Raw genomic sequence first — 89,869 nt, 5'->3', positions numbered from 1 at the left:
GGGCGCCAGCCGGGTGGCGACCCCGATCCGGTTCCAGGCGTTGATCATGGCGATCGCCACGACCAGCGTCGCGAGCTGCGTCTCGTCGTAGTGCTCGGCCGCCTGCCGCCACACCTCATCGGGTACGGCCTCGCGGTCGGCCAGCCGGGTGGCCTCCTCGGTCAGCGCGAGAGCGGCCCGCTCGGCGGGCGTGTAGTAGGGGGCCTCCCGCCAGGCGGCCACCGACCAGATCCGCTCGTCGCTCTCGTCCGACTTCTTCAGGTCGCGGCTGTGCATGTCGACGCAGAAGCCGCAGCCGTTGATCTGGCTGGCCCGCAGCTTGACCAGGTGGATCGTGCTGTGTGGCACCCCGCTGCGCAGCAGGAAGCCCTCGACGGCGAGGAACGACTGGTACGCCTCGGGGGCCAGCTCGGCCACGTTGATCCGCTGAGACATGAATACCTCCATCGTGTCGTGGTTACGACGACAGGACGGGACAGGATCAGAGAGTGTGACACTTCCGGCGAGATCTCAACGAACCGGCCCGCCCGGAGGTCCAAGCCCGCCTGGGTACGGTATTGATCGACGGAGACCCGCAGCGGCTCGGCGACCACTGGTTGCCGGCGTTTCCCCTGGAGGCCCGGTCCCTGACGGCCCGCACGTGACCCGGTCCGAATATGGCGTCCCCTTGGCGAAAGGACACCAGGGAACGGGGTATCCCCTCGGCGAAGCGACCGCGCAAAGGAGATCATCATGGCCGTCTGCGAGACGTGTGGCAACGACTACGACATGGCCTTCGAAGTGCACGCCCAGGGAGCGGTGCACATCTTCGACTCCTTCCAGTGCGCCATCCAGACCATGGCGCCGATCTGCGAGCACTGCGGCACCCGGGTCATCGGCCACGGCGCCCAGTTCGGCGAGCACTGGTACTGCGGTGCCCACTGCGCCCGCCAGGAGGGCACCGAGGGCATCGTCGACCGCGTCATGGCCGGAACGTCCCGCTAGAGGAGACTCTCCATCGGGTCCGGACGCCGAAGCGGTGGGCACGGAGGGCTTCTCCTGATCGTGCGCAGTGCGCAGACTGTAGGGCGTGGCCGACTTCGATGTGGTTGTCATAGGTTCCGGACCCGGCGGGCAGAAGGCGGCCATCGCCGCGGCGAAGCTCGACAAGCGGGTCGCGGTGGTCGAGAAGAAGCACATGCTCGGTGGTGTGTGCATCAACACCGGGACGATCCCGTCGAAGACGCTGCGGGAGGCGGTCCTCTATCTCACGGGGCTCAACCAGCGAGAGCTATACGGCGCGAGTTACAGAGTGAAGGACGAGATCACTGTCGCGGATCTTGGGATGCGCACCCAGCATGTGATCGGCCGGGAGATCCAGGTGATCCGGAGCCAGTTGGGCCGTAACCATGTGACGGTCCTGCAGGGAACCGGGCGGTTCCTGGATCCGCACACCATCGGGATCATCGGAGACGAGGAGCGGAAGGTCACGGCCGAGAAGATCGTGATCGCCACGGGCACGTCGCCGGCCCGTCCGTCGAGCGTGGAGTTCGACGACAAGACGGTCATCGACTCCGACGCCATCCTGCACCTCGACCAGGTGCCTGAGACTCTCGTTGTCGTCGGAGCCGGGGTCATCGGCATCGAATATGCCTCGATGTTCGCGGCGTTGGGCACCAAGGTCACCGTGGTGGAGCGACGCGAGCGAATGCTGGAGTTCTGCGATCTGGAGATCGTGGAGGCGCTGAAGTACCACCTGCGAGACCTGGCCGTCACCTTTCGGTTCGGCGAGAACGTCGCCGCGGTTGAACGCCGGCCTCGCGGCGCCCTCACTTTCCTGGAAAGTGGCAAGAAGATTCCCGCCGACTGCGTCATGTACTCAGCCGGACGTCAGGGCAAGACAGCCGAGCTCTGCCTGGAAGCCGCCGGGCTCACCGCCGACGATCGAGGCCGGATCGAGGTGGACACGAACTACGCCACGTCTGTCCCGCACATCTACGCCGTCGGCGACGTAATCGGCTTCCCCGCGCTGGCGGCCACTTCGATGGAGCAGGGGCGGCTGGCCGCGCAGCACGCGTGCGGCGAACCGGTCGCGGATATGCACGAGTTACCGCCGATCGGGATCTACACGATCCCCGAGATCAGCTTCGTCGGGAAGTCCGAGGACGAGCTGACCCGTGACAAGGTCCCGTTCGAGGTGGGTGTCTCGCGCTACCGGGAACTGGCCAGAGGGCAGATCATCGGTGACTCGTACGGCATGCTCAAGCTGCTCGTCTCCTCTGAGGACCGCAGGCTGCTCGGCGTCCACGTGTTCGGTACGGGCGCCACCGAACTCGTCCACATCGGGCAGACGGTCATGGGCTGCGGCGGGACGGTCGACTATCTGGTCAACGCCGTGTTCAACTACCCGACGCTCGCGGAGTCCTACAAGGTCGCCGCCCTGGACGCGATGAACAAGATGCGAGTGATCGCCCGGTTGACGGCCGAACTCTAAGCGGGATGCACGAGACCTCGACACCTTCTTCTCGGGAACCGCATACGCGTCTGGTTGGCTGTGGGCATGATCAACAGCGACTCTTTGTCTCGGCCTGACCCGATCGCCTATCTCGACCAGGTGGCCGCGAGCGCGGCAGGCCGGGGCTACAAGCAGCAGGTGCTGAAACTACTTGATCTCCAGCACGGGCAGACCGCGCTCGATATCGGCTGCGGGCCGGGGACCGACTTGGCGGCGATGGCGACCGCCGTCGGGCCGGCCGGTCGGGTCATCGGAGTTGACCGGGATCCGGTGATGATCGCGGAGGCTCGTGCTCGCCTCGCGGGACAGCCCCTGATCGAGATTCGCTCTGGCGATGTCCATGCGCTGCCGCTGGAGGAGGGCAGTGTCGATCGAGCTCGCACCGACCGCGTGCTCCAGCATGTGGCCGATCCGGCGCGGGTGCTGGCGGAGTTTCGCCGGGTGGCTCGTCCCGGAGGGCGGATCGTCATGGCCGAACCCGACTGGGAGGGGCTGTTGATCGACTCCCCTCAGCCGGCCATGAGTCGAGGACTGAGCCGGTTCTTGGTCGCTGAGATGATTCGTAACGCGACCATCGGCCGCGGCCTGGCCCGGCTGTGCATGGAGGCGGGCCTCGTGGTGCGGACCGTGGTGACGGTGGCGCCGGTGTTTCGCGACTTCACGACGGCTGATCACGTATTTGGGCTGCGTCGCAATGTGGCCCGGGCCATCGATGCCGGCTATCTCGAACCCGATGCCGAAAGGTGGATCGAGGACGTCGGCTCTCAGCCGTTCCTGGCCTCGGCCCTGTTGTTCTTGGTGGCGGCTGAGGTTTCCGGGTGACGGCCGGACTTGTTCGGCTACTCATGCTGAGGTGAGTGATCGTCTCCAGCCGGGTCGGCCGGCACGGTGCCGACGCCGGTGATCACGGCGATCCCGTCCGCTGACGGGGCTCAGTCGGCGATGCCGCCGGCGCTGAGGTTGGCGACGGTCGCGGTCATGGCACCGGCGCGGTCAGAGGCGATGAAGGCCGCGGTGTCGGCGACTTCGGCGAGGGTGGGGAGCCGCTTGAGCATCGTGCCCTCTTCGAGGATCGCCCGGAACTGGGCGGGGGTGACACCGGCGCCCGGCGCCATCATGGCGAAGTTCTCCACGATGAGCGGGGTCTCCGGGATCGCGTGGGAACGCAGGCAGACCACCCGGACGCCGGCTGGTCCCAGCTCGGCGGCCAGGGAACGCGAGAACGCCTCAAGGGCGGCCCAGGCCGGTGCCATCCCGCCGACCAGCGCGGCCGCCGTCCGGGCGGGTGTGGCCGTCAGTGTCACGATCACACCCGAGCCCTGGCCGGCCATGTGCCGGGCCGCGGCGGTCGCGGTGATGAAGTGGGAGCCGGTGTAGAAGGCGATGGGGCGGGCGAAGGCTTCGCCGGCCAGCTCCGTCAGTGGTGTGCCCTGGATCCCCCGTTGCGGCAGGCCGACGGCGTTGAAGGACACGTCCAGGCGTCCCGCCCGCCCGATCACGTCCTCCAGGTGCTCGGCCACCGCGTGCTCGTCCAGCGCGTCGACGGCGGCGGCCTCGGCCTGCCCGCCCGCGTCGCCGATCTTCTCGGCGAGCCGCCGCACCTGTGAAAGGTCGCGGCCGGTGAGGAAGAGGCGGGCGCCCTCACGCGCGAATGCCTCGGCGACCGCGCTGCCGACCGCTCCGGCGGCTCCGTAGATGACGGCGTTCTTGTTCTCCAGCAGCATCGTTGCCTCCCAGGCATCAAGACAGGCGACGGCCCGGGCATCCAGCCATGGGCCGCTAGCATGATGCAAGTAACATAGAGGTCCACGCTTGCGTGATGCAAGTGGCCAGTGGGGCGGATGGGAATCCCCGACGCCCGGGGCCGGGGGCGAGGTGAAAGCCGGTGAAGCCCAGGCGACGTGGACGAAATCGTCCGTGGTGACCTCTTCGGTGCTGCGGACCATCTCTCGGAAATACGGAAATATCCCTACGAGAATGTCGGTCCGACTCGCTACCCTCCTGGAGGTCGTCAACGGGAGGGCGCGGAGTGCGGACCAAGGGCGTGGGGCGGTGGCTGCCGGGGTTCCTGCTGCTGGCAGCCGTCTGGGGCAACAGCTTCTTCTTCATCAAGGTCGCCGTGGCCCACCTGCACCCGCTGCAGGTGTCGTTCGGCCGGATGGTCGTCGGGGCGTTCGCCCTGCTCGTCGCCCTGGCGATCGGCCGCAGGGCACTCCCGCGTGACCCCCGCCTGTGGGGTCACTTCCAGGTCGCGTCCGTCGTGCTCACGACCCTCCCGTTCACCCTTTTCGCGTACGGCGAGCAGTACGTGTCCTCGGTGGTCGCCTCCATCTGGAACGCCACCACCCCGCTCTGCACCCTTGCCTTCACCCTGGTCCTTCGCGCCGAGAAGCCGACCCGCGGCCGTGTGGCCGGGCTGGGGCTCGGGTTCGCGGGGGTCATGGTGGTGCTCGGGATCTGGCAGCCGATGGCCGGGGGACAGCTGGAGGGCAGCCTGGCCTGTTTCGGCGCCGCGGTCTGCTACGGAGTGGGCGGCGCGTACATGGGCCGGTTCATCACCGGACGCCGTCCGGAGCCCGCGGTGGTGCTGGCGGCGGGCCAGTTGCTGAGCGGCGCCGTCCAGCTGGGCGTGGTCACGCTCGCGGCGGGCGTCCCGCTGGTGAACACCGCCGCCCCGGCCCCCGTCTGGTGGAGCCTGCTCGCCCTGGGCGGGCTCGGAACCGGTGTCGCCTACCTGCTGCTCTACTGGGTGCAGGCGCAGGCGGGGGTGACGACCACCTCCACGGTGACCTATCTGCTGCCGGTCTTCGCCACCGTCTCGGGCGTGGTCCTGCTGGGTGAGACGCTGAGCTGGAACCAGCCCGTGGGCGCACTGGTCATCATGGTCGCCATCGCGTTGACCCAGGGAACGCTCCGGTTCACCCGCCGCCGCGACGCCGTTCCGGCCGCCTGACCGCTCGGCGGCGCCAGGCGGCCCGAGGGGTCACTCGTCGGTGGGCGTGCGGCGGCCGCGGGCCGGCGGCTTCTTGCGGCCCGCCACCAGCGTGTCGCCCGGCGACGGTGAAGGGGTGGACTCGTCGGGCGGGGCGGAGTCGCCCGAGCGCCGCGGCCGGGGATGCGGAGCCGTGTCCTCCAGCTTGGCCGCCTCGGCGGCTTCGGGTTCGGACGAGCCGGTGGACGCCTTGCCGCCGGACTGCTTGCCCTCAGACTGCTTGCTCCCGGACTGCTTGCTTCCGGACGAGGCGCCCGGCGAGCGCGCCGGCTTCGGAGCGCTCAGGGGCGAGGGCACGTCGGGATCGCGGAGCGAGGCGATGACCTGGTCGGCCTCCGAGTCGGCGGCGAACTCGCTGGCCGCGGCCGACTCCCTGCGCCGGATCACCACCATGTGGTCCACCGACACCCGCCCGGCCCCCACCACGGCGAGCAGCAACGCCGCCGCGCCCAGCAGGATGATCTCGTTCAGGGTGATCGGGTTGAGCGGCGGCGCCACCAGGAACACCGCCAGCGCCTCGGCGAACAGGATCAGCCCCACGACCGACACGGCCAGCCCGGCGATCAGCAGCGCTCCGCCGATCAGCTCGGTCAGCATGGTCACGGTGGCCCAGGCGCCCGGCGCGGGCGCTCCCTGTCGCGTGAACTCTTCTCCGGTGGCCTTCAGGCCGATCTCCAGTTTGTTCCAGCCGTTGGAGAAGAAGATGCCGCCCACGCCTAAGCGGGCGACCAACGCGGCAAGATCACGGACGGCTTGTTTCACGGTTGATGCCTGCCCTAATCGGGACATCACACACCTCAATCACGGCGGAGCAGCATGGCCACGGCGACGGCGGTCAGGCTGAGGAGGACGACGCTCACGACGACGGTCGTGTGCAGGGCGTTGACGAAGGCCCACCGGGCGGCGTCGAGCAGCGCGCCGCCCGCGCTCCCGCCGATCTCGTTCGCCACGTGGGCCGCTCCGGCGAGTGACTGTCTCGCCTGGTCCATGCCGCCGGCGGGCACACCGGGCACGGATGCCAGCGCGGGGGCGTACGCGAGGGTGGTGATGGTGCCGAGCACCGCGACGCCCAGGCCGGCGCCCAGCTCGTAGGCGGTCTCCTCGATGGCGGCCGCTCCGCCCGCGTGGGACTCGGGCGCGGCCGACATGATCGTGTCGGAGGCGGCCAGGAGAGAGACCTGCACGCCGAAGCCGATGCCCACGAAGCAGAGCGCGAGCATCACCGGATGGCCTTCGACGCCCCAGGTCAGCGTCGGGGTCAGGGCGAGCGCGACGAGCCCGAGCCCGCCGCTCATGGTGGCCCGCAGACCGATCCTGGGCAGGACGTGGGCGGCGGCCAGCCCGCCGATCACGGCCGAGACGACCAGCGGCAGCATCCTGAGCGCCGCGCGCACGGGGCTGTCGCCGAGCACGAGCTGGAGATACTGCGCCAGCATCAGCTGCAGCCCCACCAGGGCGAACACGCCCAGCAGCACGCCGATCACACCGGTGCTGAACTCGCGGTCGCGAAACAGGCGGACCTCCAGCAGCGGCGTGGGCAGCCGGATCTGCCGCATGACGAACCACACCAGCAGCGCCACGCCGCTCAGGAAGATCGAGAAGGACGCGCCGAACGGCATCAGGCTGCCCGAACCGGCCTCCTTCAGCCCGAACGCCAGCGCCAGGATGCCGAACACCGACAGCGCGGCGCTCAGCCCGTCCCACGGCCGGTCGTCCCGCCTGCGCGACTCCGGCAGCAGCTTTGCGGCGGCGGGCAGCAGCACGAGCAGGATGGGCACGTTGATCAGGAAGACGGCGCCCCACCAGATGCCCACGAGCAGCCCGCCGACCAGCGGCCCGATCGCGGCTCCGGCGGCGGCAACCGCGCTCCAGACCCCCAAGGCGATGGCCCGCTCGCGCCGGTCGGTGAAGACCTGGCGGATCAGCGAGAGCGTGGCCGGCATGATCATCGCACCGCCGACGCCCAGCAGCGCCCTGGACAGGATCAGGGCCAGCGGCGTGGGGGAGAAGGCGGCGGCGGCCGAGGCCACCCCGAACAGGACGAAGCCCGCCAGCACCATCCGCTTGCGCCCGTAACGGTCGCCGAGGGCGCCGAACATGATCAGCAGCGGCGCCACGAGCAGTGAGTAGACGTCGATGATCCAGAGCAGCTGCACCGCGGACGGCTCCAGCGCCGCGGTCAGCGCGGGCACCGCGATGTGCAGGACCGTGGCGTCGACCGTGATCAGGAGCAGGCTCAGGCAGAGGACCAGGAGGATGGACCAGCGGTTGTCGTGGTGTCGCCGAACCGCGCTTCGTGCGACGGGCGCGGCCTGTGTGACGGTCATGGGCCTCCTCGCAGGCCGATCCGATCACTACGGGCCCGCACGTGCTGGTGGTCACGGCCCGCTTCGGAGCTCGCGGGCGGGCGACCGGCTCTCTCCTCCCGAGCTCCTCCGCTCCGGCCTGCGTGGCAGCTTAAGCCATGCCATGCCCTTGGTATAGCGGTATGGACGCATCCACCGCCCCACCGGCACCTCTCTAGAGAGATACAGCCATATGTCGGCACCTATCCAACCTTCGTTGACCAGCCGATCATGGACAGAGTGGGTACCGGCCCAGGCGATCAGTACCGCCCTGACCACAGTGACGACCACAGGGACGACCACGGTAAAGACAACGGTAAAGACCACGGTGACGACAAAGGCGACGACAGCGCCGGCGGATCCCCGCGCGACCGGTGCCGGGAGGCCGTCACCTGCCTCGACGCCGGACGCCCCGAAGACGCGCTGACCGCGGCCCGCGGGGCGGCCGATCTCGACCCGTTCAGCGAGTGGGCCCACCGCCTGACCAGCCTCGCCTTCGAACGCCTCGGCCGCGACGCCGACGCCCTCCCGCCGGCCCGGGAGGCGGTGCGCCTGGCCCTCGGCTCCTGGTCCGCCCGGGTGCGGCTGGCCTCGGTCCTGCGCCGCCTGCCCGGCCACTGGGACGAGGCCCTCGACGAGGCGGCCCTGGCCCGCCGTTTCGCCCCCGAACAGCCCGGCCCGTACGTCCTCGACGGCGATCTGGCCCTGCTGCGCGCCGAGCACTCCCGTGCCGCGACCGCTTACCGGGCCGCGCTCGACCTCGACCCCGGACATCCCCAGGCGCGGGTCAACCTGGGTCTCACACTGCTGCGCTGGGACCGTCCCCGCGCCCATCACGACCCCGCCTGGCCGGTCGAGCCGCGCGAGACCGGCAGGGCCAGGCGCGCGCTGGAGGTGTGGTCGCGCCAGGCCCGCCTCCTGGTGGCGCTCGCCACGCTCGCGGTCGCGGTGGCCGCCCTCGGCTTCGACCGCGGAGCGGAGGCCCGGCTGGGCGGGTTCGCGGTGCTCGTCCTGCTGGTCCCGCTCACGGTCGGGCAGGCGCGCCGGGTCAGGGTCTGGTCCTACGTGCCTGCCATGCTCGGCCGTGACCCCTGGCTGGGCACCGCCGTGGTGTCGGCGGCGGTGTCGGTGGTCGCGTTCGCCGCCTGGCTCGGCCTGGCGGCGGTGCCGGGCCTTCCGTCGTCGTTCGACCCGGTATGGGCCGGTCTGGCGGCCATCGCGGTGCTGGGCTGGCCGATGCTCGCCGCCCTGCGCGCCCTGGCCGACACCTGGCGCGGCCGCCCGCTCAAGGCCCTGGCCGAGTTCACCCGCGCGGCGGGCGAGCCCGCGACCGTGCGGAACGTGGCGGGTGAGCGCACGGCCAGGCGGAACACCGGGGTGGCGCTCTGGATCGTGCTCGGCCGTACGTGGTCGCTGCTGGTGCCGCTGGTATGCGGCGCGCTGGCCGTGGAGCCGCGGGCCGCGGTGCTCGCCGTGGCGGTGCCGTACCCGCTGGTCGTTTCCTACCGGCGTGCCCGGTACCGGGAGGACAGGTGGCTGGCGACGGCGACGCTCCTGGTCGTGCTCGCGGCGGCGGCCTGCGCGGCGGGCGGGCTGCTGGGATCGGCGTGGGCCTGGCGAGCGGGGCTGAGCGCGCTGGGCGCGGTGGCCGCCGTGTTCGCGCTGCGGGCCGTGCGCGCGTGGTGGCGGGGCGCGCCCGGCCCGTGGCGCGCGTCGCTCATCATGTGCGACCTGCCGGCCGGCGCCGAACCGCCCGTCGCGCTGACTTCCGAGGCACGGCAGGCGTTCGCGTACGCCAGGAACGTCGTCCTGTCGTACGGCGACTCCCTGGGACCCCGGGTGGTGGGCGCGGTGGCGACGGTCGGGCCGTCCGGCGAGCTCAGGCTGATCGCCGGGAGCGAGGCCTGGGAGGCGATCGAGGCCGATCCCCGGGTGGCGGTGTTCGCGGCGGACCCGCTGCAACGACGGTTCTGGGTGGAGGTGCGGGGCATCGCGCTGGCCGACGCCGACCTGCTGCGCGTCACGCCCAAGCAGGTGCTCATGGGCGAGTTCCCTGGGCGGCACCAGCGCCGCTAGCTAGAATCTTGTTCTATGCGAATCCTCCGCACCCCCGGCGAGCGTTTCGCCGTCCTGCCCGACTTCCCCTACGAGCCCCGATACGCCGAGGTGGACGGCCTGCGCATGGCCTACGTGGAGGCCGGGCCACCGGACGGCGAGCCCGTGGTCCTGCTGCACGGCGAGCCCAGCTGGTCGTTCCTGTACCGGCACGTCATGCGGGAGCTCGCGGCGGCGGGGCTGCGCGCCGTCGCGGTCGATCTGGTCGGGTTCGGCCGATCGGACAAGCCGGCCGAGCCGGGCGATCACACCTACGCCCGGCACGTGGAATGGACGCGGGCACTGCTGTTCGACGCCCTGAAACTGACCGGCGTCACCATGGTGGGCCAGGACTGGGGCGGCCTGATCGGGCTCAGGATCGCCGCCGAGCACCCGGAGCGGATCGCCAGGATCGTGGCCGCCAACACGGGCTTGCCGACCGGTGACATTCCCATGCCGGAGGTGTGGCACCGCTTCAGGGACGCGGTGGTCAACGCGCCGTCGCTGGACATCGCCAGATTCGTCCAGTCGGGCTGCAGGACCCAACTGCCGCCAGACGTCCGCGCGGCCTACGACGCGCCGTTCCCCGACGAGTCGTACAAGGCGGCGGCCAAGGCGATGCCCGGACTGGTGCCGACCACTCCGGACGACCCGGCGGCGCCCGCCAACCGTGCGGCGTGGCAGGTTCTCACCACGCTCGACCGCCCCTTCCTCGTGGCCTTCTCCGACGCCGACCCGATCACCGGCGGCATGGCCCCGATCCTGAAGAAGTCGATGGCGGGCGCGGCCGGGCGCGACCACCCCGTGATCGCCGGCGCCGGTCACTTCCTCCAGGAGGACGCGGGCGCCGAACTCGGCCGCCACATAGCCGCATTCGTCACCGTCACCTAGCGTGTCAGGTCCGCCCAATCGTCGGTCCGGTGCGATATAACCGGGGGCGGACCGGGGAGGCGTGATGCGTGAGTCCGACAGGGCCCAGGCCGCGGGGCGGGCCGCGGCCCGGGATCTGTTCGAGCGGGTGCGGCTGCGCTATTTCCGCCTTCCCCCGGCCGTGCGCCGGGTGATGTACATCTCGGCGCTCATCGGCTCGGTAGGGCTGGGCGCTGCCTTCGGCTGGGACCTGGCCCAGACCTTCATCATCACGCTGGTGGCGCTGGCCTTCGTCGCGCTCACGCTCCGCTTCCCGCGGGCCGCCGCGACCGCGCTGGTGGTCGGTGTCTGGGGCGTGGTGGTGATCGGCTCGTCCGGTCTGCTCTTCCCGGCCGACTCGGCGGCCCCGACGCTGCTCCTGCTGCTGGCCGTGCCGGTCGCCGCCGCCGCCCACCTGATCCGGTGGGTGGCGCCCTGGCTGACCGCCCTGCTGGCCCTCCTGCCGGCCGGTCTGCTCGCCGCGGCAGTCTCCCTGGTCTCCGACGCCATCGCGGTCTGGGTGGCCTACGGCGTGGCGGCGGCGGTCCTGCTCTACCGTTTCCTGCTCGCTCGCCGGGCCAAGGCCGAGCTGACCGTCCAGGAGCAGGAGCAGCTCCGCATCCGGGTGCGCGAGGGCAGGCCCGGAGCGCCCTCCGACAGGTCGCCCCAGCCGCCCAGCATCTCGGTCGAGGAGGCGCTCAGCGAGCTGGAGAGCATGATCGGCCTGGCCCCGGTCAAAGAGCAGGTGCGTTCCATAGCGGCGTCCATCGAGGCGTCGCGGCTGCGGGCCGAGGCGGGCTACACGGCGGGCCCGCCCACCCGCCACTTCGTCTTCGTCGGCCCGCCCGGCACCGGCAAGACCAGCGTGGCCCGCACGGTCGCGAAGATCTTCTACGCGTTCGGCCTGCTCGAGACCCCCTACGTGGTGGAGGCGCAGCGGGCCGACCTGGTGGGCGAGTTCCTCGGCGCGACCGCGATCAAGACCAACGAGCTGGTCGACCGGGCGCTGGGCGGGGTGCTGTTCATCGACGAGGCCTACGGCCTGGTCATCTCCTCCGACGGCCAGCCCGACAGGTTCGGGGCCGAGGCCGTGCAGACACTGCTCAAACGAGCCGAGGACGACCGCGAGCGGCTGATCATCATCCTGGCCGGCTACGAGCAGGAGATGACCTCCTTCCTCACCTCCAACCCCGGCCTGGCCAGCAGGTTCGCCACCCGGGTGCGCTTCCCCAGCTACTCGCCCGGCGAGCTGGCCGAGATCACCGCGCTGCTCCAGCGGCAGCGGGGCGACACGATGTCGGCCGAGACCAAGACGGCGCTGCTCGGCCTGTTCGAGGACGTGCAGCGGCGCGGGCTGGTCGACGAGCTGGGCAACGCCAGGTTCGTGCGCAGCCTGGTCGAGGCCGCCGCGCAGGCCCGCGACGTGCGGGTGGTGGGCGCCGGCGGCTCGCCGACCACCCAGGATCTGGTGACCACCGCCACACCCGACGTGACCAAGGCGTTCAACGAGCTCACCGCGCGCTTCCGCGGCTACGAGGCCACGCCCACGCTGGAGGAGGCGCTGGCCGACCTCGACCGGATGGCCGGCCTGGCGCCGGTCAAGCGGCAGGTGCACGCCATCGCCGCGCAGCTGCAGGTGGCCCGGATGCGGCAGGAGCGCGGGCTGCCCACGCCGCCGCAGATGCGTCACTTCGTGTTCGCCGGCCCGCCCGGCACCGGCAAGACCACCGTGGCCAGGGTCCTCGGCCGGGTCTTCGCCGCGCTCGGCCTGCTGGCCAGGCCCGACGTGGTCGAGGCGCAGCGGGCCGACCTGGTCGGCCAGCACCTGGGCGCGACCGCGATCAAGACCAACGAGCTGGTCGACCGGGCGCTGGGCGGGGTGCTGTTCATCGACGAGGCCTACAGCCTGACCAACCCCGGCTACTCCGGCGGCGACGCCTTCGGCGCCGAGGCCGTGCAGACGCTGCTCAAACGGGCCGAGGACGACCGCGATCGGCTCGTCATCGTGCTGGCCGGCTACCAACGCGAGATGGACGCGTTCCTGTCCACCAACCCCGGGCTGGCCAGCCGGTTCAACCAGCGGGTCGCCTTCCCCAGCTACTCGCCGACCGAGCTGTCGGAGATCGCCGTGCTGCTCGCCGACAAGTCGGGCGACCGCTTCGACGACGACGCGCTGCGCGACCTGGACGAGGTGTTCGCCTGGGTGTGCGACGAGCGGCTGATCGACGGGCTGGGCAACGGCCGGTTCGCCCGGTCGCTGTTCGAGCGCGCGGCCATGCGCCGCGACGTGCGGCTGGCGGCGCTGGCCGGCAAAGGCGGCTCCACCACCTCGGCCGAGCTGACCACGATCACCAGTGACGACGTCCGCACCGCGATCGACGAACTTTCCGGGCGCTGACCCGACGCTTCCGTGCGCCGTCCCCGTGGCATGGTGTAGCAATATGACTACGCACCGTGCGCGGGAAGGGGGGCGATGGCCGGGTTCCTGGCCCGCAGGCTGCTCAACTACCTGGTGCTCGTCGCCGTCGCCGCCAGCCTCGCCTACATGCTGGCGGCCAGCGCCCTCGACCCGCGCTCCAACTACGCCGACCGCACCCCCAAGCCGCCGCCTGCCGTGGTCGACGCCCAGCTCACCGCGCTCAACCTCAACGACCGCACCCCGCTGATCCAGCGCTACGCCACCTGGGCGACCGGGGTGCTGCACGGCGACTTCGGCAAGAGTGTGACGGGGTCGCCGGTCAACAGCGACCTCGGCCGCCGGGCCGGCGTCACGGCCCGGCTGGTCCTGCTCGGGCTGGCCTTCGGCAGCCTCGCCGGGGTGCTCCTGGGCGCCTACGCCGCGGTCAGGCAGTACGGGTGGTTCGACCGGTTGTCGACGGGAGGGTCCTTCGTGGTGCTCGCGGTGCCCGTCGTCGTGCTGGCCAACACGCTGATCCTGCTCGGCACCTGGGCCAACGAGAACGTCTTCGGCCGGCAGGTGTTCCTCGTCAGCGGCGAATACAGCGCCGGCCTCGACACCGGGTTCTGGGGGAGCCTGCTCGACCGGATCCAGCACCTCATCCTGCCCACGGTCTCGCTGTCGCTCGGGCTGATCGCGGTCTTCAGCCGCTACCAGCGCAACATGATGCTCGACGTGCTCGGCGCCGACTACGTCCGCACCGCCATGGCCAAGGGGCTGAGCAGGCGCCAGGCGCTCATCAGGCACGCGCTGCGCACCGCGCTGATCCCCGTCGCGACCTACTTCGCGTTCACCTTCGGCACCCTGCTGACCGGGGCGACCTTCACCGAGAAGATCTTCGGCTGGCACGGCCTGGGCGAGCAGCTGATCAACTCCATCTTCACCAACGACGTCAACACCGTGGCCGCCATCTCCTTCATCGCCGCGATCGCCGTGCTCTGCGCGTCCCTGGCCGCGGACCTTCTGCACGCGGCCCTCGACCCGCGGGTGAGGGCGGGATGACCCTTTCCGAGGAGGAGCTGGGCGAGGACCTGACCGGGACTCGCGAGCTCCGGGCACCGTCGCGGGGCAGGATCGTCGCCAGGAGGTTCTTCGGATCCCGGCAGGGGCGGATCGGTTTCGCCGTGCTCGTCCTGATGTTCCTGCTCGCGTTCGCCGGGCCGATGCTCAGCCCGTGGTCCTACACCGACAAGGACTTCACCGCGTTCCTGCAGCCGCCGTCGGCCGCCCACTGGTTCGGCACGCTGCAGACGGGGGCCGACGTCTACGCGGTCACGCTGCGCGGCATGCAGAAGTCGCTCGTCGTCGGCCTGCTCGCCGCCCTGGTGTCCACCGCGCTGGCCGCCGTGGCGGGCGCGTTCGCCGGCTACTTCCCGGGCTGGACCGACCGGGCGGTGTCCTGGGTCACCGACCTGCTGCTCGTGCTGCCCGCGTTCCTCATCCTGGCGATCATGTCGCCGCTGTTCGGGGCCGGGAAGTGGGTGCTGTTCGTGCTCATGCTGGCGCTGTTCCTCTGGATGGTCACCTCCAAGATCGTCAGAGGGATGACGATCTCGCTGAAGCGGCGCGAGTTCATCCAGGCGGCCCGGTTCATGGGCGTGCCGCCGATCACGATCATCTTCCGGCACGTGATCCCCAACCTGTCGTCGCTGCTGATCGTCGACGCCACCCTGAACGTCAGCGCCGCCATCCTCACCGAGACCTCGCTGTCCTACTTCGGCTTCGGCATCCAGCCGCCCGACGTCTCCTTCGGCACGCTCATCGCCGACGGCTCCCGCACCGCCGTCTACGCGCCGTGGACGTTCTGGTTCGTCGCCGGGCTGCTGGTGATCACCGTGCTGGCGGTCAACCTCATCGGCGACTCCCTGCGTGACGCCTTCGACCCCACCTCCGCGAGGGCGCGATGATCCCGGTCCTCGAGGTCGCCGGCCTCAGCGTCTCCTTCGGCCGGGTGCCCGCCGTTCGGGGGGTGAGTTTCGACGTATGCCGAGGCGAGGTGCTCGGCATCGTCGGCGAGTCCGGCTCCGGCAAGTCCGTCACCTCGGCCGCCGTCATGGGCCTGCTGCCGCCCGGCGCCACGGTCACCGGCTCGGTGCGGCTGCACGGCAAGGAGCTGATCGGAGCCCGTGAGCGGGAGCTGACCGCCCTGCGCGGCAAGGCCATGTCCATGGTCTTCCAGGATCCGCTCTCCGCGCTGACCCCCGTCTACCGGGTGGGCGAGCAGGTCGCCGAGGCCGTCCGGGTCCACCAGCGGGTCTCCCGAGAGCAGGCCATGGTCAGGGCCGTCGACCTGCTCGACCTGGTCGGCATCCCCAACGCCGGGCAGCGGGCGCTGGCCTTCCCGCACGAGTTCTCCGGCGGCATGCGGCAGCGCGTGATGATCGCGATGGCCATCGCCAACGATCCCGATGTGATCATCTGCGACGAGCCCACGACCGCGCTCGACGTCACCATCCAGGCGCAGGTGCTGGAGGTGCTGAAGAAGGCCCAGCGGGAGACGGGCGCCGCGATCGTCATGATCACGCACGATCTCGGAGTGGTGGCCGGCTTCGCCGACCGGGTGCTCGTCATGTACGCCGGCCGGGTGGTCGAGGCGGGTGCCGTGGACGACATCTACTACCGGATGCGGATGCCCTACACCGTGGGGCTGCTCGGCTCGATCCCGCGCGTCGACCGGGGCGGGCGGCGGCCGCTGGTGCCGATCGAGGGCACCCCGCCGTCCCCCGCGGAGCTGCCGCCCGGGTGCCCGTTCGCGCCGCGCTGCCCGATGCGGGTCGAGGCCTGCGACGACGGTGAGCCGCCGCTGTTCGACGTGGCCGTGGGCCATCGGGCGGCGTGCATCCGGTGGGAGGAGGTCCGGCCGCGCACGCGCGACGGGCACGTGCCGCCGCCCGCCCCGAGGCCACCGCGAGGAGAGCCGGTGCTGCGGGTCGACGGCCTGGTCAAGGAATACCCCCTGATGCGGGGCGCGGTGTTCAAGCACCGCGTCGGCACGGTCCACGCGGTGGCCGGGATCAGCTTCGACATCAGCGAGGGCGAGACGCTCGGGCTGGTCGGCGAGTCGGGCTGCGGCAAGACCACGACCCTGCTGGAGATCCTGGAGCTGGCCAGGCCGCAGCGGGGCCGCATCGTCGTGCTCGGGCACGACACCGCCCATCTCGGCGCGGCCGAGCGGATGGCGATCAGGCGCGACATGCAGGTCGTCTTCCAGGACCCACTGGCCTCGCTCGACCCGCGCATGACCGTCTACGACCTGCTGGCCGAGCCGCTGCGCACACACGCGAAGGGCGACCCCGGCCGGCGGATCGGCGAGCTGCTCGCCCTGGTCGGGCTCGACCCCTCACACGCCGCCCGCTACCCGCAGGACTTCTCGGGCGGCCAGCGGCAGCGCATCGGCATCGCCCGTGCGCTCGCCCTGGAGCCCCGGCTGCTGGTGCTCGACGAGCCGGTCTCGGCGCTCGACGTGTCGATCCAGGCCGGGGTGATCAACCTGCTCGGCTCGCTGCGGGCCCGGCTCGGCCTTTCCTATCTGTTCGTGGCGCACGACCTGGCCGTGGTCCGCCACATCGCCGACCGGGTGGCCGTCATGTACCTCGGCAGGATCGCCGAGATCGGCGACGTCGACGCGGTCTACGACGCCCCGGCACACCCCTACACGCAGGCGCTGTTGTCGGCGATCCCGCTGCCCGACCCCGTCCGCGAGCGCTCACGCAGGCGGATCCTGCTCGAAGGCGATCTCCCCAGCCCGGCCGATCCGCCGTCGGGCTGCCGGTTCCGCACCCGGTGCCCGAAGTTCCGGGCAGAGCTGACCGGCGACCAGCGGACACTGTGCGTCGACGTCGAGCCCGAGGTGCGACGGCTCGGCGAGGACCAGGGTGCCGCCTGCCACTACGCCGAGAAGCTCGAAGTCGTCTAGACCAGGAGGAATCCCTTTGATGAAAGCATCACGTCTGGCCGTCGCCATGGCCTTCGCGGGCTCGCTGTCGCTGGCGGGCTGCGGAGGTGGCACGGGCGGCTCGGGCGGGCCGGTCGGCGGGGGTGACGCGCGCGCCCTCAAGGCCTACGACATCAACCCGCAGCCGCGCGACCGGGTCAAGGAGGGCGGCACCCTGCGCTGGGGCATCAACGAGTTCCCCGCGCAGTGGAACCGCAACCACGTCGACGGCAACCTCGCGGTGGCCGCGATGATCAGCAACGCGCTGCTGCCCGCGCCGTTCGTCTCCAACGAGAAGGCGGAGATCACCCCCAACCGTGACTACCTGCTCAAGGCCGAGGTCACCGACAGGGAGCCGAAGCAGGTCGTCACCTACACCCTCAACCCCAAGGCCAAATGGTCCGACGGCAAGCCCATCACCTGGGCCGACTACCAGGCGCAGTGGCAGGCGCTCAACGGCCGCGACTCCGCCTTCCACATCGTCTCCTCGACCGGCTACCAGGACATCGAGCGGGTCGAGCGGGGCAAGGACGACTACACGGTGATCGTCACCTTCACCCGGCCGTTCGGCGACTGGCAGTCGCTGTTCGGGCCGCTGCTGCCGGCCGCCACCAACAAGACACCCGAGGCGTTCAACGAGTCCTGGCTGAACAAGATCCCCGTGACGGCCGGGCCGTTCACCTTCAAGGGCTTCGACCAGACGGCCAAGACCATCACGCTGGTCCGCGACGGCAAGTGGTGGGGCGACCGGGCCAAGCTCGACCAGATCATCTACCGTGCCTCGGAGCAGGACTCCCTGATGGGCGCGTTCGGCAACGGCGAGCTCGACATCACCGACGTCGGCCCGTCCGCACCCGACTACGCCCGCGCCAGGTCCACCCAGGGAGCCCAGGTACGCCAGGCGGCCGGCCCCGATTTCCGCCACTTCACCTTCAACGGCTCCAGCGAGCCGCTCAGGGACGTACGCGTCCGCCAGGCGATCCAGCTCGGCATCAACCGTGAGGCCATCGCCCAGTCCGACCTCCAGGGCCTCGACTGGCCGATCACCCCGCTGAACAACCACTTCTTCATGAACACCCAGGAGGGCTACCAGGACAACGCCGGCGACCTCGGCGCCTACAACCCCGAGCGGGCCAAGCGGATGCTGGACGAGGCGGGCTGGAAGCTCGACGGCCAGGTGCGGCGCAAGAACGGCAAACCCCTCGAACTCCGGTTCGTGGTGCCGTCGGGCGTGCAGACCAGCAAGTCGGAGGGCGAGCTGGCCCAGAGCATGCTCGGCCAGATCGGGGTCAAGCTGTCGATCCAGGCGGTGCCGAGCGACGACTTCTTCACCAAGTACGTGATCCCCGGCAACTTCGACATCACGCCCTTCGCGTACATCGGGACGCCCTTCCCGGTGTCGAGCAGCTACGGCGCCTATGCGAACTCGTCCGACGGCAAGACCTGGAACGCCAACTTTGGCCGCACCGGCTCCGAGGCCATCGACCGGACGATGAACCAGGCGAGCCAGAACCTCGACCCCGCACAGGCGCGGGCCGACGCCAACGTGGCCGACAAGCTCATCTGGCAGGAGGTCAACGTGCTGCCCCTCTACCAGCGGCCGCAGTTCGTGGCGGTCAAGACGACGCTGGCCAACGTGGGCGCGCGCGGCTTCTACGACCTGCGCTACCAGGACATCGGGTTCACCGGCTGACACCCGGGTTGCCGGTGGGCCGGGTAGAAGTGACGGCGGGGGAGTTCTGCGAGACTTGCCCCATGTCACGGCCCTTCGCGCAGGTCGACGTCTTCACCGCCACGCCCTACTTCGGCAACCCCCTCGCCGTCGTCCTCGACGGAGACGGCCTGAGCACCGAGCAGATGCAACGGTTCGCCCACTGGACCAACCTGTCGGAGACCACCTTCGTGCTGCCGCCTACCGAGCCGGACGCCGACTACCGGGTCCGGATCTTCACCGGCTCGTCCGAGCTGCCGTTCGCCGGTCACCCCACCCTCGGCACCTGCCACGCCTGGCTCGAGGCCGGCGGCATCCCCAAGGACGACGCCGCGATCGTGCAGGAGTGCGGCGCGGGGCTGGTGCGGGTGCGCAGGACCGACGGCGGGCTCGCGTTCGCCGCGCCACCGCTGCGACGGTCCGGGCCGGTGGCCGAGCCGCTGGTCAAGCACATCGCCGAGCTGCTGGGCATCGGTCGCGACGAGATCGCCGACGCCGAATGGGCCGACAACGGTCCCGGCTGGGTGGCGGTGCTGCTCCGTGACGCCGCCGCGGTGCTCGCCCTGCGACCCGGGCGCGTCGATCTCGACCTCGGCGTGGTGGGTCCCTACCCGCCCGGATCGCCGCTCGACTTCGAGCTGCGGGCGTTCTGCCCGTCCGAGGGCGGCACGGTCGAGGATCCGGTGACCGGCAGCCTCAACGCCTCCGTCGCCCAGTGGCTGCTGCGCACCGGCCGGGCCACCGCCCCCTACCTGGCCGGCCAGGGCACCGCGCTCGGCCGGGCGGGCCGGGTGCACGTCTCCGCCGAGGGTCAGACCGTGTGGGTGGGCGGCTCCACCGTCACGTGCGTCAGCGGGCGGGTCGAGCTGTGAAACGCACCTCGTCGCCCGGGCACAGCTGGGCGGCGATCGCCAGGTCGGCCGTCACGACCACGCCGATGACGGGATAGCCGCCCGTCGGCGGATGATCGGCCAAGAACACGATCGGCTGCCCGCTCGGCGGCACCTGAACGGCCCCGATGACCATGCCCTCGCTGGGCAGCTCACCCTCCCTGGACCGCGCCAGCTCCCGGCCGCGCAGCCGTACCCCCACGCGGTTGCTGTCCTGGCTCACCTCGTACGGCTCCGCGCACAGCTCGGCGAGCGCGCCCGGGACGAACCAGTCGTCGCGCGGCCCGGGCAGCAGCCGCAGCACCGCGGGCCCGGGAGCGCGCGGCGGGGCCAGATCCACGGAGATCGGCGCCGGCGCGTCGACGGCCCCCACGGGCAGGACGGTTCCGGCACGCAGCGGCTCGGGCCCGAGCCCCGACAGCGAGTCGGTGGAGCGGCTGCCGAGCACCGGCTCGACCGCGATCCCGCCGCGCACGGCCAGATAGGTCCGCAGCCCCCGGGATGGCGCGCCGAACCGCACCTCGCCGCCCGCCGGAACCCAGAACGGGGCGTACATGCCGGACGCGCCGGCGAGGGGCTCCAGCGGGCAGGGCGCGCCCGTGACGGCGACCCACGCGCCCGAGCGGAACACCAGCCGGGCCCCGCCGTAGGTCAGCTCGATCCCGGCGGCCCCCTCGGGGTTGCCGACCAGGCGGTTGGCCAGCCGGAGGCTGCCGGCGTCGGCCGCGCCCGAACCGGGCACCCCCAGGTGGGCGTAGCCGTGGCGGCCCAGGTCCTGGACGGTCGCGTAGGGGCCGGGCGCGAGCACCTCGATCATGCGCGCTCGAATCGTACGCGTGTCCCCGGCCGGAACAGCGACGGCGGGTCGGAGCCGACGTCCCACACCCGCACGCGGGTGCGGCCCAGCAACCGCCACCCGCCGGGCGAGGCGGTGGGGTAGACGGCGGAGTAGGGCCCGGCGATGGCCACGGACCCGGCGGGCACCAAGGTGCGCGGCGTGTCGAGCCGCGGCAGGTGGAGCGCCGGGTCCAGCCCGGTCAGATAGGCGAACCCCGGGGCGAATCCGAGCCACCCGACCACCAGCTCCGGTCCGGTGTGCCGGGTGATCACCTCCTCCACGGAGAGGCCCGCCAGCCCGGCCACGGAATCGAGATCCGCGCCGTCATAGACGACGGGAATCGTCACCACGCCCTCCGGCGCCCCCTGGGAGGGCGCGCCCGGCGCCTGCTCGCGCGCCTCGGCGAGCAGCTCGCCCAGCCGGGCCCGCAGCCGGTGCTGGTCCGCTCCGGGGGCCACGACCAGCACGGTCTCCGGCCCGGGCACGATCTCCACCACCCCTTCGGGACCGCGGGCGCGCAGCACGGCGTCGAGCCGGTGAGACACCTCCAGCGCCCCCGTCTCCACGAGCAGCGCGTGCTCCCCCGCCGTCCGGATCACGCCCCCACCCCGCGTCCCCTCCCCGCCGCCGGCATGACGGTCACGCGAACGCCTGCAGGACCACGCCGGCCCCCAGCAGCCCGTCTCGTACGGCCTGCGCCAGCCGCACGGCGCCGGGCGTGTCGCCGTGGACGCAGATGGAGCGGGCCGAGACCGCCACCGGGGTGCCGTCGACCGAGGTCACCGAACCCTCCACGGCCATCCGCACCGCACGGGCCGCCACCGTGGACGGGTCGTGAATGAGCGCCCAGGGCTCCCGGCGTGACACCAGGGCTCCGGCGGAGGTGTAGGCGCGGTCGGCGAACGCCTCCGTGATCGTGGGCACGCCCTCGGCCGCCGCGACCCGGTGCACGACCGACCCGGGCAGCGTGAGCACCGGCAGCGACGGGTCGTAGTCGGCCACCGCGTCGACGAGCGCCGCCGCCTGCTCCTCGTCGCGGCAGACGCGGTTGTAGAGGGCGCCGTGCGGCTTGACGTAGGAGACCCGCCCGCCCATCGCCCGGGCGATGCCGTCGACGGCGGCCAGTTGGTAGAGCACCTCGGCGCAGAGCTCCTCCGGCTCCAGATCCATCTCCCGGCGCCCGAAGTGGGCCAGGTCGCGGTAGGACACCTGGGCTCCGATCGACACGCCGCGGTCGACGGCCGCCGCGCAGGCGCGCCTGATGGTCACCGGGTCGCCGGCGTGGAAGCCGCAGGCGATGTTCGCGCTCGTGACGATGTCGAGCAGCGCGAGGTCGTCGCCGAGCTTCCAGATGCCGAAGCCCTCGCCCAGGTCGGCGTTGAGGTCAATCACCATGAACCCATCGTGACTCCTCCGCTCCACGAAGGAGCGGCTTCTCGTTTTCCCGGCCGTGGTGGCCGGGAAATCACTGCCTCGGCGCGACGAAGAGCGTCTGGGTCGCGGTGCCGACCTCGCCGCTCTCGTCGTACAGGGTGGAGCGGGTCAGACCGCGGCCCGCCGGTCCGATGACGGTGGAGGCGTCCATGCAGATCCACTCGCCGGCCGGCGCGCGGAACAGGGAGATCGTCAGGTCGACGTTCACGAACAGATGGGTCTGGAAGTCGAGCGCGTGGCTGATGCCGTTGCCGCTGTCGGCGAACAACGCCAGCCGCTCCAGCGGGGTGATCTCCTCGCCCTCGACCAGCGGCATCGCGATCCTGCCCCACACCATGGCAGGGCCGGTGACCATCGGCCCGCCGGTGACGAAACGCCAGTCCAGCGCCCTGCCGTAGCCGAAGCCCGAGCCCAGCCACGAGCTCCGGTCGGCCTCGGACGGCGGCGGGACGGGCGCGGGCGGTCCGACGGCCGGCGTCGCGGGCGTGCCGGACTCCCTGATGCGCCAGGCGGTGGCGCGGCAGTGCTCGCGGCCGCCCGACCAGACGCTCGCCGCCAGGCACTGGACGCGCTTGCCATCGCGGATCACGTCGGTCCGCAGCTCCAGCTCGCCCACCGGCACCGGGCCGAAGACGTCCACGGCCAGGCGTGACAGCTCCAGGCCGGGCCGCGGGGCGGTCTGGGCGAGCTCGTGGGCGATCAGGGCGGTGACGGGACCCATGTGCTGCGTGGCGGGATCCCACGGACCCTGGGTGTGCTCCGACGCGAGGTAGCGGCCGGTGGCCAGCCGGGTGTACATCGACATAGAACGAAATTCTATGGTGGGCCGCGTCCTCCGGTCCGCCGCGGATGACGGGGCCCGTGCCTAGATCTCGTCGGGGATGTCGGCGATGTCGTCCAGGGCGGCGGCGAGCTCGTCCGGGTCGCCGCCGATGCGCTCGGCGATCTCGATCAGCACGTGCAGCACGTCGTGACGGTCGTGGCCCAGGTCGAGCAGGCGCTGCGCCGCCTCCCACAGCTGCGGCGGGTCGCCCACCCACAACCGGCCGGCGATCTCCTCGTGCCAGGCCAGGTGCTCCTCGTCGACGGCGCCGACGTGGTCGATCTCCAGCAGGGTGCGCCGGTCGGCGTCGTCGGCCGGGTTGAGCCGGTCGAGGTCGACGCCGTTGTGCACGCCCTGCAGGAACGGGAACGCGAAGACCCGCCTGGCCAGCGCCGACAGGTCGCCGTCGGGCAGCAGCCGCTCCAGCAGCGGCCGGTCGAGCCCGAACGAGGTCGGATCGCGGTAGGCCTCGGGGAACTTGCCGATGGCCTCCCACACCGCGTCGAGCGTGGCCTTCAGTCCCCGCTCGGGCAGCCCCGTGCGCCGGGCGGCGAAGCGAACCCAGGCCGCCAGCACGTGCGGCATCGCCTCCTGCTCGGCCACGCTCAGCATCACCTTGCGGGGCAGCCAGTCGAGCAGGAACGTCTCGCACTTGGTGGGGCTGACCCGCAACGGCCGGCTGAAGTCCTGCTCGCAGCCGTAGTCGATGATGTGGTCGGCGCAGCGCGAGGCCGCCGACGGGTCGGACAGGTGCTCGGCCGCGTCGGAGGCGAGGAACTCGGCGGCCAGCATGGCCCGCCGCTCGCGGCTGTAAGGGGCCTCGATGCGCAGGGGGGCCGGACGCTTGCGGCCGGGCGGCAGCGCCTTGAGCCGGGCGCGCGCGAACGCGTGGTAGGCGCTGTAGCTCTCGCTGACCGGGGGAGGGGTCTTGGGCTCGCCGGTGGCCTTCATGGCAGACTCCAGCAGCGCCCTGGCCTGCTGGGGCTCGATCTCCTCGAACAGCAGCATCGCGTTGCCGGCCGCCTCGGCCCGCGCCTTCTCGAGCAGCTTGTCGACCTGGGAGGAGACCCAGGCGTCGCGCGCCATGCCGGACATGTTGTGGTCGACGACCATGACCAGCGCGTGGCGGTCGTGACCGGACCCGGCGGCGGGCTCCTCACCCCAGCGGTAGGCGAACGTGCAGATCACCGTGTCCTGGTCGCCGTAGGCGTCGCGGGAGACGTAACAGCCGGTGGGCTTGACCGCGCCGACCCGGTCGGCCCAGCCGGGCCTGGCCACGCCGGACTCCATGAGCGCGAGCGCCGCGCCCTCCGCCTTGGCGCCCTGGCGGGCGGTGCCGAGATAGGCCAGGCAGATGAGCAGCGTCAGGGAGGCCGGGGTGCCGGCCTTGGCGGCGTAGTCGACCAGACCCTCACCGAGAACCTGCTCGACGTCGCCGCCCCTGACCCGCCGGCCCCACCAGGCGCCGATCATGTCGGAGACCATCAACTCGGCGTCCAAGGGGCTGCGCACCGCGAGCAGCTCGCGAGCCGCCTGCACCATCTCCTTGAACACATCGTCTGGCGGGGTGCTCTCCCGGGGATCTCGTCGGTGTCGGCGCACGCCCTCACTCTCTCGCATTCCAGGCGTAAACGGTGCGTAGAACGCGGCCTGGTGACCCCGATGTTATCGGGGAGTTCGGGGCGGCGGTGCGGAGTTGACGATCGCGAGCAGGTGCTCGCGCGCGATGCGTTCCACGATCTCCGGTGTCGCCGTGATGCCAAGGTGCTGCGCGCACGCGCACACGTCGGCGACACAGCGGTCGATCGTGTCCACGGGCACGGTCAGGAACTCTTCGGCCAGCCTGTGACTGACCGGCTCCCTGAGAAAGCGTGTGGCCAGAGCGAGCATAGATGTGAGATTCCTCTGGAGGCCCTGGGGCAAACCCCCAGGAATGGACGCAGGGCGACTTGCGCTCTCATTCCACCTTTTCTCGGGCCGGTGTCAAGCCTCCACAACGGTTGTGTTCGCTTCTCGGCAGGCCCTTTCGTGCGAAGCTGTTCCCATGCGCATCCAGCTCGCCCAGCGGACCGAAGCCGACGACCTGCTCGGCCGCAGTCCGTTCGCCCTCCTCGTCGGCATGCTGCTCGACCAGCAGATTCCGATGGAATGGGCGTTCACGGGGCCCCACACCATCTCCGAGAGGCTCGGACACGACCTCACGGCGGAGGAGATCGCCTCCTTCGACCCCGAGGCGTTCGCCGCGCTGCTGGCCGCGAAACCGGCCGTGCATCGCTACCCCACCTCGATGGCCGCCCGGGTCCAGCAGCTGGCCGCCTACCTCGTGGAGCACTACGACGGCAAGGCCGAGCGCCTCTGGACCGAGGCCGCCGACGGCAAAGACGTGCTGAAGCGCCTGCAGGCTCTTCCCGGCTACGGCAAGCAGAAGGCCCAGATATTTTTGGCATTGCTCGGCAAGCAATTGGGGTCCCAGCCGCCAGGATGGCGCGAGGCGGCGGGAGTCTATGGCGAGGAGGGTTCGTTCCGGTCGGTGGCGGATGTGGTCGACGCCGAGACGCTGGGTCGCGTGCGGGCCGTCAAGCAGGAGTCGAAGCGAGCGGCGCAGGCCAAGTAGCCTGATCTTGCTGCGCAACGTGGAGCGATTTTGACAGGATGCGTTGACCGTATGGCGGCCGGGGCTTCCGTCCGCGCATGCCCATCGCCGATGATGTACTGCAGGATCCGGTCGCCCGGAGCTGCGCTACGCCGATACACAGTTATGGAGATGTGCCGCGTGGGAGACCCTGGCACGCGACGGAGGTGCCGACCATGAGCGCCGAGACCTCCGTTCCCCGTCCCCGGGAGTCGGATGTGGACGTCTCAGACTCCGCCCTCTTCAAGGGCATGTTGTCGGAGGCTGAGTTCGCCTTCGCCTTCTTCGACGCCGATGGCCGCGTCCAGCGGGTCAACGACGTGTTCACCGACGTGGTCGGCGTGCCGGCCGAGCGGCTCGTCGGCCGGGTGCCGGTCGAGTCCCTCGCGGCCGATCTCAGCCAGCTCATCACCCACGCCGTGCAGGGCGTCATCGAGAGCGACGCGCCCGTCACCGAGGGCCGCGTGCGGGTGCGCTCCGCCGAGGGCGACACCCGCCACTGGTCGCTGTCGTTCTCGCCGGTCCACGACGAGGCGGGCGAGCTGCGGGCCATCGCGCTGGTCGGGCTCGACGTGACCGAGAGCCGGCAGACCGAGGAAGACCTCCGCCGCAGCGAGGAGCGCTACCGCTCGCTGGTGGAGGCGCAGTCGCAGCTCGTCTGGATCACCTCGCCCACCGGCGCCGTGGTCGAGGACGCCCCGCAGTGGCGCGCCATCACCGGCCAGGGCCTGGAGGAATACCTCGCGCACGGCTGGCTGGAGGTCGTCCACCCCGAGGAGCGCCAGCAGACCGAGGAGGCGTGGAAAGAGGCGCTGCGCGGCCGCACCATGTTCGAGTGGAACTACCGGGTGCGCACCCGGGCCAGCGGCTACCGCCACTTCGAGGTACGCGCCGTGCCGATCATCCGGCACGGCCGGGTCGTCGAGTGGGTGGGCGCCAACACCGACGTGACGCCGCAGCGCGAGGCCGAGGAGATGCGCGGCAGGCTGACCGACCAGCTCGGCGCCGCCGCTCTGCGCACGGCGCGGCTGCAGGGCGCCACCGCCATACTGGCCGAGGCGCTGACGGTCGAGCAGGTGGTGCAGGTCATCATCGACGTGGGCCGCACCGCGCTGGCCGCCGACCGCTCCGCGGTCGCCCTCCTCGACCCCGACCGGGCCGCGCTCAAGCTGATCAACGGCGAGGGCGTCCCCGAGGCGTCGGGCACCTCCGGCGAGGAGATCCCGCTCTCCCACTCCAGCGTGATGACCATGGCGGTCAACAGCCGCCGGCCGGTGTTCGCCGAGTCGCCCGACAGCCTGAGGTCGCAGCTGCTCGACGCCGGTGGCGACGAGCAGGTGCTGGCCAACTACCTCACCCACACCGACGAACGAGCCTGGGTCGGCCTGCCGCTGCTCGCGGCGGGGCGGGCGCTGGGCGCGCTGCGCTTCTCGTTCACCAGGCCGCAGAAGATCTCCCAGGAGGACGGCGTCTTCCTGGAGGCGCTGGCCGGGCAGTGCGCGCTGGCGGTCGAGCGGGCCACGCTGTTCGAGCGCGAGCACCGCACCGCCGAGACGCTCCAGCGCAGCCTGCTGCCCGACCGCCTGCCGGTGGTCAAGGGCCTCGTGCTCGCCCAGCGCTTCCGCTCCGGCAGCCGCCACGTGCAGGTCGGCGGCGACTGGTACGACGCCTTCGTGCTGCAGGACGGCAGGGTGGCCGCGGTCGTGGGCGACGTCATGGGCAAGGGCGTCAAGGCCGCGGCCGGCATGGGCCGCATCCGCAACGCCATGCGGGCCCTGGCGCTGACCAACCCGCCGCCCGCCGCCGTGCTGACCGGCCTCGACCGGGTCTTCGACGCCACCGAGGAAGAAGAGCAGGTCACCACCCTGGCGTACATGGTGGTCGAGCCCGTCACCGGCGAAGGCACACTGGCGCTCGCCGGTCACCCGCCGCCCGTCCTGGTCTCACCCCAGGGCACGGCCATGCTCTGCGAGGCCGAGCCGGGCACCCCGCTGGGCTGGCCGACCAGCCGCCGTCAGTTCCGCTTCGTGGTGCCGCCGGGACACACCGCCGTGCTCTACTCCGACGGACTGGTGGAAAACCGGAAGCGTGGCTTGGACGCGGGACTCGCGGAAATTTGCAGTGTTGTGACCGAAGCCCCGCCAGAGGTCGTCAGTAGTCCGCATATGTTGCTGGACTTTCTGGTTGATCGGATGTTGTCGGGATATGAACAGGATGATGACGTTACCGCCCTGGCCATCCACGTGCCGCCCGCCACGAAGAGTGACTGAATGAATCAGTCATAAGGGTTGCTTTCGGGTATCGGTGGCGCGCTTACGTACGCACTACTGTCCGGGTCGGCCTAGGGTGGAGGACAACCGCCGGGAGGTGGCCGTATGAAGTGCGTGGTCGTGCCAGAATGCAGGGCAGGTCCGTAGCGGTTCGCACGGCCTCACCGATCTCCGAGAGAGGCAACAGCCCCCCAGCGGGCATCTGGGTCCATTGTCGCCACGCGTTCGTTCGAGAGGTGTTCGTGTCGCCTGCAAGTTCGACTCGCTCGAAGCCACAAGAGCTGAACGAGCCCGTCATTCAGCGACTGCTCGAGCGTGGGCGCTCGCAGGGTTTCCTCGAGTCTGAGGATGTCCGCCAGGCCTTCGAGGAGGCGGACATCCCCATGTCGCACGCCGCCGCGTTCTTGCGGAACCTCAGCAAAGAGGGCGTGACCGTGGTGGTGACCGCCGCGGATTCGGCTGCGCCGAAGAAGTCTCGTGGTCCAGCAAAGCGCCGCACCGCTGCCCCCGTCAAGACCAAGGCCGCAGCGGCCGCCAAAGAGCAGCAGCCCGAGACCGTGACAGCGGTCGTCACCGCCGAAGCCGAGCCCGCGCCGAAGAAGCAGGCTCCCGCCAAGAAAGCCGCCCCGGCGGCCAAGAAGGCGGCTCCGCCCGCCAAGAAGGCCAAGCCTGACAGCGCCGGGCCTGCCGAGACCAAGCCGAAGGACCCCGAGGCCGCCGAAGACGAGGACATCGAGCTCGACGCGGACGTGGAACTGGAGGACCTCGAGGACATCGTGGTCGTCGAGGAGGACGAGATCGTCGTCGAGGCCGAGCCCGAGGCCGACGACGACACCGACGACGAGCCCAAGGCGGCCGAGGTGGCCGCGGCCGCCGCCACGGAGAAGAGCGAGGACGAAGTCCTCATCCTGTCCGACGACGACGATGACGCCCCTGTCGCGCAGGTCGCGGCCGCCGGCGCCACCGCCGACCCGGTCAAGGACTACCTCAAGCAGATCGGCAAGGTCCCCCTGCTCAACGCCGAGCAGGAGGTCGAGCTGGCCAAGCGCATCGAGGCCGGCCTGTTCGCCGAGGAGCAGCTGGGCGGCGGCGAGACCGACAGCCTGCCGGTCGACGTCCGGGCCGAACTCGAATGGATCGCCGAAGACGGTCGCCGGGCGAAAAACCACCTGCTGGAGGCCAACCTCCGTCTCGTGGTCTCCCTGGCCAAGCGCTACACCGGCCGCGGCATGCTGTTTCTGGACCTGATCCAGGAGGGCAACCTCGGTCTGATCCGCGCGGTCGAGAAGTTCGACTACACCAAGGGCTACAAGTTCTCCACCTACGCCACGTGGTGGATCCGGCAGGCGATCACGCGGGCCATGGCCGACCAGGCGCGGACCATCCGCATCCCGGTCCACATGGTCGAAGTGATCAACAAGCTGGCCCGCGTCCAGCGGCAGATGCTGCAGGACCTCGGCCGTGAGCCCACGCCCGAAGAGCTGGCCCGTGAGCTGGACATGACGCCCGAGAAAGTGGTCGAGGTCCAGAAATACGGTCGCGAGCCGATCTCCCTGCACACCCCGCTGGGCGAGGAGGGCGACAGCGAGTTCGGCGACCTCATCGAGGACTCCGAGGCCATCGTTCCGGCCGACGCCGTCAGCTTCACGCTGCTGCAGGAGCAGCTGCACTCCGTTCTCGACACGCTGTCGGAACGCGAGGCGGGTGTCGTGTCGATGCGGTTCGGCCTCACCGACGGGCAGCCGAAGACGCTGGACGAGATCGGCAAGGTCTACGGAGTGACGCGCGAGCGCATCCGGCAGATCGAGTCGAAGACGATGTCCAAGCTGCGTCACCCGTCGAGGTCCCAGGTGCTCCGCGACTACCTCGACTGAGTCTCCTCATCTCACCGGGCCCCTCACCGTTCGCGGTGCGGGGCCCGCTGTGTGCCGGTCAGGTGATGTCCACGTCCAGGGTCCAGGGCCGGGTGGGCCGGACCGGTTCGGTGAGGTGGCAGGTGTGGCCCAGGGCGTCAAGGACCTTCGCGAGCTCGGCGGGGCTCGCGGGGGCGGCGCCGGACTCGAGGAGGGCGCGGGCGATCTCGCCCCTGGTCGCCTTGGCCATGTGGCTGACGACCTTACCGTCCCTGAACACGCGGACGGCCACCGAGCGGTCTCCCGGCTGCCACGCGCCCGCGTAGGTCGCCGACCGCAGGTCGACCACCAGGCCGGGCAGCCGGTCCAGCTGCTTGGACAGCAGGGGACGCCAGAACGCCGCCAGACCGCCCAGGGGCGGCAGGTGAACTCCCATCGACAGCCGGTAGGGCGGCACGTGGTCGGTGATTCTCAGGACACCCCACAGGCCCGAGAAGATGAGCACCGACTCCTCGGCCCGCCGCCTGGCGTCGTCGCCGAGCGTGCCGAGGCCCAGGTTGTCGTAGAGGACACCGGTGTAGAGATCGGCGGCCGGCATCGTGGCGGCCGTGCTGAGCGCCTGGTTTCTGATCAACTCGCCGGCCAGACCGGGCGTGAGCCCCAGCACGTCGAGAGCGTCACGCCGCCTGGACGCCTTGATCAGCGCGGTGAGCACCCGCTTGCGCGGCTTGCCGAGCGCGGGAAAGGACAGCTCGCCCACCGGAGGCCCGCTCCCTTCGAGCGCCTTGCCTTCGGACGGCGGCAACAGGATCAGCACGAGCCCACAGCCTATTGCCCCAGCCCAGCGCCTACGCCGCCGCCCCGGCGGGCGGCCCGCGCGAAGGCCGCACGGGCGCGTGGGAAGGGCGGGGCCAGGCTCGCGGGGTGGGCCCTGCGTCTTCTCGATGGGGCCGGGCGCCCCCCGCCGGGCTCGACGCCGAGCTCGCGAGAAGCGGTTGACGAACTGGTCGGCCCGACCGTCGTCATGGTGGGCACGGCCAGGCCGGAGCCCGCCCACGAGGTTGCGGATCGAGGACCGTCCCTGGCAGGCGTGGCTGGAGACGTGGTGGGGCCGTGGACGGCCGTTTCGGGGCCGACATGGACACAGCGGAGCGCATCTGCACGGGAGTGCCCGCGTGGTACGCCGCGATCGAGGAGGACGGCGTGCCGGTCGCCGTCGGGCGAGGGGTGGCGCAGGGCGAGACCCTCGGGATCTACCGCATGGCCGCACTGGGCGCGCCGCCGGGGGCTGGCCCGCAGTGTGCTGCGTGCCCTGGTGCGCCGAGGCGGCACGAACTCGGCCTACCTGGCCGTCACCGAGCCCAACCGGGCCGCTCAGGCTCTCTATCGGAGCGAGGGTTTCGGGGTGCGGGGTGGCTATCACTACCGGGTGCGGTGAAGCAGAACGGCGACTCCCGAATGCCGGGATCGCCGTCCTTCTCCACGCTATATGTGGTTATCTCATCACGACCGGCGCCGATCAGCGCTAGTCGTTAGGGGCAACTATCGAAGGTTCGCTGAGCCGAGCCGACTCGTCCAGGATGTCGGCGCCCTTGTCACGCAGCGCCGCAATGTGCTGACGCCCGTGATGGGCGCAGAACAGCAGCTCCCCGCCCACGGGCAGGGTCGCGCGAATGTATGCCTGGGCGCCGCAACGGTCGCAGCGGTCGAGGGCCGTCAGCGGCTTAACGGGGGCGAGAGCTCCAGTCACGTATCGCCTTTCGGGTCACCCTCGCCGAGGCGAGGATCTGGCGTCAGTCACTTGAGACAACATCTAACCGGACGTGGACGTTCCCAACCGCCGCACCAATACGCCGAGAGCAGAATGTGTCCGAAAGTAATGATGATCAGTCGCTTGGTAACGGCAAACATGGCGGCGTGGCAAGCTTGTACGCGTGCGTAGGGGAAGAACGGTAGGCTACGCACTGGTGTTCGATGCTTAGACGAGAGGAGCTGGAGTGACGCTAGTGGAGGCGGGTTACACGGCTCGTCATCTGTCGGTGCTGGAGGGCCTCGAAGCGGTCCGCAAGCGCCCGGGCATGTACATCGGGTCCACCGACAGTCGCGGGCTGATGCACTGCCTCTGGGAGATCGTGGACAACGGCGTCGACGAGGCGCTCGCGGGCCACTGCACGCGCATCGAAGTCGAGCTCTACGCCGACGGTTCCATCGAGGTGCGTGACGACGGCCGGGGCATTCCCGTGGACGTCGAGCCCAAGAGCGGCCTGGCCGGGGTCGAGCTCGTCTATACCAAGCTCCACGCGGGCGGCAAGTTCGGCGGCGGCTCCTACGGCGCGTCCGGCGGCCTCCACGGCGTGGGCGCCTCCGTGGTCAACGCCCTGTCCTCGCGCCTCGACGTCGAGGTCGACCGTGACGGGCGGGTCCACGAGATCAGCTTCCGGCGCGGCGTGCCGGGCGTGTTCGACGGCGACGGGCCGACCGCCAAGTTCAAGAAGAAGTCCGGCCTGCGCGACGGCGGCAAGCTGGCCAAGAGGGTCACCGGCACCCGCGTCCGCTTCTGGGCCGACAAGCAGATCTTCCTGCCCGACGCCGAGGTGTCGCTCGACGAGATCCACGTCAGGCTCCGCCAGACCGCCTTCCTGGTGCCCGGTCTCACCCTCGCGGTGATCGACAGCAGGCACGAGGAGCGCATCGAGGAGGAGTTCCGCTTCGACGGCGGCATCTCCGAGTTCACCGAGTTCCTGGCCCGCGACGAGCCCGTCTGCGACGTGCTCCGCCTGCAGGGCGTCGGCCATTTCCACGAGACCGTGCCGGTCCTCGACGACCAGGGCCACATGACGCCGACCGAGGTGCAGCGCGAGCTCACCGCCGACGTGGCCGTGCGCTGGGGCAAGGGCTACGAGTCGACCGTCCGCTCGTTCGTCAACGTGATCGCCACTCCCAAGGGCGGCACCCACCTCACCGGCTTCGAGCGCGGCCTGGTCCGCACGATCAACGAGCAACTGCGCGAGACCCGGCTGCTCAAGAACGGCGACGACCCGGTCACCAAGGAGGACATCCTTGAGGGTCTCACCGCGGTCGTCACCGTCCGGGTGCCGGAGCCGCAGTTCGAGGGCCAGACCAAGGAAGTGCTCGGCACGTCGGCGGCCACCCGCATCGTCTCCCACGTCGTCTCGCGCGAGCTCAAGGAGCTGTTCGCCAACCCGCCGCGCGGCTTCAAGCAGCCGCTCCGGGCCGCGCTGGAGAAGATCGTCGCCGCCGCCAAGGCACGCATCGCGGCCCGCGAGCACCGCGACAACCAGCGCCGCAAGAGCGCGCTCGAAAACTCCGCCCTTCCCGCCAAGCTGGTCGACTGCCGCAGCGACGACGTCGACCGCAGCGAGCTGTTCATCGTCGAGGGCGACTCCGCGCTGGGCACGGCCAAGCTGGCCCGCGACTCGGAGTTCCAGGCGCTGCTGCCGATCCGGGGCAAGATTCTCAACGTCCAGAAGGCGTCCGTGAGCGACATGCTCAAGAACGCCGAGTGCGCCGCGATCATCCAGGTGGTCGGCGCCGGGTCCGGCCGCTCCTTCGACCTCGCCGCGGCCCGCTACGGCAAGGTCATCCTGATGGCCGACGCCGACGTCGACGGCGCCCACATCCGCTGCCTGCTGCTCACGCTGTTCCACCGCTACATGCGTCCCATGGTCGAGGCGGGCCGGGTGTTCGCCGCCGTCCCGCCCCTGCACCGGATCGAGCTCACCAACCCGGGCAGGGGCAAGGAGAAATACATCTACTGCTACTCCGACGCCGAGCTGCACAAGGTGCTGCGCGACCTGGAGCGCCGTGGCAAGCGCTGGAAGGATCCCGTGCAGCGCTACAAGGGCCTGGGCGAGATGGACGCCGACCAGCTGGCCGAGACCACCATGGATCCTCGCCACCGCATCCTGCGCCGCGTCCGCATCGAGGACGCCGAGGGGGCCGAGAGCATCTTCAGCCTCCTCATGGGCAGTGACGTGGCGCCCCGCCGCGAGTTCATCGTCAACAGCGCCGCCGAAGTCGACCGCGACCACATCGACGCCTGAGCGACCAGCTCCGGCGTGCCGGTCGGCGAGACGGTCCTCGTTGGGCGCGCTGCCGTTCGTCTCGCATGCGCTCGGGGAGACCCGGCGACGGGTGGCAAGGAACGCCGACTACCAGGCGGCGGCCCCGACAGCCGGCCCGCGCGCCGCGACCAGGTAAATCAGAGGTAGTCGCCGATCAGGGCGGCGAACTCGGGCGGGGTGAGGATGCGGATGCCGAGCTGCTCGGCCTTGGCGCGCTTGGAGCCCGCCTTCTCACCGGCGACCAGCAGGTCGGTCCTGGCCGAGACGCTGGAGGAGGCGCGGCCGCCGGCGGCTTCGATGAGCTCGTTCATCTGGTTGCGGGTCAGCTCGGCCAGCGGCCCGGACATGGCCCCGGTGACGACGACGGTCTGACCGGCGAGCGGCTGGACGACGGCCGTGAGGGTGGTCGCGCCGGGCGCGGGAGAGGTGCCCTCGGCGGTGGGGGCGGTGGCGCCGGACGCGGCGGAGGCCGTGAGAGGGCCGGCGGTGTTCGAGAAGGGGACGGCGCCGGGTTCGGTCATGTTCATCCCGGCGGCGACCAGCTTGTCGACGAGCGGGCGCAGCTCCGCCAGCTCGGCCACCAGGAGGGTCGCCTTCTCCGGGCCCATGCCCTCGACCGCCTGGACGGCCTCGGCGTCGGCGGCCAGGATGGCGTCCATCGTGGCGAAGTGGCGGGCGATGCGGCGCGACATGGAGCGGCCTGTCCCGCGCACGCCGAGGGCGGCGAAGACCCTGCTGAGCGGCCGGGTCTTGGCCACGGCGAGGGCGGCCAGCAGCTTGTCGGTGCTGACCTCGCCCATCCGGTCGAGGCCCAGGATCTGCTCGCGGGTGAGGAAGAACAGGTCGGCGAAGTCGGCGATGAGGCCGCCGTCGAGGAGCTGGACGATGCGGCTCTCCGCCAGGGTCTCGATGTCGAGCTGGTCGCGGCCGGCGGCGTACAGGATGGAGGTGACGGCGCGGCAGGCTCGGCCGCGGACGCACCGCCAGCGCTCCTGGGTGGTGTCGATCGCGGAGTCGCAGTGGGGGCAGGCCGTGGGGAAGGCGATGGCCTTCTCGGCGCCGGTGCGCAGGTGGACCACGGGGGATTCGACCCTCGGGATGACGTCGCCCGCCTTGTAGACGATGACCGAGTCGCCGAGCATGAGGCCGCGCCGGGTGATGTCGGCCGGGTTGTGCAGGGTGGCGTAGGTGACGACGCTGCCGTCGAGCTCGACCGGCTCCAGCACGGCGCGCGGGGCGATGATGCCGGTGCGGCCGACGCTCCACTCCACGCCGACGAGCTTCGTGATCTTCTCGGTGGCGGGCAGCTTGTAGGCGACCGCCCAGCGCGGCGCCCGGCTGCCGACGCCCGCCTCGGCCTGGTCGGCGGCGCTGTCGGCCTTGATGACGATGCCGTCGATGCCGAAGGGGAGCTCGGCCCGCAGGGCGGCGATCTCGCTGATGCGCGCCTGGATCTGCTCGACCGAGGTGGCCGTGATGCCCGCGACGGGAGTGGCCGCGGTGGTGGCCACGCCGAGGCCGGTGATCAGGTCGAGGACGCGGCTGTGCGGCAGCTCGCGCAGCCGCCGGGCCGGCTCGGAGTCGTCGCCGGGTGGCAGTGGCAGCGCGGCGTAGCCGAAGAAGGTCAGCTCGCAGGTGTAGGGGCGGTCCTTGGCCCGCAGGGTGCCGGCCGCGGCGCTGCGCGGGTTGGCGAAGGTGGTGCCGTCGTGTGCGGTGCGTTTGGCGCACGCCTCCTCGAACTGGGCGGCGGTCATGAGCGCCTCGCCGCGGATCTCGATGGTGACCGCCTCGGCCAGCCGGGCGGGCAGGCCGACCACCGTGCCGATGGCGTGGCTGACGTCCTCGCCGGCGGTGCCGTCGCCGCGGGTGACCAGCTGGACCAGGCGGCCGTCGTGGTAGCGGGCGGAGATCGCCAGCCCGTCGAGCTTGGGCTCGACGCTCCACGTCTCGACCGGCCGGCCGAGACGGCGCTCGAGCCCCGCCACCCACCTGGCGAGCTGCTCGGCGGAGAAGACGTTGTCGAGGCTGAGCATGGCGACGGTGTGCGGCACGTCGCCCTCGACCGCGCCGCCGGCCACCTTGCCGGTGGGTGAGTCGGGCAGCGCCTGGTCGGGATGGGCCCGCTCGTAGGCCTCGATGCCGCGCATCAGCCGGTCGTAGGCGTCGTCGTCGAGCGGCGAGTCACCGCTGCCGTAGTAGGCGGTGCTGGCGTCGACGGCGAGCTGGACGGCCGCGGCGTAGGCGGCCTGATCGTCGAGGCGGGTGAAGGGAGGCGCGTCGGTCATGGCCACATCGTGCCGTGCGCCACCGACATTTCGAGGGGCCGTGTCAGAGCGCCACGGGGAGCAGTCTGCCGGTGCGAACGTCGTAGATCGCGCCGCCGACCGGGAGGTCGTCCGGCAGGAAAGGGGTGGTGCGGATGCGCATGAGGTCGTGCAGGAGGGCGGCGTCCTGGTCGGGGACGGTGTGGAACTCCAGGCTCCGGGTGTCGATGCCGTGTTGCAGGGTGAGGTCGTGCACGTCGGAGTCGGTGACCTTGGCCATGCCGCAGTCGGTGTGCGGCATCACCAGCACGCGTTCGACGCCCAGCAGGTAGACGGCCAGTATGAGGGTGCGCAGGACGTCGTCGGTCACGCGGGCGCCGGCGTTGCGCAGGATCTTGGCGTCGCCGGCCCGCAGTCCCAGCAGCCCGAGCGGATCGATGCGTGAGTCCATGCAGGTCACGACCGCGAGCCCGCGTGCCGCCCTGCCGGTGAGATCAGAGTTCCCGAACGTTTTCGCATAGTCGGCGTTGGCGGCAAGTAGGTCATCGAACGGGCTCATGACGCAAATAATCCCTCATGGCCCTTTGGTGAAAACTCGCGGGGGTACCGACAGGCGGGAGTCGACGAACCTCCCACGATCACCACTCACGATGCGTGATGATGTCGTAGCCGAAAGTATTGATCGAAGAAGGATGTCGTGAGTAGGTCCGAATCGCTCGCCGCGTACCTCCGTGCCCAGGCCCGGCGCCTCCTCGACCGTGTGGAGTCCAACGACGGCGGCCGCAACGCGAGATCGGCGCTGGCGTTGTTCGACGCCGCGGCCTACGCGGCGAGCCTGCCGGACGACGATCCGCTCATCCTGCTGCTGGATGAGGCGGGATGCTACGGGCCGCTCGGGTGCGAGGACTTCGATCCGGGCGAGACGGGCGTCCGCCTGATCCGCGACTGGCAGGGCGGAGAGCCCCACGAACTCCTCCTCGCCCTTCCCGCCGCCATCACCGCGTCCGCCTGAGCGCGCGCCGTCAGGCGGGGGCGTTGCCCGGCTTCCACTTGATGCCACAGCCCATCGACGGGTTCTGGTGCTCGTCCACCGGGTCCCCGGCCAGCACGGCGTCGACGGCGGCCCGCAGCGACGCCCCCGTGACCGGGACGTCGTTACCAGGGCGCGCGCCGTCGAACTCGCCCCGGTAGGCGAGCGCGAAGCCCGAGTCGTACAGGAAGAAGTCGGGCGTGCAGGCCGCGTGATAGGCCTTGGCCACTTCCTGCGTCTCGTCCAGCAGGTACGGGAACGTGAAGCCGGCTCGGGCGGCCTGCTCGGCCAGGTGTGTGGCGTCGTCGTCGGGGTAATTGACGCTGTCGTTGCTGCAGATGGCGATGATCGACAATTGGGAGCCGTAGTCGGCGGCCAGGGCGCCGAGCCCCTTCTCGATGCGCCGCACGTACGGACAGTGGTTGGACAGGAAGACCACGAGGCTGGCCGGAGAGCCCTTGAGGTCGGCCAGCGATACGCTGCCGCCGTTGACGGCGGTCAGGTCGAAGGAGGGTGCGGGCGTGCCCAGCGGAACCATGAAAGAGTTGACAGCCATACCGTTTATTGTCCTCGATTAGCACCGTTTCAACCGTTTCGGAGGTACGGAGTGAGGGGCATTGCCGCATTCCGCACGACAGTGATCGACTGCGCCAATCCGCGCAAGCTCGCCGAGTTCTATTCACAACTGCTCGGATGGCCCGTCGACTACCAGGACGAGGGCTGGGTGGTCGTCACCGACGGCGGCTCGCCCGCCCGGCTGGCGTTCCAGAGAGTGGACGAGTATCGCCCGCCGATCTGGCCCCGCTCCGAACGACCCCAGCAACTGCACATCGACGTCACGGTCGAGGACCTCGACGCCGCCGAGAAGGCGGTGCTCGACATCGGCGCGACCAAGCATGACCACCAGCCGAGCGAGGACGACAGCTTCCGCGTCTTCCTCGACCCGGCCGGTCACCCGTTCTGCCTCTGCAGAGACTGACGGAGGGTCCGGGAGGGCCGCTCGCCGCCTCCCGGACCGCCCCGTTCGTCAGCCGATCGACCGGGCCAGCAGGTCCACCGCCCCGCTGAGGTTGCCCTCGGCCAGTTTCTGGTCCGCCCTGGCCTGCAGGTCCGGGCGCTTGCCCGCGGCCTGCGCCAGATCCCTGGCCACCGACACCACGGCGTCGCCCTGCGCGAACGTGTCGGTCCTCGACCGGTCGAGCAGCGTCGCGGCGGCCCGCACCGCGCCGAGCACGGCCCGGGAGTCGCGTGCCGTGCCGTCGGTGTTCCAGTTGGGGCCCGGCAGCGCGCGGGCCAGCGCCGCCGCCGCGGCCTTCGACGGCCCGTCGCCCGAGACGAGCAGGTCGCGGACCGCCTTGAGCCGGTCACGGCCCCGGTCGGTGCGCAGCCCCCAGCCGTAGGGGAACAACGGATCGTACGCCGCGTCGCCCACGTTGATCGGCAACTGCTCCATCGTGCGGAACCAGGTGAAGGGCAGCCGCCCGGTGTACGGCACGGCGCCGAACAGCGGGTCGGCCACCCCGGCGCCCTCGGTGCCCGGCAGCCACGCGGCGACGAGCGCCGGCACCCGTGACAGGTCGCCCAGCAGCAGCGGACGGCCGGAGACGACCAGCACCACGCACTTCATGGCCCCGCACACGCGGTCGATCGCGGCCCGGTCGGCGGCCGGCAACTCCAGGGTGCGCCCCTGGCGCCCGACATCGCCGAACCCCTCCGCGTACGGGGTCTCGCCCACCACCACGACGCCCACGTCATGACCCGGCAGCGGCGCCGAGGCGTCGCGCGAGTAGGTGACGGCGGAGGCGCGGGAGCGGATGGCCGACAGGATCGTGGTGCCCGGTGTGATCGGACCTGAGGAGCCCTGCCAGGTGATCGTCCAGCCGCCCGACTGGTTGCCGATGTCGTCGGCGTTGGACCCGGCCACGTACACCTTGGCGTCGCGGCGCAGCGGCAGCAGGCCGCCCTCGTTCTTCAACAGGACCTGCGACCTGGCCGCCGCGGTCCGGGCGACGGCGCGGTGCGCGGGCGAGCCGACGTCGGCGAGCCGTGACCGGTCGGCGTAGGGGCGTTCGAACAGGCCCAGCCGGAACTTCTGGGTGAGGATCCTGGCGACCGCGTCGTCGACCCGGGCGAGCGGCACCCGCCCGGCCTCGACCTCGGCCTTCAGAGTGGAGACGAACGCCGGGTAGGCATACGGCACCATGATCATGTCGAGGCCGGCGTTGACCGAGGTGCGAACGTCGCTCGGGTAGTCGCCGGGGATCTGGTCGATGGCCTGCCAGTCGCTGATCACGAAGCCCTTGAAGCCGAGCCGGTCCTTCAGCACGTCGGTGATCAGTTCGCGATGGGCGTGCATCTTCGTCGGCCCCTGGCCGAAGTCGACGCTGGAGAACGACGGCATCACGGCGGCCACCCCGCGCCTGACCGCCTCCGCGAACGGCGTCAGGTGGATGGCCTCCAGTTGCGCTCTGGTGACCTGGGTGACGCCCTGGTCGATGGTGTAGTCGCCGGTCGTCGAGGAGCCGAAGGTGGTGCCGCCGTCGCCGACGTAGTGCTTGGCCGTGGCCAGCACGCCGTTGTCCTGGAGCCCGTCGATGATCGTCGCCATCCGCGACACCAGGGCCGGGTCCTCGGCGAACGACTCGTAGGCGCGTCCCCAGCGGTCGTCACGCGAGACGCACAGGCAGGGCGAGAAGTTCCACGGGATGCCCGTCGCCTTCACCTCGCGAGCGGTGATCTTGCCGGTCTGCTCGACCAGCCCCGGGTCGCGGGTGGCGCCGAGCCCGACGTTGTGCGGGAAGATCGTCGCGCCGACCACGTTGTTGTGGCCGTGCACCGCGTCCACCCCGTAGATGAGCGGGATCTGCAGCCTGGTCTGCTGGGCCCGCAGCTGGAAGCCGTCGATCATGTCCGCCCAGGCCGTGGGCGTGTTGGTGGGAGGCGTGGAGCCGCCGCCCGACAGCAGGGAGCCGAGCCGGTAGGCGGCGATGTCGTTCGGGCCGGCCAGCGCGCCGCGTTCGGCCTGCGTCATCTGGCCGGCCTTCTCGTCGAGCGTCATGCGCCCGAGGAGGTCGGCGACGCGCTGCTTGACCGGCCTGCGGGAGTCCAGGTACGGCAGCCCGTGCGCGTTGATCACGATGGCCGGGTTCTCGGCCGGCGGCCTGGTGCCCGTGCCCGACAGCACGATCGGGATGGTCTCGGCGGCCTCGGCCGTGCCGTCGCCGCGTGTCCTGACCGTGAAGGACTTGGCCGAGCCTGAGGCGGCGCCGGCCGGGAAGGTCAGGGTGCCCTCGACCGCCGTGTAGTCCTCGCCGGGGGTCGCCGTGCCCTCGCCGGTGCGGTAGCCGACGGTCAGGTCGGCGGGGAGCGGGTCGCCGGTGGCCGTCGTCACCGAGACGCGCACCTGCGCCGAGCCCTTCTCGTCGACCGGGTAGACCGGCCGGTCCGTGGCCAGCCGCACCGGACGTGGCGGCGCCGTGCCGTACACCTGCACGTCGTCCCAGAGCAGCGTGCCGGAGGCGGTCGGCAGCCGCATGCTGTAGCCCCACATGGCGAGCAGGTCCAGCTCGCCGTCGCTCGGCGCGCCGCCGGGCTGGTAGTCGGCGCGGCGGACGAAGTCGGTGAACGGCACCTTCACCTGCCGCCAGCCGGCGGTGTCGTCGGTGAAGGACGCCTCGAACAGCTCGGCGTTGTCCGGTCCGCCACCGCCGTCCTTGACCTCGAAGAAGATCCGCTGACCGGTTCCGGCGCCGCTGACCCAGAAGGAGAAGCCCTCGTACGGGGACCAGTCCTGGGCGGCGGCGAGGTCGTGGGACCAGCCGCCCCACTGGCTCACGGTGTAGACCGACTTGAGCACGCGGTTGGTGGCGGGCGCGCCGGGCCGGTCGGGCCCCGGCTCGACGGTCAGGACGGGCGTGGACGGGCCGTCGTTGCCCCAGGCCACGACGCCCGGCGGCAGGCCGTCGGCCTCGAAGTCGGTGATGGTGGACTCGGCCGCCGCCTGGGCGGGCGGGGCGACGAGCAACGAGCCGAGCAGGGCCACGGCGGCCCAGATCGGGGTTCTTAATCGGAACACGGTACCTCCCGCTAGAGAGAGCGCTCTCTCAGATGAGATCGGAAGGAGAGGTCATTTCATAACATCTGGGCGAAGGCCGCTGTTAGTGCGCTGGTCAGAGCCTTCCTCCGGGAAGCCGGGAAGCGAGGGCGCTGGTCGCCCGGATGGCGGCCCCGGCCCGCGCGCGTCAGGGAGACCTCGGTCACCGTCAGGGACATGACCGCCGGGGAGCGCGAGTAGAGCGATCACCGCCCGACGGAGGCAGCCCTGCAGGAGGGCTGCCCCATCCCTTGGGACGCCTAATCCTCCGGCGGCGCCGAGTCGTCCGGCCGCACCGGATCCTCGGTGGCCGGACTGGAGCCGAGGGCGCCGCCGATGGCCCCGATGGTGTGGGTGAGGCGGACGCCCGAGCCGTCTCTGCGGCCGAGCTCCTCGGGCAGCGGCACCGGCTTGCCCACCCCGGACACGGCCTTGGCCGGGGCGGGACCCGCCCAGGCCAGCAGCAGAACGTCCTCGCCCTTGAGGAAGCGCTGGGCGCGGACGCCGCCCGTCGCCCGGCCCTTGGCGGGGAACTCCGCGTAGTCGGCCACCTTGCCGCCGCCCACCTGGGTGCCGGGCAGCGCGGTGGACGAGCCCGCCACGGTCACCACCTGGGCGGGGAGAGACGGATCGACCACGCCGAACCACACCACGCGAGCCCCGTCGTCGAGCCGGATGCCCGTCATGCCGCCGGCGGGCCGCCCCTGCGGGCGGACGAGCGAGGCGGTGTAGCGCAGCAACTGGGCGTCGGAGGTGATGAAGACCAGATCGTGCGCCTCGGACTCGAGCTCGACCGCCCCCACGACGGCGTCGCCCTCCTTGAGGGTGATCACCTCGAAGTCGTCGCGGTTGGCCGGATATTCGGGCACCACCCGCTTGACCACGCCCTGGGCGGTGCCGAGGGCGAGGCCGGGACCGTCGGGGTCGAGGTTGCCCAGGCCCACCACCGTCTCGTCGGGCTGCAGCGAGACGAACTCGGACACCGGATGGCCGCCCGACAGCGACGGCGGGTTGGCCGAGGGCGGCAGCGTGGGCAGGTCGACCACCTGGACGCGGATCAGCCGGCCCAGCGACGTCACCACGCCGACCTCGCCTCTGGCCGAGGTGCGGACCGCGGCCACCAGCACGTCGTGCGCCGTGCGCTCGCCCTCGCCGGCCAGCGGGGAGGCGTCGGAGGTGCGGGCGAGCAGGCCGGTGGAGGAGAGCAGCGCCAGGCACGGCTCGTCGGCCACCTGCAGCTCCACCGTGGCGGTGCGGGTGAGGCCGGACGACTCCAGCAGCACCGTGCGGCGCGGAGTGCCGTATTTCTTCGCGATCTCGGCCAGCTCGCCGGAGACCACCTGGCGCAGCCGGGTGTCGGAGGACAGGATGCCGGTCAGCTCGGCGATCTCGTCGGACAGCGTCTGCTTCTCGCGGTCGAGCTCCAGCTTGTCGTAGCGGGTCAACCGGCGCAGTGGCGTGTCGAGGATGTAGGCGGCCTGGATGTCGGTCAGGTCGAAGACGTCCATCAGGCGGGTGCGGGCCTGGGCTGAGTCGTCGGAGGCGCGGATGACCTGGATGACCTCGTCGATGTTGAGCAGCGCGACGATGAGGCCGTCGACCAGGTGGAGGCGCTCCTCGCGCTTGCGCCGGCGGTATTCGGACCTGCGGCGCACGACCTCGATCCGGTGGTCGACGTAGACCCGCAGCAGCTCGCGCAGACCCAGCGTGCGCGGCTCGCCGTCGACCAGCGCGACGTTGTTGATGCCGAACGTCTCCTCCATCGGCGTCAGCCGGTAGAGCTCCTCCAGCACCGCCTCGGGGATGAAGCCGTTCTTGATCTCGATGACCAGGCGCAGGCCCTTGTGCCGGTCGGTGAGGTCCTTGAGGTCGGCGATGCCCTGCAGCCTCTTGCTGGTCACCAGCTCTTTGATCTTGGTGACCACGCGCTCGGGGCCGACGTTGTAGGGCAGCTCGGTGACCACGATGCCCTTGCGGCGCGGCGTGATCTGCTCGATCGCGCACCTGGCGCGCATGCGGAAGGTGCCGCGGCCCGTCTCGTAGGCGTCGCGGACGCCCTGCAGGCCGATGATCGAGCCGCCGGTCGGCAGGTCGGGGCCTGGGACGAAGCGCATGAGCTCGTCGAGCGTCGCGTCGGGCTTCTTGATCAGATGGCGGGCGGCGGCCACGACCTCGGTCAGGTTGTGCGGGGCCATGTTGGTCGCCATGCCGACCGCGATGCCGGTCGTGCCGTTGACCAGGAGGTTGGGGAACGCCGACGGCATGACCGTGGGCTCGGTCTCCTGGCCGTCGTAGTTGGGCTTGAAGCCGACCGTGTCCTCGTCGAGCGACTCGACCATCAGCATCGCGGCCGGGGCCAGCCTGGCCTCGGTGTAACGCATGGCGGCCGGCAGGTCGTCGGGGGAGCCGAAGTTGCCGTGCCCGTCGATCAGGGGCAGGCGCATGGAGAACGGCTGCGCGAGGCGGACGAGAGCGTCGTAGATCGCGCTGTCGCCGTGGGGGTGGAGCTTGCCCATCACGTCGCCGACGACGCGCGAGGACTTGACATGGCCGCGATCGGGACGCAGCCCCATCTCGCTCATCGAGTAGAGGATGCGCCGTTGCACCGGCTTGAGGCCGTCGCGTGCGTCGGGAAGAGCCCGCTGGTAGATGACCGAGTAGGCGTACTCGAGGAAGCTCGTGCGCATCTCGGAGGAGACGTCGATGTCGACGATCCGCTCCTCGAAATCCTCGGGAGGGGGTGTTGTCGTGCGTCGGGCCATGTCGAACATTGTGCCGAAGAAACCCTAGTGCCCGCGACACTTCGGTTCCGCGCGACGGCGGCGGAGGGCTCGCCCGCGCTCTTAACCAAGCAATGTCTTGGGCGTTACGTTCCGATAGGAGTGCTTTTCCGCTCCGGAGGGCGTCATGATCGAGTTCCATCCCGTGACCAAGCGCATCGGCGCCGAGGTCACCGGAGTCGACCTGCGCGAGCCGCTGTCCCAGGAGGACGCGGCGACCCTCGGGGCGAGGGCGGCGACGAGTGGCACAGCGACACCACGTCGAGCCGGCCCCGCCCATGGGCTCGCTGCTGCGCTGCGTCCAACTGCCCGGGGTGGGCGGCGACACCTGCTGGGCCAACACCTGCCTGGCGTACGAGACGCTCTCGCCCTCGCTCCAGCGGCTCTGCGACGAGCTCACCGCGGTGCACGACATCACGATGTCGATGAGGGATGTCGATGAGGAAGGCCATCGCCAAGGGGCACCTGTTCGACCTGGAGGAGGTCCAGGCGAAGTCGCCGCCGATCGAGCGGCCCGTGCGTCCGCGTGCACGCCGAGACCGGACGCAAGGCGCTGTTCGTCAACCGCGGCTCGACGACGAGACCGGCCGGGCTCACCGACCGCGAGAACGAGGCGCTGCCGCCCCTGCTGATCGACCACATCTGGTCACCGGAATACCAGGTCAGGCTGTGGTGGCGGCCCGGAACCCTGTCGTTCTGGGACAACCGGCCCACCCGGCGCTACGCGGTCGCCGACCACACCGAGCGCCGCCGCATGCACCGGGGCACGATCAACGCCTTCCCGGAGCAGGCCGACCGCTGACCGGCCCCTCACGGCGGGGCACGAGAAGATCGGCTCGGAAAACGTCGGGGAAACCTGGTAACAAGGACCACATGATTGAAGCCCCCGATGTGGCGATGCTGCGCGAAGAGGCCGAAGGGCGGCTGCGGGCGCTCGCCGGAGAGCACGCCCGGCTCCGCGACGACCAGTGGGCCGCCATCGAGGCGCTCGTCGTCGACCGCCGCAGAGTGCTCGTGGTGCAACGCACCGGCTGGGGCAAGTCCGCCGTCTACTTCGTGGCCACCGCGCTGCTGCGCGAGCTCGGCGAGGGGCCCACGGTCATCGTCTCGCCGCTGCTCGCGCTGATGCGCAACCAGATCGCCGCCGCCGAGCGGGCCGGCATCCGCGCCGTCACGATCAACTCCGCCAACCCCGAGGCGTGGGAGGAGGTCTACGGCCGGGTCGCCGACGGGCTGGTCGACGTGCTGCTGGTCAGCCCCGAGCGGCTCAACAACCCCGACTTCCGCGACAACGTGCTGCCCGAGCTGGCCGAGAGCGCCGGGCTCGTGGTGGTCGACGAGGCCCACTGCATCTCCGACTGGGGCCACGACTTCCGGCCCGACTACCGCAGGCTGGCCACGCTCTTCGAGGACCTGCCGCCCGGCATCCCGGTGCTCGCCACCACCGCCACGGCCAACGCCCGCGTCACCCGCGACGTGGCCGAGCAGATGGGGGAGACGACCCTGGTCCTGCGCGGGCCGCTGGAGCGGGAGAGCCTCCATCTGAGCGTCGTACGCCTGCCGACCGCCGAGCAGCGGCTGGCCTGGCTGGCCCAGACGCTGCGCGAGCTGCCCGGCTCCGGCATCGTCTACACCTTGACCGTCGCGGCGGCCCACGAGATCGCCGCCTACCTGCGTGAGCAGGGCCACGAGGTGGCCGCCTACTCCGGTCAGACCGACCCGGCCGAGCGGCTGGCGGCCGAGGAGGCGCTGCTCAACAACAAGATCAAGGCCCTGGTCGCCACCAGCGCGCTGGGCATGGGCTTCGACAAGCCCGACCTGGGGTTCGTCGTCCACATGGGCGCGCCGCAGTCGCCGGTCGCCTACTACCAGCAGGTCGGCCGTGCCGGTCGCGGCGTCGAGCGGGCCGAGGTCATCCTGCTCCCCGGCGTCGAAGACCGCGACATCTGGGCCTACTTCACCTCGCTGGCCTTTCCTCCGGAGCCGGTCGTCCGGGCCACGCTCCAGGCGCTGGAGGAGCGCGGCACGATGTCCACCCAGGCCCTCGAGACGGCCGTCGACCTGAGCCGGAGCCGTCTGGAGATGATGCTCAAGGTCCTCGACGTCGACGGCGCGGTCCGCCGGGTCAAGGGCGGCTGGGAGGCGACCGGCGAGCCCTGGGCCTACGACTCCGAGCGCTACTCCCGCATCGCCGGCGAGCGCCGGGCCGAGCAGGAGGCCATGCTCGGCTACCTGACCACGACCGAGTGCAGGGAGCACCACCTGCGCCGCCACCTCGACGACGACGCGGCCGGGCCCTGCGGCCGGTGCGACAACTGCACCGGTCATCACCGTTCGCCCGAGATCGCCACCGAGGCCGTGGAGGTCGCCCGGCAGACCCTGAGCAGGCCCGGCGTCACGGTCGAGGCACGCAGGCAGTGGCCGACCGGCCTCGGCGACCTGTCCGGCCGGATCAAGCCGGAGCTGGGCGCCGAGCCAGGCCGGGCGCTCGGGAGGCTGACCGACATCGGCTGGGGCAACCGGCTGCGCGAGCTGTTCAACGGCGCCGACGGGCCGATGGCCGACGACATGTTCAAGGCCGTGATCCAGGTGCTGTCCGCGTGGGACTGGCGTGAGCGGCCGGTGGCCGTGGTCAGTGTGCCCTCCTCGACGCGGCCGCAGCTCGTGCGCGGGTTCGCCGAGCGGCTCGCCCAGGTGGGGCGGCTGACCTACCTCGGCGAGCTGGGCTACCGCGCGGGTCCGCCCGGGCAGCAGTTCAACAGCGCCAAACGGGTGCAGGCGATCAGGGCGACCCTGGCCATGCCCAAGGAGCTCGGCGCGGCCGTGGCCCAGTGCGGCGGGCCGGTGCTGCTGGTCGACGACCGCGTCGACACCGGCTGGACGATGACCCTGGGCGCGGCCCTGGTGCGACACGCGGGCGCTCCCGCCGTGCTGCCCCTGGCACTCGCCACGACCTCCTGATCAGGCCACGCTCATCGTCACCAGGTCGCCGTCGGTAGACGTACGTGGTCTCGAACCCGCCGGGCTGGCCGCAGGTGCCGGGCGGGGTCCGGGTCGCGGTTCGCGGCGAGACCCGGGATCGGCGCGTGCGTGCCCGGGATCGACGGCGGCACCGGCGACGTCGGCACCTCACCTGCGCCGGGTCCGGTGCGGAAGCCTTGAAGCACCGCCACGGGGCTCAGCGCCTGGAGCACCGCGCGCCCACCTCCAGCACCCGGGCCGTGCAGAACGCCGCGGCCCGGCGTGCGGCCGCGGACGCGCTAGAGCCGAGGTCGCGCCCCCAGGTGCAGGATCGCCTTGGTGGCCAGCCGGCAACCGGAGGCCAGCGACTCGGCCGGGGGCTTGCCCGCCAGCCACGACGGCAGGAACCCGGCGCAGAACGCGTCGCCCGCACCCGTGCCGTCGACCATCCGGTCGACCGGATCGGCGGCCACCCGGATCGGGTCGGGGCGGCCGTTGCCGAACCACAGCGCGCCCTCGGAGTTCATCTTGATCACGACCTGCGGGAACCACGCGGTCAGCACCTTGGCCGCGGCCTCGGGGTCGTCGCGGCCGGTCAGCACCTTGGCCTGGTCGATGTTGGCGAACAGCAGCTTGGCGCCGCTGGTCCACTCGAGGAACGGCTCGGCGCCCGTGCGCTCCAGAGGGGCGGACGAGGCGCAGTCGACCGTGATCGACATGCCCGAACGGTGGGCCATGTCGAGCGCCGCCAGGCCCGCGTCGCGGGAACCCTCGTTGATCAGGGTGTAGCCCGACAGGTGCAGGTGGCCGCCGCCGTTGAACAGGTCACGCGGCAGGTCCTCCGGCGAGAGAGCCGCGTTGGCGCCCGGGTCGGAGAGCATCGTGCGCTCACCCTTGTGCGTGACGAGCACCACGCACGTGCCGGTCGGCCGCTCCGGATCCATCACGAGCCGCGCGTCGACGCCGTAGCCCATCAACTCCATGTCGCGGTTGCGCCCGGTGATGTCGGCGCCGCGGCGCCCGATGAAGGCCACCTCGGCCCCCTCGACCGCCAACCAGGACGCGATGTTCGCCCCGGAGCCGCCACCGTGCATGGTCACGACCGCCGGAGTGTCGCTGGCCCTGGCGAGTGCATAACGGGCGCGCGCGACCGCGTCGGTCATGAGATCGCCCACCACGACGACCCGCGTCATGATGCCACCACCTTGCTGCTGCCTACAGAACGAGCCTGGCCACGGCAAAACTAACAGCTTCCGGGCTGCTCGTGGGGCGGACCTCCGACACCGGGCATCAGTCGATGCACAAGCGTTGCCCAACGGACGGGCGGGTCTTGACATGTGGGCTCCGAGCTACCCTCAGGGTGTGGAGGCTCACTATCCCGCTCACTGGGAGGCCGACGTCGTCCTGGCCGACGGCGGCACCGCGCACGTGCGTCCGATCCGGCCCGCCGACGCCGACCGTTTGCGCGCCTTCTACTCTCGGCTGTCCGAAGAGACGATCTATTTCCGCTTCTTCGGGCCCAGGCCACGGCTGTCCGACAGGGAAGTGTCCTGGTTCACCAACGTCGACTACGTCGCCCGGGTCGCGCTGATCGCCACCATCGGCACCGAGATGGTCGCCGTCATCCGCTACGACAGGACCGGCCCGGGCGAGGCCGAGGTGGCCTTCCTCGTCGAGGACGCCCACCAGGGCAGGGGAGTGGCCTCGGTGCTGCTCGAACACCTGGCCGCCACCGCCCGCGAGCACGGCATCGAGCGGTTCGTCGCCGACGTGCTGCCCGCCAACATGAAGATGATGGGCGTGCTGCGGCAGGCCGGCTACACGGCCGAGAGCCGCTTCGCCGACGGCGTGGTCCGCATGACCCTCGACCTCACCCCGACCGACGTCTCGGCCGAGGTGACGACCTCGCGTGAGCACCGCGCCGAGGCCAGGTCCATCGGCAGGCTGCTCGCCCCCGGCTCCGTCGCGGTGATCGGCGCCTCCCGCGAGCCGGGCGGCGTCGGCCAGACCGTGCTGCGCAACCTGCTGGCCGCCGACTTCACCGGCCCCGTCTACCCGGTCCACCGCGAGGTGCGGGCGGTGGCCGGGGTGCGCGCCTACCCGAGTGTCACGGCCATCGACGACGAGGTGGACCTCGCCGTGGTGGCGGTGCCCGCCGAGAGCGTCGCCGACGTGGTCAAGGAATGCGCCGAGAAGGGCGTGCACGGCCTGGTCGTGGTCTCCTCGGGGTTCGGCGAGACCGGCGCGGAGGGGCGGGCCAGGCAGGACGAGCTGGCCCGCCTCGCGCGCGCCTACGGCCTGCGCATGGTCGGGCCCAACTGTCTCGGCATCGCCAACACCGACCCCGCGGTCAAACTCAACGCCACGCTGGCCGCCACCGTGCCGGGCCGGGGCCGTCTCGGCTTCTTCAGCCAGTCGGGCGCGCTCGGCATCGCGCTGCTCCAGCGGGTGGCCCAGCGCGGCATGGGCATCTCGTCGTTCGTCTCCGCGGGCAACCGGGCCGACGTGTCGGGCAACGACCTGCTGCAGTACTGGGAGGAGGACACCTCGACCGAGGTGATCCTGCTCTACCTGGAGTCGCTCGGCAATCCGCGCAAGTTCGCCCGCCTGGCCCGGCGGATCGCCCGCGAGAAGCCGATCGTGGTGGTCAAGAGCGGCGGCACTCCCGCCGGTCACTCCGCCCGCGAGCTCCGGCTGCCCGACTCGGCGATCAGCTCCCTGTTCGAGCAGGCCGGGCTGATCCGGGTCGACGACCTCATCCAGCTGTTCGACGTGGGGGAGCTGCTCGCCTTCCAGCCGCTGCCCGCCGGTCCCCGGGTCGGCCTGGTCACCAACTCCGACGCGCTCGGGCTGCTCGCCGCCGACGCCTGCGTCGCCGCCGGCCTGTCGCCGGGCACGCCGGCCAACCTCGGCCCCGAGGCCGGGGCCGCGGAGTTCGGGGCGGCTCTGGCCGGGCAACTGGCCTCCGACTCGGTGGACTCGGCGGTCGTGATCTACATGCCGCCCCTGCCGGGCGACGCCGACGACGTGGCGGCCGAGCTGCTGCGCGTGTCGGAGAGAGCGGGCAAGCCGGTGCTGGCCACCTTCCAGGGGCACAACGGGATGCATCCCTCGCTCCGGGTGGGCGTCACCCCCGCCCGGGGCTCCATCCCGTCCTATCCGGCGCCGGAGGAGGCCGTCAGGGCCCTGGCCCATGTGGTGCGTTACGCCTCGTGGCGCTCGCATCCCGTGGTCGCGCCGCCCCAGCTGGACGACATCGACACTGACCGCGCCCACGCCCTGGTCCTCCAGACCCTCGCCGCCATCACGGGCGAGCCCGCTCCCGGCGGCTCGTCCTCCGGCGGGGAAGCGTCGCGGGTGCCGGGGTCCTTCGCCGAGCCGGGACCGCCGGTCGAGGTGGACGCCGCCGAGTTGCTCTCCTGCTACGGCCTGAGCGTGTGGCCCGCCGAGGTGGTGGGCTCGCCCGAGGACGCGGTCGCGGCGGCCGAACGGATCGGCTGGCCGGTGGTGCTCAAGGTCGCCGATCCCGGCGCCGCGGGCCGGGCCGGCACCGTGCGCCTGGGCCTGGCCACGCCCGACAGCCTCCGGCACGCCTACTCCGAGTTCACCGAGCAGCTGGGGGCCGACGCGGAGCTGGCCGTGCAGTGCATGGCGCCCCAGCCGGCCGTCCCCACCGTGGTGGGCGTCATCGAGGACCCGGCGTTCGGGCCGGTCGTCTCGTTCGGGCTGGGCGAGGTGACCGCGCGCCTGCTGCTCGACCAGGGGTTCCGCCTGGCTCCGCTGACGCAGGAGGACGCCGCCGGCCTGGTGCGTTCCGTCCGCGCGGCCCCGCTCCTGTTCGGCGAGTACGGCTACCCGCCCGTGGCCGTCGGCGCCCTGGAGGACCTCCTGGTGCGTGTCGGCCGCATGGCCTCCGACCTGCCCGAGATGGCGAGGCTGGAGCTCGACCAGGTGCTGGTGGGCGAGTCCGAGGTGATCATCCTCGGCGCCCGGGTCACCCTCCGCACCCCGCCGGGCCCCCGCCTTGACGGTGGCCCGCGTCGGCTGGCCTGACCGGCGGCCCGAAAGCAGCCCCGAAAACCCGGCGGCCACCCCGGATGACTCCGGCAATCCTTGACTCCGGATATCGCGATGAGCAGACAAAAGACGTTATAGAGCGTTATGTGCGAGGGGTGAGGGCACTGCGCGCTCCTGGCAGGATGGACCCATGAGGGAAACCCGAGTCTCGGCCGCGGGCCTGCGTGAAGCGATCGAACGCAGCGGCTACTACCCCGACCTCGTCACCGATGCGGTCGAGTCCGCGCTGGGCAAGGAGGCCGTGACCGCTTTCGTGGTGCACCACGAGGCCACGTTCGACCCGGCGATGGAGGTGCGCAGGCACGTCACGGTCCTGGTGCTGTCGGCCACCAGGCTGCTGGTCTGCCACACCGACGAGCATCCGGCGGTCGAGGGCGTCTCGACCTCCTACGCCTCGACCACCACCGAGGCCGTCCGCCTGAGCCGGGTCCAGTCGGTCGCGGTCACCCGTGTCGTCCCCGACCCCGCCGCCTACGCCCCCGGCGTCCCTCCCACCGAGGTCACGCTCACCATCGGCTGGGGCGCGATCTCCCACGTCGACCTCGAGCCGGCCACCTGCGGCGACGAAAACTGCGAGGCCGACCACGGCTACACCGGCGCCATCACGGCCGACGACCTGTCGCTGCGGGTCAGCGAGGCCGCCGACGGTCCCGAAGCGGTCACCCACGTCCTCGCCTTCGCCAAGGCGCTCTCCGAGGCCACCGCCCGGGCCGCCGGCTGATCCGCGTCGCCACGGGTCCGGCGCCCCACCCCTCAGGGCGCCGGTGCGAACAGGGGCGCGGTTAAGCTCGGAGAATGGTCGAGAACGCGCCCCTCATTCCTGCCTACGGCGGCTCGTCGCTGGCGGACCTGCCCCGCTCCTTACTCGCCGCCCTGGGCCTCGACGAGCACAACGTGCTCGGCATCCAACCCGCCCAGCGCATCTGCCTGTTCCTCGTCGACGGCCTCGGAGCGGAGCTGCTGCGCGCCCACGCCGACGTGGCGCCGTTCCTCGCCTCCGCCGGGAGCACGACGCTCACCGCGGGCTTTCCCGCCACGACGGTCACCAGCCTGTGCTCGCTCGGCACCGGCCTGCCGCCGGGCGAGCACGGGATGATGGGGCTCATGCTGGCCGTTCCGGGCGCCGGCTACCTGTTCAACTGCCTGCGCTGGACGTTGCCCGACAAGATGGTCATGGACCCGCTCACCTGGCAGCCCGCCACCACGGTCTTCCAGCGCGCGGCGGCGGCCGGGATAGCGTCGAGCTACGTGGCCCCGGGGGCGTTCGAGGGCAGCGGCCTGACCGAGGCCGTCTACCGGGGCGTGCGCTACCTGGGCGCCGACCCCGTCGAGGAGCGCGTCGAGCGAGTACGCCAGGCGCTCCGCGAAGCCCCGGCGTACGTCACCGTCTACTACGGCGATCTCGACGCCGTCGGGCACATGACCGGATGGGGCAGCGAGGAATGGCTGCGACAGCTCGCGATCGTCGACCAGATGGCCGAGCGGCTCGCCGAGACGCTGCCCGGCGGCTCAGCCCTCTACGTCACCGCCGATCACGGCATGGTCAACGCGTCCGACAAGATCGAGGCCGACAGCGTGCCCGCGCTGACGCGAGGGGTGGCCATGCTGGGCGGCGAGGCCCGGGCGCGCCACGTCTACGCCGAGGACGGCGCCGCCGGCGAGGTGCTCGACGCGTGGCGCGAGACCCTGGCGGGCCGGGCGTGGGTGGTGTCCAGGCAGGAGGCCGTCGAATCCGGCTGGTTCGGGCCTCGGGTGCGGGCCGAGTGGCTGCCGCGCATCGGCGACGTCCTGGCCGTCCCCTACACCGATCTCGCCATCACCGCCCCCACCGTCCACCGGCTCGAGGCGGCCTTCACCGGCTACCACGGTTCGATGACCGCCGCCGAGCAGTACGTCCCGCTGCTGGAGGTATCCACCCGATGAGCCCGCTGATCACTCTCGCCGGCCTCGACGCGCTCCGCGACGCCACCGTGCTCGACGTGCGCTGGCGCCTCGGCGGCCCGCCGGGGATCGACCTCTACCGGGAGGGCCACCTGCCGGGGGCCGCCTACTGCGACCTCGACACCGACCTCGCGGCCCCGCCGGGCGGCGACGGCCGTCATCCGCTGCCGTCGGCGGCCGGCTTCGAGGACGCCATGCGGCGGCTCGGCGTCGACGACGACCGGCCCGTGGTGGTCTACGACGACGCGGGCTCCACCGTCGCCGCCAGGGCCTGGTGGACGCTGCGCTATTTCGGCCACCAGGACGTACGCGTGCTCGACGGCGGGCTGGCCGCCTGGACCGAGGCCGGCCGGCCGACGGCGAAGGAGGCCCCCGAGATCGTCCCGGGCGGCTTCACCGCCAGGCCGGGCGCGATGCCCGTGCTGACCGCAGACCAGGCGGGGGCGCTCGCCGGTGACGGGGTGCTGCTCGACGCCCGGGCCGCCGCCCGCTACCGCGGCGAGGTCGAGCCGGTCGACCCGGTCGCCGGCCACATCCCGGGCGCCGCCTGCGCGCCGACCACCGACAACCTCGGTCCCGACGGCAGGTTCCTGCCGCCTGAGGAGCTGCGGGCCCGCTTCCGCGAGCTCGGCGTGACCGAGGGCGTGGCGGCCGGAGCCTACTGCGGGTCCGGGGTGACCGCCGCCCATCAGGTGCTGGCGCTGGAGGTGGCGGGCCTGCCCGCCGCGCTCTACGTGGGCTCGTGGTCCAACTGGGTGGCCGACCCGGCCAGGCCGGTCGCGACCGGCTGATCGCCCGCGCCGAAACAGGCGAAGCCCAGCACCCCCGTCTTGGCCGCGGCCGACGCCAGGGCCGAGGCGGGCGGCCGGCCGGTGGCGAGCAACTCGTGGAACAACGTCATCACGGCCAGCGCGTCCTCGTCGCGCACCGGCACCATCCCGGCGACCACGCAGGTGGTGCCCCTGGCCAGGAATGTCCCGGCCAGCCCGAGCGGCGCGCCCTCGGCGGGCGTGCGGGCCATGCCCGAGTCGCACGCCGACAACACCACCAGCCGGGCCGTACGTGACAGCCCGAGCAGGTCGTAGGCCATGAGCGGGCCGTCCTCGAGCGTGATGGCCGACAGCAGCGGGCTGCGCGCGTGGAACACGCCGTGCGCGGCGAGGTGCAGCACGTCGGCCGTGGTCAGCGCGTCGAGCACGGCGCCGGTGCGCCCGGCCACCTCCCGACCGCGAGGATGGAGGGCGAGCACCCGGCCGACCTCGGCCCCGGCGTGGGCGAGGCCCGGCCCGGCCGCCGCGGCCACCACCGGCGGCGTGGACGGGACGGGCCCGTGCCGCCGCGCCGCCAGCCACGCGGTCGCGCCGGCGGCCACGCTCACCGGACGTTCGCTCAGGCACGGCAGCGCCCCCCAGGGCAGCGTGTGCAGCACCCCGGCGGGCACGACGACCACCGGCCGGTCACCCAGCTCGGCCTCGATCGGCCGCAGCAGCAACCGCTCCAGCTCCTCGGCCGCCGGCCCGACCAGCCCGCCCGCCCACGCGCCGTCGCCCAGGCTGCTCCTGCGCAGGGCGTAGCGCAGCTGGATGAGGGCCTCCGTGATCGGCCCCAGGCCGCCGAGCCGCCGCAGCACCATCCGCTCGCCGGTGATCACCACGGCGAGCAGCGAGGTGTCGTCGACGACGAACTCCACCAGCGCCCCCGGCCCCAGCGCGGCCCGCACCTGATCGGGGTCGGCCATGCCGCGGGCGTGCGCGGGAGCGGCCACCGCCCGCCAGCGCTCGGCCCAGTCGAACACCTCGGCCGGTGACCCGTCGCGCACCGCCAGGCTGAGCCCGAACGCCGCCAGCCGCTCTCCGGCCCGCGCCGCGTGCGCCCGTACAGACGGATCGTCGAGTGTGTCCATCTGGCTGCCGACCTCGGCCAGCCCGTCGCGCACCGCGCGGAACGCGCCCGTGACGTCCTCCTGCAGCGACGCCTCCAGCGCGAGCGCGTGCTGACGCACCGGCGCCGGGATCTGTGACACCTGCCCGAGGTGCCTGGCCTGCGCCTCCGAGGACAGGGAGGTCAGCCGCGCGCCCGCGGGCACCCATGGCGCGTGGGGCGGAACGTGGGACGTCAGGTGAGCCAGCTGGGCGGAGGCCATCGGGTGGTCGTCCACGGCCAGCGCCGTCTCGGCGGACAGGAGCCGGAGCGCGGCCGCGCTCGCCGCGAGAGCCGAGCCGGTCTCCAGCTCGTCGGCGCAGGCGACCAGCTCGGCCAGCAGCTCCGGCGAGGGACCTTCGAGCATGAGCCGGGCCCGCAAGGTCACCTCGTTGACCAGAGGCAGCCACGACACGCGGTCCTGGGCGGTCAGCTCGCGCTCGGCCCGCTCGGCCACGGCCAGCGCGCGCCGCGCGTCGCCCGTCAGCAGCTCCACCTGGGCGAGCTTGAGCCGCGCCTCCGCCAGCGCCACGAGCGCCCCGGATGCCTCGAGATCGGGCACGGCCAGGGTGAGCAGCTCCCTGGCCTCGCCCGGGAGGTGGGCGGCCAGCAGGGCGCCGGCGAAGTCGGCGCGCATCGTGGCCAGGCGCTCGGGGAAACCGAACAGGGCGTCCTCGGCCGCCCGGTAGTGGCCGAACGCGCCCGCGAGGTCGCCTCGCCGCACCGCGAGGAACGGCAGGTTGGCCGCGGCCAGACGGGCCAGGTGGTCGAGCCCGGCATGCCGGGCGATCTGCAGGCAGGCCGTGATGTCGCGCATCGCGGAGTCCCAGTCGCCGCGGTAGGCGTGCACCAGGCCGCGGTTGAGCAGGCCGCCCGCGAGGAACCTGCGGTCGTCGATGGTGCCGGGCGCCGCGACCAGCGCGTGCAGGGCGCGATCGCAGGAGGCGATGGCCTCCTGGTAGCGGCCCAGATGAGCGAGCGCCACGGCGCGCTGCGTGTCGAGCTTGGCCCGGTCGAGGGGCGAGAGGTAGGCCCAGGCCAGGGCGGCGATCCTGAGAGCCTGCAGGGGATGGCCGCGTTCGGTCCTGACCGTCACCAGGGAGAGCCTCGCCTGGGCGAGGCGCTCGCTGGGCGCCTTCGGGGTCGCGATGGCCCGTCGCAGGTGCCGCTCGGCGGCCTGGAGGTCGCCCAGCTCGCGCGCGCCGAGGGCCATCGCCCTGAGGGCGACCACGGCCGCCTCGACGTCGCCGCAGGCCTCGGCCGCGGACAGCACGGTGCGACCCGCGTACAGGGCCTGCTCGGGATCGACGATGGAACGCAGCACCGCCGCCTCGGCGGCCTGGACCAGCGGCTTGGTGTCGCCGGGTGCCCCGGCCGGAGGCGGCGGATGCGGGGAGCCGACAGGAACAGGGGGACGCCGTCCGGAGGCGGCGCCGGATCCCCTGTCTCTGCTTCTGGTCATGGGCGGATGCGTACCCACCGGGTCTGGACCGGCGCGTGGCCAGGACGATGGCACACCACACTGAGCCAGCCCGGAGGCAGGCCGGTGGCCGCGAACTGGCCGGTGCGCGCGAGACGCCTCGTGAGCGTCAGGTGAGGGGTCCGGACATCGACGTGGGTGCCTTCTCCCGGATGCGGGACGACCTGCCCCGCCACGTCGATGAGCCCGTCGCCCACCGTCACCTCCAGGTCGAAGGTGAGGCCGGCCGCGACGAAGCGGACCAGATGGCAACCGTCGGTGCCTCGTACGCCGTGGGGCGCGGCGCATTCGGCGGGCGCGGCGGTCACCGCTTGAGGAACCCGAAGCCCATAGGCATCGCGTGCGGCAGCGGAAACATGCCCGGGAATCGGGTCGTTCCCGGCGGCGAGCCGGAGCGCCGCCAGGAAGTACTCGTCGTTGATCATTGCACCGTCTCCTGTAGTGAGATCAGGGTGCGCAGCTTTTCCAGGCACCGCGTTCTGGTTGGGCCCACGCTGCCAATAGGCACGCCCAGACGCAGTGCAACCTGCTGGTATCCAAGATCCGTCGCGACCAGCTGGAGCAGTGTGCGGCATGGCTCGTGCAGGGTGGAGACCGTCCTCCAGAGCATGCGGCTGCTGTCGGCCTCCAAGACGGCCGCCGCTGGATCAGAGTCGAGTGCGACGTCGAAGTAAGGCGCTCGGGGGAGCTCCTTCCTGAGGATCAGAAGCGCTTCGCGGCGGGTGGTCGTCGCCAGCCACGCGCCAACGCCTGATGGTTCTCTGATGTCATGGAGGTGTTCGAGCAGGCGCAGCCACGCTCCCTGGACCGCGTCCGCCGCATCGGCCTCGGTCAGCCCGCACACCCGGGCGACTGCCCACATGCGCGGCCCGTACCTCGACTCGAGCTCATCCCAGGCCGTCTGGTCGTCGTCGGCCGCTGCCTTGAGCAACTCCGCCGGATCGCGTGGCTCCTGCATGCGGCCTCCTTCGCCCGGGCTCACCAGGAGGCCACGCTGCCTCCTCGTGATCAGCCAAGGACTGAGCGTAAACTCTACAGACTCGACGGGACGAGAACTCCCAGATCGGCAATTTGCCGGGCCCCCTCCGGGGTCGAGCACCTGTGCCGCCGCCTCCCGCACCGGCCCGCTCCTCGCCGCGTCGGCGATCGCGCCAGCGACCAGGGCGGTCGCGAAGGACGTGCCGCTCCACGCGGCGTAGCCGCCGAACTCGTCGCGCTCCAGGAAACTGCTGGTCAGCCAGGTGCCACGCGCGCACGCGTCGACCCACGAGCCGTACGCGGAGAAGGGGGCCAGGCGCTCCTCGGCCTCGTCGCCGACGCCCTGCCCGTCGAGCACCCGGCACACGCTCAGCGCCGCGCCCGGCGCACCAGGATGCCGGCGAGGAAGGTGCCGTGGCCGGCCTGGTCGCTCCCGGTCACCTCCTCGTCCGTCTCGCTGAACCAGTCGCTGTCCGTCCACCACGGATGCGGGGCGACCGTCTCTGGCGATCTCGCAGACGTCGGCGCCGGACGACAGATGGATCACGCAGACGCCGTCGGCCTCGGAGACCGCCTGGGTCCAGCGCGACGCGGCGGACAGCGCGCCACGGTCGGTCAAGATCTGGCCCGGCCGGATGAGCGACGCGCCGACAGGTTCGATGTCCATGAGCGGGTATCCATCCGCGCCCGGCCCTGTGTCACGCGTCACTGCCGCAACAACTTGGTATGGCCCCCCTCTGGTGTCCGATTGCGACCGACGGTAGTCTCTCCCTAGTCACTTGTGATCATCCCAGGACGAGGCCGTTGGGGAAGGCGCACCTCGTACCGATCGGGAGGTCCGGTGTCTGCTCGTGGCGTGATCTACGTCCACTCGGCTCAGCCCGCGCTGTGCCCTCATATCGAATGGGCGGTCGCGGGTGTTCTTGGCGTACCCGTGGACTTGACGTGGACGCCGCAACCCGCCGCGCCCAACGTGGTGCGAGCGCAGGCGGAGTGGGAAGGCCGTCCCGGTGTCGCGGCGGCCATCACCTCTTCCCTCATGGGCTGGCAGCGCATCCGCTTCGAGATCACCGAGGACGCCTCGCCGGGCGTCGACGGTTCCCGCCACGCCTACACGCCGACGCTCGGCGCGTTCAGCGCCGTCATCGGGGTGGCGGGCGACATCATGGTGCCCGAAGACCGGCTCCGCACCGCGATGCTGATGGCCGCCCAGGGGCGGTGCGTGCTGGAGGACGAGCTCGACAAACTGCTCGGCAAGCCCTGGGACGAGGAGCTGGAGCCGTTCAGATACGCGGGCGACGGCGCGCCGGTCCGCTGGCTGCACGCCGCCGTCTGACCTCCCCCGGCCCCCGGACAGCGAAAGGGTCCCGCACCGAACCTCGGTGCGGGACCCTTTCGGCAGCTCTTACAGCGGGATGTTGCCGTGGGCGCCCCTGGCGGGGGTGGCCTGGGCGAGCACCTTGGCGATCGCGCCGCGCGTCTCGCGCGGGTCGATGACCTCGTCGATCACGCCCAGCTCATGTGCCCGGCTGAGCCCGCCGGCCAGCTTCTCGTGCTCGCGCGCCAGCCGCTGCTCCAGCTCGGCCCGCTCCTCCTCGGGCGCCGCCGCCAGATCGCGCCGCTTGAGGATGCGCACCGCGGCGACCGCGCCCATGACCGCGATCTCGGCCGTCGGCCACGCGAACACCTTGGTGGCGCCCAGCGAGCGGGAGTTCATCGCGATGTACGCCCCGCCGTAGGCCTTGCGCGTGACCAGCGTGACACGCGGCACCGACGCCTCGGCGAACGCGTGCAGCAGCTTGGCGCCGCGCCGGACCACGCCGTCGTGCTCCTGCCCGACCCCGGGCAGATAACCCGGAACGTCCACGAGGACAACCAACGGCACTCCGAACGCGTCACACATACGAACGAAGCGAGCGGCTTTCTCGGCGGACGTGGCGTCGAGGCAGCCGCCGAGCCGCATCGGGTTGTTGGCGATCACACCGACCGTCCGGCCACCGAGGCGGCCCAGCGACGTGACGATGTTCGGCGCCCACTTGGGGTGCAGCTCGATGCCCGGCTCGTCGAGCAGGCCGTTGACCAGCGGCTTGACGTCGTAGGCGCGGCGCGCCGACTCCGGCAGCAGGCTGGAGAAGTCGATCTCGTCGGTGTCGGAGGCCCGCACCCGGCCCTGGTGGCCGAGCAGCGAGGCCAGCTGGCGTGCCCGCAGCAGGGCATCGGTCTCGGTCTTGGTGACGATGTGCACGACGCCGCTGCGCTTGCTGTGCGGCTCGGGGCCGCCCAGGGCCGCGCTGGAGACCTCCTCGCCGGTGACGCTGCGGACCACGTCGGGCCCGGTGACGAAGATGCGGCCGGAGTCGGCCAGGATCACCAGATCGGTGAGCGCGGGGCCGTAGGCGGCGCCACCGGCCGCCGCGCCGACGACCACCGAGATCTGCGGCACCACGCCGGAGGCCTTGGTCATCGAGGCGAAGACCCGGCCGACGGCGTGCAGCGACTCGACGCCTTCGGCGAGTCGCGCACCGCCGGAGTGCCAGATCCCGATGACCGGCACCCGTTCACGGACGGCCACGTCATAGGCGTGCACGATGTGCTCGCAGCCCTCGCTGCCCATCGCGCCGCCCTGGAAGCGGGCGTCACTGCAGAACGCGACGACGGGAACACCCTCGACGCGGCCCATGGCGGCGAGCACGCCGCTCTTGTCCTCAGGAGTGATCAGCCGCAGCGACCCCTCGTCGAGCAGCGCGGACAGGCGGACGACGGGATCGCGGGGATCCACGGGCTCCTGATCGGAGCCGGAGGTCACCACCCGGTTGTCGAGTACGGTCATTCAGGCTCCCTTAAAGACGACGGTCGCGTTGTGGCCGCCGAATCCGAACGAGTTGTTCACCGCGGCGATGTCGCCCTCGGGCAGCCTGCGGTTGGCGCCGTAGACGAGATCCACCTCGATGCCGTCGTCGAGGTTGTCCAGGTTGATGGTGGCGGGCACGACACGGTCGTGCAGCGCCTTGATCGTGAAGACCGACTCGATGCCGCCCGCGCCGCCCAGCAGATGGCCGGTCATGGACTTGGTCGAGGTGACCAGTGGATGGGTGCCGATGGCCTTGGCGACCGCCTTGACCTCGATCACGTCTCCGGCGGGGGTCGAGGTGGCGTGCGCGTTGACGTGCTTGACGTCGAGGCCGGTGATGTCGGCGTCGTTGAGCGCCTGGGTCATCGCCATGATGATGCCCCGGCCCTCGGGCTCGGGCTGGGTGATGTGGTGGGAGTCGGCGGAGTAGCCGACGCCCGAGGCGTAGGCGTAGATGCGGGCGCCGCGCGCCCTGGCGAACTCCTCGGACTCCAGCACGATGATGCCGGCGCCCTCGCCGAGCACGAACCCGTCACGGTCGCGGTCCCACGGCCTGGACGCCCCGGCGGGGTCGTCGTTGCGGGTCGACATGGCCCGCGCGGCGGCGAAGGCCGCCACGTTGAGCCCGTGGATCGCGGCCTCGGTGCCGCCGGCGACGACGACGTCGGCGCGGCCGGACCTGATCATGTCCATCGCGTAGCCGATGGCCTCGGCGCCGGAGGCGCAGGCGGACACGGTGGCGTGCACGCCGGCCTGAGCGCCGCGGTCGAGCCCGATCCAGGCGGCCGGGCCGTTGGGCATGAGCATCGGCACCGTGAAGGGCGAGAGGCGGTTCCAGCCCCGCTCCTTGTAGGTGTCGTAGGCGGACAGGGTGGTGTTGATGCCACCGATGCCGCTGGACACCACGACGCCGAGGCGCTCGGGCGCCACCTCGGGAGCGCCCGCGTCCTGCCACGCCTCGCGCGCCGCGACCATGGCGAACTGCTCGCTGCGGTCGAGCCGGCGGGCTTCCGGCCTGGGCAGCACCTCGGCCGGGTCGACTGCGGCCGTCCCCGCGAACTTCACGGGGACGGTGTCGACCCAGTCCTCGGTGATGGTCGTGACACCCGACTGACCGGCGAGGAGCGCCGACCAGGTCGAGGTGACGTCTCCACCGACGGGCGTCGTCGCGCCAAGCCCGGTGACGACGACACGTACCCGGTTCGCACTCACGTTTTCGCGCTCCTTGTCGATCAGGGGAGTTGCTTCAGTTCTGGATGAAGGTGAGGACGTCCTTGACCGTCTTCAGGTTCTTGAGCTGGTCGTCGGGAATCTCGACGCCGAACTCGTCCTGGGCGGCCACGGCGATCTCGACCATGGACAGGGAGTCGATGTCGAGGTCGTCCACGAAGCTCTTCTCGGGGGTGACCTCGGTCGCCGGAATGCCGGTGATCTCGTTGATGATCTTGCCGAGGCCCTCGAGGATCTCCTGCTCGGTGGCAGCCATGTCGCTGGTTCTCCTTAGATTTTCTTCTGGATTCTGTACGGCTCCAGCCGTACAAGCTGTGATGGATACGGCGGGAGCCGTATCGGATCCTACGGAATCTCGATCACTTGACCCGCATAGGTGAGCCCTGCGCCGAAGCCCAGGATGAGCGCGAGCTGGCCCGAGCGGACCTCGCCGCGCTCCAGCATGCGCGACAGCGCGAGCGGGATCGACGCGGCGGAGGTGTTGCCCGCCGTGACGATGTCACGTGCGACGACCGCGTTGTCGGCGCCGATCTTGCGCGCGATCGCCTCGATGATGCGCAGGTTGGCCTGGTGCGGGACGAACGCCGCCAGCTCCGACGGATCGACCCCGGCCCGCTCGCAGGCCTGCCTGGCCACCGGGTGCAGCGCGGTGGTGGCCCAGCGGAACACGGTCTGCCCCTCCTGGTGGAGGAAGGTGTCGCGGGCGTTGATGATGATCGCGTCGGACTTGTCGCCCGAGCTGCCCCAGACCACCGGGCCGATGCCGGGTGTGTCGGCGGGGCCCACCACCGCGGCTCCGGCGCCGTCGGCGAAGATCACGGCGGTGGAGCGGTCGGTCCAGTCGATCCACTGCGATAGCTTCTCGGCGCCGATGACCAGCACGTGCTTCGCCGAGCCGGCGCGGATCGCGGAGCTGGCGACGCCGAGCGCGAAGCAGAAGCCGGCGCAGGCGGCGTTGACGTCGAACGCGCCGGGCGACTTGATGCCGAGGCGGTGGGCCACGATGGCCGCGGCGTTGGGGATCTGCGTCTCCAGCGTGCAGGTGGCGACGATGACCAGGTCGATGTCGGAGGCGGACAGGCCGCTCGCGGCCAGGGCCTTGCCGCCGGCCTGCGTGGCCATGTCCTCGACGGACTCGGCCGCGCCGGCGATCTTGCGTTCCTTGATGCCGACCCGCGACTGGATCCACTCGTCGTTGGTCTCGATGGTCTTGGCCAGGTCGTCGTTGGTGACGACGTTGGCGGGCTGGTAGTGGCCGAGGGCCAGCACCTTCGCGCCCGGGGCGATGTCGGGGATCCTCACTTGATCAGCTCCCTGGCCGCGTCGAGGTCGTCGGGGTTCTTCAGCGCCAGGGTCTGGATGCCCCGAAGCCCGCGCTTGGCCAGGCCGGTCAGAGTGCCGCCGGGCAGTAGCTCGATCATCGTGGTGACGCCCAGCTCGGCCATGGTGGCCATGCAGGAGTCCCACCTGACGGGGTTGCGCACCTGCTTGACCAGGCGCTCGACGAGGTCGGCGCCGCTGGTGACGATCTGGCCGTCGGCGTTGGACAGCAGCTTGATCCGCGGGTCGGCGGGGGTGACGGACTGGGCGGCCTCGCGCAGGTAGGCGACGGCCGGCTCCATGTGCACCGTGTGGAAGGCGCCCGCCACGGAGAGCGGGATGAGCCGGGCGCGGGCGGGGGCGTCGTCCTTGAACGCGGTGAGCTGCTCCAGAGTGCCGCCCGCGACGATCTGGCCGGCGCCGTTGATGTTGGCCGGGGTCAGCCCGTGCCTGTCGATCGCGGCCAGGACCTCGGCCTCGTCGCCGCCGAGCACGGCGGTCATGCCGGTCTGGGTGGTCGTGGCGGCCTTGGCCATGGCCTGGGCCCGCTCCCGGACCAGGGCCAGCGCCTGCTCGGTGGTCAGCGCCCCGGCCAGCGCGGCCGCGGCGAACTCGCCGACGCTGTGGCCGGCGAGCAGGTCGGGCGTCACGCCGAGCGCCTCGGCGGACGCCAGCGCGGCGGCCACCAGCAGGGGCTGCGCGACGGCGGTGTCACGGATCTCGTCGGCTCCGGCGGTCGTGCCGTAGGCGATCAGGTCGAGACCGACGACCTCGGACCAGGCGGCCAGCCGGTCGGCGAAACCGGGCAGCTCGAGCCATGGACCGAGGAATCCTGGGGTCTGGGCACCTTGGCCCGGAGCGACGAGTACAAGCACGAAATCCACCATGCCCTGTAGAGGTTCGACACGCGGATAAGGATCCGCACGAACTTTGTCCGTACTGTTTTGTAGGAAGCCTACAATGGGGGTTTCGGGCGAGTTACGTTAGGGCGCGCCAGGTTACGGCGCTCTCCGCAAGCCTGCCCAGAATGAGCCCGACCTGGAGGGTGAAGGCCGATCGGCCCTCGGTCGGCTGGTAGCCGGTGAGCTCGGTGATCTTCTTGAGACGGTAGCGCACCGTGTTCGGATGCACGAACAGCAGCCGGGCGGTGGCCTCCAGTGACGTGCCCTGCTCCAGGTAGGTGGCCAGCGTGTCGAGCAGCGGGGTGCCGGCCAGCGGCAGGTAGACGTTCTCGACGAGCTGCTGCCTGGCGTCCTCGTCGCCGTCGAGCGCCCGCTCGGCCAGCAGGTCGTCGGCGTGCACCGGCCGGGGCGCGTCGGGCCAGCCCGACGACGCCTTCAGCCCGGCCAGCGCGGCCCTGGCGGACCGGGCGGCGGCGTGCAGGTCGGGCACCTCGGGCCCGATCACGATCGAACCCTGCCCGAACCTGGCCACGACCTGGCGGGCGGCCTCGTTGACGCTGCCCGCGCCGCCCACGATCACGATCAGCCGGTCGGCCTGGACCCCGGCGAGCAGGTCCATGCCGATGCGGCGGCCCTTCTCCCGCAGCCCGTCGATCACCGTGCCGGGATCCTCGTCGGGCGCGTGACCGGCGATCACCACCACGGGGGAGGAGGTCCAGCCGAGCGCCGCGGCCCAGGAGTGCAGGCCGTCGTCCACCTCCCCGCGCACCAGCGCGTCGACGATCAGCGCCTCCAGCCGGGAGTCCCACGAGCCCCTGGCCTCGGCCTCGCGGGCGTAGACGTGCGCGGCGGCGAAGGCCACGTCGCGGGTGTAGCGCAACATGGCCTGCTGGAGCTGGTCCTCGCCGCCCGGCGCGGCCAGCTGGTCGGTCTGCGCCTCGACGACCTCGACCACGATGCGGACGATGTCGACGGTCTGCTGCAGCGAGATGGACCGCTTGAGCTCGCGCGGCGCGGTGCCGAAGAACTCGATGCTGGGCGTGGGCCGGTCCTCGCCCGCGTGCTGGAACCACTCCACGAACGCGGCGATGCCGGCCTGGGCCACCAGGCCCACCCACGAGCGGTCCTCGGCGCTGAGCGCGCGGAACCACGGCAGTTGCTCGTCCATGCGGGCCATGGCCGCCGTGCCGAGCGAGCCCATGGCGCGCTCCAGCCTTCGGGTGGTGTCCGCCCGGATCCGGTCTGTCACGTCTCCTAGAGTGCCAGGTCCGGTCAGATGACCGCGACGGCGGTGATCAGGCCGATCGCCACGTGGGTGACCGCGAGCAGCCGCGAACCCGGCTGCAGCTCGGGCTCCTTGACCAGGTCGCGGACCGAGATGCCCACCACCCTGTCGAAGACGAGCATGGCCACGGTCTGCACGACGATGCCGACCAGGCCGAAGACCGCGGTGCCCGCCAGCCCCTCGGTCAGCCGGCCGCCGGAGGACCAGATCGAGGCCGCCACGATGAGCCCCACCGCGGCCAGCGCCGAGGTGGCGAGCAGGGTGGCGTTGGGATTGCGCTCGCTGCGGATGACCGTGCTCAGCTTGCCCGGGGTGGCGAGGTCGATCACGTAGAAGCCGATTATCAGCAGGACCACGCCGACGGCGGCATAGGCGGCGATGGCGCCCGCGCCGCGGGCGAGGGTTTCCAGCAGGGTCATGATCGCTCGATTCGGTGAGGTACGAAGGACGAGGTGTCGTCGGTGATGAGGCCGGTCGTCTCCCGTATGCCGAGTCCGGCGGCCTCGTCGGCGACCATCCAGGCGCCGAGCACGGGCCGCTGGCCGTCGAAGTCGGGCAGGGCCTCGAAGCCCTGGAAGACGAACCCCTCCTGGCCGTAGGAGCCGGCGGTCTCCTGGGCGCCGGCGGGCGTGACGATGCGCATCGAGGCGCCCTCCCGGCCGAGCAGGGGCTTGGAGATGTAGGAGGTCAGCTCGCGGGGGCCGTCGAGGTAGGCGGGCAGCAGGTTGGGGTGGCCGGGGAACAGCTCCCACAGGATCGCCAGCAGCGCCTTGTTGGACAGCAGCGCCTTCCACAGCGGCTCGATCCAGGTCGCGTGCCGCACGGCGTGTCGCCCGAACGCGTCGGCCAGCATCCACTCCCACGGGTAGAGCTTGAACGCCGAGCGGATCATCCGCCCTTCGAGGTCGACGAAGCGGCGGTTGAGCTCGTCCCAGCCGATGTCCTCCATGGCGATGGCGGCGGTGGCCAGCCCGGCCTGCTCGGCGGTCTCCTGGAGGTAGGCCAGGGTCATCGCCTCCTCGCCGGTCTCGTCCATGTTGGTCCAGGCGAAGTAGGTGGGCCCGGCGGGCAGTGACAGCTCGGCCCAGCGGTCGATGAGCCGTTCGTGGACGGAGTTCCACTGGTCGTCGTCCGGGTGAGTGTCCTTCAGCCAGAACCACTGCACCACTGAGGATTCGACCAGCGAGGTCGGCGTGTCGGCGTTGTACTCCAGGAGCTTGGCCGGGCCGGCGCCGTCGTAACGCAGGTCGAAGCGGGCGTAGAGGTGGGGATCGCGCCGCTGCCACGACCGGGCGACGTCGTCGGCGGCCCAGTCGGGGATGGCCAGGTCGGCGAAGCGGCCGGCCGAGACGACGTGCTCGGCGGCCTGCAGGCACATCGCGTGCAGCTCCTCGACCTGCGACTCCAGCGCCTCCACCTCGTCCATGGAGAAGACGTAGTGGACCGACTCGTCCCAGTAGGGGCGGCTCAGCCCCTCGGGGTGGGCCGCGCGATGGTAGGCGAGGCCCTGAGCCTCGATGATCTTGTCCCAGTCGTCCCTGGGCGCTCCGTGCTCGCGCCGCACCCGTCAGCCTCCGCCGCTCCAGCGGCTGCCGAAGCCGCCGCGCTGGATGTCACGGCCGCCGCGTGAGGAGATGTTGACGTCGGAGGGGCGCAGACTGGTGCCGCCGCGCACGCGGGTGCCGACCCGGTTGCCGCCGTAGTACCAGTGATAGGCGCCGCGCGAGCCGACGTAGTAGTGGGCGTTGCCGTCGTCGTCGTCGCAGTAGGACTCGTCGACGACCGCGTAGGAGCCGTCGTCCAGCCGGTCGTTCATGTCGACGCAGTCGGCGGAGACCTCCTCACTGCTCTGCGTGGCCGAGCAGAACCCGACCACCATGACCGAAACGACGCCGATGACGGTCAGCGTGATCACCCGGGACGACTTGGAGCGTCCCGGTTTGGGCGATCTCCCGGCCGGTCTCGGAGGGCCAGGAGGCCCAGGGGGGCCCGGCGGCCTCGGGGGCGGCGCCGGTGGCGAAGGGTATCCCATGACAAGCCTGCTTTCATTGACCGGTGAGCCTATCGCCGCCGTTCCCGCCCCATCAATCCGCAGGGGAGGATGAAACGCCCATGACACCCGTCGAGGCGCTCCGTCAGATCGCCTTCCTGCTGGAGCGGGCGGGCGAGCCGGCCTACCGCGTGCGCGCCTTCCGCCGCGCCGCCGCCGTCGTCGCCGACCTGCCCCACGAGGAGCTGGTACGGCTCGCGGACGCGGGCGGCCTGGCCGACCTGCCCGGCATCGGCAAGGTGACGGCCCTGGCGGTCACCGAGGCGCTGGCCGGGCAGGTGCCGACCTACCTGCGCAGGATGCGGGCCACCGAGGGAGCCGACCTCGACGACGAGACGGCGGCCCTGAGAGCGGCGCTCAAGGGCGACCTGCACGGCCACTCCGACTGGTCGGACGGCGGCTCGCCGATCGAGGAGATGGCCGAGGCGGCCCGGGCGCTCGGCCACGAATACTGGGCGCTGACCGACCACTCCCCGCGCCTGACCATCGCCAACGGACTGTCGGCCGCCCGGCTGAGGCGGCAGCTCGACGAGGTGGACCGGCTCAACGAACGGCTGGCGCCGTTCCGGATCCTGACCGGCGCCGAGGTCGACATCAACCTCGACGGCACGCTCGACCAGGAGCCCGAGCTGCTGGAGCGGCTGGACGTGGTGGTGGCCAGCGTGCATTCGAAGCTGCGGATGAACCGCTACGAGATGACCCGCAGGATGGTGACGGCGATCGCCGACCCGAACGTCGACGTGCTCGGCCACTGCACCGGGCGGATCGTCCAGGGCGGCACCAAGCGGGGCGGGCGCAGGCCCGAGTCGGAGTTCGACGCCGAGCTGGTCTTCGAGGCCTGCCGCCGGTTCGGCGTGGCCGTCGAGATCAACTCCCGGCCCGACCGCCTGGACCCGCCGAAGCGGCTGATGCGGCTGGCCTACGAGATGGGCTGCGACTTCGCGATCGACTCCGACGCGCACGCGCCGGGCCAGCTCGACTGGCAGCGGTTCGGCTGCGAGCGGGCCGCCCGGTGCGGCATCGAGGCCGCGCGGGTGGTCAACACCTGGCCGCTCGACGAGCTGCTGGCCTGGACGCGGTGACAGGGCCTGTGGCCGTGGCGTGAGACCCCCGTGGCGCGCGGGTGAGGAGCGCCTGCCGGGCGCGGTGACAGCCGGCCGATTGTCGGTGGCTCCGCGTACCGTCCCGGTTGTGAACCGTACCGATCGGCTCTACGCGCTTGTCGAGGACCTGCGCGCGATCTCCCCCCGATGCCGTTCCGCGCGCGAGCTCGCCAAGCGGTTCGAGGTGAGCGTGCGCACGATCGAGCGCGACATCACCGCTCTGCAGGAGTCGGGGGTGCCGATCTACGCCGAGCCGGGGCGCACGGGCGGATACGCGATCGACAAGAAGATGTCGCTGCCGCCGCTCAACTTCACGCCGGCCGAGGCCGTGGCCATCGCGGTGGCGCTCAGCCGGGCCGGCGACCAGCCGTTCGCCCGGCAGGCGCGCAGCGCGTTACGCAAGGTCGTGGCCGCCATGCCGGGGCCCGAGGGCGAGCTGGCCCGAGAGCTCGCCCGCCGCGTCATGATGGTCGCCGAGCCCGCAGAGCCGGGCACCGGCGTCCAGCCGCTCGGAGCCGAGGGCATCTCGCGCGCCATCGAGGACGCGTTGCAGCGCCGACGGGTCCTCAGGATCGACTACACCGACGCCAAGGGCGCGCTGACCTCGCGCGACGTCGAGCCCGGCGTGTTCCTGGGCGGCCGTGGCGGCTTCTGGTATCTCGTGGCGTGGTGCCGGCTCCGCGACGACGTGCGCGTCTTCCGCCTCGACCGCATCGCCGCGGCCGTGGTCACCGCCGAGCGCTGCCCCGACCGGCCGGTCGAGAGGTTCGCCACCGACGTGCCCGAGATGCTCGTGCACGGCGCCGTGCTCGATTAGTCGACGCTCGATCATTCATTCGAAAACACCGACATAGGGTTGTCGCCTCGCCGTTGGATCGTTGTCGTGTTCGACGACCCGGAGACGACTCCGCCCACCTGAAGGACACGCGGGCGGCCTCTTCGGGATCTTCCGCCGGAGGTCATGACCGGCGGTGGGCCCGCGCGGGCGCCTTCCCCGCCGGCCGGGCTCACGGACGGGGCCGCCCGCGAGCGGTCGCCCTCCCTGGACTCGCCGCCGACCGCCGAGCGGCGGCGCGTCCAGGGCTCCCGTCTAGAACGCGGCCTTCGCCAGCCACCGATCGAGCAGGTCGCGGTCGCCGAAGACGGCCAGCGTGCCGGCGAAGCCCCGGCCGTACATCATGAGCAGCAGGTCCGCGACCGGGCCACGGACCGCGACGTCGCACTTGGCGTGGCCGTGTTCCCAGCTGACGCGGCCAGCGGGGCCCTGCGCGATGGTCCACTCGCCGTCGGCGTCGGTCGCGTGCAGGTGAATCGTGGCGCCTTCCGCCCCGGCCTCGGCCAGGCGGCGGGTGACCCACCGGGCGTGCGGCAGGTTGCCGAGGAACTCGTCGATCCCGTCGATCGCCACCGCCTCCGGCACCTCCGGCTCCAGGCCGAGCGCGAGCTCGGCGTCGACGCGGTGGATCACCAGCTCGTACGCCATCCGCCGCGACCAGTACGCGGCCGACTGGTCGCCGCCCCACGACCACACCGGCGTGGCCGGATCGGTCGCCCGGAGCGTGGCCGAAAGCTCGGCGGCCCCGGCCGCCAGCCACGCGGCGTCACCGCTCTCACCCGGCGCCAGGCCGTTGGGCACGTCGCGCGACCAGATCGGCTCCCTGGCGCGGGTCTTCAGAATATGGACCACCCAGCGGTGGGTCGTGCCGACATGGGTGATCAGCTCGGCCAGCGTCCAGCCGGGACAGCTGGGCACCGGCGTGTCCTGGGCGGCGCCGGTGACCAGCTCGACGAGGCGGGCGGCCTCGCTCTCCACGAGTGCGCAGTAGTCCGTCACGCGCCCGAGACTAGATCAGGCGGCGGCGCAGGAGGCAGCCCGGTTCGGCATCGTGCCCTTGAGCAGGAAGGAGTTGACCATGCCCTGGATGCACTTGTTGCCCGAACTGTAGGAGCCGTGGCCCTCGCCCTCGTAGGTGAGCAGGGTCGCGTTCCCGAGCTGCCTGGTCAGCCGGGGAGCCCACTGGTAGGGAGTCGCCGGGTCGCCCTTGCCGCCGACCACCAGGATCGGCGCCGAGCCCTTGGCGTTCACCTGCCTGGCCTGATCGCTGCCCGCGGCCGGCCAGAATGTGCAGATGCCACCCGCGCCCTCGCTGCCGAACAACGGCGAGATCTTGATCGCTTCCTTCCAGGTGCGCGTCAGCTCGGCCTCGTCGGGCCGCTCGGCGGAGTCCACGCAGGTGATCGCCGGGAAACTGGACATCTGGGTGGTGTAGGTGCCGTCCTTGGAGCGGCCGGTGTAGGAGTCGGCCAGGTAGATCAGCGCGTCGCCGTGTCCCTTGACCGCCCGGGCGAGCGCGGTCTCCAGGAACGGCCAGGTCATCTCGGAGTAGAGGGCCGCCGCGAGGCCGGTGGCGGCCAGGCCCTGGGTGAGCCTGCGGCCGTCGACCGGCAGCGGCTTGCCCACCAGCCCGTTCATCAGCCGCATGACGGTCGCGTCGGCGGCCTTCACGCTCGCGCCGAGCTCGCAGCCCTGCTTGACGCAGTCCTTCAGGAAGCTCTCGTACGCCTGCTGGAAGCCCCTGGTCTGTGCCAGGGTGCGCTGCCTGAACGTGACCGCCGGGTCGAGCGGGGCGTCGAGCACCATCCGGCCGACCTTCTTCGGGAACTCGGTGGCGTAGACCGCGCCGAGCTGGGTGCCGTACGACATGCCGAGGTAGTTGAGCTTGGCGTCGCCGAGCGCGGCGCGCAGCCGGTCCATGTCGCGGGCGGCGTTGACGGTGCCGACGTACGGCAGCAGCCGGCTCGCGTCACGCTTGCAGAGCTCGGCGAACCTCTGGTTGGCGGCCCGCACCGCGGCGCGGGTCGTCTCGTTGGGCGGCAGCGTGTCGAGCTCCATGTACGCGTCCATGTCCGCGTTGTCGCCGCAGCGCACCCCCGAGCTGCGGTCGACGCCGCGCGGGTCGAAGCTGACCAGGTCGTAGCGGCTGCGCAGGGTGCCGAACATCTTGGCGGCCTGGTCGAGGGTGTCGACGCCGGAGCCGCCCGGGCCGCCGAAGTTGAACACCAGCGAGCCCAGGCGCCTGCTCTGGTCTCTGGCCGCGACTTTGATCAACGCCAGGTCGATCGTGCCGAGGTCGGGGTTGGCGTAGTCGAGCGGCACGGTGAGCTTGCCGCACCTGATGCCGGGGTCCTCGCGGGCGGGTTTCTGCCCGTCGGGGCGCACGATGTCGGTGCACGGGCCCCAGGAGATGGGGTCGACGGCGACGCCTTTGGGCTCGGTGTCGGGCGTCGCCGGGCTCACACAGGCGGTGGCGGACACGGCCAGCGTGGCGGCGGCAAGGACATGACGCATGGATGCTCTCCCCGTCGGGCTCAGGAGGGGGGAGACATGCCCACAATACGTGAGGGAGCGCCGAGACGGCGACGCGCCGCGAGGGGCGAACGTCCCCACGCCGGACTGCGCGGGGACGTCCGCCACGGGTCTCAGACGCCCATGGACTGGGTGTCGTTGCTCTCCGCGCCGCCGGCCTCGGTCACGCCGTTCTTGAGGTGGTAGCGGGCGATCGCCTCACGCAGCACCTCGCCGTCGAGCTCGCCGCGCTTGACCAGGCTGGTCAGCACGGCCAGCGTGATCGACGCGGCGTCGACGTGGAAGTGGCGGCGCAGCGCCGAGCGCGTGTCGGACAGGCCGAACCCGTCGGTGCCCAGCGAGGACCAGTCACCCGGCACCCACTGCGCGATCTGGTCCTGCACGGCCTTCATGTAGTCGCTGACGCCCACGAACGGCCCCGAGGCCTGCGACAGCACCTGGGTGACGTAGGGGACACGCTGCTCGGCGTCGGGGTTGAGCAGGTTGTGCTCGTCGCACGCCAGGGCCTCGCGGCGCAGCTCCGACCAGGACGTCGCCGACCACACGTCGGCCGACACGCCCCAGTCCTCGGCCAGCAGCCGCTGCGCCTCCATGGCCCACGGCCCTGCCACGCCCGACGACAGGATGTTGGCCTTCGGCCCCTGCGTCAGCGGACCGTCGGCGAACTTGTACAGGCCCTTGAGCAGCCCCTGCACGTCGATGCCCGAGGGCTGCGCGGGCTGCAGATAGGGCTCGTTGTAGACGGTCAGGTAGTAGAAGACGTCTTCGGGCCGCTCGCCGTACATCCGGCGCAGGCCGTCCTTGACGATGTGGGCCACCTCGAACGCCCACGACGGGTCATAGGAGATCGCGGCCGGGTTGGTCGAGGCGATGAGCGGCGACTGGCCGTCCTCGTGCTGCAGGCCCTCACCGTTGAGCGTGGTGCGGCCGGCGGTGGCGCCGAGCAGGAAGCCGCGGCCCATCTGATCGCCCATCTGCCACATCTGGTCGCCGGTGCGCTGCCAGCCGAACATCGAGTAGAAGATGTAGATCGGGATCATGGGCTCGCCGTGCGTGGCGTAGGACGTGCCGGCCGCGATGGTCGAGGCCATCGACCCCGACTCGCTGATGCCCTCGTGCAGGATCTGCCCCTGCACCGACTCCTTGTAGGACAGCAGCAGCTCCCTGTCGACGGCCTCGTAGGTCTGGCCGTGGGGGGAGTAGATCTTGGCCGTCGGGAACATGGCGTCGAGACCGAAGGTGCGGGCCTCGTCGGGGATGATCGGCACGAAGCGGTGGCCGATCTCCTTGTCGCGCATGAGGTCCTTCAGCAGGCGTACGAAGGCCATGGTGGTGGCCACCTGCTGCTTGCCCGAGCCCTTGGCGAACTGCTGGTAGACCGAGTCGGCGGGAAGGTTGACGGGCTTGGCCCGGACCACCCGCTTGGGCAGCACGCCGCCCAGGGCCGCGCGGCGCTCCTTCATGTACTCGATCTCGGGGTCGTGCTCGCCCGGATGGAAGTACGGCGGCAGCTCGCCCTCGAGCGCGGAGTCGGGGATCGGCAGGTAGAGCCGGTCGCGGAACTCCTTGAGCTCGGCCTTGGTGAGCTTCTTCATCTGGTGGGTGGCGTTGCGCGCCTCGAAGTCCTTGCCCAGGGTCCAGCCCTTGATGGTCTGGGCCAGGATGACCGTCGGCTGGCCGACGTGCTCACGGGCCGCCTTGAAGGCCGCGTAGACCTTGCGGTAGTCGTGGCCGCCGCGTGACAGCTTGCGGATGTCGTCGTCGCTCAGGTGCTCGACCATCTTGCGCAGGCGGGGGTCGCCGCCGAAGAAGTGGTCGCGGATGTAGCCGCCCGACTCGACGGAGTAGGTCTGGAACTGGCCGTCGGGCGTGGTGTTCATCTGGTTGACCAGCACGCCGTCGACGTCGGCGGCGAGCAGTGGGTCCCAGTCGCGGCCCCAGACGACCTTGACGACGTTCCAGCCGGCGCCCCGGAAGTAGGACTCGAGCTCCTGGATGATCTTGCCGTTGCCGCGCACCGGGCCGTCGAGCCGCTGCAGGTTGCAGTTGATGACGAAGGTGAGGTTGTCGAGCTCCTCACGGGCCGCCAGGCCGATCGCGCCGAGCGACTCGGGCTCGTCCATCTCGCCGTCGCCCAGGAACGCCCAGACGTGGCTGCGGCTGGTGTCCTTGATCTGGCGGTTGAGCAGGTAGCGGTTGAACCGCGCCTGGTAGATCGCGCTGATGGGGCCCAGACCCATGGAGACCGTCGGGAACTCCCAGAAGTCGGGCATGAGCCGCGGGTGCGGGTAGGAGGGCAGGCCGTGGAAGCCCTGCGACAGCTCCTGCCGGAACGCGTCGAGCTGGGCCTCGTTGAGGCGGCCCTCGAGGAAGGCGCGGGCGTAGATGCCCGGCGCGGCGTGCCCCTGGAAGAAGACCTGGTCGCCGGACTCGCCGTGGTCCTTGCCGCGGAAGAAGTGGTTGAAGCCCACCTCGTAGAGCGACGCGGCGGAGGCGTAGGTGGCGATGTGGCCGCCCACGTTGGTGCGGGCGTTGGCGCGGGACACCATGATCGCGGCGTTCCAGCGGATGTAGGCGCGGATGCGCCGTTCGACGTGCTCGTCGCCGGGGAACCAGGGCTCGCGCTCCGGCGGAATCGTGTTGAGGTAGTCGGTGCTGCGCAGGCCCGGCACGCCGACCTGGTGCTCGCGGGCGCGCTCCAGCATGCGGAGCATCAGATAGCGAGCTCTGCTACGGCCCTCCGTCTTGACGACGTTGTCGAGGGACTCGAGCCACTCGTTGGTCTCACTGGGGTCGACATCAGGGAGCTGGCTGGGTAGGCCGTCGCTGATGATCGAGAAACGCTGGCGTCCGGAAGCCACTGGGTCTCGCCTTCCGAGGATGACTGATGTCTGGTCTGGGTCGCCTTCCATCCTGGTCGCTAGTCGTAGAAAGTGCATCTCTACTCGTAGGTAACCAGGACGTCCCTGCTGGCAGGGGAGTCATTGATGGCCTAGACCACCAATGATAGGACGAATCAAGGGGCTAGGGTACATGGCCGGGGTAATTTAACAAGTCCGGAAAAGCTTCGAAAATTCGCCCGCATGGCTCCGAGTATCCACCTTCGGCCGGGCCGCGTCATCCGCAGGTCGCCTTGTGCCCGCGGGAGACCCGCTCAAGCGCCTTCCGCTCTCAGCGCAACGTTTCGGTCATGATTGGGCCTGCCTCTTCCGGGTCGGTCGGCCATGCCTCTTTTCGAACGAGCTTCGCCGTACGAGTGTGGAGGTATGAATGCGACGGTTGGCGATCGGCTCCTGGTGCACGGCAACTCCGTAGGAGAGAGGGACCGCACTGGCGTGATCATCGAGGTCCAGGGCGTGAACGGCGGCCCTCCCTACACCGTGCGGTTCGACGACGGGCACACCGGGCTGGTGTTTCCCGGCCCCGACGCGGTCGTCGTGCCTCAGTAGAGTGCTCGCGTGAGATCTGAGATCATCTCCGTGGCCACGGGTTCGCGCGAGACGGTGCACGACATCACCTCCGCGTGCGCGGACTTCGCCAGGGCGCAGGGCGAAGACGGGCTGCTGCACGTCTTCGTCCCGCACGCGACCGCCGGCGTGGTCCTCGTGGAGCTGGGAGCGGGCAGCGACGACGACCTGCTCGCCGCGCTGCGCGACCTGCTGCCGGCCGACGACAGGTGGCGTCACGCCCACGGGTCGCGAGGTCATGGCAGGTCACACGTGATGCCCGCGCTCATCCCGCCGTACGCCACGGTGCCGGTCATCGGGGGACGTCTGGCGCTGGGCACCTGGCAGTCGATCGCGCTCGTCGACCTCAATGTCGACAACCCGCAACGCCAGGTTCGGCTGTCGTTTTTGTCCAATTGATACCTGCCGACCACGGCCGTACCCGTGGCGACCGTTGACGACTGAGGGTCACAGCGTGTGGACTGTCCCGAAGCGATAAACCGCATAAGCGGCCACTCAAGCAGGAGGGATAAACGTGAGCGCGACCGCGGGTCAGGCGCAGAGCGAGCGCGGCCTGGCCGAACGACTTGGCCTCAAGCCGGGTCAGGTGGTGCAGGAAATCGGCTGGGACGAGGACGTCGACGACGAGCTTCGCGATTCCATCGAGGACCTGACCGGCAACGAGCTGCTGGACGAGGAGACCGACGACGTCGTCGACGTGGTGCTGCTGTGGTGGCGTGACGGCGACGGAGACCTCTTCGACGTCCTCAGCGACGCCATGCGAGCACTCGCCGAAGGCGGCCAGATCTGGCTGTTGACTCCCAAGGCCGGGCGCGATGGCCACGTGGAGCCGAGCGACATCGGGGAGGATGCCGCTACCGCGGGTCTCTCGCAGACCAGCAGCATCTCCGCCGCCCCCGACTGGTCGGGGACCAGGCTCGTTTCGCCGAAAGGCCGACGCTAGGGAGCCAGTGCGCCGGCCGTACGGCAGGATGGTGTCCGTGATGGAACATCCTGTCGAGGTGGGCGTCCCGGCTCCGGACTTCGAGCTCCAGGACCAGCACGGCACTCCGGTGAAGCTGTCAGGCTTTCGGGGCGGGAAGGTCGTGCTGGTCTTCTATCCGCTTGCCTTCAGCGGGATCTGCCGCAGTGAGCTGGCGGCTCTGCGCGACCTCCCGGCCGACGCACAGGTCCTCACCGTCTCCGTGGACTCACTGTTCACCCATCGTGCCTGGGCGGAGCAGGAGGGCTACGTGTTCCCTCTGCTCTCCGACTTCTGGCCACACGGACAGGTCGCCCGGGCGTACGGTGTGTTCGATGACGCGAAGGGCGTCGCTCGCCGGGGCACCTTCATCATCGACGGCGAGGGCGTGATCCGGTGGTCGGTGGTCAATCCGATCGGTTCGGCGCGTGACGTCGCCGCATATACCAAGGCACTCGCCGACATTTCGTAACGGAGGACAACATGCCCTGCTATCGCTGCGGGGCCCGGCAGACCGACCCCGTTCGCGGGGCCAGCCCGTGGAAGCGCGGGGTGCGCCAGGAGGCGCAGGTGCTGATCTGTCCGGACTGCCAACGGCAGCACGATCTCGACCTCGACACGTGCGGCACCTGTCAGTCCACGGCGCTGATCTGCCGGCTCGGTGAGGTGGAATGCCGCTCCTGCGGGTCCGTACGCCTGGCGCGGGCCGACGCGTTCGCGTGCTCGGGAGCGCCGCCGGGGCTGTCGGCCGAGGTGGAGGCCGCGCTCAACCGGGTGCTCGGCCGCGCCTGACCGGCTTTCCGGACATGTACTGAGCTGCGCTATCGTCTCCTCCGTGTCCGCAACTAGTTCGTTCGTCGTCGCGCTCGACGTCGGTGGCACGTCCATGAAGGGCGGCCTGGTCAGCGAGTCCGGCGCGGTGCTGCTGAGCGAGCGGCGTGCCACCCCCCGCGAGGACGGGCCGGACGCGGTCGTGGCCGCCATCCGCGGCTTCATCGACCACCTGGCGGCCTCCGGCGACGGAGTCCCGGCAGGCGTCGGCTTGGCCGTGCCGGGACTGGTCTCCGCCGACACCGCCCTCTACGCCACCAACCTCGGCTGGCGCGACGTGCCCGCCACGGCCTTCTCCGCGCTGGACGCCCCGGTCATGCTCGGCCACGACGTGCGCACCGGCGGGCTGGCGGAGAGCGTGCTCGGCGCCGGGCGCGGCATCCCCGACTTCCTCTTCCTGCCCATCGGCACCGGCATCGCCGGCGCCATGATCCTCCAGGGGGAGCCGTACGGAGGCGCCTCGGGCTGGGGCGGCGAGATCGGCCACATCCCCGTCTTCCCCGACGGCGAGCAGTGCGCGTGCGGCCAGTTCGGCTGCCTGGAGACGTACGCCTCGGCGGCCTCCGTGGGCAGGCGCTACGGCCTCCGGGCCGGCCTGGAAGGCGTCCGGGCCGAGCAGGTGGTCTGCTCCGACGACCCGATGGCCGTCGAGGTGTGGGACGAGGCCGTGGAGGCCCTGTCGGTGGCCCTGGCCACGTACACGCTGCTCCTCGACCCCACCATGATCGTGCTGGGGGGCGGGTTGGCCGAGGCGGGGCCGGCCCTGTTCGACCCGGTGGGCACCCGGCTGGTGAAGCGGCTCGCCTTCCGGGACGCGCCCCCGCTGGTCCCGGCCGCCCTCGGCGTGGACGCCGGCATGCTGGGAGCCGCCCTGCTGGGGTGGCGGGCCGCGGGCCGCCCCGAGCTGGGGCCCGGCTGGGTGGTGGATGTGCGGCCGGAGCCGTTGGTGTCGTAAGGTGTAGTGCCGATCAGGGGCGGTTAGCTCAGCGGTAGAGCACTCGCCTTACAAGCGAGGGGTCACTGGTTCGAAACCAGTACCGCCCACCAGCGCAAAGAGCCCCGTATCCGATCATGGAAACGGGGCTTCGTGCCATTAACGTGCCATTAGCTGGTGCGGAGGATCTTTTTTGAAGATCCGTTGGCGTCTTTGGTGATCTTGGCGTTCATCGCGTCGGCGATCTTCCGGTCGGCTTCCGCCGTGCTGTGTTGGTAGATCAGCGCGGCCCGGACGGAGTCGTGTCCCATGCGCTGCATGAGATCTTTGAGACTCGCGCCTGAGCTGGCGGCGATCGTGTTTCCGGTGTGTCGGAGATCGTGGAAGTGCAGGCCCGGGGAGCCGATCTTCTTGGTGCTCTTGTCCCACTTGGCCGCGCGCCGGAAGTTGCTGCGGCGGAGGATGCCGCCTCGGGAGCCGGTGAAGATCAGCGCGTCGGCTTCGGGGGCGGTGAACTGATTGAGGTGGTCGCGGAGTGCCCCGCTGATCGCTTCCGGGATGGCGACCGTGCGGGCTCCGGCACGGGACTTGGGCGGGCCGACGAGGAGTTCGCCCGTGTCGAGTTCCACATGCTGTTGCCGAACGCTGACCGTCCGGGCCGTAAGGTCCAGGTCCATCCGACGCAGGGCGGCTACTTCGCCCCACCGCAGGCTGGCGAAGGTGGCGAGGAGGACCAGGGCGCGGAGGCGTTCCGGCATCAGGTCGGCCAGCTCGAACACCTTCGCGACGGTGAGGACCGGCCGCTCTTCCGGCTTCTCCTCACCCGCGCCCCTGATACGGCATGGGTTGCGCGGGATGATCTGATCGTCCGCCGCCGTCATGAGCACGGCCCGCAGGAAGCGATAGGCCTTGGCCACCTCGGACTGACCGACGCCGTTGCCGAGAAGCAGGACGCGCCATTCACGGATCGCAGCCGTGTCCAGCTTGCCGATGGGCATGACGCCCAGATGAGGGCCGATGTAGCGCTTGAGCAATCCCTTGTAGATCTCGACGGTACGAGGCCGGAGGTTCGTCCGTTCGGCGATCCACTTGTTCGCGTAGTCGCCGAGCTTGACCTTGGCGCGCTGGGGGTCGGTCCAGTCGCCAGTGATCAGCTTGGCCTCGATCAGCGAGAGCGCCTTTTCCGCGTCTCGCTCGCGGGCATAGGTGGTCTCACCCATGCGGAGCTTGCCGTCAGGGCCGGGGTAGCGGATCTGGAATCGGCCGGACGGGAGCTGACGGATACTGCCGAAGCGCCGCTTGCCTGGCTTGTTCGCCATCAGGCCGCCCTCTCTTCTATTGCCGAAAGATCTTGTCCCGTTGCCTTGACCTCCAGTTCGCGCAGGTGGGCTCGCCAGCGTTGGCGTTCGTGGACGGATCTGAGGAGTCGAACGGCGAGAGGTGGCACGTTGGCGTCTCCCACCGGGACGGGGCGCCAGACATAGCGGTGCGGATCGGTGGGCTCGTCGGCCTGGCCGAGAGCTTCCAGGACCCAGGTGCGCCGGTCCTGCTTGTGTTCGGCGAGGGTCTTGTTGGACCACTTGCGCGAGACGAGGACTCGGCGTCCGGCGTAGCCGAGGTGTTCGGGCTTGTGGGCCTTGCCCCGGCAGCGGCCGGGCTGCATGCCGGGCTTGGCTCCCTTGGGCTGTACGCCGTAGCGCAGCCAGTTCGGGCAGGTGGGTGAGCAGGGCTCGTAGCGGAGGGCGTCGAGCATGCGGGAGGCGTGCTGTTGCTGGGCGTGGCCGCCGTTGAGGGCGTCGCCGATGGACTTGGTGAGGTACTTGGACAGGTAGCGGATGCACTGGTCGGCGTCAGGGGTGCCCGCGAGCACGCCTTGAGCGTCGACTTGTTCGCCGAAGCGGAGCACGTGGAGGGGTTCGGCGTCCTCGTCGAGGGCGTCGAGGGCTTCGGCCCAGGTGGGCAGGACTTCGCCGGTGGCCGGATTCAGGTAGCCGGTGCCGTCCTGCCAGACGGGCAGGTGGTCGCCGTCGAAGATGACTTCGTCGGCCTGGGGCCACCAGACCTGGTGGTAGGTGGCGGCGGCGATCTGCTTGATCTCCGCTCGTGGGAGCGTTCCACGGATGGCCATGTGCAGGTGCGGCGCGAGCCGCTTCTGAGGCTCCACGGAGGCGAAGTACTGCACGTCGTAGCCCGCCACGCGGCGAAGGTTCTGCACGAAGCGATCAACCAGCTTGGAGAAGTGCAGCGCGTCCCGTGCGGCACGCCGGTAGTCGTAGGTGTCCGGATCGATCGGCACGCCGTCGCGAACCTTGCCGTACGAGGGCAGGGTGAGCGTGACGAACAGGGACGGGCGGTAGGTCTTGCCGTCCGTGCCGTGGAAGGTGCGTCCAAGGGTGGTGTTGACCATCTTGCGCTTGGGCAGGTCGGGCGCGTCCTGCCGCCGCTTGGTCGAGCGGGAGCGCTTGGCGGTCGTACGGCCGAGAACGTTGCCGCGCATGCCCGCTGCGTTGATCTCCTCGTCCAGGCCGGTGATGATCGCGTCCAGTTCGGTGGTGTCGTCGCCGGCCTTTTCGGCGGCGTCACACTGGGCTTGGTAGTCGGCGCGGAACTCCACCAGCCAGCGCTGTTCCTCGTTGGGCTCGTCGGGCGTGACGGTGGGCTCGGCGTCGAGGTGCCAGCCCTCGCGGCACTGGGCCATGCGGAGCTGCCGGTTGCGCTTGGCACACGGCGGGCACTTGCTGTCGAGGGTTGCCCCGCACGGTACGTCGATGACCTCCCACTTGCCGGTGACGATGTCGAGCCGCTTGAGCGGGATGGGCCGGATGCAGACGCCGTGTTGCTTGGCGACCTCTACGAGCACGTCGCGGGCCATCGGCATGGCTTGGCGAACGGCCCGGGGCAGGGCGCGGTCGTGCGCATGGGTCACGCGGTCCTCCCTTCGTCGGCGTCGGTGAGGGTGAGCGCGGTCTGGCCGCACTCGCGGCACTCGACCAGGGCGCGGACCGGGTCGAGCCAGAGAACGTTCAAGGTGAGGCAGGCGGCGCAGCGAAGGCCGTCGAGGAAGTGAGAGAGCGTCATGCGGCCTGCCCGTAGTAGGCGACCATGGCGCGGATATCGGCGTCGGAGACGTAGGCGGCACGGACCCGGATCGGTTCGGGCGAGGTCTCCAGCCGCATGTACGCGACGCCTGCGCCCAGCTCGGGCACCGGTGAGATGTGGTCGGCGAGCGCGCCCCGGTCACGTGCGCCGTCGCCGAGGACCATGTCCACCTGCTCGGACTCGTCGAGTCTTAGCGCGATCTTGTCGGGGAACAGGTTGCGGATGTTCATGACCTCCTTGCGTGGGTCCTGGAGTGCGGCCATGACGCCGACGCCGACCGAGCGGCCTTGGGTGGCGAGGGTGGCCAGGGCAGCGGAGATGCGCTGCCGGAGCTGCCGGTCGGGCTGGTAGGCGGTCAGGAAGGCCACTTCGTCGACGAGCACCAGGACGAACGGGTCATCGACGGTCGGGACGTGGCAGCGCTGGAGACCGGCGAAGCGGGTCGCGCGCTTCTGCATGACACTGACGGCCTCGTCGAGCAGATCGGCACAGTCGGCCGGATCGGCGGCATACCGGCCTTGGAACAGCTCCCGCCCGAAGGACAGCTCCATCAGCTTCGGGTCCAGCGCCCACACCTGGGCCAGGCCTGCCCGCATCGCGGGGAGCAAGCCGCGGATGGTATCCCACAGGAAGGACCCTTTGCCCGCTCCGGTCGCGCCCGCGATCAGGACGTGTGTGCCGTGGACCTTCAAGCGGAGTGGCTTGCCGTCCTCCTGCTTACCGATCTCGACCGGTCCGACCGATGGTTCGTCCGGGATGGGCAGAGCGGGCATGGGCGCGGCCAGCGGGTCGCTGCGCGGGAAGGTCAGCAACAGCCGGCCACCCTTGACCAGCGCGACCCGGCACGAGGTGGCGCCGAAGCCTTGGGCGAGGTTGTCGATGCGGTCGGACCACTCCTTGACCGCCTGGCCACCAAGCATCCGGACCGTGATGCGGTCGGCCCAGCCATCGCAGGTGACGCGCATCAGACGCGGCATGTAGACGCGACCGTTGACGCGCCTGGCCAGGCCGGAGACGTCCATGACCGACTGCCAGTGACGCCGGTACACCGATATCAGCCGCCACCAGGCCAGCAGCCGGAAGCCGACGAGGCGGGAGAAGGAGCCGGGCTCGGTGAAGGCCCAGGCGAGCAAGGACAGGACTACGAAGCCGAGCAGGGATGCAGCGGCAGGCCAGCCATACCAGGTCCAGACGACGCCCAGGGCGACCGGCACGGCGACGGCGACCGGATGCCGCCACGTTGTGCGGACGAGGGCGGCGAGGAAACGCCAGCCGTAGACGATGAAGGTGACGATGGCGGGAGTCTTGACGACGGCCGGGCGAAAAACGACGGCCGTGTCGGGCGTGGTGGAGACGAGGTTGCGCGCCTCGTCGCCGGGCAGCCGCTTGAACATAAACTGGGAACCTCTCGTGATGTGGAAGTTGTGGGAGAACCGAGGGGCCGCCGGAAGTTGCCGCTTCCAGCGGCCCCGCTTCGTGTCAGGCCGCCGTGTCGGTGGCGTCTGTGACCGGTGGGGCGGTGTGCAGGAGCTCGCAGTCGGCCAGGTAGCGAGCGGCGGCGTTGAAGATCTCGCGGGCGAGGTCAAGGTCGGCGTCGGTGACCGGCCCGCCCCCGGTGGTGGAGATGTGCACGTTGGCCTCCTGGGAGGCCAACTCCAGATACGGCCGCGGATTGCTCACCAGCAGACCGGAGCTGATCCGCAGGCGCGGCGTGTAGAAGGAGACACCGACGTGCGGCTCGCAGTCGGGTCGCATGGACAAGGTGACGTAGCTGTAGGGCCGGTGTTCGCTCACGCCGCCACTCCCTGACCGTCGGGCAGGCCGTAGAAGCTGCGCTCCATGGAGCGGGCGAAGCGATGGGCCTCGCGGGCGAGCTGGCGCGCGAACTCCAGGTCCGCCACCGTCACCGGCCCACTCGTGGTGACCAGGACGGAGGTGGCGCCGAAGTCGAGCGCCAGGACGGGCTCACGGCGGGCGAACGGGTGATTGAGGGTGCGGGCGGCGTACCCGGTGGTCAGCCGGATCACGCTGGTACGCGGGGTACGGCGACGGGTCATCAGGCGGCGTCCTTCCCAGCCTTGGCCTGGATGGGCTGTGCGGTCTGTCGGGGAGCGTGCATCTCGTGGACCTTGATGGAGTACGCGAGGCGTCCGGCGGCGTTGACGTAGGGCGTGACGGACATGCCGTCGAACTGGACGGGTGTGAACGGGAGCCCCGCCATCGGAGCCGGCGGCACCGGCTGGACCGGTGCGAGGATCTTGACCGCCACCGTCTTCTGGGCGGGCTTGAGGGTCGGGTCACCGTCCATGACCGCGACCTGCCAGACCAGCTCTGCGGTCTGCTTGTCGCGGGCCTGCACGAACCGGCCGTTGGACGAGGCGTCGAAGTCCTTGACGGGCTCGACCTCGCCGACGATGTAGCAGCCGTGCGGGAAGACCATGGCGAAGGTGACGGGGATGGGGCCTTGCAAAGCCATAACTACTCCTTGCTTGGATGACAGGCACTCGACCTATCAAGTAGCTAGACCGTAACCCTCCGTGACTTGCTACGTCAAGTGATTAGGTGTGAGGTGACGGGCGTGTCACCAGTGCGATAGACAGTCGCCCAAGCCGATGGCCGACATCCAGGGAGGAACTGGTGCGAATCCTGTGGGGCTGCTTAGTCGTCGCCGTGATAGCCCCGTTGGTTGGACTGTTCCTGCTGTTCATGATGCCGATGTGGCGTGACGATGCCCGGCTCGACGACTTTCACGAGAGAGTGGTCGCCCATCCGCTGCCACCCGAGACGCACAGGCGGAGTGACGGCGTCGCCACCTTTGACAAGAACTCGAGCGGGAGCGGCGACTACTGCGAGTACCGGGTTCAATTGAAGCTGCGCACCGGCTTGTCGCATATAGAGCTCTATGCGTACTACGACAAGGCCGCGATCGCGGGGGTGGACGGTGGCATGGCGCAAGTGTCTGTGGACCTGGATGACGCCGGAGACGGGGGAGCCGTCATCGTGGAGTTCCGCGACATCAGCCCCAGCGATTGGGACATCCGCTGCACATAGACGGCAGCCTGATCACGTGATCGGGTATGCGTCTTCCAGCTCGTGCCGGTCGGCGGGAAGCAGGACTTCTACGACGGCCAATGGCCGGCCGGAGGCATCGCGGACGGCGCCGAAGACCGCCAGGAGCGGGATGGTCTTGGGCATTGCCAGTTGCTTGGCTTCGTCGGCCGAGGGCATGCGGGCGGTGATCTGTTCCATGATGTGATCGAAGCGGACGCCCTTGCGCGCCTGAAGGTGCTCGCGGAAGCCCTGCCGCAACGGCTCGCCGCTGGTCAGATCCGTCCCCTCGGACAGTTCCAGGGGCAACCAGAGCGACACCAGCTCGGTTGGCTCGCCCTCACGTGTGATCAGCCGCCGACGCAGGAACACCTTGCTCTTGGGCTGCACATCGAGCAGCACCCCAACCCGATTCGGTGCGGCCACCGCGCCCACTTCGACGACCTCACCCGTGGAGCCGGTCTCGGGCGCGGTCAAGTACGCCTGCCCGGGGCGCTTCTGCTCAACGGAGGCCATCGCGGGACGGCCGCGCACGAACCGGCCCTTGCCCTGCTGGGACTCGATCCAGCCTTGCTCACGCAGCACCCGCAGCGCAGCGACGACGGTGGGCCGGGAGACGCCGAACTCCCCGATGAGCTGGTGCTCACTGGGAAGTAGGGAGCCTGGAGGATAGGTTCCCGACTCGATGCGCCCCTGAAGAGCCTGCACAAGCTGCGCATACTTCGGCGGTACGGACTCTAGCGACATTACGACCGTCCAACACCCGACAGGTTGTTTTACCAAGTTTAGCGTAACCGGCTTGCCACCGGCTGTCCACGCGCTTCATGGAAGCGGGAGTTGAACATAAGAAACCGGCAGGCAGCGCAGTGGCCGGGCTGGGAAGGGCGCCGCGGGGGCTGCCACTGCAACTGCCTGCCGGGCGAGGCGCGACGAGACAAGGTGGCGGCGACCCTTACCCCTCCGGTAGGGACCACGCTTGTCTCGCCGCGCCGGTCATCACCTGGCGATGTACTCAGCCAGAAGCTTCGCCGCGCCTGCCGGGTCGCTGACCGGGTGCCGTTGCTCGGCGCTCTGCCAGGAGTAATAGGCCCCGCCGAACCCGACGAACACCCACACCGGCATCCCCGGCTCTCGCCTGTGCACCATGAGCGCGGTGTTGTTGTCCCGCAGCTCGGCATTGACGCCGAGGTTCGTGAGCTGGTCGCGCAGCCGGACGAGCATGTCGCCCTCTTCCTGGTTCGACGGGAAGCCGTTGGTGGCCACCGCCTGCATGATCGAGTTCATTTCCCGTTCCCTTCGGCCTGGCCGCCTCCGAGGCAGTCGAGACACTCTCGCTCCTCACTAGGGGTCTGATCTGGATCGCAGTCGCCGATGAGGAGCGCACGGCGCGAGTCGCGCAGCTTGTTCCCGCGTCCCCGACACCCGGGGCACGGCGACGTCTTGCTTGTCTCGTCTGGCCGGATCACCGTCGCCATCTCCTCGTTCATCCGGCGTTCCCTGTGGCGGGAGGCCGCGTGACGTACCGTGGTTGATTGATGACAAGTCCACCGGCAACCGAGTCTGAGCAGGACCCCCGAACGGCCCCCTCATTTCCCCTTTCGAGCCCCCAGCCGGGAGGAAGACCCGAAGATGCCCGACTACGTCCCCAACGTGCGCCTTCGCGCCTGGCGCAACCAGGAGAACCTCAGCCGCGCCCAGATGGCCGAAAAGATCAACGCCACGCCGATTGGACTCGCGCAACGGCTGACCTGCGACGAGGAGCGAATCCGGCGCTGGGAAGCAGGCGAAGTCAAGTGGCCGCGCACCGAATACCGGCTCGCGCTGACCCAACTGACCGGGAAAGAACCGGAAGAGCTCGGATTCTCCCAAGGGAGGCAGAACGAAAGCCGCCTCATCGAGGCCCGCGTCATCCCGGCCGACGCCCTCCGCGCCGAGGCCGACCTGTACGGAACCATGGAACTCGCCCAGCAACTCCAGGCATCCGACGTCGGAACCGGAACCCTGGAGGCCCTTGCCGAGGCCGTCGATCTCCTGTGCCGCGCCTACCCCGTCGTACCCGCAGGCGCCCTACGCGACCGCACCCAAAAGCGCCTGGCGCAGATCAACCACCTGCTCGCCGGACGCCTCACCCTGGACCAGCACCGCGAACTGCTTGTGACCACCGGCTGGCTCACTGCCCTGCTGGGCTGCGTCCACTACGACCTAGGGGAGAGGGAAGAGGCCGAAACAGCCCGACGCGCCGCCTTCGAAATGGGCCGCCAGGTCGGACACGGCGAACTCATGGGCTGGGCACACGAAATGTCAGCGTGGTTCGCCCTCGTCGAAGGCCGCTACGAAGACGTCGTCACCGCCGCCCGCATGGGTCAGGCCGTAGCCGGCACCAGCAGCGCCATGGTCCAACTCGCCCTCCAAGAAGCCCGCGGCCTGGCCCGCATCGGAGACCGTCGAGAAGCCGACCGCGCCCTCACTCGCGGAGCCGAAGTCCTCAGCAGCCTGCCCATGCCCGACCACCCAGACCACCACTTCGTCTTCGACCACGCCAAGTGGGTCTTCTACGCCGCCACCTGCTACACATGGCTCGCAGACGACGACCGTGCGGAAGAACACGCTCGTGAAACCATCCAGATGCACATGCGCCCAGATGGAACTTCGAATGCCCCGATGCGTGTCGCCGACGCACACATTGATCTCGGGATAGTTCATGCACGTCGGGGTGATCTCGATGCTGCAGTGGAACATGGCTTGGCAGCGTTCGACATCGATCGACGGTCCCTCAGCGACCTGGTTAATAGGGCGGGAGATCTTGACCGTGTTCTGCGCCAGCGCTACCGCCGCGAGACTCTGGTCCAGGAGTTCCGTGAGAGGTTCAGCACCGCGCGTCATGCTCTCACAAGGCGAAATCCCGAACTATTGGACTAACATGCAATAGTGTGGTGGTAACCGTAAAGTCGGTGCATAGCCTGGCTCTGACCCGCTACCCTCCGAACATGACAACAGGTGCCCAAGATGCGTTGCCTCCCGACGTCGTATGCCTGGGCTTCATGCAATGGGTTCACTCCTTGGCCATGGAACAACTGGGCACGACGCAGTACTCGACGTCCGGACCACAGTCGCCAATAACTGGTGTAAGCGACACTTGGCGATTTGCGCGCCCCGACGGCTCAGGTTTTGATCTCTCGCTGAATGCTGATGGGAGTCAGTGGGTTGTTGGAGCGGATGCAGGCTTCGATGCCGACAGAATTGGATCAATAATCGCGCGCGCGGCAGCGGCTGTAAAGAATCAGGAGTTCGGCGAGAACATCTGCTATATAGCCCAATTGGCATCACTGTCGCCCGAAATTGGGTCGCAACTAGCTGTACAGATGCTGCGGATACTCGGTGATCAGCGGCCTACCGAGGGCCGCCGCCGGCTATCTAATCACGCGATCTTGGAATTTTGCACGGATAGAGAAGAGGGAAAGGACTATCTGTTTGTCCCTGACACGCGCATTACCGTCTATATCTACGCGCCCGGACCCACGGCAGGCCCTCTCAGCGCGAAATTCGCAAGCAATATTCTCGAAACAGTTCGTTTGATCTGCAGCCTCGCTCTCGGCCGGCCGGTTTCCGGGCCGCCTGCTATCTTCCCTGCGAAGGGTGGTGATGCCGAATTGGCTCGGCAGCTCCAGTTCGACCAGAGCATTTTGACATTGGCAAGAAACGGAGTGTCGCTTGACGTCTTTGCGGAATTGCTTGCGCTTGCAGATTTTTCGGGCGTAGATAAAATTCGTAGGTCGCTGGCGGCATACGACTCAGCGATACAGCAGAGCAATCCCGATGCCGCAGTAATGCTCTTCGTATCTGGCATCGAAGCCATATCGGCGCCAGGGCCAAAATGGGGATCGGAGTCCGCTGGGGCTCGATTTGTTTATGCGGCAGAGAGTTTGTGCCTGGAGGCGGTCGATGCGCTCGTAAACCACGCCAACGTTGAGACGGCCTTCGATATCACCCTGCGTGGCAAGATCGAAAGGCGTAGGAAGCGCCTATTGTATGCACTCTATGACCGGCGCTCTGTTCCCACTCATACGGGTCTTTCGATGGCGGCTGGCATGTTCGATGCCTTCGGCGATCCGCGCTCTATTAGAGTTGCCCTGGTATCGGAGCTGCACTGGCAGATGATTCTAGGGTACATTCTCGCTCCGAGGTCGTTCCTCGTAGGACACCCGGAGGTAGATCCGAGAAAGGCGACAAGCGAATGACTTATCGACTGCGACACTATATCCCACCTCCTATTTCGCCAGCCAGCTTGCGTCTTTGGCCTTATTTCGCAGTCGATGGATGTCTCCGAACGCCTTTTCCACGTCCTTCTTGTTGCTGAGGGCTTTCTCTAGAAACGCTTTAAGTACGACATCTTCGTCATATGCAGGCTTGCCTTCGAGTTCCTTCAGGTCAAGCTCGCCTCTAACTAACTCTACGAGTGCTTCCTCGCGCAACCTCATGGCAGCCAGACGTAGGGTAGCTGGGGCGATCTGAGCTTGAGATTTAGCTTCGGCGCCTTCGAGTCCCTTGATGACGAGGGCTGCATCGTCTGCTAACTCAAGGGCGGTGGAGACCGTAGCGAAATTCCGTGCAGTTAGCCGCAGGGTGCTCACTAGGTTTCTGAGTTCTTGATAATCAACCTCGATCTGCTCGGTATCCTGCATGATCGATGCGGGATTGAGAAGCTTCAGATGCCTCTCACGTATGCGAGCGGAGCGGGTGACTATCTCGCTAGCGATCTTTAATTTCTCGTCACGCAAGCGCTGCTCGCGCTCATGTTGCCATTGGCGTGTCTGGCTTCTAGCTGAAAGTCTAGCGCTAAGCGTAACTCCTCCCAGGGCGGCAGCAGCAGAGAGGAGGGCGGCTACGAGGGCGTTCCACATGTCGCCATTGTGATTGTTATAGAGCTCTGCTGGCCACTCTGCGGAGTTCAGTGCGGAGGTGTTGCCGAATTGTGCTCTTGAGGATCAAGCGGCGGCGCGGCGCGCCGCCGTACCCCCGGCCCTCCGCCCGCCCGCCGTCCGGGCGTGCGGCCTGGGGGCCGGTCCCGAACGGCGGCGGGACGCCGGGCCGGGCACCGCACGCCGGCTCGCCGTACGGATCGAACGCTCCGACTGGCGTTGCCGCGCCGCCTTACAAGTGCAGCCCTACGATCGCCACTGCATGGCTGGCCGCCAAACGTGCTTGGGGGCGATCGACGATCCAGGGTTCGTTCCTCACCCTGGCTCACCGGAGAACGTGGCTGATCTCTGCCGATCTGGCGAGGCCATGCTTATCGCTGCAGATGTGGATCGTGCTCATGCCGGACCGGGCCGGGGTGGGCGCGGCACCAGTCCACGACGCGGTATGTGATGCGGTCGAAAGGCGCGTCATTGGTGAGGGGGCGTTCGAAGTCGGCCAGGCGATCCAGGTCCATGGCCAATTCCGCCAAGATCTCCCCTGTGAAGAGCCCCGACCTGGTGAGCGTCTGGCGCAGGTAGGCCAGGAGGCGTTCGTGGTGCTCGTCCCAGTTGATGTTGCCGTTGCGCTGTGCCTCATCTCGAAGTTTTTCGACTGCACGCAACAGCTCGCCTTGGACGGTGTCCGCCTGGCCTCGACGTGGCACATGGGTCTGCCAGATCCTGCGAGCATCAGCGCCATAGGACTCATCCATGGCGGCCACCGTACAACCATGCCGCCAGCTTCGCTTGCGTGCCATCTGCGTGCCGCAAGGCAGGGCCATACCGTGCCAGATGCCGCCGCCGAGTCCCACGTCAGGGGCATGATCGCCGTGCCATTAGCGTGCCATTAGACTGAATCGATCATGACATAGCGAGCGCGCTACGGGTGCGGGGTGCAGGTCCAGACGTACAGCCAAGGGATCATGGCTCCTTACAAGCGAGGGGTCACTGGTTCGAACCCAGTACCGCCCACCAGCGCAAAGAAGTCCGGTAGTGATCTTGCTACCGGGCTTCGTGCCATTAGGTCGCGTTGATCTAAGGTGCTCATGGGTTTCTGGACTATCCTTCGGCTGCTGTGATGTAGGCGAGGTTGGGGTCGCGGAAGAAGCTGCGGATGAGAGCCGGTGTCTTCTGCAGGCGCCGGAGTCCGGAGAGCATGAGGGCTTTCACCTGCTGA

The 89,869-nt window shown here is 70.4% G+C and carries 82 protein-coding genes and 1 tRNA gene; 39 read left to right on the top strand and 44 right to left on the bottom strand.

The window, feature by feature from the left end:
* The coding region (locus AB0C16_RS27685; RefSeq protein ID WP_357686888.1) for a carboxymuconolactone decarboxylase family protein at positions 1-435 on the bottom strand (435 nt) is incomplete at its 3' end.
* A 297-nt stretch (positions 436-732) separates the two neighbouring features.
* On the opposite strand from AB0C16_RS27685, the gene AB0C16_RS27680 reads away from it, so the two are divergent.
* The 3 genes from AB0C16_RS27680 to AB0C16_RS27670 all read left to right on the top strand — a co-directional run bounded on the left by AB0C16_RS27680 (position 733) and on the right by AB0C16_RS27670 (position 3,316).
* Entirely contained in the window at positions 733-984 is a 252-nt protein-coding gene (locus tag AB0C16_RS27680) for a hypothetical protein (RefSeq protein WP_357686887.1), read from the top strand.
* Positions 985-1,069: 85 nt separating this feature from the next.
* The gene (gene sthA / locus AB0C16_RS27675) at positions 1,070-2,473 is read left to right on the top strand and encodes a Si-specific NAD(P)(+) transhydrogenase (protein WP_357686886.1); all 1,404 of its coding nucleotides are present in this window, start codon (positions 1,070-1,072) and stop codon (positions 2,471-2,473) included.
* 66 nt (positions 2,474-2,539) lie between these two features.
* Positions 2,540-3,316 carry a methyltransferase domain-containing protein gene (locus AB0C16_RS27670; protein ID WP_357686885.1) on the top strand — a complete coding sequence of 259 codons (777 nt, stop codon included), beginning with the start codon at positions 2,540-2,542 and terminating at the stop codon, positions 3,314-3,316.
* 110 nt (positions 3,317-3,426) lie between these two features.
* Here the strand turns inward: AB0C16_RS27670 and AB0C16_RS27665 are convergent, their stop codons facing one another.
* Positions 3,427-4,218, bottom strand: a complete 792-nt coding sequence (locus AB0C16_RS27665) for an SDR family oxidoreductase (RefSeq protein WP_357686884.1) — start codon at positions 4,216-4,218, stop codon at positions 3,427-3,429.
* A gap of 305 nt (positions 4,219-4,523) precedes the next feature.
* Here AB0C16_RS27665 and AB0C16_RS27660 point away from each other — a divergent pair, with 305 nt between their 5' ends.
* Complete coding sequence (locus AB0C16_RS27660) at positions 4,524-5,447, top strand: DMT family transporter (protein WP_357686883.1); 924 nt, start codon at positions 4,524-4,526, stop codon at positions 5,445-5,447.
* A 30-nt stretch (positions 5,448-5,477) separates the two neighbouring features.
* On the opposite strand, the gene AB0C16_RS27655 is transcribed toward AB0C16_RS27660, so the two are convergent.
* Positions 5,478-6,218: a DoxX family protein gene (locus AB0C16_RS27655; RefSeq protein WP_357686882.1), complete on the bottom strand. Its 741-nt coding sequence runs from the start codon at positions 6,216-6,218 to the stop codon at positions 5,478-5,480.
* 65 nt (positions 6,219-6,283) lie between these two features.
* On the bottom strand, positions 6,284-7,813 hold the full coding sequence (locus AB0C16_RS27650) for an MFS transporter (protein WP_357686881.1): 1,530 nt from the start codon (positions 7,811-7,813) through the stop codon (positions 6,284-6,286).
* Positions 7,814-8,071: 258 nt separating this feature from the next.
* Between AB0C16_RS27650 and AB0C16_RS27645 the strand changes: the two genes are divergently transcribed.
* The 8 genes from AB0C16_RS27645 (at position 8,072) to AB0C16_RS27610 (ending at position 19,809) form a co-directional block, all read left to right on the top strand.
* Positions 8,072-9,907 (top strand): hypothetical protein, encoded by a 1,836-nt coding sequence (locus tag AB0C16_RS27645; RefSeq protein WP_357686880.1) that lies wholly within the window; start codon positions 8,072-8,074, stop codon positions 9,905-9,907.
* A 15-nt stretch (positions 9,908-9,922) separates the two neighbouring features.
* Positions 9,923-10,816, top strand: a complete 894-nt coding sequence (locus AB0C16_RS27640) for a haloalkane dehalogenase (protein ID WP_357686879.1) — start codon at positions 9,923-9,925, stop codon at positions 10,814-10,816.
* Positions 10,817-10,880: 64 nt separating this feature from the next.
* Positions 10,881-13,232, top strand: coding sequence for an AAA family ATPase (locus tag AB0C16_RS27635; RefSeq protein WP_357686878.1), 2,352 nt, complete (start codon positions 10,881-10,883; stop codon positions 13,230-13,232).
* 75 nt (positions 13,233-13,307) lie between these two features.
* Complete coding sequence (locus AB0C16_RS27630; RefSeq protein ID WP_357686877.1) at positions 13,308-14,294, top strand: ABC transporter permease; 987 nt, start codon at positions 13,308-13,310, stop codon at positions 14,292-14,294.
* Positions 14,291-15,199, top strand: a complete 909-nt coding sequence (locus AB0C16_RS27625) for an ABC transporter permease (RefSeq protein ID WP_357686876.1) — start codon at positions 14,291-14,293, stop codon at positions 15,197-15,199. The genes AB0C16_RS27630 and AB0C16_RS27625 overlap by 4 nt, the downstream gene beginning before the upstream one ends.
* The gene (locus AB0C16_RS27620; protein ID WP_357686875.1) at positions 15,196-17,208 is read left to right on the top strand and encodes an ABC transporter ATP-binding protein; all 2,013 of its coding nucleotides are present in this window, start codon (positions 15,196-15,198) and stop codon (positions 17,206-17,208) included. The genes AB0C16_RS27625 and AB0C16_RS27620 overlap by 4 nt, the downstream gene beginning before the upstream one ends.
* Before the next feature lie 19 nt (positions 17,209-17,227).
* Complete coding sequence (locus AB0C16_RS27615; RefSeq protein ID WP_357686874.1) at positions 17,228-18,919, top strand: ABC transporter family substrate-binding protein; 1,692 nt, start codon at positions 17,228-17,230, stop codon at positions 18,917-18,919.
* Positions 18,920-18,981: 62 nt separating this feature from the next.
* Complete coding sequence (locus tag AB0C16_RS27610; RefSeq protein ID WP_357686873.1) at positions 18,982-19,809, top strand: PhzF family phenazine biosynthesis protein; 828 nt, start codon at positions 18,982-18,984, stop codon at positions 19,807-19,809.
* Here the strand turns inward: AB0C16_RS27610 and AB0C16_RS27605 are convergent.
* The 6 genes from AB0C16_RS27605 to AB0C16_RS27580 all read right to left on the bottom strand — a co-directional run bounded on the left by AB0C16_RS27605 (position 19,787) and on the right by AB0C16_RS27580 (position 24,812).
* Positions 19,787-20,644 carry a biotin-dependent carboxyltransferase family protein gene (locus AB0C16_RS27605; protein ID WP_357686872.1) on the bottom strand — a complete coding sequence of 286 codons (858 nt, stop codon included), beginning with the start codon at positions 20,642-20,644 and terminating at the stop codon, positions 19,787-19,789. The two genes, AB0C16_RS27610 and AB0C16_RS27605, sit on opposite strands and share 23 nt — an antisense overlap.
* Positions 20,641-21,264 carry an allophanate hydrolase subunit 1 gene (locus AB0C16_RS27600; protein ID WP_357686871.1) on the bottom strand — a complete coding sequence of 208 codons (624 nt, stop codon included), beginning with the start codon at positions 21,262-21,264 and terminating at the stop codon, positions 20,641-20,643. The genes AB0C16_RS27605 and AB0C16_RS27600 overlap by 4 nt, the downstream gene beginning before the upstream one ends.
* A 40-nt stretch (positions 21,265-21,304) precedes the next feature.
* Entirely contained in the window at positions 21,305-22,060 is a 756-nt protein-coding gene (locus AB0C16_RS27595; protein ID WP_357686870.1) for a 5-oxoprolinase subunit PxpA, read from the bottom strand.
* A gap of 70 nt (positions 22,061-22,130) precedes the next feature.
* Complete coding sequence (locus AB0C16_RS27590) at positions 22,131-22,904, bottom strand: thioesterase family protein (protein WP_357686869.1); 774 nt, start codon at positions 22,902-22,904, stop codon at positions 22,131-22,133.
* Between the two features lie 60 nt (positions 22,905-22,964).
* On the bottom strand, positions 22,965-24,464 hold the full coding sequence (locus AB0C16_RS27585; protein ID WP_357686868.1) for a hypothetical protein: 1,500 nt from the start codon (positions 24,462-24,464) through the stop codon (positions 22,965-22,967).
* Between the two features lie 123 nt (positions 24,465-24,587).
* On the bottom strand, positions 24,588-24,812 hold the full coding sequence (locus tag AB0C16_RS27580) for a hypothetical protein (RefSeq protein ID WP_189127215.1): 225 nt from the start codon (positions 24,810-24,812) through the stop codon (positions 24,588-24,590).
* Between the two features lie 154 nt (positions 24,813-24,966).
* On the opposite strand from AB0C16_RS27580, the gene AB0C16_RS27575 reads away from it, so the two are divergent.
* From AB0C16_RS27575 to AB0C16_RS27565, 3 genes are all read left to right on the top strand, one after another.
* Positions 24,967-25,536, top strand: coding sequence for an HhH-GPD-type base excision DNA repair protein (locus AB0C16_RS27575; RefSeq protein WP_357686867.1), 570 nt, complete (start codon positions 24,967-24,969; stop codon positions 25,534-25,536).
* A gap of 194 nt (positions 25,537-25,730) precedes the next feature.
* Entirely contained in the window at positions 25,731-27,824 is a 2,094-nt protein-coding gene (locus tag AB0C16_RS27570; RefSeq protein WP_357686866.1) for a SpoIIE family protein phosphatase, read from the top strand.
* Between the two features lie 242 nt (positions 27,825-28,066).
* A complete protein-coding gene (locus AB0C16_RS27565) occupies positions 28,067-29,698 on the top strand; it encodes an RNA polymerase sigma factor (RefSeq protein WP_357686865.1) in 1,632 nt (543 codons plus the stop codon).
* A 58-nt stretch (positions 29,699-29,756) separates the two neighbouring features.
* On the opposite strand, the gene AB0C16_RS27560 is transcribed toward AB0C16_RS27565, so the two are convergent.
* Complete coding sequence (locus AB0C16_RS27560) at positions 29,757-30,494, bottom strand: peroxide stress protein YaaA (protein ID WP_357686864.1); 738 nt, start codon at positions 30,492-30,494, stop codon at positions 29,757-29,759.
* Positions 30,495-30,977: 483 nt separating this feature from the next.
* On the opposite strand from AB0C16_RS27560, the gene AB0C16_RS27555 reads away from it, so the two are divergent.
* Complete coding sequence (locus AB0C16_RS27555) at positions 30,978-31,115, top strand: hypothetical protein (RefSeq protein ID WP_357686863.1); 138 nt, start codon at positions 30,978-30,980, stop codon at positions 31,113-31,115.
* An 87-nt stretch (positions 31,116-31,202) separates the two neighbouring features.
* On the opposite strand, the gene AB0C16_RS27550 is transcribed toward AB0C16_RS27555, so the two are convergent.
* On the bottom strand, positions 31,203-31,427 hold the full coding sequence (locus AB0C16_RS27550; protein WP_357686862.1) for a hypothetical protein: 225 nt from the start codon (positions 31,425-31,427) through the stop codon (positions 31,203-31,205).
* Between the two features lie 247 nt (positions 31,428-31,674).
* Between AB0C16_RS27550 and AB0C16_RS27545 the strand changes: the two genes are divergently transcribed.
* Positions 31,675-33,741 carry a DNA topoisomerase IV subunit B gene (locus AB0C16_RS27545; protein ID WP_357686861.1) on the top strand — a complete coding sequence of 689 codons (2,067 nt, stop codon included), beginning with the start codon at positions 31,675-31,677 and terminating at the stop codon, positions 33,739-33,741.
* A 158-nt stretch (positions 33,742-33,899) separates the two neighbouring features.
* Here AB0C16_RS27545 and ligA read toward each other — a convergent pair whose 3' ends face one another.
* Positions 33,900-36,047 carry an NAD-dependent DNA ligase LigA gene (gene ligA / locus AB0C16_RS27540; RefSeq protein ID WP_357686860.1) on the bottom strand — a complete coding sequence of 716 codons (2,148 nt, stop codon included), beginning with the start codon at positions 36,045-36,047 and terminating at the stop codon, positions 33,900-33,902.
* A gap of 43 nt (positions 36,048-36,090) precedes the next feature.
* The gene (locus AB0C16_RS27535) at positions 36,091-36,585 is read right to left on the bottom strand and encodes a carbonic anhydrase (RefSeq protein ID WP_357686859.1); all 495 of its coding nucleotides are present in this window, start codon (positions 36,583-36,585) and stop codon (positions 36,091-36,093) included.
* A gap of 138 nt (positions 36,586-36,723) precedes the next feature.
* On the opposite strand from AB0C16_RS27535, the gene AB0C16_RS27530 reads away from it, so the two are divergent.
* A complete protein-coding gene (locus AB0C16_RS27530) occupies positions 36,724-37,038 on the top strand; it encodes a hypothetical protein (protein ID WP_357686858.1) in 315 nt (104 codons plus the stop codon).
* Positions 37,039-37,048: 10 nt separating this feature from the next.
* On the opposite strand, the gene AB0C16_RS27525 is transcribed toward AB0C16_RS27530, so the two are convergent.
* Positions 37,049-37,612 carry a thioredoxin family protein gene (locus AB0C16_RS27525; RefSeq protein ID WP_357686857.1) on the bottom strand — a complete coding sequence of 188 codons (564 nt, stop codon included), beginning with the start codon at positions 37,610-37,612 and terminating at the stop codon, positions 37,049-37,051.
* Positions 37,613-37,663: 51 nt separating this feature from the next.
* Between AB0C16_RS27525 and AB0C16_RS27520 the strand changes: the two genes are divergently transcribed.
* Complete coding sequence (locus tag AB0C16_RS27520; protein ID WP_357686856.1) at positions 37,664-38,035, top strand: VOC family protein; 372 nt, start codon at positions 37,664-37,666, stop codon at positions 38,033-38,035.
* A 48-nt stretch (positions 38,036-38,083) separates the two neighbouring features.
* On the opposite strand, the gene AB0C16_RS27515 is transcribed toward AB0C16_RS27520, so the two are convergent.
* Together AB0C16_RS27515 and AB0C16_RS27510 are read right to left on the bottom strand one after the other, a co-directional pair.
* Entirely contained in the window at positions 38,084-41,131 is a 3,048-nt protein-coding gene (locus AB0C16_RS27515; protein ID WP_357686855.1) for a glycoside hydrolase family 3 N-terminal domain-containing protein, read from the bottom strand.
* A 278-nt stretch (positions 41,132-41,409) separates the two neighbouring features.
* Positions 41,410-43,920 (bottom strand): DNA topoisomerase IV subunit A, encoded by a 2,511-nt coding sequence (locus AB0C16_RS27510; RefSeq protein WP_357686854.1) that lies wholly within the window; start codon positions 43,918-43,920, stop codon positions 41,410-41,412.
* Between the two features lie 287 nt (positions 43,921-44,207).
* On the opposite strand from AB0C16_RS27510, the gene AB0C16_RS27505 reads away from it, so the two are divergent.
* The 3 genes from AB0C16_RS27505 (at position 44,208) to AB0C16_RS27495 (ending at position 46,890) form a co-directional block, all read left to right on the top strand.
* Positions 44,208-44,561 carry a TauD/TfdA family dioxygenase gene (locus AB0C16_RS27505; RefSeq protein WP_357686890.1) on the top strand — a complete coding sequence of 118 codons (354 nt, stop codon included), beginning with the start codon at positions 44,208-44,210 and terminating at the stop codon, positions 44,559-44,561.
* A complete protein-coding gene (locus AB0C16_RS27500; protein WP_357686853.1) occupies positions 44,456-44,731 on the top strand; it encodes a TauD/TfdA family dioxygenase in 276 nt (91 codons plus the stop codon). The genes AB0C16_RS27505 and AB0C16_RS27500 overlap by 106 nt, the downstream gene beginning before the upstream one ends.
* A 71-nt stretch (positions 44,732-44,802) precedes the next feature.
* Complete coding sequence (locus tag AB0C16_RS27495) at positions 44,803-46,890, top strand: RecQ family ATP-dependent DNA helicase (protein ID WP_357686852.1); 2,088 nt, start codon at positions 44,803-44,805, stop codon at positions 46,888-46,890.
* 299 nt (positions 46,891-47,189) lie between these two features.
* Here the strand turns inward: AB0C16_RS27495 and AB0C16_RS27490 are convergent, their stop codons facing one another.
* Positions 47,190-48,083, bottom strand: coding sequence for a sugar kinase (locus AB0C16_RS27490; protein WP_357686851.1), 894 nt, complete (start codon positions 48,081-48,083; stop codon positions 47,190-47,192).
* Positions 48,084-48,252: 169 nt separating this feature from the next.
* Between AB0C16_RS27490 and AB0C16_RS27485 the strand changes: the two genes are divergently transcribed.
* The 4 genes from AB0C16_RS27485 to AB0C16_RS27470 all read left to right on the top strand — a co-directional run bounded on the left by AB0C16_RS27485 (position 48,253) and on the right by AB0C16_RS27470 (position 53,699).
* Positions 48,253-50,943 (top strand): GNAT family N-acetyltransferase, encoded by a 2,691-nt coding sequence (locus AB0C16_RS27485; RefSeq protein ID WP_357686850.1) that lies wholly within the window; start codon positions 48,253-48,255, stop codon positions 50,941-50,943.
* Positions 50,944-51,097: 154 nt separating this feature from the next.
* Positions 51,098-51,688, top strand: a complete 591-nt coding sequence (locus AB0C16_RS27480; RefSeq protein ID WP_357686849.1) for a DUF5998 family protein — start codon at positions 51,098-51,100, stop codon at positions 51,686-51,688.
* A 74-nt stretch (positions 51,689-51,762) separates the two neighbouring features.
* Positions 51,763-52,890: a nucleotide pyrophosphatase/phosphodiesterase family protein gene (locus tag AB0C16_RS27475; RefSeq protein WP_357686848.1), complete on the top strand. Its 1,128-nt coding sequence runs from the start codon at positions 51,763-51,765 to the stop codon at positions 52,888-52,890.
* Positions 52,887-53,699 (top strand): sulfurtransferase, encoded by an 813-nt coding sequence (locus AB0C16_RS27470; protein WP_357686847.1) that lies wholly within the window; start codon positions 52,887-52,889, stop codon positions 53,697-53,699. Before AB0C16_RS27475 ends, AB0C16_RS27470 begins: the two co-directional genes overlap by 4 nt.
* Here the strand turns inward: AB0C16_RS27470 and AB0C16_RS27465 are convergent.
* From AB0C16_RS27465 to AB0C16_RS27455, 3 genes are read right to left on the bottom strand one after another with little or no spacing between them, the layout of a single operon-like run.
* Positions 53,639-56,290, bottom strand: coding sequence for a CHAT domain-containing tetratricopeptide repeat protein (locus tag AB0C16_RS27465; RefSeq protein WP_357686846.1), 2,652 nt, complete (start codon positions 56,288-56,290; stop codon positions 53,639-53,641). The two genes, AB0C16_RS27470 and AB0C16_RS27465, sit on opposite strands and share 61 nt — an antisense overlap.
* Complete coding sequence (locus tag AB0C16_RS27460; protein WP_357686845.1) at positions 56,287-56,733, bottom strand: hypothetical protein; 447 nt, start codon at positions 56,731-56,733, stop codon at positions 56,287-56,289. The genes AB0C16_RS27465 and AB0C16_RS27460 overlap by 4 nt, the downstream gene beginning before the upstream one ends.
* On the bottom strand, positions 56,730-57,953 hold the full coding sequence (locus tag AB0C16_RS27455) for a sigma-70 family RNA polymerase sigma factor (RefSeq protein ID WP_357686844.1): 1,224 nt from the start codon (positions 57,951-57,953) through the stop codon (positions 56,730-56,732). Before AB0C16_RS27455 ends, AB0C16_RS27460 begins: the two co-directional genes overlap by 4 nt.
* Positions 57,954-58,127: 174 nt before the next feature.
* Here AB0C16_RS27455 and AB0C16_RS27450 point away from each other — a divergent pair, with 174 nt between their 5' ends.
* Positions 58,128-58,622, top strand: coding sequence for a DUF3145 domain-containing protein (locus AB0C16_RS27450; protein WP_357686843.1), 495 nt, complete (start codon positions 58,128-58,130; stop codon positions 58,620-58,622).
* A 69-nt stretch (positions 58,623-58,691) separates the two neighbouring features.
* On the opposite strand, the gene AB0C16_RS27445 is transcribed toward AB0C16_RS27450, so the two are convergent.
* The 9 genes from AB0C16_RS27445 to AB0C16_RS27405 form a co-directional block, all read right to left on the bottom strand.
* Positions 58,692-60,116, bottom strand: a complete 1,425-nt coding sequence (locus tag AB0C16_RS27445) for a carboxyl transferase domain-containing protein (protein WP_357686842.1) — start codon at positions 60,114-60,116, stop codon at positions 58,692-58,694.
* Complete coding sequence (gene fabF, locus AB0C16_RS27440) at positions 60,117-61,349, bottom strand: beta-ketoacyl-ACP synthase II (protein ID WP_357686841.1); 1,233 nt, start codon at positions 61,347-61,349, stop codon at positions 60,117-60,119.
* A gap of 34 nt (positions 61,350-61,383) precedes the next feature.
* Positions 61,384-61,623, bottom strand: coding sequence for an acyl carrier protein (locus AB0C16_RS27435; protein ID WP_357686840.1), 240 nt, complete (start codon positions 61,621-61,623; stop codon positions 61,384-61,386).
* 89 nt (positions 61,624-61,712) lie between these two features.
* Entirely contained in the window at positions 61,713-62,669 is a 957-nt protein-coding gene (locus AB0C16_RS27430) for a beta-ketoacyl-ACP synthase III (RefSeq protein ID WP_357686839.1), read from the bottom strand.
* On the bottom strand, positions 62,666-63,562 hold the full coding sequence (locus AB0C16_RS27425; RefSeq protein WP_357686838.1) for an ACP S-malonyltransferase: 897 nt from the start codon (positions 63,560-63,562) through the stop codon (positions 62,666-62,668). Before AB0C16_RS27425 ends, AB0C16_RS27430 begins: the two co-directional genes overlap by 4 nt.
* Positions 63,563-63,665: 103 nt before the next feature.
* Positions 63,666-64,790 (bottom strand): helix-turn-helix domain-containing protein, encoded by a 1,125-nt coding sequence (locus AB0C16_RS27420; RefSeq protein WP_357686889.1) that lies wholly within the window; start codon positions 64,788-64,790, stop codon positions 63,666-63,668.
* A gap of 71 nt (positions 64,791-64,861) precedes the next feature.
* Positions 64,862-65,293, bottom strand: coding sequence for a DUF350 domain-containing protein (locus AB0C16_RS27415; protein ID WP_357686837.1), 432 nt, complete (start codon positions 65,291-65,293; stop codon positions 64,862-64,864).
* The gene (locus AB0C16_RS27410; protein ID WP_357686836.1) at positions 65,290-66,438 is read right to left on the bottom strand and encodes a glutathionylspermidine synthase family protein; all 1,149 of its coding nucleotides are present in this window, start codon (positions 66,436-66,438) and stop codon (positions 65,290-65,292) included. Before AB0C16_RS27410 ends, AB0C16_RS27415 begins: the two co-directional genes overlap by 4 nt.
* 3 nt (positions 66,439-66,441) lie before the next feature.
* Positions 66,442-66,789, bottom strand: a complete 348-nt coding sequence (locus AB0C16_RS27405) for a hypothetical protein (protein ID WP_357686835.1) — start codon at positions 66,787-66,789, stop codon at positions 66,442-66,444.
* Positions 66,790-66,986: 197 nt separating this feature from the next.
* On the opposite strand from AB0C16_RS27405, the gene AB0C16_RS27400 reads away from it, so the two are divergent.
* Both AB0C16_RS27400 and AB0C16_RS27395 read left to right on the top strand, forming a co-directional pair.
* Entirely contained in the window at positions 66,987-68,006 is a 1,020-nt protein-coding gene (locus AB0C16_RS27400) for a PHP domain-containing protein (RefSeq protein ID WP_357686834.1), read from the top strand.
* Positions 68,007-68,115: 109 nt separating this feature from the next.
* Entirely contained in the window at positions 68,116-68,844 is a 729-nt protein-coding gene (locus tag AB0C16_RS27395; RefSeq protein ID WP_357686833.1) for a YafY family protein, read from the top strand.
* 273 nt (positions 68,845-69,117) lie between these two features.
* On the opposite strand, the gene AB0C16_RS27390 is transcribed toward AB0C16_RS27395, so the two are convergent.
* The 3 genes from AB0C16_RS27390 to aceE all read right to left on the bottom strand — a co-directional run bounded on the left by AB0C16_RS27390 (position 69,118) and on the right by aceE (position 74,255).
* Positions 69,118-69,861 carry a maleylpyruvate isomerase family mycothiol-dependent enzyme gene (locus tag AB0C16_RS27390; RefSeq protein ID WP_357686832.1) on the bottom strand — a complete coding sequence of 248 codons (744 nt, stop codon included), beginning with the start codon at positions 69,859-69,861 and terminating at the stop codon, positions 69,118-69,120.
* A gap of 15 nt (positions 69,862-69,876) precedes the next feature.
* Positions 69,877-71,376 carry an alpha/beta hydrolase gene (locus AB0C16_RS27385; RefSeq protein ID WP_357686831.1) on the bottom strand — a complete coding sequence of 500 codons (1,500 nt, stop codon included), beginning with the start codon at positions 71,374-71,376 and terminating at the stop codon, positions 69,877-69,879.
* Positions 71,377-71,507: 131 nt separating this feature from the next.
* Positions 71,508-74,255: a pyruvate dehydrogenase (acetyl-transferring), homodimeric type gene (gene aceE / locus AB0C16_RS27380; protein ID WP_357686830.1), complete on the bottom strand. Its 2,748-nt coding sequence runs from the start codon at positions 74,253-74,255 to the stop codon at positions 71,508-71,510.
* 405 nt (positions 74,256-74,660) lie between these two features.
* Here aceE and AB0C16_RS27375 point away from each other — a divergent pair, with 405 nt between their 5' ends.
* The 7 genes from AB0C16_RS27375 to AB0C16_RS27345 all read left to right on the top strand — a co-directional run bounded on the left by AB0C16_RS27375 (position 74,661) and on the right by AB0C16_RS27345 (position 77,700).
* Positions 74,661-74,843 carry a DUF1918 domain-containing protein gene (locus tag AB0C16_RS27375; protein ID WP_357686829.1) on the top strand — a complete coding sequence of 61 codons (183 nt, stop codon included), beginning with the start codon at positions 74,661-74,663 and terminating at the stop codon, positions 74,841-74,843.
* 9 nt (positions 74,844-74,852) lie between these two features.
* A complete protein-coding gene (locus AB0C16_RS27370; protein ID WP_357686828.1) occupies positions 74,853-75,260 on the top strand; it encodes a secondary thiamine-phosphate synthase enzyme YjbQ in 408 nt (135 codons plus the stop codon).
* 115 nt (positions 75,261-75,375) lie between these two features.
* Positions 75,376-75,804: a DUF3052 domain-containing protein gene (locus AB0C16_RS27365; RefSeq protein WP_357686827.1), complete on the top strand. Its 429-nt coding sequence runs from the start codon at positions 75,376-75,378 to the stop codon at positions 75,802-75,804.
* Between the two features lie 40 nt (positions 75,805-75,844).
* Positions 75,845-76,294, top strand: coding sequence for a peroxiredoxin (locus AB0C16_RS27360; RefSeq protein WP_357686826.1), 450 nt, complete (start codon positions 75,845-75,847; stop codon positions 76,292-76,294).
* An 11-nt stretch (positions 76,295-76,305) separates the two neighbouring features.
* Positions 76,306-76,614, top strand: a complete 309-nt coding sequence (locus tag AB0C16_RS27355) for a hypothetical protein (RefSeq protein ID WP_357686825.1) — start codon at positions 76,306-76,308, stop codon at positions 76,612-76,614.
* A gap of 43 nt (positions 76,615-76,657) precedes the next feature.
* Positions 76,658-77,608: an ROK family protein gene (locus AB0C16_RS27350; protein WP_357686824.1), complete on the top strand. Its 951-nt coding sequence runs from the start codon at positions 76,658-76,660 to the stop codon at positions 77,606-77,608.
* 17 nt (positions 77,609-77,625) lie between these two features.
* Positions 77,626-77,700: transfer RNA gene (locus AB0C16_RS27345), tRNA-Val, on the top strand.
* A 57-nt stretch (positions 77,701-77,757) separates the two neighbouring features.
* On the opposite strand, the gene AB0C16_RS27340 is transcribed toward AB0C16_RS27345, so the two are convergent.
* From AB0C16_RS27340 to AB0C16_RS27310, 7 genes are all read right to left on the bottom strand, one after another.
* Positions 77,758-78,807 carry a site-specific integrase gene (locus tag AB0C16_RS27340; RefSeq protein WP_357686823.1) on the bottom strand — a complete coding sequence of 350 codons (1,050 nt, stop codon included), beginning with the start codon at positions 78,805-78,807 and terminating at the stop codon, positions 77,758-77,760.
* Positions 78,808-78,905: 98 nt separating this feature from the next.
* Entirely contained in the window at positions 78,906-80,513 is a 1,608-nt protein-coding gene (locus AB0C16_RS27335) for a replication initiator (RefSeq protein ID WP_357686822.1), read from the bottom strand.
* Positions 80,510-80,665, bottom strand: a complete 156-nt coding sequence (locus tag AB0C16_RS27330; RefSeq protein ID WP_357686821.1) for a hypothetical protein — start codon at positions 80,663-80,665, stop codon at positions 80,510-80,512. The genes AB0C16_RS27335 and AB0C16_RS27330 overlap by 4 nt, the downstream gene beginning before the upstream one ends.
* The gene (locus AB0C16_RS27325; RefSeq protein ID WP_357686820.1) at positions 80,662-82,080 is read right to left on the bottom strand and encodes an FtsK/SpoIIIE domain-containing protein; all 1,419 of its coding nucleotides are present in this window, start codon (positions 82,078-82,080) and stop codon (positions 80,662-80,664) included. Before AB0C16_RS27325 ends, AB0C16_RS27330 begins: the two co-directional genes overlap by 4 nt.
* 85 nt (positions 82,081-82,165) lie before the next feature.
* Positions 82,166-82,480, bottom strand: a complete 315-nt coding sequence (locus AB0C16_RS27320) for a hypothetical protein (RefSeq protein ID WP_357686819.1) — start codon at positions 82,478-82,480, stop codon at positions 82,166-82,168.
* Complete coding sequence (locus AB0C16_RS27315; RefSeq protein ID WP_357686818.1) at positions 82,477-82,743, bottom strand: hypothetical protein; 267 nt, start codon at positions 82,741-82,743, stop codon at positions 82,477-82,479. Before AB0C16_RS27315 ends, AB0C16_RS27320 begins: the two co-directional genes overlap by 4 nt.
* The gene (locus AB0C16_RS27310) at positions 82,743-83,162 is read right to left on the bottom strand and encodes a plasmid replication, integration and excision activator (protein ID WP_357686817.1); all 420 of its coding nucleotides are present in this window, start codon (positions 83,160-83,162) and stop codon (positions 82,743-82,745) included. The genes AB0C16_RS27315 and AB0C16_RS27310 overlap by 1 nt, the downstream gene beginning before the upstream one ends.
* 161 nt (positions 83,163-83,323) lie before the next feature.
* Here AB0C16_RS27310 and AB0C16_RS27305 point away from each other — a divergent pair, with 161 nt between their 5' ends.
* Positions 83,324-83,737: a hypothetical protein gene (locus AB0C16_RS27305; protein WP_357686816.1), complete on the top strand. Its 414-nt coding sequence runs from the start codon at positions 83,324-83,326 to the stop codon at positions 83,735-83,737.
* 12 nt (positions 83,738-83,749) lie between these two features.
* Here the strand turns inward: AB0C16_RS27305 and AB0C16_RS27300 are convergent, their stop codons facing one another.
* Both AB0C16_RS27300 and AB0C16_RS27295 read right to left on the bottom strand, forming a co-directional pair.
* Positions 83,750-84,442, bottom strand: a complete 693-nt coding sequence (locus AB0C16_RS27300) for a GntR family transcriptional regulator (RefSeq protein WP_357686815.1) — start codon at positions 84,440-84,442, stop codon at positions 83,750-83,752.
* A gap of 288 nt (positions 84,443-84,730) precedes the next feature.
* The gene (locus AB0C16_RS27295; RefSeq protein ID WP_357686814.1) at positions 84,731-85,018 is read right to left on the bottom strand and encodes a hypothetical protein; all 288 of its coding nucleotides are present in this window, start codon (positions 85,016-85,018) and stop codon (positions 84,731-84,733) included.
* 345 nt (positions 85,019-85,363) lie between these two features.
* Here AB0C16_RS27295 and AB0C16_RS27290 point away from each other — a divergent pair, with 345 nt between their 5' ends.
* Positions 85,364-86,653, top strand: a complete 1,290-nt coding sequence (locus AB0C16_RS27290; RefSeq protein WP_357686813.1) for a helix-turn-helix transcriptional regulator — start codon at positions 85,364-85,366, stop codon at positions 86,651-86,653.
* 68 nt (positions 86,654-86,721) lie between these two features.
* The gene (locus AB0C16_RS27285; protein ID WP_357686812.1) at positions 86,722-87,972 is read left to right on the top strand and encodes a hypothetical protein; all 1,251 of its coding nucleotides are present in this window, start codon (positions 86,722-86,724) and stop codon (positions 87,970-87,972) included.
* A 30-nt stretch (positions 87,973-88,002) separates the two neighbouring features.
* On the opposite strand, the gene AB0C16_RS27280 is transcribed toward AB0C16_RS27285, so the two are convergent.
* Entirely contained in the window at positions 88,003-88,635 is a 633-nt protein-coding gene (locus tag AB0C16_RS27280; RefSeq protein ID WP_357686811.1) for a hypothetical protein, read from the bottom strand.
* A 389-nt stretch (positions 88,636-89,024) separates the two neighbouring features.
* Positions 89,025-89,405, bottom strand: coding sequence for a hypothetical protein (locus AB0C16_RS27275; protein WP_357686810.1), 381 nt, complete (start codon positions 89,403-89,405; stop codon positions 89,025-89,027).
* Between the last annotated feature and the right edge of the window lie 464 nt (positions 89,406-89,869).

The organism is Nonomuraea sp. NPDC048916, assembly GCF_040649575.1.
In the GTDB taxonomy this organism is placed as follows: domain Bacteria; phylum Actinomycetota; class Actinomycetes; order Streptosporangiales; family Streptosporangiaceae; genus Nonomuraea.
The sequence above is the reverse complement of the archived record's forward strand: the minus strand, read 5'-3'. Positions and strand labels throughout refer to the sequence as shown.

Bases quoted from the DNA above. Each gene is read 5' to 3' on its own strand.
- AB0C16_RS27590 (WP_357686869.1), bottom strand. From the start codon at position 22,904: ATGTCGATGTACACCCGGCTGGCCACCGGCCGCTACCTCGCGTCGGAG.
- AB0C16_RS27480 (WP_357686849.1), top strand. From the start codon at position 51,098: ATGAGGGAAACCCGAGTCTCGGCCGCGGGCCTGCGTGAAGCGATCGAA.
- AB0C16_RS27460 (WP_357686845.1), bottom strand. From the start codon at position 56,733: ATGATCAACGACGAGTACTTCCTGGCGGCGCTCCGGCTCGCCGCCGGG.
- AB0C16_RS27595 (WP_357686870.1), bottom strand. From the start codon at position 22,060: ATGGTGATTGACCTCAACGCCGACCTGGGCGAGGGCTTCGGCATCTGG.
- AB0C16_RS27285 (WP_357686812.1), top strand. From the start codon at position 86,722: ATGACAACAGGTGCCCAAGATGCGTTGCCTCCCGACGTCGTATGCCTG.
- AB0C16_RS27455 (WP_357686844.1), bottom strand. From the start codon at position 57,953: ATGGACATCGAACCTGTCGGCGCGTCGCTCATCCGGCCGGGCCAGATC.
- AB0C16_RS27310 (WP_357686817.1), bottom strand. From the start codon at position 83,162: ATGGCTTTGCAAGGCCCCATCCCCGTCACCTTCGCCATGGTCTTCCCG.
- AB0C16_RS27475 (WP_357686848.1), top strand. From the start codon at position 51,763: ATGGTCGAGAACGCGCCCCTCATTCCTGCCTACGGCGGCTCGTCGCTG.
- AB0C16_RS27650 (WP_357686881.1), bottom strand. From the start codon at position 7,813: ATGACCGTCACACAGGCCGCGCCCGTCGCACGAAGCGCGGTTCGGCGA.
- AB0C16_RS27290 (WP_357686813.1), top strand. From the start codon at position 85,364: ATGCCCGACTACGTCCCCAACGTGCGCCTTCGCGCCTGGCGCAACCAG.
- AB0C16_RS27665 (WP_357686884.1), bottom strand. From the start codon at position 4,218: ATGCTGCTGGAGAACAAGAACGCCGTCATCTACGGAGCCGCCGGAGCG.
- AB0C16_RS27510 (WP_357686854.1), bottom strand. From the start codon at position 43,920: ATGTTCGACATGGCCCGACGCACGACAACACCCCCTCCCGAGGATTTC.
- AB0C16_RS27605 (WP_357686872.1), bottom strand. From the start codon at position 20,644: ATGATCGAGGTGCTCGCGCCCGGCCCCTACGCGACCGTCCAGGACCTG.
- AB0C16_RS27360 (WP_357686826.1), top strand. From the start codon at position 75,845: ATGGAACATCCTGTCGAGGTGGGCGTCCCGGCTCCGGACTTCGAGCTC.
- AB0C16_RS27315 (WP_357686818.1), bottom strand. From the start codon at position 82,743: ATGACCCGTCGCCGTACCCCGCGTACCAGCGTGATCCGGCTGACCACC.
- AB0C16_RS27420 (WP_357686889.1), bottom strand. From the start codon at position 64,790: ATGGGCTCGCTCGGCACGGCGGCCATGGCCCGCATGGACGAGCAACTG.
- AB0C16_RS27355 (WP_357686825.1), top strand. From the start codon at position 76,306: ATGCCCTGCTATCGCTGCGGGGCCCGGCAGACCGACCCCGTTCGCGGG.
- AB0C16_RS27525 (WP_357686857.1), bottom strand. From the start codon at position 37,612: ATGGCTGTCAACTCTTTCATGGTTCCGCTGGGCACGCCCGCACCCTCC.
- AB0C16_RS27580 (WP_189127215.1), bottom strand. From the start codon at position 24,812: ATGCTCGCTCTGGCCACACGCTTTCTCAGGGAGCCGGTCAGTCACAGG.
- AB0C16_RS27640 (WP_357686879.1), top strand. From the start codon at position 9,923: ATGCGAATCCTCCGCACCCCCGGCGAGCGTTTCGCCGTCCTGCCCGAC.
- ligA (WP_357686860.1), bottom strand. From the start codon at position 36,047: ATGACCGACGCGCCTCCCTTCACCCGCCTCGACGATCAGGCCGCCTAC.
- AB0C16_RS27275 (WP_357686810.1), bottom strand. From the start codon at position 89,405: ATGGATGAGTCCTATGGCGCTGATGCTCGCAGGATCTGGCAGACCCAT.
- AB0C16_RS27620 (WP_357686875.1), top strand. From the start codon at position 15,196: ATGATCCCGGTCCTCGAGGTCGCCGGCCTCAGCGTCTCCTTCGGCCGG.
- AB0C16_RS27385 (WP_357686831.1), bottom strand. From the start codon at position 71,376: ATGCGTCATGTCCTTGCCGCCGCCACGCTGGCCGTGTCCGCCACCGCC.
- AB0C16_RS27670 (WP_357686885.1), top strand. From the start codon at position 2,540: ATGATCAACAGCGACTCTTTGTCTCGGCCTGACCCGATCGCCTATCTC.
- AB0C16_RS27465 (WP_357686846.1), bottom strand. From the start codon at position 56,290: ATGACCAGAAGCAGAGACAGGGGATCCGGCGCCGCCTCCGGACGGCGT.
- AB0C16_RS27630 (WP_357686877.1), top strand. From the start codon at position 13,308: ATGGCCGGGTTCCTGGCCCGCAGGCTGCTCAACTACCTGGTGCTCGTC.
- AB0C16_RS27400 (WP_357686834.1), top strand. From the start codon at position 66,987: ATGACACCCGTCGAGGCGCTCCGTCAGATCGCCTTCCTGCTGGAGCGG.
- AB0C16_RS27680 (WP_357686887.1), top strand. From the start codon at position 733: ATGGCCGTCTGCGAGACGTGTGGCAACGACTACGACATGGCCTTCGAA.
- AB0C16_RS27375 (WP_357686829.1), top strand. From the start codon at position 74,661: ATGAATGCGACGGTTGGCGATCGGCTCCTGGTGCACGGCAACTCCGTA.
- AB0C16_RS27280 (WP_357686811.1), bottom strand. From the start codon at position 88,635: ATGTGGAACGCCCTCGTAGCCGCCCTCCTCTCTGCTGCTGCCGCCCTG.
- AB0C16_RS27495 (WP_357686852.1), top strand. From the start codon at position 44,803: ATGATTGAAGCCCCCGATGTGGCGATGCTGCGCGAAGAGGCCGAAGGG.
- AB0C16_RS27585 (WP_357686868.1), bottom strand. From the start codon at position 24,464: ATGGTGCAGGCGGCTCGCGAGCTGCTCGCGGTGCGCAGCCCCTTGGAC.
- AB0C16_RS27635 (WP_357686878.1), top strand. From the start codon at position 10,881: ATGCGTGAGTCCGACAGGGCCCAGGCCGCGGGGCGGGCCGCGGCCCGG.
- AB0C16_RS27625 (WP_357686876.1), top strand. From the start codon at position 14,291: ATGACCCTTTCCGAGGAGGAGCTGGGCGAGGACCTGACCGGGACTCGC.
- AB0C16_RS27325 (WP_357686820.1), bottom strand. From the start codon at position 82,080: ATGTTCAAGCGGCTGCCCGGCGACGAGGCGCGCAACCTCGTCTCCACC.
- AB0C16_RS27445 (WP_357686842.1), bottom strand. From the start codon at position 60,116: ATGACCGTACTCGACAACCGGGTGGTGACCTCCGGCTCCGATCAGGAG.
- AB0C16_RS27330 (WP_357686821.1), bottom strand. From the start codon at position 80,665: ATGACGCTCTCTCACTTCCTCGACGGCCTTCGCTGCGCCGCCTGCCTC.
- AB0C16_RS27505 (WP_357686890.1), top strand. From the start codon at position 44,208: ATGGGCTCGCTGCTGCGCTGCGTCCAACTGCCCGGGGTGGGCGGCGAC.
- AB0C16_RS27610 (WP_357686873.1), top strand. From the start codon at position 18,982: ATGTCACGGCCCTTCGCGCAGGTCGACGTCTTCACCGCCACGCCCTAC.
- AB0C16_RS27435 (WP_357686840.1), bottom strand. From the start codon at position 61,623: ATGGCTGCCACCGAGCAGGAGATCCTCGAGGGCCTCGGCAAGATCATC.
- AB0C16_RS27295 (WP_357686814.1), bottom strand. From the start codon at position 85,018: ATGAACTCGATCATGCAGGCGGTGGCCACCAACGGCTTCCCGTCGAAC.
- AB0C16_RS27340 (WP_357686823.1), bottom strand. From the start codon at position 78,807: ATGGGTGAGACCACCTATGCCCGCGAGCGAGACGCGGAAAAGGCGCTC.
- AB0C16_RS27575 (WP_357686867.1), top strand. From the start codon at position 24,967: ATGCGCATCCAGCTCGCCCAGCGGACCGAAGCCGACGACCTGCTCGGC.
- AB0C16_RS27535 (WP_357686859.1), bottom strand. From the start codon at position 36,585: ATGAGCCCGTTCGATGACCTACTTGCCGCCAACGCCGACTATGCGAAA.
- AB0C16_RS27570 (WP_357686866.1), top strand. From the start codon at position 25,731: ATGAGCGCCGAGACCTCCGTTCCCCGTCCCCGGGAGTCGGATGTGGAC.
- AB0C16_RS27470 (WP_357686847.1), top strand. From the start codon at position 52,887: ATGAGCCCGCTGATCACTCTCGCCGGCCTCGACGCGCTCCGCGACGCC.
- AB0C16_RS27415 (WP_357686837.1), bottom strand. From the start codon at position 65,293: ATGACCCTGCTGGAAACCCTCGCCCGCGGCGCGGGCGCCATCGCCGCC.
- AB0C16_RS27490 (WP_357686851.1), bottom strand. From the start codon at position 48,083: ATGACGCGGGTCGTCGTGGTGGGCGATCTCATGACCGACGCGGTCGCG.
- AB0C16_RS27615 (WP_357686874.1), top strand. From the start codon at position 17,228: ATGAAAGCATCACGTCTGGCCGTCGCCATGGCCTTCGCGGGCTCGCTG.